This is a genomic window from Streptomyces sp. NPDC029296 (assembly GCF_055569255.1).
On sequence record NZ_JBVHXT010000036.1, the window covers coordinates 1 to 114351 of the forward strand.

The following is a 114351-nucleotide window of genomic DNA, read 5'->3' on the forward strand; positions in this document are numbered from 1 at the left end:
AAGGACCTCAGCAATCCTCATTCTCGCTGGTCAGAGGCACTTTCCGCTTTCCTGATCACCAGTCGGACAGCCCACCTCGTGAAAGCGCGAGGCTAGTGTTTCCGCTGCCAGCATGGCCGTGGCGCGACGCGGCGTACGCCCCAGATTGACCCACCGTTCGACGGACTTGGGATCGACCTCGACCTTGTCCGCGAGGGCGGCGTACGTCCATCCGCCGGCCGCCATGGCAGCACGTAGCCTCTCGTTCGGCATCCCAATCTCTCCTAATACGCAGGGACGGCACTAGGGACGTTCTACCCGACGCAGGACGTCCCAAAGTGGGGTGCGTCGGGGGTTCTGGCGTCCTGCTGAGTGGCGGGATGCTCTGCCGCATGGCGAGCAACCAGCAGACCAGACCAGGCATCGGTGAACTGGCGAAAGACACTGCCAGTGGACGGATCGGCGTCGTCATGGATGAGGTCGGCGCCAGGGTGCAAATAAGGCCCATCGGCGGCGGTGTCGAGTGGGACGACCTACCGAACAACCTGGTGGCGCCGACCGCGCGGGAGGAACTGAGCGCCCGCCTTGCCATCAAGAACGGCAACAGCCGGGGTGGCCTGTGATGCGCGCCATCGGCCGGTTCGCGAGGGGTCTTTTCGTCATCGTGGTCAGTGGGTCCTGCGGCCTGGTGATCGGTATGACCCTCGGTATCAGCCAGTAGACCGGCCGCCCCGAACGGGATGACACCTTCCTTGGCTCCCCCTCCCCCGTTCGGGGCCGGCCTTTCAAACCCCCGGTGACCCGTGGTCCACGCCTCGGCGACCGGTGCGGGCGCAAGTGCCAGAGCACAGCGACACTCAAGGAGTACTCGCATGACGGCAACAGCCAACGACCAGAAGACCGGTCGCGCGGTGGCTGGTGAGGAACTGCTCTACAGCCTCAGCCACTTCATGATGGTCCACAACGGACAGACGCGCGAGCGCGCCGAGCGGATCGCGGACCAGGCGGTGGCCTTCGCGGTGACCGCGGCGACCGCCACCGTCCCCATGGTCCCGTCGGACGACGTGGACCTCGGCCTCCACGCGCTCATCCTGCACACCAAGGAGTACGCCGAACTGTGCGATCGGTTCGCGGGCCGCTTCCTCCACCACAACCCCAAGCCGGGTGGAGGGGCGCGTGACCCGAAGAAGGTCGCCGCCTCCGCACACGCGATGAAGGCGGCCGGGTTCATGGTCTTCGACGACCTCTGGACCGTGGACGGCACGAACCTCGCGCAGTGCGACGCGGACTGCGGCCGTCCGTACGGTCAGGCGTAGGGACACGACACCAGCGACGCGGCCGGCCTCGGACACGGCGTCGGCCGCGTCGCTCGGAAGGAGAACAGACGTTGCCCGGGACACCCCCCGAACTGCCGATCGTCGTGCTCGACGCGCTCATGCCCACGGCTCAGCGCCTGGTCCTCAATCGCCGGGGCTCCATGGTCTGGGAGGTCGAGAGCCATCGTGGCCACTACGCCGTGAAGGTCGGATACCCCATCGAGGCAACGGCCGACTGGCCGGCCCAGCCCTGGACGGCGCTCGCACCCGCACGCGAGGGCGCCGTGCTGTACCGCCTCGGCTTCCACGACTTCGCGTACGGCGAGTGGGACGGCGGCACCTGGAACTTCCAGCCGTGGCGCAAGGGGCTGGACCTCTATCGACTGTGGGAGCCCTGCCGCGATCCGGAGTCGCGCATCGAACCGGACCCCAGCGTGGCTCTGGGCTGTGTGGAAGCCCTGGCCGAACTGCACGCGAAAGGCTGGGCCCACGGCGACGTACAGCCCGCGCACTTCATCATCGGTCCGGATCGAACTCACCTGATCGACCTGGCGCTCGCGCGCGGTGGTCGCGTGCCCGAGGGGTACGACTTCCCGTTCCGCGGCTGCCTCGTCCACTACGAAGCACCGGAGATCGCGCGCAGTGTGCTCGCGACCGGAGTAGCAGAGCCCACGCGCGAAGCCGACATCTACGCGCTTGGCGCCGCGCTGCTCATCTCCGCCACGGGCTGGCGGGCGATCGACTACCCGGACGACGCCCCGCGCCCCGTGCAGCGCAGGGCCGTGGCCGACGGCAAGCGCCGACCCGTGAAGGTGCAAGGCGAGCTGGGGAAACTGATCGAGGCCATGCTCAGCCATGCTCCCGAGGACAGGCCGACGATCTACGAGGTCGGCAAGGCCCTGAGCTGAATCCAGGGCGTCGGCGCTCCCCGACGGCGCGGCGGGCGCGCTTGTAGCCGTCCGTGGTCAACGCAAACGCAAGAGGCCCCGGATTTCTCCGGGGCCTCTCACCTGTGTGCACTCGGCAGGATTCGAACCTGCAACCTTCTGATCCGTAGCTCTACAGAGATCGGTCGCTGACGGTCATACAGGTCGCATGTCGGCCCCAGAGAGACGCTTCGGGGTGGGGCCGGTTGCTGTGGTTGCTGTATCCGGCTGCTGTACAGCAGGATCCCGGTGGGGGTGACGGCATGGAGCGGGAACTACTCGAACGGCTGCTGGTCGGCAACGACGAAGCGTCCGTGGCCGCCCTGGCTGCGCTCCGCTGCGGCGCTTCCCACGTGGTCTGGGAGGGGACCATGTCTGCTGGGGCGCTCGCCCGTGTCTATGAACGTCGACTGCGGTACACACGCCGCCGGGGCATCGAGACCACGAGCCTGGCCCCCGCCGTGGATCAGCTCGGTCGGCATCAGCGCCCAGTCCGCCTAGGTCAGATCAGGGCTGCTGATGGCGCCTGGACTTTCATGCTGTTCCTCACCGAGGACGGCAGCAGGCTGATCGCGTGCACCGGCGTTCAGCGGACCCGGGTCTGAACCGCAGCCGACGAAAATCAGCTACGCCGGCGGGTGTGCAGATCACTCAGGCGCGCGTATGTCTCGCTGCACCCCCACCGGGCTCAGCCATACTGCTGATGCCGTCGACCAGTGCAAGCCGCGACAGCTGGTGCGTGACCACGGCGCCGGTGCCCTCAGCTTGGGAAGCTGATGTGGTCCAGGGCTCGTTGCCGGGCTGGCCTGCTGCGGAAGGCTGTCGCCGACCGGCGGCACGTCCTTTGCATCCCCCGTGTTCCCCGTGGTTCCCCCCACGATCTGGCACGCCTATGGCATGACCGCTTCGCTGACGGCGGGCACCCCTGCATGCAGGCGCTTAGAAGGACCCCGAGCGCTTCGGCGGCGGTACGGCTCTGACCTGCGGGGGAGTGCTCGCCTTTGAGTCGCTGATCGGCAACGTCGACACGTATTCGACTGATGGGGAGCGGCGCAGCGAATGTGCACCGGCCGTGAAGGGCTTCCACGTCGGCTCACCTCCCAAGCCCATCTGTCAGTGGCGCCTCGTACCATCCAACTGACGGCGGCAACCTGGGAGGGGCAAAGTGGCGGAGTCGGCCGAGCACGCTTTTCTTTCCGATGCAGTTCTGCAAATTCTTGAGAATACATCGGAGTCTCGTCTTTACGCATACAAAGAGGCGGATCGTAAACGTTTTGATTTCGCTTGCGATCTCGCCACCAATTGGAAGAGGGCTGTTTCTGGGCAGACGCTCTGGAAGCATAACGAGGGTATCGACAAAGATATCAGAATGCTGCTTTCTGAAGCGGAATCAGATATTCTCGTCTATGTTGCCCGCACTACCATGAAGAATAAGGCGGTGCTGTACGAGGCTATCTCCGACTATAAAAAAGCCGGGCTGGCGGACAGGCTTGACCGGCTGCGCGTATTCTGGGTTCCAGAAGACTTTGACGCTGACTCGGAGAGTCATAGGAGTCTAGTTTACTCGGATCTTGAAAACTCGTTGTCCCGTGATCTCCTGCTTGCAGTCGTTCTTGGTGGCATCACTGAGAGTGATGTGGCTTCCTTTGCAACGTGGAGTGGAATGTGTGGCCTCAGTCTCTCCGTATTGGCGCAAGTCGAAGCATCTGGCTTTGATAACTACACGAAGCTCGGAAAGCGGATGGGCGTCGGGGTCGCTCCGGTAAAGGAGAGGATCATCCGTCTGAACCTTACGGGATTCATCGTCCGAAGCCCGGATCCTCGAAAATCGGGAACCATTTATGAAGTGTCACCCAAGGGGTATGCCCTCATGGATCTCTGCGGAAGACTCGCTGCCGAGCGAGGCAAAGGTGGCCACGTGGACTCTGGGTTGAGGCATGTGTGCTCATTGCTGGGCATCGATCCCAGGAAAGTTGACCTCTGGCCTTTCATGCCCGATTATGATGCGTCACGCGATGGGGGGCTAAATCCTCATCTTCGCCGCGATACCTCTTTGCGGCTGGCCAAGGAAATTAACGACGCACTCGCTAGATGGGGTGTGTCACTTCCTGACCCGCACTACGAAATTCCCGGCCTGGATATCTCGTAAGGTCACCGGAGTCCTATGACCGAGTGAAGGCACTTCTGCCGACCTATCCCCTTGATGCGAACTATGGGCATGGTGGTTGCCGAGGTCTCCTGGGCTGGTGCGGCGGATGGCTGGGGGCACCGATGGGTGGCGCGGGACGGTGAGGTTGCTGTACTTCGCTGCTGCTGCGAGGGTCAAGGGGCGTCGGCTGAGCAGCCACGCGGTAGATCTTGGGCAGCAGCTCTCTCAGTAGCCGGTCTACTGATCACTGGTCTCGCTCACCAGCGAGGCTGACGAAGCCCAGGGCTCCGACCAGCTCGGATGCCGTGGGCTTCTGTCGTTGTCGGTTGGCGTTGGGTGACCTCGGACGGCCCAGGGACGGCCCTGCACTGCGCGTCGGCCCGCCGTCAGCAGCCGCCCGCCCACCGCTATCCCGCGAAGTTGGTGGTGGCGAGAGACGGTCACGCTGATCAAACAAAGCGCGTGCGCGCGTGCATGGCTCCTGCGACCCTGGCATCTTGTTCGGGCCGCCCGTGTCGCCGCCAGTGGTCGGGGAACAAGGTGCTGCCGTCCGCCACCGTAGCCGTCAGTGCTGTCGGCACTGCCGTCGGCCACAGCTTCCGCTTAAGGCCGCCGTCATTCGCCGACATCTGGCATCGCCTGATGACAGGCCGGCCTCTCGTGCTGGATCACGGCCGCCGATAGGCGGCCTGGTCGGTTCCGGCAGCCGGATCGGGCATGGCTGCATACGTGCTAAGACGTGCTGTGGAGTTCGATCGCTGTGCCTGCTAATCGCTGTGCACTGCTAACGGCATGCAACAGGGCCCAGCGATCGCTTACAACTCCAGTGGCAGCTTCTCTGGTCAACTTTAAGAGCCGTGACCTGCCTTGGGCTTCAGGAAGTCCCTAAGGCTTTCAGGATTGAATTCATGACCTTCAATGAAGCCTTCGCCCGTGGCTAGAACTTCATGGTTCCTTAAAGCCCCCTCGCGGAAGTATTCCGCGAATGGCAGCAAATGATCGGTGAAATATTGAGCGGCGAAGTCCTTGTGGACCACGTCGACCGCAAGATGCCTTCCGGCTTCTCCTAAAAACTCACCAAGATCCTTCGGTTCATGCCGGAATAGCCTGCACCATGGTCTCGCTTCAAGTTTTACGCCGGATGAGTTGTTCGTCGCAACTATCATGGGTGCATCCACAACAGCTACTGCGCATACTAGGTAGGCATCGAACCAATGGGCGGTTGTCGGCGGTCGCGAAGCTTCGATGAAGTGGGTCGCGGCACTAATCAGTGGCATTACTATGCCGTTGTATGCGTCAATTCCCGATAGTTCGAGACGTGGACCCTTCCTTGCGCACTTGCTGACAATAGAGAAACCCTCAACTTTGTGGAATGGGTGCAGGGTGAGGTCAAGTGCCTCCGATACGGAGAAATGCCAAGAAGAAGGGTTATCGTCTGTCGTGACGACGACCTCTTTAATGCCTAGACCGCAGATGGTGGGCAGATCGAGTTTCCAGGGTGCTGGACTGGTCGAGAAGAAAACGTAGGGAAGGTTCGACTGCTTGCATTCGATCATCACCGTGAGTGTCGGTCGAATGCGAGACTCCTGGGGAGGAGTGTGTTCTAGTTCCCGTCTAGCCACTAGATCGATTGAACGCATTTCTCCTGATAGTCGGTCCCTGAACCCCCATTCTTGCTGCACCCTGAAATCTTGCTCAAGCAGTTGGAATATCGTGCTTTGGAGGGGGTAGCCGGACTTCTCTACAGCTTCCTGCAGTGCGTCAAGTGTAAGGCCATCTCTGAGCTGTCCCCAGGCTGGCGCGTCAGGCTCATCGGTTGGTTTCATTGAGCACCCCGTGTCTTCGTGGCTCGGCCACCAATGAGGATAAGGTCAAGGCCAGGTGCTAGTCCGGGGAATTCTTCAGCAAGTCGGCGCAAGCGGTCGGTGCAGCGGTTTTGGGCTGGAGCTGCTTTGGCGCGAGTGATCATGGCCCCGTAAGCTTCCGGCGCGTCGGGCAGTCTGTGGACCTGCCCGGTAAAGCACGACGCTGGGGCCATGATCTTCGAGGCTCGCGCCAAAGTGGCTGCCTAAAGCCGCGGAGCCGACCGCCCCAGCCACGACGTACCCCTTCTCTGGCGGCAAGCGGCTGATTGGTGTGCTCGCGGCGCGGGCACCGGCCGGGCTGGAGCGGGGCGGATACAGGAGCGCAGGCCCGGCCGGGGGCCGGGCCGCGCGCGGTGAGCGGAGCGAGCCGCCTTGAACCAGTAGAGAAAGTTGTAACTCACTCTTTAGGGCGGGGTGTGAAGTCGTGTGCGCATGCCGGTAGTTCGGTGCCCTGGCGGTGCGCGAGCGGCAGGAAAAGTACGGGGCGGATCGTCCAGGTGATGCGTGTGCCGACGTGGGTCAGTGACACCGTGCAGGGCTCGGCTCGCAGTAGGGCTCGTCGGGTGTCGATGCGGCCGTCATACATCCACTCCCACGCTGCACTGGAGGCGTCCGCGTCCAGTGCCGGGGAGATCGTTTCGAGGGCGACCGCTACCCAACGGTCCGCTTGCTGAGCGGAGTAAGCGTCGAACGACGCCACCAGTGCCGGCGGGCCCTGCTCGGTCAGGCTCTCCGTCCAGCACTCGCACCAGAATCCCCACCGGGGCAGCTTCATCAGCATCGTCGGCCTCCCAGCCGTGCGTCGGCGTACAGCTCGGCGGTGACCGTGTGGCCCTGGTCGGTGTTGTGGATGACGACCCGGTGGGCGATGGCGCTGACCATGCCCAGTCCTCGGCCGCGTTCGGCGTCGTGGTCCTGGTGCTCGACCTTGGGGGCTGTGGCCGCGCCGCCGTCGTCCGTGACCGAGACCGCGATCACCTGTGCCGAGACGGCGACGGCCAGGTGGAAGCTGCCGGGCTCCCAGCCGCTGGCCGTGTGGCGGATCGCGTTCGTGCTCAGCTCGCTCACGATCAGCTCGGCGTCGTCGGCCAGAGGGGAGTCGCGCAGGATGTCCCGGGTCCAGCGGCGGGCCCGGCTCACTTCTTCCGGGAATCCTGGGCAACTCAGCCCCCAGACCCGGGCTGTACTCGTATACTCGTGCATACAAGTTCCTTCGTGCTGGTAGGCCGCCATGTGCAGCGGGTTCGGGCTAGACGAGTTTCACGCCGTCGTGGGCGCGAACGGCCGGCGGGGTCGCCGCGTCGAGTGCGTCAAGGACGCGTATCGCGTACGCCTCGTCGGCCAGCTCGGTGACCTCTTCACGGGTGGCCCAGCGCAGTGCGCGGGTCTCGTCACCGGTGGTGGGCATACCGTCGGCGGCTTCGCAGCGGAAGACCAGCGAGACGATCAGGCCCTTCATGTTCTTGTAGACGCCGGTCAGGGTCGCCGGAAGGGCGATCTTGATGCCGGTCTCTTCGAGGACTTCCCGCTGGAGGGCTTCCGGGATGGTCTCCTCGCGTTCGAGGACACCGCCCGGCGGCTCCCAGTGACCGTTGTCGCGGCGCTGGATCAGGAGGGCCCGGCCCTGGTCGTCCACGACGACCCCGGCGACGCTCACGGAGTGCGGGCGTTCAGTGCTCACGTTCCTCGGCCCTCTCGGCTGGCTAGGCTCTCCACCGTAGCAACAGCACTCGCCCACTCGTCTAGATACCTAAAGGAGTACTCACGTGAGCCCTCTATCTTCGGGCCTCCTCGGTGATCTCGACCCCACGAGCGATCGTGCGGTCTTCAGGCAGATCGCCGACCAGCTGCGCGAGGCCATCGACCGTGGGCGATTCCGCGAAGGCGAGAAGCTGCCCTCCGAAGCCGACCTCGTGGACCACTTCGGTGTGTCCCGGATGACGGTCCGCAACGCCTTCTCCATCCTCCAGGGCGAGGGCCTGGTCCACGCCGAGCACGGCAGGGGCGTCTTCGTGCGGCCACGACCGCCCGTCAGGCGACTCGCCTCCGACCGCTTCGCCCGCCGTCACCGGGAACAGGGCAAGTCCGCGTTCATCGTGGAGGCCGACGCGGCCGGCGGCCACCCCCAGGTCGACAGCCTGGAGGTCAAGGAGGAGAAGGCCAGCCAGGACACCTCCACCCGGCTCGGCTCCGTGCGGCGAGTCCTGGCCCGACGGCGCCGGTACCTGCTCGACGGGCGGCCGGTCGAGTTCGCCACCTCATACCTCCCGCTCGACATCGCCCGCGGAACCCCCATCGCCGAACCCAACCCCGGCCCCGGCGGCATCTACGCCCGCCTGGAAGAGCTGGGCCACCGCCTCGACCACTTCGACGAGGAGATCCGCGCCCGGATGCCCTCGCCCGCCGAGGTCAAGACGCTGCGGCTGGCCGCCGGCGTTCCGGTCATCCATCTCATCCGCACCGCCTTCGACACCGAGGGACGGGCCGTGGAGGTCTGCGACACGGTGATGGCGGCGGACGCCTACGTCCTCTCGTACCAGCTTCCGGCGACCTGATCGTCACGATTTGCGGTGGTGCGCGGGGACGTTCTCCCGAACTCGTACACCCCAACACGCTTACTCGTATAGACGAGTGGGCGAGTTGTGTGGCAAGGTGATTCCGCGATCCCGATCAAGGGGTTCGCAGGACCCATCTTGTATAGACGAGTAGATAGGAGTGTGTCTTGCGTACCATCCGCGTGGAGACCTCCGGCGCCACGATCCTCCTCACCGAGGCCCCCGAACCGAAGGTCCGCGACCGGCAGACCGGCGAGATCGCCAAGGACGCCAACAGCGGTGAGGCGCTGATGACGATCGGCGTCGTCTACATCGAGGACGGCGAGTCCTCGCTCATCAAGGTCACCGTCCCGGAGGGCGGCATCTCAGAGGGGCTGACCCTCGGAGCGCCGGTCTCGCTGCCGGGCCTGGTCGCCCGGCCCTGGGAGTCCGTCTTCAACGGCCAGCAGCGCCACGGCATCGCCTACCGCGCCGCCGCCGTCACCCCCGCCGCCTTCCCGGCCGTCACCGGGGCCGCTGCCTGATGTCCGACCTGACGACGCTTCTGGAAGTGGGTGGTCCTGTCGCCGCGCTCGGCGGCGGGGCCGCCTACGCCCGGGCCAAACACCCGGCGGCGTACTGGTCCACGGTCGGCCTCCCGGTGTCCACGGTCCGGCTGCTCAGCACGTACGGCTCGGTGATGGAGGCGTGCGGCCTCACCGTGGCGCCGTCCCGGCTCCGGGTGCTCGCCGCCAAGGCCATGACCCGGCGTGAGGTGCGGCCCGTACCGCCTCGCCGGGGCCTGCTCCGACCCACCACGACCGGGCTGCGGATACGCCTCCGCCTGGCCCCTGGCCAGGAACCCGCCGACTTCGCCGCCTCGGCCGAACGGTTGCGGCACGCCTGGGGCGTCCACGCCGTCTACGTGACCCCGGTCAAGCCGGGTGTCATCGAGCTGCGGCTCGTCGGCTACGACGTCTTACGGCGGGTCCGCATGCCGCGCAAGATCACGGACGGCTTCCTCAAAGTGCCGGTCGCCCTGCGCGAAGACGCTACGCCGTTCGTACGCGACTACCGCACCATCCCCCACCAGCTCACCCTCGGCGCCACCCTGTCCGGCAAGTCCATGTACCTGCGCCATCTCATCGCCGGACTTGCTCCTCAGCCGGTCGCCCTGGTCGGCATCGACTGTAAGCGGGGCGTCGAACTGGCTCCCTTCGCACCTCGGCTCTCCGCACTGGCCACCGACCCGGAACAGGCGGCCGAACTGCTGCCCGTACTGGTCAAGGAAATGGAGGACCGATACGACCTGATCAAGGCCCGGCAGGGCATCGCCCCCGGCACCCCGGACGAGGAGATCACCTCCGACATCTGGGGCCTGCCCGAGCACGAGCGCCCCGTACCCGTCGTGCTGTTCGTGGACGAGGTGGCCGAACTCTTCCTCGTCGCCACGAAGAAGGACGAGGAACGGCGCGACGAGATGGTCACCCAGCTCATCCGGCTCGCCCAGCTCGGCCGCGCGGCCGGCATGTACCTGGAGGTGTGCGGGCAGCGCTTCGGCGCCGAACTCGGCAAGGGCGCCACCATGCTCCGTGCCCAGCTCACCGGCCGCGTCTGCCACCGCGTCAACGACGAAGCCTCCGCGAAGATGGCCCTCGGCGACATCGCCCCCGAAGCGGTCATGGCCGCCTGCTCCATCGCCCCCGAACGGCCCGGCCTGGCCGTGGCCGGGGACACCTCCGGCGGCTGGTCCCGCATCCGCACGCCGTACCTCTCCCTCACCGACGCGGCCGAGACCTGCCGCACGTCCGCCGGACTGGTGCCCGACCTGCCCGCGCTGGAGCCCTTCCGCCCCGACGTGCCCGAGCGTCCGGTCGAGCACGCGGCCCCCGTCGTCCTGCCCCACCCGGTCACCGACTGACCTACCCCCGCCCGACTCCGGAAGGAGCCGCATCATGCGCGCCCACCTGGCCCGCGTCGACGCGGTGCTCGTCCAGGCGCTCATCGCCGCCGCGCTGTCCTTCGCCCACCTCCACGATGTCGCCGTGGCGGCCGGACAGGACGGATGGAAAGCATGGGCCTATCCCGCATCCGTCGACCTGTTGCTCGTCGCCGCCTGGCGTCGACTGCGCTCCGGCAACGGCAAGGCCGCGGCCTGGTGCTGGTTCGTCATCGCCCTCGCCGCCTCCCTCGGCGCCAACGTCGCCACCGCCGGCCTCCTCGACCTCGGCAACGTTCCCGCCTGGCTGCGCATCCTCGTCGCGGGCTGGCCCGCCATCGCCTTCCTCGGCGGGACGCTCCTCGCCCACTCCGCACCCAAACCGAACACCGACACCGACACCGAAGTCACCGAGGAGCAGGTGGACGAGCCCGAAACCGCCCCCGAACCGGAAGCGCCTGTCCCACCCGCCATCGAGACACCGCCACGACCGACACCCGTACCCGTTCCGTCCGCCCTGGTCGACCACGCCCGCAAGGTCGCCGCCGAGCACCACGCCCGCACCGGCGCCCCCATCGACACCCCAACCCTCCGCGCCCGCCTCGGCGTCCCCGAACCGATGGCCGAAGCCATCGCCGCCCACCTCTGAGAGGAGACCGCGTGTCCGCCAACCGCAGCTTCCGCAACGTCACCCGCATCGGCCCCGTCCAGGTCGGCACCTCCTACGACAACCGGGGCCGCGAGAAGCACACCGCCGCCTGCACCGCCCCGCGCTGCGGCTTCTCCGCCGACTACGACAGCCGCGCCGCCGCCGAACTGGCCGCACGCACCCACCGCTGCCCTGTCCGCTGAAAGGACCCGGACCACCGTGACCGTCAGCCTGCCGCTCGTCCTCATCCTCGGGTTCTTCGCATGGGGAGCGATCAAGTTCCTCGGCGTCCGCCCCTGGATCGTCGTCCTCATCGCGCTGTTCGGTTTCTGGCTCTCGCACACCTTCCTCGCCCCCGCCATCGAGTCCGGCACCCGGTCCGGCGTCGGCGTCGTAAACGGCTCACATGACTAGACGAGTAGATAAGGAAGGCCAAGCCGTGTTCCTACCCAAGTACCCGGAGAACCCGACCCCGCCGTCCGCCCACACCCACGCGCCGGCCGACCCGGCGCCCGCCCGACGCGGCCTCGCGTCCCTTCCCGTGGATCAGAAGACGGTCGTGGCCCTGCTCGTCGGCGGAGTCGTCCTCACCGCGCTGCTGGCCGCCGTCGCCGTCACGGCCATCTCCGTGGCCGTCGCCACCGTCGTCCTGCGCTCCCTGCTCCGCGAGCAGCACCGGCGCTGACCCGTCCGACCGCACCCGGGACGGCCGCGACACGGCCAAGCATCCGGCCGCCCCGGGCCCATCACCCCTGACCGATCCAGTCAGAAGGAGACCGCCATCTTCACCCGCACCACCCCGCCCCCGCTCCCGGAACTCGCGAGGCTGGCCGAAAACGGCAACCTGCCGGGCATCCTGCGGCAGCTCTCCGGGCTCGGCGGCTGCACTCACCCGATCCGACTCGACGGCCACCGCACCGAGTACGACATCGACACCACCACCGGAGAGATCGGCCGCGTCCTCCACCACCTCGACTCGACCACCCTCCCGGCCGGCCAACTCCTCGTCCGCTGCAACAACCGCCGCACCACCCGCTGCCCGGCCTGCGCCGAGGTCTACCGCCGCGACACCTTCCACCTGATCACCGCCGGACTGCGCGGCGGCAAAGGCACCCCGGAACACGTCGCCGCACATCCCCGCGTCTTCGCCACCTTCACCGCCCCCGGCTTCGGCCCGGTCCACAACCGCCGCACCGACGGCCGCCCCTGCCGCTGCAGCACCCACCACAACCAGGACGACACCACACTCGGCACTCCACTCGACCCGGACACCTACGACTACGAAGCGGCCGTGCTCTGGAACGCCCACGCCGGACAGCTCTGGCGCCGCTTCTCCATCCACCTCCGCCGCGAGGTCGCCAAGCGCGCGGGTCTGTCACAGCGCCGGTTCCGCGACCACGCCCGCGTCTCCTTCGCCAAGGTCGCCGAGTACCAGAAGCGCGGCGCGGTCCACTTCCACGCGGTCATCCGCCTCGACGGCCCCGGCGGCGCGGACACCCCGCCCCCGCCCTGGGCAACGGCCGAACTTCTCACCGACGCCATCCAGGCAGCAGCCACCAAAGCCCGGGTCGACGGCCCGATCATCGACGGCCGCGCCCACACCTTCACCTTCGGCCGCCAGCTCGACGTACGCACCATCCGCTCCGCCGACTTCAACGACGGCCAGGAACTGACCGAGCGCGCCGTGGCGGCGTACATCGCCAAGTACGCCACCAAGGGCGCCGAGACCGCGACGGGCGCCCTCGACCGGCCGCTCAAGTTCGCCGCCGAACTCGCCCAGCTCGACATCAGCGACCACGCCCGCCGCCTCATCCGCACCGCCTGGACTCTCGGCGCCCGCAAGGACCTGGAACACCTCCGCCTGCGCGCCTGGGCCCACATGCTCGGATTCCGCGGCCACTTCTCCACCAAGTCCCGCCGCTACTCCACCACCCTCGGCGCCCTCCGCGACGCCCGCGCCGCATGGCGCCGCGCCCAGGCAGCAACCGACGAACGCCCGGCAGACACGACGTACGTCCTCGCCCACTGGGTCTTCGCCGGCACCGGCCTGTCCGACACCGAAGCCTGGCTCGCCGCATCCCTCGAACCCGCTCCCGGAACGGAAGGAGAGCCCACCGCATGACCACGGTGACCATCACCCGTAAGTGGCACACCACGGCCGAAGTCGCCGAGATGCTCGGCTTCGGTCTCTCCAAGACCAAGGCGCTCATCCTGAGCGGTGAGATCCGGTCCGTGAAGATCGGCCGCAACCGCCGGATCCTCCCGGCCTGGGTGGACGAGTACGTGGCCCGCTGCGCCTCCGAGACCGAGGAGTGGGCGGCATGAGCGGAAAGCGCGCGAACGGCGAAGGGTCCATCTACCCGTACAAGAACGGCTTCGCGGCCTACGTCTGGGTCACGACCCCGGAGGGTGACCGCAAGCGGAAGTACGTGTACGGCAAGACGCGCGAGGAGACCCACGAGAAGTGGATCAAACTCCACAGCGAAGCCAGCAAAGGCCCTGTGCAGACCCGGCACCGCACGGTACAGGCGTTCCTCACCTACTGGCTTGAGTCGATCGTGAAGCCCAACCTGGCCCCGCTGTCGTACGTCTCCTACGAGGGCTCGGTGCGGCTCTACATCAACCCGCACCTGGGCGGGAAGCGGCTCGACAAGCTGACTGTTCGGGACGTCCGGGAGTGGCTGACCAAGCTGGCCGGCATCTGCCAGTGCTGCGCCCAGGGCAAGGATGCCAAGCGGGCCAAGTCACGGCAGCGGTGTTGCGCCGTCGGGGAGTGCTGCGAAGCGTTCCCGTCCCGGCGCGTCATCCAGGCCGCACGTGACGCTCTCCGTGCTGCCCTGACCCACGCCGTGGCCGAAGAGGAGATCGGCAAGAACGTCGCCTCGCTGGTGAAGGTCCCCAAACCGCGCCGCCGCCGGATCAAGCCCTGGTCGGTCGCCGAGGCGGGCCGGTTCCTCGCCGACTGTGCCGCGCGGGAGGATCACCTCTTCGCGGCCTGGATGCTCGTGCTCTGCCTCGGCCTGCGCCGGGGCGAGGTCCTGGGGCTCACCTGGAAGTCGGTGGACTTCGACGCGGGTGAGATCTACGTGGATCACCAGATCCAGCGGGCCGGGCGGCAGATCCTCCACCGGGAAACCAAGACCGAGGAGTCGGACGACTTCCTTCCCCTCCCGGCGCTGTGCCTCAAGGCCCTCCGTATGCGGCGGGCTCAGCAGATCGGTGACCGGAAGGCGGCCGGTGAGCTGTGGCAGGACACGCGCGGGCTGGTCTTCACCACGAAGTACGGGACGCCGATCGAGCCGGGGAACCTCACCCGGATGTTCGCGCTGCGTGCTCGCCGCGCCGGCGTCCGCGTCATCCCGCTCCGGAACACCCGCCACACGTGCAGCTCGCTCCTCGTCGCCCTGAAGGTGCACCCGAAGGTCGCCCAGCGGATCCTGCGGCACTCCCAGATCGCCATGACGATGGAGGTCTACGCCGAAGCCAGCGAGGAAGAGGTACGGGACGCGCTCGGCAAGCTGTCCGATGCGATGGGCGGCGTCGGCTGACACGGTTGCTGTACTTCGCTGCTGTACGCCCCTGAAACGCAAGAGGCCCCGGAGTAATCCGGGGCCTCTCACCTGTGTGCACTCGGCAGGATTCGAACCTGCAACCTTCTGATCCGTAGTCAGATGCTCTATCCGTTAAGCTACGAGTGCTTGTTTTTTTGTTTTGCCCCCGGTCCCGGTCCTTTCGGCCCGCTCGCGGCGACAGGAAGAACATTACATGACTGCCGCCGTCATGTGAAATCCGATCCCCACACCCCTTGTGACCTGCGGAAACGCCCGGCGGGGCCGATCGGGCGGAGGTAACGGCGGAGGTAACGACGAAGCCCCGGTCCTGGGGACCGGGGCTTCGGTGGGAGCGGAGGCGGAGGGATTTGAACCCTCGATGGGCTTTAAGGCCCAAACCGCATTAGCAGTGCGGCGCCATAGACCGGACTAGGCGACGCCTCCAGCACAACCGCCCACGCGAGCGCGCGAGTGGTGCGTGCAGATGATGACACAGGCAGGTGCCCTGTCACCAATCGCCCCCCACGGTACTAGGCAGTCGGGCCGCAGGGCAAAGGGCTTCCCGGTGACGCGGCGCAACGTCTCGGCCGGTGGGGCGTTGGACAGGGCATGAGTTCCGTCCTGCCGGTCACCGGGCGCCGCCGCCTCCTCGCGGCCCTCGCCACCGCCGCCTGCCTCGTCCCGCTCCTCGCCGTCCCCGCCGCCGCGTCCGGCGCCATGCCGCCGCCCGTCCGGCCCGAGGACGGGGGTGATCACCTCACCGTCGTGGTCCGGCACGCCGGCCCCGGGCGGGACGGGACGTACCTGGTCCGCTGCCACCCGGAGTCCGGCCGGCACCCGGACGTCGCGGGCGCCTGCCGGGCGGTCGACGCGCAGACGCGGTGGGGCCGGGACCCCTTCGCCCCGGTGGCCCCCGGCACCCTGTGCACCCAGCTCCACGGCGGTCCGGCCACCGCCCGGATCACCGGCACCTGGGCCGGACGCCCGGTGAACGCCTCGTACGACCGCGGGGACGGGTGCCGGATCGCCCGCTGGGACCGCATGGTGCCCCTCCTGCCGAGGATCGGCGACCCGGCCCGGACCGGCCCGCGGGGCGGCGGACGGCACGGGTGACCTGCGGGTCCGCCGGACGCACCGGTTCCGTGAAGGACCCGGGGAGGTGTCGCGGAGCAGGGGCACCGGTCATGCGTTCGCCGTCACTTCCTGGTGGTACCTCCCCGTCGTCCGGCGCCGCGAGGACGACCCGTGCCCTTAGACTCCCTCGCGTGACACGTCGCGGGCCCCTTGGCAAGATGGCCCGAACGGTCGGCAAGGTGCGGTAACAGGGAGGAAGGCGTCTCGTGAGCAGCAGGCCATCCCGAGGCGCTGCTCGCCTCGCAGCCATACTCGACGCGCTGCCGGACGCGTTGGTCCTGGTCAACGCCAACGGAACCGTCGTCAACGCCAACACCATCGCGCTGGAGGCCTTCGAGACGCCCGGCACGGCTCTCGTGGGCCGCGGGCTGCTCGATCTGCTGCCGCAGTTCGACTCGCGGCTCATCCCCGGCTCGATGCGGCGCCCCAGCCACATGGACCCCCGGGGGCGGACCAAGCCCACCCGGATGGTCGCGCGGCGGACCGACGGGACCGAGTTTCCGGTCGAGGTCACCAGCGCGAACCTGGAGAACGGGCAGCAGGCGTACGACGGTTACGGCTACACCGGCGACGAGCTGCTGATGATCGTGGTCCGGGACCTGTCCGGGACCGTCGACACCGAGGCGGAGCTGGCCCGCTCGCAGCGGCAGACCGAGATGATCCTGCGGGCGGCCTCGGAAGGTGTCGTGGGCACCGACACCGACGGGCGGATCGTGCTGGTCAACCCGGCCGCCGCCCAGATTCTGGGGTACCGGGCCGGTGAGCTGGGCGGCAAGGAGCTGCACACCCTGGTGCTGCACTCGCGCGCCGACGGCTCCCCCTTCCCGTACGAGGAGTCGCCGCTCGCCGACACCCTGCGCTCCGGGCGCAAGCACCGGGTGCGCGGCCAGGTGCTGTGGTCCAAGGGCGACCAGCAGGTTTCGGTCGACCTGACCACCGCGCCGGTACGGGACGGGGACCAGCTCGTCGGCGCCGTGATGACCTTCACCGACCGGCGGCCGTACGACGCCGTCGTGGAAGAGAAGGCCGCGCTGGAGAAGGCGCACGCCGAGGAGCTGGAGCGGCTCTCCGAGGAACACGCCTCCGACCTGACCGCGCTGCGCCAGCAGCACGTCACCGAGGTCGAGGAGCTCCGCGAGAAGCACGTCACCGAGGTCGAGGGACTGCGCGAGAAGCACGCGGAGGAGCTGGCGGCCGACGAGGAGCGGTACGCGGCGCTCGCCGAGCGGGAGAAGGACCGGTACGAGGCTCTTTCCGGGCGGCACGAGCAGTTGCTGACCCTGCTGGGGCAGTCGCTGCGCGGTCCGCTGGACGAGTTGCGGCGCGAGCTGTCCGCGCTGGCGGCCGACGACGCCGGCCAGCTGTGGCCCGAGGCCAACCAGGTGCTGCACCACCTGTCCGCCGGGTACTCCCGGATCACCACCCTCATCGACAACGTCCTCGGCTACCAGCGGCTGGACGCGGGCGGCGAGGACATCACCCGTACGAAGGCGATGCTGGACGCCGTCGTCGCCGCCGGTGTGGACGGGGCCGTGGAGCTGATCGGGCCGGGGCGGGTGCAGTTCGCCGTGCACGCGCCGCCCATCGAGGCCGAGGTCGACCCGCGGCGGCTCGCCGTCGCGCTCGCGCATCTCGTGGCGGACGTCGCCGGGGTCGACGCCACCGGCAACACGCCCGTGTCGGCGGGCGGTTACCTGGACAACACCGTCGTGGTCGCCGCCGCCCAGCGCGGCGAGGTCGCGCGGATCGAGGTGCGCGGGCCGTACGCCGGGGGGGACCCGGTGCACGAGCCGATCGTGCGCGGGATCGTGCGCGCCCACGGCGGCGTGCTCCAGACGCACGAGGTGCCGGGCATGAGCGGCAGCGCGTACGTCCTGGAGGTGCCGCTCGGCGGCGGGGCGGGCGCGGTCACCGCGCAGGCCCCGGTCCCGGCCGTCGCCCCGGCCGGCGCACCGATGCCCGAGATCGTCGCGAGTGTCCCGCTCCCCGACACCGCTGCCGGGGCCCCGTTCCCGGAGATCGCCGCGGGCGCTCCGATGCCGGGCGCCGGGATCCCGCTGCCGGAGGCCGGCGAGGTCGCCGGGGACGAGGGCGGCGGGGCCGGCCGGCGGCGGGCCCGGCGGCCCTCCACGGACGCCTTCCTGGAGAGCGACCTGGCCGGTGCCGGGGACACCGGTGAGTTCGAGGCGCCGGCCCCGACCGGCCGGCGCCGGCGGCGGGCCGTCGCGCCCGCCGGGCAGAGCGCCGCGGTTCCGGCCGAGGACGCGGAGCACGCGTCCGGCGGGACCGGGCGGCGCCGTGCGCGGGCGGCCGACGGCACCGACGCCGGTACCGGCGAGAGCAAGGGCGTGGCCGAGGGGGCCGTCGTGACCTCGGCCGAGCAGAGCGCGGGCGCCGCCGCCTCGGGTACGGGACTGGGCGGCACCGTGCCGCCGCAGGGCGTGCCCGTGGGCACGGGCCTGCGGCCCGGCCACGAGCTGGACGCACCGCAGGCCGCGTTGCCGCCCGCCCTTCCCGTGGCGGGGGCCGACGGCGGTTCCGCGCCGGGCGCCCGGACCGTTCCGGCACAGGGCGGGCCGTCGGTCACGGACCAGGCCGGTCAGGCGGACGACGCCGAGGGAGCGCAGCCGACCGGGCGGCGCCGGCGGGCGCTGGCCGCCGCGGCGGAGCGTGCCGCGGCGCAGGAGGCGAGCGGCCCGCGCACGGTGTTCGCCCTGCCTCCGGCTGAGGCCGACCGGACTCCGGGGACCCCTGAGTCGCTTGGGGCGGGGGAGGCTCACGGGACCGACGAGGCCGCCGCGATTCCGGCCCCGGTGAGCGGCCCACCGGCAGGCGGCCCCGCTGCGGCGGTGCCGGGCGCGGGTACGGCCGTACCGGTGGCCCCGGGCGCCGGTGCGAGCGCCGGTACGCCCGTGGCTCCGAACACCGGTGTGCCCGTGGTCCCCGACGCCGCTGCCCCCGTGCCGCCGAGCCCCGCTGCCCCCGTGCCGCCGAACGCCGGTGCGCCCGTCCCGCCGAACGCCGGTGCGCCCGTCGCTCCGGGTGCTGGGCCCGCCGGGGCCGGCCGGCCGCGCGTGCCCGGTGCCGGGCCGCTGCCCGGCCAGGTGCAGGTGCCCGCGCAGATGCCGATGTCCGCCGCGGGACTGCCGGGTGCCGAGGGGCGGCACGACGCCGTACCGCTCGACCAGTCCGAGGACCACACCCCGCCCCAGCCGCACCCCACCAGCGCGCCGACCGGCCGTCGGCGCCGGGCCGTGGCCCGGCCCGCGGAGGCCGCCCAGGCGATGGCGCCGGGGGCCGCCGTGCCCGGCCAGGCGGCGTCGCGGGCCGTGCCGGTGCCGGGCGCTCCCGGCCGGGCGCCGCAGGGGACCGCCGCCGTACCGCCCGCTTCGGGTCACGGGGCCCAGGCGGCCCAGGCACCCGGCGTTCCGGCGCAGGGCACGGCCGCACACGGCCCGGCCGCACAGGGCACGATCGGACAGGGCATCCCCGTCCAGGGCGGCCCCGTCGCCCCCGGTGCCCCGGTGCCCGGTGCCCCCGTACCCGCCCAGGGGCCGGCCGGCCGGCCCACTCCTCCCGCCCCGGCGGCCCCGGCTTCGGCCGCTGCGGCCCAGGGCGCGCCTGCCCACGGCACGCCCGCGCAGGGCACGCCCGCCCCAGGCTCCGCGCCCGCCCGGGCCCCGCACTCCCCGGCCGCGCGGCCGGGCACCCCGCCCGCCGGTACTCCGGTGGCGGGCCCGGGTCCGCTGCCGTTGCCCGCCGAGGCGGCGCCCGGTCAGGTACCGGGGGCCCGGCCCGTGCCGGCGCCACCCGCCGGCGGCCCCGCGACCGGCGCCCCGCCGCAGTGGCCGGGTGCCGGTGACACCTCGGGCGCGGGAACCCCGCTGCCGGCTCCCGGCGCACCCGCCCCCGCCACGCCGGCCCGGGGCACCCCCCTCCCCACCGGGCCCTCAAAACCCGCCGAGACCGCCGTACCCGCCGCGCCCCCGCTCCCCGGTCAGCCGCCGCGTGCCGCGCAGCCGTTGCCCGCCGAAGCCATGGGCGGCGGGCCGGTCGACCCGGACTCCCCGCAGGGCCGGGCGATCTCCGTGCGGACGCTCGGGCAGGGCGTGCCGTTCGCCCGGCAGGCCGCGCAGGCGCAGCAGCCGACGGCGACCCCGCCCCCGCACGCGCCCGGTGGTTCCGGCCGCAGGCGCAAGCTCGGCACCCCTCCGGACCCGGCCGCCCGCCAGGAGACCGGGCCGGACCAGGGCGCCCGGCCGCACCCGGCGTCCGAGGCGCTGTCCGCGCACCCGGCCCCCGGTGGCCGGCCGCCCGCACCGCAGCCCGCGCCGGCCGGTCAGCCGCCCATGCCGGGACGGCCGGCCCCGGGCACCGAGGGGGCCGGGCGGTCGTACGCCATCGGCGCCCCGGAGCCCGACGCGGCCGAGGGACCGGAGCCGCTGGACGGTCCCGGCGGGGCCGTGGAGGTGGCGGACACCCCGCGCCCGCAGCCGCTGGACGACGAGCTGCCCCCGGAGCCGCTGGACAACCCGCGCCGGCTGCTGGTGTGGCCCGCGCCGGACGTGACGACCCAGCAGGCGCTCAGCGACCGCGGCTACCGGCCGGTGATCGTGCACTCGCGCGAGGAGGTCGACGCGCAGATCGCGGCCTTCCCCGCCGCGCTGTTCGTGGACCCGCTGACCGGGCCCATCACCCGTACGGCGCTGCAGTCGCTGCGCCAGGCCGCCGTGGCGGCCGAGGTTCCGGTGCTGGTCACGGCCGGACTCGGCCAGGCGTCGCGCGAGGCGGCGTACGGCGCCGATCCCGCCGTCCTGCTGAAGGCGCTGGCCCCCCGGGACAGCGAGCAGCATCCGCCGCGGGTGCTGCTCATCGAGGAGCACCCGGAGATCGCGCTGGCGCTGACCTCGACGCTGGAGCGGCGGGGCATGCAGGTGGCGCGGGCCGCGAGCGACAACGACGCGGTGACGCTGGCGGGGCAGTTCCGGCCGAACCTGGTGGTGATGGACCTGATGCAGGTGCACCGCCGGCGGGCCGGGATCGTGGACTGGCTGCGCGCGAACGGGCAGCTCAACCGCACGCCGCTGGTCGTCTACACCGCCGCCGTCGACCAGGCCGACCTGCCCCGGCTGGCGTCGGGCGAGACGGTGCTCTTCCTGGCCGAGCGGTCCACCAGCACCGAGGTGCAGAGCCGGATCGTGGACCTGCTGGCCCGGATCGGCACGAACTGACGGCTAGCGCGCCACCAGCCTGCGGGCCGCCTCCTTGATGGAGGTCCGCAGGCGGTCGCGGTCGCCGTCCCCGGTGCCCGCGAGGATGCGCCGCATCTGCGGGACCGCGGAGACCCAGTTCGTCAGCGAGATCAGCAGGATGAGCAGGTCGCCGGCCGGGATGGCGTCCGTGATCACGCCCCGGTCCTGGCCGTCCCGGATCGCGGCGACCTTGCGGGCGTAGTGGTCCTGGCGGGCCGCCTCGTCGGGCAGGTCCGCGCTGCCGTACTCGATGCCCTCCCAGAAGAGCAGGCGCAGCAGTTCGGGGTGGGTGGCGTGGTAGTCGAGGAGGCGGTCCACCCAGCCGTCGATGTCGTCGGGGTCGACGGGCACGGACGACGCCAGGTCGACCATGCACCGGCCGAGGACCTGGGTGAACAGCTCGGCCTTGTTGCCGAAGTAGGCGTAGATCAACTGCTTGTTGGCCTTCGCCGCGGCGGCGATGCGGTCGATACGGGCGCCCGCGATGCCGTGCCGGGAGAACTCGGCGACCGCCGCCTCGAAGATCCGGGCCTTGGTGGCCTCGGGGTCCCTCACTGTTGCCATGGGGACAGGGTAGGCGCCCGGGAAGCGGTAACCAACTATTTGGTTGACGGGAATGCGAAGGGCGGGGCACGCTGTTGGAGCCTTGCAACCAACCAGTTAGTTGTGTGAGTCGGCTCTAAGGAGAACCTCCGCTCATGCCGTCAGCCACCACCACCCAGCAGACACCGCCCGTCCGGGTCCCCGCCCGCGAGCGGCCGGCCTCCGGCACCCTCTTCCTCCTGCTCATCGCCGTCTGCACCGCCGTCACGGCCGCCAACATCTACCTCGCGGCCCCGCTGCTCCCGCTGATCGCCCGCGACTTCGGCACCACCGCCTCGGCCGTGGCCTGGATCGCCTCGGTGGCCCAGCTCGGCTACGCGGCCGGACTGCTCTTCTTCGCGCCGCTCGGCGACCGGGTCAACCGCCGTTCGCTCGTCGCCTGGCTCTCCGTCGCCACCGCCGTCGCGCTGGTCGGCGCGGCCGCGGCGCCGGGCACCGCGGCCCTCGCCGTCGCCGTCTTCGTCGCCGCCGCGGCGACCGTCGTGCCCCAGCTGCTGGTCCCGCTGGTGGCCGCCCGCGCCCCGGCCGACCGGCGCGCCCGGCATGTCGCCGCCGTCATAGCCGGGCTGTTCACCGGCATCGTCGCGGCCCGTGTGCTCGGCGGCCTCGCCGGGCAGGGCCTCGGCTGGCGCTGGGTGTTCGGCGGGTCCGCCGTCCTCACCCTCGCGCTGGGACTGGCCACCGCCCTGGCCCTGCCGGCCGAGCGGCGGGCGCGGCAGGGCGGGCTGTTCTCCGGCATAGCCGAGCTGCCGGGGCTGCTGGGCCGCTCGGCCGAGCTGCGGCGGGCCTGCATCCGGCAGGCGGGGATGTTCGGCGCCTGGAGCGCCCTGTGGACCTCGCTGGCCCTGCTGCTGACCGGGCCGGCGTACGGCCTGTCCACCGCGACCGCCGGGCTCTTCGGCCTGTTCGGGCTGACCGCCAGCGTGGTGGCGCCGCTGGCGGGCGGCCTGGTGGACCGGTTCGGCGCAGGACGGGTCGTCGGCTCCGCGTTCGTACTGGCCGCCGTCGCCGTACCGCTGTTCTGGCTCGGCGGGCACGCGCTGCCGGCGCTGTTCGCCGCCGCGATCGCGATCCACGCGGCCCTGGTCGCCTCCCATGTGGCCAACCAGACGCTGGCGCTGACCACGACGGCCACCCCGGCGACCGCCAACACGGCCTACGTCGTCTCGGGCTTCGCCGGCGGCGCCCTCGCCTCGGCCGCCGCGGGCCCCGCCTTCGGGCACTGGGGCTGGACCGGGGTGTGCGCGGTGGCGGGCGTGTGGCTGGCGCTGGGCTGGGCGGCGACGCTGCGGACCGGCCGCCGGTGACACCGACGGCCGGGGCCGGAGCCCGCCAGGGGCGCGGGTTCCGGCCCCGGTCGGCGTCACGGCCGGCCGGTGTGTACCGCCGTCACAGGCGGGTGATCTCCAGTTCCCCTTCCGCGTACTGCCGGCGCAGCACCTTCTTGTCGAACTTGCCCACGCTCGTCTTCGGCACCACCGGCACGGTGGTCCAGCGCTCGGGCAGCTGCCAGCGGGCGATCCGGCCCTCCTCCGCGAGGAAGGTGCGCAGGGACCGGAAGTCGGCGGTGGCGCCGGGCCGCAGGACGACGGTGGCCAGCGGGCGCTCGCCCCACTTCTCGTCGGGTACGGCGACCACGGCGGCCTCGGCGACGTCCGGGTGGGCCATCAGGGCGTTCTCCAGCTCCACCGAGGAGATCCACTCGCCGCCGGACTTGATGACGTCCTTGGCGCGGTCGGTGAGGGTGAGATAGCCGTCGGGGGAGATGGTGCCGACATCGCCCGTCTTCAGCCAGCCGTCCGCGCTGAACTTGTCACCGGGGCGCAGCGGGTCGGCGTCGGGGCCGTTGTAGTAGGCGCCCGCGATCCAGGGCCCGCGCACCTCCAGCTCGCCGGCCGACTCGCCGTCCCAGGGCAGGCGGGTCCCGCCGGGGCCGGTGAGGCGGGCCTCGACGCCGGCCGGGAAGCGGCCCTGGGTGACGCGGTAGCGGAACTCCTCGTCGGTGCCGGCCACATGGGCAGGCGGGCGGGCCACCGTGCCCAGCGGAGAGGTCTCCGTCATGCCCCAGGCGTGGCAGACCCGCATGCCCAGCTCGTCGAAGGCCGTCATCAGGGACGGCGGACAGGCGGCGCCGCCGATGGTGACCTGGCCGAGGGAGGAGACGTCCCGCGGGCGCGCGGTGAGCTCGCCGAGCAGGCCCTGCCAGATGGTCGGGACGGCCGCCGCGTGGGTGGGCCGCTCCGACTCGATCATCTCGGCGAGCGGGGCCGGCTGGAGGAAGCGGTCCGGCATCAGCATGTTGACGCCGGTCATGAAGGTGGCGTGCGGCAGCCCCCACGCGTTCACATGGAACTGCGGGACGACCACCAGGGAGGTGTCCTGATCGGTCAGGCCCATCGACTGGGCCATGTTGACCTGCATGGAGTGCAGGTAGACCGAACGGTGGCTGTAGACCACGCCCTTGGGGTCGCCGGTCGTGCCGGAGGTGTAACACATGGCGGCGGCCTGGCGTTCGTCCAGCTCGGGCCAGTCGTAGTGGCCGGGCCGGCCGGCGATCAGCTCCTCGTACTCGTGCACCCGGGCGGCGGCTCCCGCGAGCGGGGCACGGTCGCCGGGGCCGGAGACGACAATGTGCTCGACCGTCGGCAGTTGCGGCAGCAGCGGTGCGATCAGCGGGATCAGCGAGCCGTTGACGAGGACGACCTTGTCGGCCGCGTGGTTGACGATCCACACCAGCTGCTCGGCGGGCAGCCGCAGGTTGAGCGTGTGCAGCACCGCGCCCATGGACGGCGCGGCGAAGTACGCCTCGACGTGCTCGGCGTTGTTCCACATGAGCGTGGCCACCCGGTCGTCGCCCGTGACGCCCAGCTCGTCGCGCAGGGCGTGTGCCAGCCGGGCGGCGCGGGCCCCGATCTCGGCGAAGGTGCGCCGGTGCGGCTCGGACTCCCCGGTCCAGGTGGTCACCCGCGACGATCCGTGGACCGTGGACCCGTGGGTCAGGATCCTGGAGATCAGCAGCGGTACGTCCTGCATGGTGCTCAGCACGGAGTCCTCCCGGGCGACATTGCCTACGCGGTGGTAGAGGTTGCGCTGATTCTGCGCACATACCACGCGGTATGTCACTAGGGGGCGTGTCACGCTCCGGTCACCGCGGGCGGGGCGCCCTAGCGGGCCGGCGCCAGTTCGGGGTCCTCGCGCAGCTTGCCGAGCGCCCGGGAGACCGCCGACTTCACCGTGCCGACCGACACCCCGAGCACCTCGGCGGTCTGGGCCTCGCTCAGGTCCTCGTAGTACCGCAGCACGACCATCGCCCGCTGGCGGGCCGGCAGCCGCAGGACGGCCCGCCACATCGCGTCGCGCAGCGCCTGCCGCTCGGCCGGGTCGTCGCCGCACGGCAGGGACTCGGGCTCGGGCAGCTCGTCACAGGTGAACTCGTCCACCCGGCGCTTGCGCCACTGGGAGGTCCGGGTGTTCAGCAGCGCCCGGCGCACATAGCCGTCCAGCGCACGCTGGTCCTCGATCCGCTCCCAGGCCACGTAGGTCTTGGCCAGGGCCGTCTGCAGCAGGTCCTCGGCGTCGGTCGGGTTCGCCGTCAGCGAGCGGGCGGTGCGCAGCAGCACCGGCTGACGGGCCCGCACGTACGCCGCGAACGTCGGGTAGAGGGCAGTCTGCCGCCCGGGGGCGGCGGCCGAGGCGCTGGTGCAGACGGGTGCGGTCATGCCTCCACGCTAGGAGCGGCCTCCCCCGCCGGGTATCGGCCGCAGGTCCTGAAGGCGAGTCCCCCTCAGGTTGTAGGGGTGGGGCTGGCTCCACCTCCTGAAGGTGGAGCACGGGTGCGTCCCGTCTGCGGGTACGACCCTGAGGACTCGCCCGCCCGCCGTCGGGACCAGCCCCGATACCGGCACCCGGGCACCGGCCGTCACCAGGGTCCACGAGGCCCCGGGCACCCGATCCGACGGCGACGGCCCAGACGTCCGACGCTCCACCCTTCCCTTTTTCGAACATACGTACGACCATGGAGCCATGGCCACCCCCGACCGGCAGGCCGCGACCCTGGCCCTCGCGCACGCCCTGTCCGCCGCCGAGCGCGGCCTGGCCGTCATCCCCCTGTCCCGGACGAAGCTCCCGGCCCTGCGCTCCCCCCACCGCGACGAACCGGCACCGCAGGGACCGCCCTGCCACGGCGCCTGCGGCCGCTTCGGCCACGGCGTGTACGACGCCTCCACCGACCCCGGGCGCATCCGCGCCCTGTTCGCCGCCGCCCCCTGGGCCACCGGCTACGGCATCGCCTGCGGGCTCCCGCCGTACCACCTGATCGGCGTCGACCTGGACACCAAGTCGGGCACGGACTCCTCGGCCGCCCTGCGCGAACTGGCCCTGCGCCACCTGTTCACGATCCCGGAGACCGTCGTCGTGCTCACCCCGAGCGGGGGCCGCCACCTGTGGCTGACCGGACCGCCGGACACCGTCGTCCCCAACTCGGCCGGCCGGCTCGCCCCCGGCATCGACATCCGGGGCGCCGGCGGCTACCTGGTGGGCCCCGGCTCCCGCACCGACCACGGCGTCTACGCCCCCGCGCCCGGCACCGCCCACCTGCCCCCGGCCCCCTGCCCGCCGGCCCTGCTGCGGCTCCTCGTCCCCCCGCCCCGACCACGCCACCCGGCGCCGGCCACCCCGGGCGACCATGGCCGGGGCCTGGTCCACTTCGTCCTCTCCGCGCACGAGGGCCAGCGCAACACCCGCCTCTTCTGGGCGGCCTGCCGCGCCTACGAGAGCGGCATCGGAGCCGCCCTCGCGGACGCCCTGACCGAGGCGGCCCGGACGACCGGCCTGCCGGAACACGAGGCCCGCGCGACGATCGCGTCGGCGGCCCGGATGACCACGCACCGGGACCACTGAGCCGGTGCCGCGGACCGATCGGCGAGGGCCGCGGACCGCTGGGCAGGCGCGGTGGCGTGAAGCCTCTTACGATCCGAACGTGACGGACATACCGGATGAACTGATCAGTCTGGAACGCACCGCCGAAGAGGAACGCGCACGCCTGGCGGGCCTCACCGGCGAGGCGTACGCCGAGCAGCAGCGCCGCTTCCGCAGCGCCTCGGACGCCGTGCACGAGGCGATCACCACGCGCGCCGAGGCGACGGGCACCGACCCGCACGAGGTCGAACAGGCGGTACGCCGCGCGGTACGACAGGCCCAGGAGGACCCGGCCGTGGAGTAGCACCCACCCGGACGGACGCCGAGCCGACGGCTGCGGGAAGACCCGCGTGACGGCCGTCGCGGGGTTCTGGTCCGCCTCCGGACCACTGCCCTGGCCACAACGCGACAGGCCCCCACGCAGAAGGGGCGCCCCCTCAAGGAGCACCCCTTCCGGCCTGCGCGTCTAGGAACCGCGCGGAGGCGGTGGGATTTGAACCCACGGTGACATCGCTGCCACGACGGTTTTCAAGACCGTTCCCTTCGGCGGCTCGGGCGACCCACCGTTGCCCCGTCCACCTGGTGCGGAGCATCTATGCCCTACCGGTCACCGGCATCACTCGGGACTCGTGGTCCACACGGGGTCCACTCGCTCGGTTTTCCCGGAACCTGACCTACACACTCCACACGCGGCACGCGGCCTCGGTACCGTCAAGGGGGAGTAGCCCCGACGGACGGAGCACCATGCCTCACCGCCCGCTGCACCGCCGGCGCCTCACCCACAGGGGGGCGCACTGATGCTGGAAGAAGCCGAAGAGATCGGCCGCCGTGTACGCCGTGCCCGGCTCCGTCTCGGCATGCCGCAAGCCGACCTCGCCGCCGCCCTGGGCAAGACCCAGGGCTGGGTGTCCAAGATGGAACGCGGTCTCATCGAACTCGACCGCGTCGGCCTGCTCAACCTGATCGCCTCGGAGCTGCACGTACACCCCAACGACCTGATCGGGCGTCCGTACAACAGCACCCCGGCGGAGAACCAGTGGCAGGTCTCCGCCGCAGCGATCATGCGTGAGCTGCGTCGTTATGACCTCGCTCCGGTCTTCGACGGGACTCCCCGCCCAGCCGGTCGGCTGTGGCAGGAAACCACGCGTCTGCACCGGCTCCGTGACGCCGCCGCCAACATGGCGATCATGGAGGTGCTGCCCGACCTGTTCCGCGAGGCTCGCGCCCTGGCCGAGGTCGCCACGGGCCACGAGCGGGAAGAGGCGTACGCGATCTACGCGGTGTGCTGCAAGTTCGCCCACACGGCCGCACACGCCCTGGGCCACCCCGAGTTGGTCGCCATGGCCTGCGAACGGGCCGCGTGGTCCGCACGGCTGTCCGGCGACCCGCTGCTGCCTGCCGTCGCCGACTGGATGCGCGTCTGGGACATGTGGGCCACAGCCGACTGGGATGACGCCATCGCCCTGTCGGACAAGGCGATCCGCAGCGTGCAGGAAGAGTACGACCGCGGCGAACCGCTGGCCGTACGGGCATGGGGCTCACTGCAACTGCGCGCGGCGGTCTCGGCTGCACGCGGCGGCCGTGGTGCCGAAGCAAAGGACCGGATCAAGCACGCGCGGGCTGCGGCCAAGCGAATGACGGAGGCCGTCGGCCCTCCGGCCTACGACCGCCACAGCCTGACCTTCTCACCGGGCAACGTGCAGATTCACGCCATCAGCATCGCCCTGGAGATGCACGAGCAGGGCGAGGCGCTGTCGATAAGCCGGCGCACGAACAAGGAGCTGATCGAGTCGCTGCCCAACTCCCGTCAGGGCCATCACCACATGGACCTGGCGCGGGCTTGGCTGTGGGACGGCAACCGGGACAAGGCGCTGAAGGAGTTGGAGACGGCCGAGCGCATCGCGCCCCAGCTCGTCCGCAATCACCCCATCGCCCGGTCAACGCTGCGCGGCATCGTGTACGCCGAACGGGCGAGTACCCGGGAAAAGCTGCGCCGCATGTCAGACCGCTTCCACCTGGACGGATAAGGGTCGTATTCCTCTGGTCCATATTGGGCATTGCCGGTCTTCCTAGCTTCGAGGCATGGCCGAACAAACCTCGAAGCAGCTCTCCGTGCGGGGCGTCGGGTCAAGCGCCGGTGCCCCGTTCCACCCCCGCCTCGGTGATCTGGCCCTCGATCTCGCCAAGGGCAGGAAGATCGGCGTGGTCGTCGCCCTGCCGAGCGACACCTCGGCCTCGTACCACCTGCGCCCGCCTGGTGGAGGTGAGGACTGGCGGGCCAACAAGAACGGGGCGACTCTGCGTCCCGTGCCCGTCCCGGTCACGCATACCACCCCGACGCGGCGGGATGCCGTCTACGACCATCGTGCCCATCAGGCCGCGCTGCCGGTGACCGCCCACTACGAGGACGGCGGCACCTGCGAGACCGTGCTCGTGCTCACCCCGGCGCAGGTCGAGCTGTACCACATCCAGTTAGGTCAGCTCATCAAGGCGCGGGAATCGGTTCGGGAGCATGAGCGGTGACCCCGGTCGTGCCGGTGCTGGCTCCGCCGACCTCCGCACGTACCGCGACGCGGTCGCCCATCACCTTCCGCTGCGAGGCGACCGCCCACGACCTCAGTGGTACCCGCGAGATCCTGCTCGCCGCCTATCGCGGCCGGTCCCCTCGTCTCGCCACCCGTTGGCTGCGCGCCGAAGCACTGCACCTCGCCCGACTGCTGTCCCCAGAACCAGGGTCCGTGATTTTTCGGCACGCGCCCGTCACTACCGCAGCACCGACCGGGCCTCGCCCTGACGCCGCGCTGCGCGGGTGCCGGAGGCCGCGAGCGCTGCTCGCCACTCGATGACCTCCGCTTCCGCGCTCCCCTCTCCCTGACGCGCAGGCGGGTTCCCCCACTGAGCCTTACCGCCCAACCAAGGGAAGTGAGTCAATGGAACAGTTCGAGCGTGCACGCCTGGACTCGTACTTCGCGCGCATCACGGACACCTTCGCCCCGGCAGAGAAGCCCTCGGCCTTCCTGATCACCCACCTGCTGCCCGAGCGTCCCGCGTTCGTACGAGCCGTAGGCAACACCACCAGCCTGCGCGCCGTGCTGCCCAAGCCCAAGTCCGTAGACCTCACCGCCCGCCGGGAGATCGAGAAGGCGGCGCAGTGCGACGCCCTCTCCCGAGAGCTGTTCGAGAACCCCGACAGCGCGCTTGACTACATCGAGTCGCGGTCCGGTGGTGAGCCGGTCGTACTGCTCGATGTCGGCGGGTACTTCGCGCCGGCACTCGGCACCCTGTGCGAGCGCTTCTCGGGCCGCGTCCTGGGCGTGGTCGAGGACACGGAGAACGGCCACAAGCGGTATGCGAGCACCGAGAAACTGCCCTGCCCCGTAGTGTCCGTCGCCCGTTCCCCGCTGAAGGGCCCCGAGGACTTCCTCGTGGGTCAGTCGGTCGTGTTCTCGGCCGAGGCGCTGATGCGGGGCCGCGGCGACATCCTGCACGGCCGTCCGGCCCTGGTGATCGGCTTCGGCAAGCTCGGCTCCAGCATCGCCCGCCTGCTCCACGCCAAGGGCGTCCAGGTCACCGTCTACGACGTCGACCCCGTCCGCCGCACGCAGGCCCTCTCGCAGGGCTTCACCGTGGCCCGGGACCGGGACACCGCCCTGCACGGGGCCGGTCTGATCCTGTGCGCGACCGGTGCCGTGTCCTTACGAGGCGAAGACTTCTCCGCCCTGCGCAACGGAGCCTACGTCGCCACGGTTCACCAGCAGTGAAGACGAACTCGACCTGGCCGGTCTTCCCGACGTGTACCAGCGCACCCCCGACGGGGAGCACGTCACCCGGTACCAGACGACCGGGCACTACTTCTACCTGCTCAACGGCGGCAACGCCGTCAACTTCCTGCACGGCGCCAGCGTGGGCCCGTTCATCTACCTCGTGCAGGCCGAGATACTCGCGGGCGTCCGAAACCTCGCCCGTGGAGACCTCGGCCCCGGTATGCACGAGGTCGACGCCACGGACCGCGCGGCCATCGCCGGAACGTGGCTGAACTACTTCAACCGCTAGGAGCAGCCCATGCCGATCACGGCACAGCACGTGCGCGACACCGTCGACGCCTACCTCGCCGACCACCCGGAGGAGAAGGACGCGCTTTCGCTTCTCCGTGAGGTCGTCGAACAGGCCGGCGACTCGGTCGCTTCGCGCAAGGAGTTCCGCGGGCACGTCACCGCCGGCGCCGCCCTGGTCCGCCCCGACGGCCGTGTCCTCACCATCGAGCACCGGGCCCTGCGCAAGTGGCTGCTGCCCGGCGGGCACGTCGAGACCGAGGACACGAGCCTGCGGGACGCCGCCCTGCGCGAACTGGCCGAGGAAACCGGCATCAGCCCTGACCAGGTCCAGCCGGACGGAGACGGCCCCCTGCACATCGACGTGCATACCATCCCGGCCAACGACGCGAAGGGCGAACCGGAACACCCGCACTTCGACTTCCGGTTCCTGTTCCGCACCACCGCCGACGCGGTCGAACTGCAAGAGGAAGAGGTCACGAACTACTCCTGGCAGTTCGCCGACATGCTCACGACCGAGCCCCTGCGCTCCCGCGTGATGGCTGCCGCAGGCTTCTAAGCCAACGGCCAACGGCCGGTCCGCCCCCTCTGCCGGGAGCCGTGCGGTTGCAACTCCGTCTCCGGGCGCCGAGTTGCAGCAGCGGTTGTGCCCTGAGCCACCGAAAGTCAGCCACGGCGGCGGGTGCGTCGAACGAGCGCCCATCACGGGTGTCTCCAGCGACCCGTATCGGCCTCAGCCACTCTTCTTCCATGCGTCGCAGCCCGTACCTCGACCCGGCCGGAGCGTTGGCGACGCGACAGGGCAGCAGAACCGAACTGTCGTTCGTGGGCCCTGCGACTCCGATCTGGTCCACGCCTGGTCCACACACACTGATCAACGACGTGTCAGGGCCGGATCAACGTGAGACAGGCACCCATGCCAAAGGGGCGCCTCTCGTAAGAGACACCCCTTCTGACCTGCATACCTACAACCTCTGCGGAGGCGGTGGGATTTGAACCCACGGTGACATCGCTGCCACGACGGTTTTCAAGACCGTTCCCTTCGGCCGCTCGGGCACGCCTCCCCGCGCCGACGGAGATCGACGGCGCGGGTACAGATTACCGGCCCCCGGGCCGCGGCGGGCGGCCCCGTCAGCTGTCGCCCTGCCGGGTGCCCAGCGTCAGGTCCACCGTGTGCTCCTGGCCGCCCCGCTTGTAGGTGATCGTCACCTTGTCGCCCGGCTCGTGGGTCCAGATCTCGCCGATCAGGGTGGGGCCGCTGTCGATCACGTGGTCGTCGAGCTTGGTGATGACGTCCCCGGGCTTGAGGCCGGCCTTGTCCGCCGGACCGCCCGACTCGACCGCGGCGGCGCCGCTCGTGCCCTGGTCGGTGATCTTCGCGCCGTCGGAGGACTCCTCCAGGGAGACCGAGGCGCCGATCTTGGCGTACACCGGCTTGCCGGTCTTGATCAGCTGCTGGGCGACGTACTTCGCCTGGTTGATCGGGATCGCGAAGCCCAGGCCGATCGAGCCGGACTGCCCGGAGCCGAAGCCGCCGCTCCCGGTGGACTGGATCGCGGAGTTGATCCCGATGACCGCGCCGGAGGCGTCCAGCAGCGGGCCGCCGGAGTTGCCCGGGTTGATGGACGCGTCGGTCTGCAGGGCGCTCATGTAGGACGCCTTGCTGGTGGAGCTGCCGTCGCTGGAGGCCACCGGGCGGTTCTTGGCGCTGATGATGCCGGTCGTCACCGTGTTCGACAGGCCGAAGGGGGCGCCGATGGCGATGGTCTCATCGCCGACGGCCACCTTGTCGGAGTCGCCGAGGGCGAGCGGCTTGAGGTCGGAGGGGGCGTTCTTGAGCTTGATGACCGCCACGTCGTAGCCCTGCGCGTGGCCGACGATCTCGGCGTCGTACTTCTTCCCGCTCGGGAAGGTGGCCGTGAGCCGGCCGCCGTTCACCGCCTCCGCGACCACGTGGTTGTTGGTGACGATGTGGCCCTGGGTGTCGAAGACGAACCCGGTGCCCGTGCCGCCCTCGCCGTCGCTGCTCTCGGCCTGGATCGTCACCGTGCTGGGCAGCGCCCTGGAGGCCACGTTGGCGATCGTCCCCGGCGCGCGCTTGACCTGCGTGGCGCCGTCGGAGGCAGAGATGGTGGTGGAGCCGTGGTCGTCGCGGTCCTTGGCCAGGGTGTAGCCGAGGCCGCCGCCCAGGCCGCCCGCGACCAGCGCGGCCGCCAGGACCGCCGCCACCAGGCCGCCGCGACCGCGCGGCTTGGGCGCGGGCTGCTGCCAGGAGGCGCCCCAGCCGGCGCCCGGGCCGCCCGCGTCACCGCCGTAGGCGGGGCCGCCGCCGTGGGACGGGCCGCCGCCGTAGGCACCCGGGTCGCCGTAGGACGGGGTGGCCGGGGGCGGGGGCGGCCAGGAGCCGTCGGGTGCCGGGCCGGTGGGGGCCGTCCCGTGGGCCGCCGGGGCCTGGCCGGGCGCGGGGGCCGCGGGCGGGGCCGCCGGGTTCGCCGCCGGGTTCTCCGGGGGCACGGGCGGAAGCGGTGCCGTCGGGGCGCTCCCCCCGGGCGCGGGGCCCTGCGGGGAAGCGTCGGGAGAGGCCACCGGCACGGGAGGTGCGGACGGCGCCGGGGGTACCGCGTTGCCCTCGTTCTCGGTGCTCACAGCTCTTCTCCTCGGTCCACGCCTGTTGTCGTCGGTCGCACTGGTCTTGCGTCAGCTTTTCCCACGAGCCGTCAGAGCACCATAAGCGGTGACTGTGCGTCCGGCGGTCCTCTTTATATAGGATCTTTAGCGGCATTCTCCGCAAACGTTATATAAGCGATCAGGAGGACCCCGCCCGCGCGCCGGGAAGTCGCGCCCGCCCCGCCACGGCTACCCGGTGACGGTGGCACCATGACGCGGTGACCCACGCACCCCAGCGCTCCATCCAGGTCGTCGCCCACCGGGGCGCCTCCGAAGACGCCCCCGAGCACACCCTCGCCGCCTACCGCAAGGCGATCGAGGACGGCGCCGACGCCCTGGAGTGCGACGTACGGCTGACCGCGGACGGCCATCTGGTCTGCGTCCACGACCGGCGGGTGAACCGTACGTCCAACGGCCGCGGCGCGGTCTCCGCGCTGGAACTGGCCGATCTGGCCGCGCTCGACTTCGGCTCCTGGAAGACGCGCGAGGCCTGGCACGGACGGGACGAGGAGCCCGACTGGGAGCACCGCCCGGAGGACCGCGAAGAGACCTCCGTCCTCACCCTGGAGAGGCTGCTGGAACTCGTCGCGGACGCCGGGCGGCGGGTGGAGCTGGCCATCGAGACCAAGCACCCCACGCGCTGGGCGGGCCAGGTCGAGGAGCGGCTGCTGGCCCTGCTGAACCGCTTCGGCCTGGCCGCGCCGGCCTCCGCCGCCGAGTCGCCGGTCCGGATCATGAGCTTCTCGGCCCGTTCGCTGCACCGCGTGCGCACCGCGGCGCCGACCCTGCCGACGGTCTACCTGATGCAATTCGTCTCGCCCCGGCTGCGTGACGGCCGGCTCCCCACGGGCGTGCGCATCGCCGGGCCCTCGCTGCGCATCGTGCGCAACCACCCCGCCTATGTGGAGCGCCTGCGGCAGTCCGGACACGGGGTCCACGTGTGGACCGTGAACGAGCCCGAGGACGTCGACCTCTGTGTCGAGCTGGGCGTCGACGCCATCATCACCAACCGCCCGCGCGCGGTGCTGAGCCGTCTCGGCCGCTGAGCCGTCCCCCGGACACCCCTGCCGGTCACCGGCGGGGGTGACCCCGTCACGGGGAGTGCACCGGCGCGTTCGCCGCGTGTCCGCATGTGTCGAGTGCGTCACCGGAAGAGGACTGGCCGGTTTCCGGCGCAGACCAAAAGGGCATTCACACCGTGGCGTGGGGCGAAGGAGGTCTCGGGGGTGGCGTTGGTGGTGGCACAGGAAGTGCCCACGTCGTCGAGCATGGCCGTACCCCATGGCCCTGCGGGCGTGGGGAAGGCACGGCACCGGATGCGGACGCAGTTGCGCAGCGGGGGCGTGGCGGAGTCGGTCATCGACGACGCCGTGCTGATCCTTTCGGAACTGCTGAGCAATGCCTGCCGGCACGGGCGGCCCCTGGGGGACGCGCCGGCCGGGGACGGCGACGTACGCGCCGCGTGGCGGGTCGACGCGCGCGGGCGGCTGCTCGTGGAGGTCACGGACGGCGGCGGTCCGACCCGCCCGGCACCGGCGACACCGTCGGTGACCGCGCACGGCGGGCGCGGGCTGAACATCATCACGGCCCTCGCCGACGACTGGGGCGTCCGCGACGACGTCGAGGGCGAGGTGACGGTCTGGGTGCTGGTCCACGGGGACGTCCACGACCCCGATGCCGGCTGTCCCCACGCCCCGTTCGCTACGCGCGTCACCCGGCCCGTGGTCCGGGAGGCACCCCTCACCGGCCTGGCGCTGCCGGCCGTGGTGGCGGCCTCGGAGGCGGCACGGACGGGCGCGGTGGCCGGCGAGGTGCCGCTGCCTCGGTTGCCGGCGGCGGACGAGAGCCTGCCGGACCTGCCACTGGAAGGCATAACGGATACGACGCTCACGGGCATCACCGGCACGGACGTGCCCCTGTCCGGTCTGACCACCCCGGGCCTGGCGCTGCCGGACCTGTCCGGCCTGGACTTCACGGACGCCTTCGAGGACCAGGACTGACCCGGGACGGCCGGTGGTCGGCGCGCCGGTCCGGTACCCGCGGGCGGCGCCGGGCCCCGGCGGGCGGGGCCCCGCTCGCGCCCACCAGCCGTCGAGCGCCCGTGCGTTGTCCACAGGTTCCCGTCGGTCACGGCCCGAACGGCTAGGCTCCCGACGTACGAGAAGAGCCGTAACCGGGAGACACCCACCATGGCCAAGAAGCGCCCCCAGACGAAGGCCAAGCCGCAGCCGATCGACGGGGAGATCCCGGTTGTCGGCGCCCGCGAGCCCTGCCCCTGCGGCAGCGGCCGGCGCTACAAGGCCTGCCACGGCCGGGCCGCCGCGCACGCCGTGACCGAGCTGGTGCAGCGCCCGTTCGAGGGACTGCCCGGCGAGTGCGACTGGGTCGCGCTGCGCGAGCTGGTCCCGGCCGCGACCGCGGAACTGGCCCTGCGCGACGGCCTGCCCGAGGGCGTCCCGTCGGTCACGCTGGCCACGGTGCTGCCGATGGCCTGGCCCGCGCTGCGCCGGGACGACGGCTCGGTCCTGCTGGGCCTGCAGAACGACACGGCGTCCGGCGACATCAGCCGCGACCTCGCCGACACCCTGCTGCGTGCCCTGGAGGCCGAGCCGGGCACTCCGGTGCAGGGCCGCCGCGCCCCCGCCGAGGGCCCGCGGCTGCAGGAGCTGCTGGACCCGGAGGGCGCTTTCCAGCCGGTCGTGCACAGCGGCTTCGAGTTCTGGGTGCCGGACGCGGAGAACGCGAGCCCGGAGGTGGCCGCCTCCCTGGAGCGGGCCAACGCGGCCGCGATCCCGACCGTACGGCTGACCGGCGTGCCGGCCGCCTACTGGTGCGAGACCCCGGAGAAGAACCACCTGCGCTGGGTCATGCCGCACCCGGAGGAGCAGCTTCTGGACGCTCTCGCACGGCTGCACGCGGCGGGCCGCTCCAGCCTCGGCGAGGGCACCCGGCTCGTGGGTTCCTTCCGTGCTCACGGCCTCACCGTGCCGGTCTGGGACCTGCCGAGCGGCATCTCGGCCAAGGACGTGGAGCAGCCGGCCGCCGAGTTCGCCGAGCGTCTCGCCACCGCCCTCGCGGCCACGGAACCGCTCACTCCGGAGGAGCGCCGGGCCCGCGGCGGACTGACCAACCGGCAGGTCACGCTCAGCTGACGCGTCGTGAGCGCCTCGCCCGGCCGACCGGCCGGGCGAGGCGCGCCGACGGGCCGGACGAAGAGTGACTCGCGTCACAACTCGGCCCTTCTCCAGGAAAATCGGTGTCCGAATCGGCAAGACCGAATTTGCGAACCGCCGATCTCTTGTTACGGTTCCTGTAGCCCGGTTGCTGGTGCATCCCCCGTCGCCAGCAACCGGGCCTTTCCATGCCCTTTTCCAAGGCCGTCCCGCGCCCGTGACCGCGCCCGCACCGGTGTACGGAGCGCGGCGGCGCGTCAACGGGACGCGACGCCTCAGGGGTTGCTGCCCGAGCGGAGCAGCAGGGCCCCGTCCGTGCCGTGCGCGGCGAACTCGGTGACGGCCGTATAGGCGCCCGGGCCGCCCCGGACGGGCTCGCGCGGCGTCTCGCAGGTGGCGGGCTCGTCGTCGGTCCCGGTGACGCAGTGCGTCCGGACGGCCCGGTCGCCCGGTCCCATCAGGCTCAGCAGCGCGTCCAGCGCTCCGCCGGTGGCGTTGCGGTAGTAGGTGCGCGCCCAGGTGTCCCCGTCCCGGGTGAGCACGCAGGTCTGGGCCTCGATGCCGTCCGGCGAGGTGAGGGCCGGGCCGCAGCGGGCGGCGGTGGCGAGCCCGGCGCCGGGCGGGAAGGGGGAACGGCGGGCGCCGTGCGCGCCGGCCCCGGCGTCGGCCGGTACGGCCGTCCGGCCGGTCCTGGCGTCGGCCCGGGCAGCGGCCGGTACGGCGGTCCGGCCGGCCTCGCCCGCCTGTCCCGCGGAGGCCACGGTCAGCGGCAGCGCGGCCACGGCCGCCACGACGGCCCCGAGGGCGAGCAGACGCGGCCCGCGCGGGCCCGGCCCGCCGTGGCGCGGCCGTGCGGCCCGGCGGCCGCCGGAAAGACGCAGCATGTCCGGACGATAACGAGGGGGCGGGCCCCGGCCGCGCCCGACACCCCTACAACTCCGGAGCGCTCACACCCGTACGAGTGAGGGCGTCGACCACGGCGTCCACCACGGCCTCCACATCGGGCACCCAGGGCGCGGCCGAGCCGGGCAGCGGGGCACGCTCCCAGCGCACGGCGCCCTGGCCGGTCTCGGACGGGGGCAGGGCGATGTAGCCGCCCGTGCCGTGGAAACGCAGGGAGCCGGGGACGAAGTCCTTGGCGTAGAGCAGTTCGCCGAGCTGCTCCATGGAGTACGGCTTCACCAGCAGCGACCAGCGGGTGGGCGAGGCGACCACCGGGCCGAGCCGCATGCCGCGCCGGTCGAGCAGGGCGAGGGCGCGGGAGGCGGCGAGGGCCGGCAGGCTGACCGCGCACGGCGCCCGGTCCCCGGTGGCCAGGATGATCGGGGCCTCCGGCCGGTTGGCCCACCACCAGCGGACCATCCGCGCGTCGGTGGTGGCCGCGAGCAGCCCCGGGTCGAAGGGGTGCGCACCGGGCACCGTGCACTCCGGGTCGGGGCAGGCACAGCGGGCCCGCCCTTGCGGGTCCGGCGCCACACCGGGGAGTACCGGCCACTGCCACTCGGTCGCGAAGGTCAGGGCCGCGCCGATCAGCTCGGGCCGCCCGCCGTTCCGCCTGGACAGCAGCCTGCGTCGCCTTTTGAGGATCTCGCGCATGAGCGCTCGTTCCTTTCCGTTGCACCGCTGGCAACACCGTGGATTCATCACACCATGTGTCGATCACTTCACTGTGCGTACCTGTTGGCGCATCACACCCCCGCGCACGGCATGGGTACCCCAGGGGGTCGAGCGTGGGCCGCGTCCGCGTCCATAGTGCGTCTATCAAAAGCACGTCCGCGGCGTACGGGTGGCGAAGTCTGGCGTTTTGCCGTCGCGCGTGTTCTCTTCGCCTCCGCCACGGGAGGATGGGGCTCGGTCGTCGGTGGCTATGACGCCCGGGTCCGTCGCCAGGTTCCGGGTGGCCCCCAACCACCCCTGGCCTTCTCCGAGTACGTACCCATCACGACCGTTGTGACGCTCCGTCGAGCAAGGCCAGTCGACCGCAATGGACCGATACCTAAGGCAGTTTTCAGCCAACTTGCCGGTAACGCAAGGGGTTCGGACAAACCCCCTCGCGTCTCATGGACACCAGGAATCCCCGCAGGACAATGCTGGACATCCCCTCACGAGTGCGTGTACATGTGGAGACACTGCTAGCGGCGCAGAATGACATGGGGGTTTGCGATGCTTCCCAGCAATACGCACCGGTCTGGAAGCCGGACGCCATGAACGCCCCGCACCCGCCGAAAGTGGCCGGAATCGACCCCACAGTTCCCACGCCCGCCCACACTGCGACGCCCGTCCCTCCCGTCTCCGGCGCCCCCTGCGTCCCGGGCACCACCACCGTTCCCGCCCCCCATCCGCCCGCCCCCGGCACCCTGCTCCAGGACCGGCTGGCCGGCTGGGTCTCCGATCTGACGACCCTGCACGAACTCACCGAGCGACTCTCCCGCACCAGCGCGCTCGAGGTCGCCCTGCACGAACTGCTGCGCGCCGGAGCCGCCCTGGTCGGCGCCCGCCGCGGCCTGGTCGCCCTGGAGCCCGCCGACGGCCTCGGCCCCCGCACCAGCCTCGGCCTCGGCCTCGGCCGCGCCGACCTCGGCCACCTCGAGACCGTGCCGCGCGGCTCGCTGCCGTACGACACCGGCGGCTCCGCCGAGATCACCCACCCCGACCTGCTCGCCGAGGACGGCCTCGACCCGCGCCACCGCGAAGTGGCCGTCCGCCTCGGCTACGCCGCCAGCTACGCCCTGCCGCTCGCCACCGAGTCCGCCGGCCGCCTCGGCGCCGCCGTCTGGTTCTACGACGAACCGGCCGAGCCGCACGAGCGCCGCCGCCACCTCGCCGGGCTGTACGTCCGGCACGCCACCGAGCACCTGGCCCGGCTGCTGGAGGTGGAGCGCACGCGCGCGTGCGTGGCGACCCTCACCGGTGAACTGCTGCCCTCCCGGCTGCCCCGGGTGCCCGGCGTCCAGCTCGCCGCCCGGCACCGCACGAGCGCGCGCGGCGGCGGCGACTGGTACGACGCCCTGCCGCTGCCGGACGCCGCGCTCGGTCTGTCCGTCGGCTCGGTCACCGGCTCCGGGCCCGGCGCGGTGGCCGCCATGGGCCGGCTGCGCGCCTCCCTGCGCGCCTACGCCGTGATGGAGGGCGAGGACCCGGTCGCGGTCCTGTCCGACCTGGAGCTGCTGCTCCGGCTGACCGAGCCCGCCCGCTCGGCCACCGCCCTGTTCGCCTACTGCGAGCCCGCGCTGCGCCGGATCACCCTGGCCGGCGCCGGGCACGCCCCGCCGCTGCTGACCGGCGAGCGGCGCACCGAGTTCGCCGAGACCTCCGTCTCCGCGCCGCTCGGCATGCTCGCCTGCTGGGAGGCGCCGAGCGCCGAGGTGCGCACGGAGCCCGGGGAGACGGTCCTGCTCTACACCGACGGGCTGCTGCACCGCACCGGCGACCCGACGGACCGCGCCTTCGCCCGGCTGCACGCCGCCGCCGCGGGCGTCCCGCGCGCACTGCGGCACGATCCGGGCGCCGTCGCCGACCACGTCCTGCGCACGGTCCTGCCGGACGGCCTGGACGCGGCCGACAACGAGGAGGACGTGGTCCTGCTGGCGGCCCGCTTCGACTGACGGGCCCGGCGGCGGTCCGGCCGGCCGACCGGTATGACCGGGCATAACAGGTCATCCGACCCCGCCCGCTCCCGGTACGACCGTACGATGATGGAGGCCCCGCTCGGCCACAAGCAGGAGCGCACGGGCCCCGGGGGAGATCACTGGCGTATCGAGGAGGATCACGTGTCCGACGAGCTCAACCCGGCTGTGCCCGACACCGCTACCGCGGAGGGCCCGGAGACCGAGGCCGAGGAGCCGGTCAAGCAGCGGAAGAACGGCCTGTACCCGGGCGTCTCCGACGAGCTGGCCGAGAACATGAAGTCCGGCTGGGCCGACACGGAGCTGCGTGACCTGGAGCCCGTCGAGCAGGCCGCGCACACCGCGCGCCGCCGCGCCGCGCTCTCCGCCCGCTTCCCGGGCGAGCGCCTGGTCATCCCGGCGGGCAACCTCAAGACCCGCTCGAACGACACCGAGTACCCCTTCCGCGCCTCGGTCGAGTACGCGTACCTCACCGGCAACCAGACCGAGGACGGCGTCCTGGTGCTGGAGCCCAAGGGCGACGGCCACCGGGCCACCGTCTACCTGCTGCCGCGCTCCGACCGCGAGAACGGCGAGTTCTGGCTCTCCGGCCAGGGCGAGCTGTGGGTCGGCCGCCGCCACTCCCTCACCGAGTCCGAGGCGCTCTACGGCATCCCGGCCGCCGATGTGCGCGAGCTGGCCGACGCGCTCCGCGAGGCCACCGGCCCGGTCCGCGTGGTGCGCGGCCACGACGCCGGCATCGAGGCGGCCCTGACCGACAAGGTCACCGCCGAGCGCGACGAGGAGCTGCGCGTCTTCCTCTCCGAGATGCGCCTGGTGAAGGACGAGTTCGAGATCGGCGAGCTGCAGAAGGCCGTCGACTCCACCGTGCGCGGCTTCGAGGACGTCGTGAAGGTCCTCGACAAGGCCGAGGCGACCTCCGAGCGCTACATCGAGGGCACCTTCTTCCTCCGCGCACGCGTGGAGGGCAACGACGTCGGCTACGGCTCCATCTGCGCGGCCGGCCCGCACGCCTGCACCCTGCACTGGGTCCGCAACGACGGCCCGGTCCGCTCCGGTGACCTTCTCCTGCTGGACGCCGGCGTGGAGACGCACACCCTGTACACCGCCGACGTCACGCGCACGCTGCCCGTCAACGGCACGTACACCGAGCTCCAGAAGAAGATCTACGACGCCGTGTACGACGCCCAGGAGGCCGGCATCGCGGCCGTCAAGCCGGGCGCCAAGTACCGCGACTTCCACGACGCCGCCCAGCGCGTGCTGGCCGAGCGGCTCGTCGAGTGGGGCCTGGTCGAGGGCCCGGTCGAGCGCGTCCTGGAGCTGGGCCTGCAGCGCCGCTGGACCCTGCACGGCACCGGGCACATGCTCGGCATGGACGTCCACGACTGCGCCGCCGCACGGACCGAGACCTATGTGGACGGCACCCTGGAGCCGGGCATGGTGCTCACCGTCGAACCCGGTCTGTACTTCCAGGCCGACGACCTGACCGTGCCGCGGGAGTACCGGGGGATCGGCGTCCGGATCGAGGACGACATCCTCGTGACCGAGGACGGCAACCGGAACCTCTCCGCGGGGCTGCCGCGCCGCTCCGACGAGGTCGAGGCGTGGATGGCCGCGCTGAAGGGCTGATCCGCCGATTCCCGGACGAGGGGCCCCCGCAGCTCACGCCGTGAGCAGCGAGGGGTCCTTCGTCCACTTGAGGATCTTGTCGAAGCTGACCACCGTCCCGCCCCGTCCGGGTTTCGCCCCGACGTGGACGTGGTCGGCCAGCTCTTGGATCAGACACAGGCCGCGCCCGTGCTCGGCGTCCGGACGGGCGGGCCGGAAGTCCTGGGCGCGGGGCAGACCGGGCCCGGAGTCGGCCACCTCGATACGGCACCTCTCCCCGTCGAGGTACGCCGTCACCTGGTACGCCTCCGAGGCGCCGGGCGCGGTGTCACCGCCGTGCTCGACCGCGTTCGCACAGGCCTCGGACAGGGCCACCGACAGGTCGTAGGAGATGTCGGGGTCGACCCCCGCCGTCTCCATCGTTCCGATGAGCAGCCGTCGCGCGAGCGGAACGCTCGCGGCCTCGCGCCGCAGTTGGAGTGACCACCAGATGCTCATGCTCCAGCCTCCTGGCCGCGGCTCGACATACCGTTACGTATTGCCACCGGCGGGTGGCCGTAAGCACTCCATTGACGTGAACGAGCCCATTCGGCCGATGCGCCGCGGCCGGAATCGGTGTATGGGCAGGTCGAACCGGTGAACGGGGACGGCGCGGCCGACCTGCCGTGTACGGCGGGTGGGGCCGGTGGGATGATGAGCCCGCCATGACTGCCCCCCACCCGCGCACGGCGCGTCCCGGAGCCGCGCTCCGGATCCTGCGGGCCGCGGTGTTCGCCGCGGCCTGCGTCGCGCTGGCCGCGTGCGGGCACACCCTGGCCTCCTGCGCGGGCGTGCCGCTGTGGACGCTCGGCGCGGGCTTCCTCGGCTGTCTGCTGTTCGTGGTGCCGCTCGCCGGGCGGGCCCGCTCGTTGCCGGGCATCGCCGGGCTGCTCGCCCTCGGCCAGACCGTGCTGCACACGCTGTTCGGGCTGGGCCAGCACGGGGCCGCGACGGCCGCCGGCGGGATGCCGATGGCCGCCGGGTCCACGGGCGCGGCGCTGAGCGACCGGGCGCTGGTGGAGCAGGCCACCCGGCTCGTGTGCGGGTCGACCCCGTCGTCCCTCACCCCGGGGCACGCCTACCGGCTGCTGCTCGACGCCCGGCTGATCGACCGTTCGGGCCGGCCCACCGCGTCCCTGGGCGCCATGGAACACGCGCACGACGCCGCGGGCGCCACCGCCGGCATGCTGCCCTCGCTGCCGATGCTGCTCGGCCACGTGCTCGCCGCCGTGACCGCCGGCTGGCTGCTGCGCCGCGGGGACCTGGCCGTGCTGCGGCTGATGGAACTGTCGGCGCACGGCGTCGCGGAGACCGCGCTCATACGGTCCCTGCGCGCCGCGCTCACGCTGGCGCACGCCCTGTGCGCCGGGCTGCTTCCCGACACCCCGCCCGGCCCGCGCGGCCGGCGTTCCGGCCGGGACGAGGCCCCGGCGCCGCACACCGCCGTACTCCAGCACACGGTGATCCGGCGCGGTCCCCCCGCCGCCGCCTTCCTCCTCGCCGCCTGACACGACGCGACGACCACTCCAGCCGGGACGCAAGAGCGCCGGCCGGGAGGCGCCGCCGTCGTGCGGCACGCGCGCGTGCGCCCACCGATCGCCGCCGTCCCGAGTGGCACGGCCGCCCGCACGCGTACTCCCGATCACCACGCAATCCCACCCGGAGTGGAGTACTCCCTGCCATGAAGGTTTCTCGTATCACCGCCGCCGCCCTCGTCGCCGGCTCGGCCGTCCTCGGCCTGTCCGCCCCCGCGTTCGCGCACGTCACCGTGCAGCCGGAGGGCACCGCGGCCAAGGGCGGCTACGCGGTCGTGGACGTCAAGGTCCCGAACGAGCGCGACGACGCCTCGACCACCAGGGTCGAGATCAACCTGCCGGCCGACCACCCGATCGCCTCGGTGATGCCGCAGCCGGTGCCCGGCTGGAAGGTCACCGTCACCAAGTCCAAGCTGGACAAGCCGCTGACCATGCACGGCGAGAAGATCGACGAGGCCGTCACCAAGGTCACCTGGACCGCCGACGGCAAGGGCATCGAGCCCGGCTTCTTCCAGAAGTTCCCGGTGTCCCTGGGCGCCCTGCCCGAGAACACCGACCAGCTGGTGTTCAAGGCCCTCCAGACCTACTCCGACAAGGAAGTGGTGCGCTGGATCGAGGTCCCGCAGGAGGGCCGGGAGGAGCCGGACAACCCCGCCCCGGTGCTGGAGCTGGCCGCCGCCTCCGACGACGAGCACGGCTCGGCGAGCGCGGCGAACGCGGCCGGCAAGGACGCCGGGACCGGGAAGACGGCCGCCGCGGACTCCGGTGACGGCACCGACACCACCGCGCGCGTGCTCGGCGTGGCCGGCATCGTCGCCGGCGTCGCGGGCGTGGCCTACGGCATCTTCGCCGGCCGCCGCCGCACCGCCGCCTGACCCTCGTTCCACAGCGCGCGCCGGGTGTCGCGCGGGGCCGTCCCCGCACGGCCCCGGCGACCCCGGTGCGCGCCGGAGTTCACACATCTGGGACATTTTCCTATGCGCAAGAAGACGTTCGCCGCGGCGGCGCTGCTCGCCGCCGCCACCCTCACCCTCTCCGCCTGCGGCAACGGGAACGACGCCGACGACTCACCGGTCGCCGTGGTCTCGGGCGGCTCCGGCTCGAACAAGCCGGCCACCGTCCTCGACCAGCCGTTCGACAAGCCGGCGCTGGTGCTCACCGACACCCACGGCAAGAAGTACGACCTCCGCAAGGAGACCCAGGGCCACCCGACCCTCGTCTACTTCGGCTACACCCACTGCCCGGACATCTGCCCGGCGACGATGAGCAACATCGCCGTCGCCAAGAAGTCCCTGCCCAAGGCGGAACAGGACGATCTGAAGGTCGTCTTCGTCACCACCGACCCCGGCCGCGACACCCCGGCCGAGCTGGGCAAGTGGCTCAAGGGCATCGACCCCGAGTTCATCGGCCTGACCGGCGACTTCGCCAGGATCCAGGCCGGCGCGCGGACCCTCGGCATCGCCGTGGAGCCGACGAAGAAGGACGAGAACGGCAAGCTCGTCTCCATGCACGGCACCCAGGTCGTCGCCTTCTCCCCGAAGACCGACGCCGGGTACGTCCTCTACGGCGAGAGCGCCACGGCCGACGACTACACCAAGGACCTGCCCAAGCTCGTCAAGGGAGCCAACCCGTGAGGCGTCCGGCCGTCCTGACCGCGGGCGCGCTCACCGCCGCCCTGGCCCTCACCGGCTGCTCGGACTCCGCGAGCGCGGACGCCGGGAAGGCGGACCTGTCCGTCAGCTCCGCCTACATGCCCCAGCCCGTCTCCGCCGACATGGCCGCCGGCTTCCTGACGATCACCAACGAGGGCGGGGCCGGCGACGAGCTGACCTCGGTCAGCAGCGACGTCGCCGGCGAGGTCACCATGCACAGCACCACCGGCGGGGCCATGGCACAGGAGTCCTCCTTCGGCATACCGGCGCACGGCCGGCTCGTGTTCCGCAGCGGGGGCGACCACCTGATGTTCGAGAAGCTGAAGCGTGCGCCGAAGCAGGGCCAGACGGTCACGGTGAAGCTCACCTTCGCCCGGTCCGGACCGCTCACCGTCGAGATGCCGGTGAAGTCCGCGACGTACACCCCGTCGACCGGCCACTGAAGGAGGGACCACCGTGACCCCGACCACCGCCCCCCGACTGCGGACCCTGCTGCTGCTCCTGCTCGCCGTCACCGGCGCGCTGCTGGCGGGCGCCTCACCCGCCTCCGCCCACGCGGCGCTGACCGGCAGCGACCCCGCGCAGGGAGCGGTGGCCGGACAGGCACCCGCCCAGGTGTCGCTCACCTTCTCCGAGAAGGTGGCCATGAGCGACGACTCCGTGCGCGTCCTCGACCCCCGGGGCAAGCCGGTGCAGACGGGCGGCCCCGCCAACGTGAGCGGCACGACGTACGCCGTGAAACTGGAGGGCGGCCTGGCCAAGGGCACCTACACCGTCACCTACCAGGTCGTCTCGGCGGACAGCCACCCCGTCGCCGGTGCCTACACCTTCTCCGTCGGCGCGCCCTCGCCCACCGTCGTGACCGGCGCCGGACCGGCCGCGGGCGGCGGGGTCGTCGGCGGGCTGTACGCGTTCGGCCGGTACGCGTCGTACGCCGGTTTCCTCGTGCTCGCCGGCGGCGCGGCCTTCGTGCTCGCCTGCTGGCAGCGCGGCGCGGGGGTACGGGCCGTGCAGCGGCTGGTCGTCGGCGGCTGGATCACGCTGACCGCGGCCACCCTGTGGCTGCTGCTCCTGCGCGGCGCGTACACCACCTCCGGAAAGCCCGCCGACGTCTTCGACCTCGATCTGCTCGGCCAGGTGCTCCAGACCAAGACCGGGGCCGCGCTGGTCTCCCGGCTGCTGCTGCTCGCCGCCGCCGCGCTGTTCGTCGCCGTCCTCTTCGGCACCTACACCCGGCGTACGGACGTCACCGAGAAGCGGGACCTGACCTTCGGGCTCGCGGTCGGCGGGACGGTCGTCGCGGCCGGGCTCGCCACCACCTGGGCCATGGCCGAGCACGCCTCCACCGGGCTCCAGCCGGGTATCGCCATGCCGGTGGACGTCGTCCACCTGCTGGCCGTCGCCGCCTGGCTGGGCGGACTCACCGCCCTGCTGACCGCGCTGTACCGCGCGCCCGCCGGGCACCCGGTCGAGGCCGCCGCCGTCCGGCGCTTCTCCCGGCTGGCGTTCGGCTCCGTCCTCGCGCTCGTCGCCACCGGCGTCTACCAGTCCTGGCGTCAGCTCGGCTCCTGGTCGGCGTTCACCGAGACCCGCTACGGGCAGTTGCTGCTGGCCAAGATCGCGCTGGTGGCGGTGCTGGTCGGCATCGCGGGCCTGTCCCGGCGGTGGACGGGCCGGCTCACCGACCGCGGCGCGGACGCCGGGCGGGAACGGACGGAAGGGGCCCCCGCCGCCGACACCGCGACCGACACCGAGCGAAAAGGGGCTGAGCGGGAAGGGGCCGAGCGGGTCACCGCCGCCGACGCCGGACAGTCCGGCACGGCCCGGGAGGAGCAGGTTCTCGCCGCCGCGACGACCGGTGGCGGCGGCGCGGGCGGGAACTCCGGTGAAGCCGGTGACGCCCGGCGGGCCGCCCAGCTCGCCCGGCAACGCGCGGCCGTCGACGCCGCCCGGCGCAAGCGGCTGCGCGACGCCGACGAGAACCGCTTCGGACTGCGCCGCTCGGTGCTCGCCGAGGCCGGTGTGGCCCTCGTCCTGCTCGCCGTCACCACCGCGCTGACCCAGACCGAACCGGGCCGCACCGAGCAGGAGGCCGAGGCGGCCGTCTCCGCCCCGGCCGGCTCCGGCACCTCGGCGGCCTCCGGCGCGCTCACCCTGGACATGCCGTTCGACACCGGCGGCACCGACGGCAAGGGCGTCGTCCGCATCGGCCTCGACCCCGCGCGCACAGGCGGCAACGAGATGCACGTCTACGTCCAGCGGCCCGACGGCCGGGCCTTCGACGTCCCGGAGGTGAAGGTCTCCTTCACCCTGACGGCGAAGAAGATCGGCCCGCTTCCGGTGAACCCCGACCACATCACCACCGGCCACTGGTCGGCGAGCGGGGTGCAGCTGCCCATGGCCGGCGACTGGAAGGTCGCCGTCACGGTCCGCACCTCCGACATCGACCAGGCGACCGTCTCCAAGAACGCGCAGATCGGCTGAACCACACCATGCCCGACCAGTCCCTCTCCCAGCTCCGTACCCCCGAGGCGCCGGCGGCGGAGCCCGGAACCCGCGCGAGCGGCGTCTCCCGGCGCGCCCTGCTCGGCACCGCCGGGGCCACCGGGATCGTGCTCGGCGCGGCCGGCGGTGCCGTGGGGTACGCCGCCGCGCCCGCCGGTGCCACCCCGCTGACCGCGCTGGGCTCCGGCCGGGCGATGTTTCACGGGAAACATCAGCCCGGCATCACCGAGGGCCTCCAGGCGCGCGGCCACCTCGTCGCCTTCGACCTGGCGGCGGGCGCGGGCCGCAAGGAGGCGGCGGCCCTGCTGCGCCGCTGGTCGGCGACCGCCGAGCGGCTGATGGCGGGCGCACCCGCCCCGCACGACGACACCGACGTGGCCCGGGACGCGGGGCCGTCCTCGCTGACCGTCACGTTCGGCTTCGGGCACAGCTTCTTCGCCAGGACCGGGCTGGCCAAGCAGCGGCCGGCCGCGCTGGACCCGCTCCCGGACTTCTCCTCCGACCGGCTCGACAAGGCCCGCAGCGACGGCGACCTGTGGGTGCAGATCGGCGCGGACGACGCCCTGGTCGCCTTCCACGCCCTGCGCGCGATCCAGAAGGACGCGGGATCGGCCGCGCGGATCCGCTGGCAGATGAACGGCTTCAACCGCAGTCCGGGGGCCACCGTCCGCCCCATGACGGCCCGCAACCTCATGGGCCAGCTCGACGGCACCGGCAATCCGAAGCCGTCCGACGCGGACTTCGAGAAGCGGATCTTCGTGCCCTCCTCGGGCGAGCCGGCGTGGATGGCGAACGGCTCCTACGCCGTCGTCCGCCGCATCCGCATGCTCCTGGACGACTGGGAGAAGCTGTCGACCACCGCCCAGGAGCAGGTCATCGGACGCCGCAAGGACAACGGGGCACCGCTGTCCGGCGGTGACGAGACGACCCCGATGGACCTGGAGAAGGCCGACACCAAGGGCGACTACCTGGTCCCGCTCAACGCGCACGCCCGGATCACCCGGCCCGACCGGAACGGCGGCGCGGCCATGCTGCGGCGGCCCTTCTCCTACCACGACGGCATCGACGCGGACGGCACCCCGGACGCCGGTCTCCTCTTCATCTGCTGGCAGGCCGATCCGCTGCGCGGCTTCGTCCCGGTGCAGCGCAAGCTCGACCGGGGCGACGCGCTGTCGCCGTTCGTCCGGCACGAGGCGAGCGGCCTGTTCGCGGTGCCGGGCGGAGCGGCGGAGGGCGAGTACGTGGGGCAGCGGCTGCTGGAGGGATGAGCGCGGCTGCCTGAGGGACGACCCGGATTCAAACCACCCGGTCGAGTGGCATTCCTGAGACACCTGCCTCAAGCCCCTCCGCGGCCATTAGGGTGAGGACCATGCCAGCGAGCTATGCCTATCTCGGTCCGGAGGGCACCTTCACGGAGGTCGCCCTGCGCACGCTTCCGGAGGCGGCCACCCGGGAGCTGATCCCGTACATCTCGGTGCAGTCCGCGCTGGACGCGGTGCGGGCCGGCGAGGCCGAGGCCGCGTTCGTGCCGATCGAGAACTCCGTCGAGGGCGGCATCACCACCACCCTGGACGAGCTGGTCGCGGGCGAACCGCTGATGATCTACCGCGAAGTACTGCTGTCGATCACCTTCGCGCTGCTGGTCCGGCCCGGCACGAAGCTCGCGGACATCAAGACGGTCTCCGCCCACCCGGCCGCCCAGCCGCAGGTGCGCAACTGGCTGCGCGCCCACCTCCCGGACGCGGTCTGGGAGTCGGCCGCCTCGAACGCGGACGCCGCCCGCCTGGTCCAGGAGGGGCACTACGACGCCGCCTTCGCCGGCGAGTTCGCCGCCGCCCGGTACGGCCTGGAGGCGCTGGAGACCGGAATCCACGACGCGGAGAACGCCCAGACCCGGTTCGTGCTGGTCGGCCGCCCGGCCCGGCCGGCCGCGCCCACGGGTGCCGACAAGACCTCGGTGGTCCTGTGGCAGCGGGACGACCACCCCGGCGGGCTGCGCGATCTGCTCGGCGAGTTCGCCTCGCGCGGCATCAACCTGATGCTGCTCCAGTCCCGGCCGACCGGCGCGGGCATCGGCAACTATTGCTTCTGCATCGACGCCGAGGGGCACATCGCCGACCGGCGGATGGCGGAGGCGCTGATGGGGCTGCGGCGGATCTGCCTCCAGGTGCGTTTCCTCGGTTCCTATCCGCGGGCGGGCATCGCACCGGGCGAGGTCCGGCCGACCCCGCCGGGCACGTCGGACGAGGAGTTCATGGCGGCGGCGGACTGGGTGGCGCGCTGCCAGGACGGCCGGTTCTGACCGGTCATACGGCCTGACGAACGTTATCCACAGAAGTTATCCACAGGTGCCCTTCTCGACCTGGGGACAAGTCGACAGGGCGGGAGCACAGGGTCGACAAATCGCCCTGTGCCGCCCGATCGTGGCCACTACCCCCCGGCCCACCCTTCGTCCACCCGTTTCCTTTGGTTCATCTTTTGGGGCGACCGTTTTCCACCCGAAAGTGGGCGTCACCGACGTTTGGCCCGGGAATTCTTCACCCCGGGAAGACTTTCCCCGGTGATCAATTCGAGAGTCCACAGATCTTCCACACAGCCTGTGGATAACTCTTCGGAGGGCGGGGATCCCTGTGGACAACCGGCTCGTCAAATCCCGCTCTCCACAAGGGAATCGGGTCAACCGGACGCCCGGAGTCTGCTCCGTCCCGGGGAGTGAGACACTTTCGCCTTGACCTGCGGCGGCAGAGAGGGGACACCCTTGGCATTTACCGCATAACGGAACGTAGGCCGCGAATGGGAACTCACCGTAATAGGGATTCGTGAGCCGCGACCCGGCACCGGTAGCCTGGGCCCCGTGATTGACCTTCGCCTGCTTCGTGAGGACCCCGACCGTGCGCGCGCGTCCCAGCGCGCCCGTGGAGAGGACGTCGCGCTCGTCGACTCCCTCCTGTCTGCCGACGAGCGGCGCAGGTCCTCCGGCGTCCGCTTCGACGAGCTGCGCGCCGAGCAGAAGCAGCTCGGCAAGCTGATCCCCAAGGCTTCCGCCGAGGAGAAGGCCGAGCTGCTGAGGCGCGCAGAGCAGCTGAAGGCCGACGTCAAGGCGGCCGACGCCGAACGCGACGCGGCCGACGCCGAGACCCAGGAACTGCTGCTCCGGCTCGGCAACCTCGTCCACCCCGACGTGCCCGTCGGCGGCGAGGAGGACTTCGTCACGCTGGAGACGCACGGCGCGATCCGCGACTTCGCCGCCGAGGGCTTCGATCCCAGGGACCACCTGGAGCTGGGCCAGCTGCTGGGCGCGATCGACGTCGAGCGCGGCGCCAAGGTCTCCGGCTCCCGTTTCTACTTCCTCACCGGGGTCGGCGCCCTGCTGGAGCTGGCCCTGGTGAACGCGGCGATCGCGCAGGCCACCGCGGCCGGTTTCACCCCGATGCTGACCCCTGCGCTGGTCCGCCCGCAGTCCATGGCCGGCACCGGCTTCCTCGGCCAGGCCGCCCAGGACGTCTACCACCTCGACAAGGACGACCTGTACCTGGTCGGCACCTCCGAGGTCCCGCTGGCGGCCTACCACATGGACGAGATCATCGACGCGGACCGGCTGCCGCTGCGGTACGCGGGCTTCTCCCCGTGCTTCCGCCGCGAGGCCGGCTCGCACGGCAAGGACACCCGGGGCATCTTCCGCGTGCACCAGTTCGACAAGGTCGAGATGTTCTCGTACGTCGCCCCCGAGGACTCCCAGGCCGAGCACCAGCGCCTGCTGGAGTGGGAGAAGCAGTGGCTGACCTCGCTGGAGCTGCCGTTCCGCGTCATCGACGTCGCCTCCGGTGACCTCGGCTCCTCGGCCGCCCGCAAGTTCGACTGCGAGGCGTGGATCCCGACCCAGGGCAAGTACCGCGAGCTGACCTCGACCTCGGACTGCACCGAGTTCCAGTCGCGCCGGCTCTCCATCCGCGTCCGCGACGGCAAGCAGGTCAAGCCGCTGGCCACGCTCAACGGCACGCTGTGCGCCGTACCGCGCACCATCGTGGCGATCCTGGAGAACCACCAGCGGGCCGACGGCTCCGTCCACGTCCCCGAGGTGCTGCGCCCGTACCTGGGCGGCCGCGAGGTGCTGGAGCCGGTGTCCCGGTGAGCTTCCCCTACGGGCTCATCGCCACCGACCTCGACGGAACGCTGCTGCGCTCCGACGAGTCGATCTCGCAGCGCACCCGTGACGCGCTCGCCGCGGCCACCGCGGCGGGCGCGGCCCACATCGTCGTCACCGGCCGCGCCGTCCCGTGGACCCGGCACATCCTGGACGACCTCGGCTACGACGGTCTCGCCGTCTGCGGCCAGGGCGCCCAGGTGTACGACGCCGGCGCGCACCGCCTGCTGACCTCGGTCACCCTGGACCGGCAGCTGGCGGGCGTGGCCCTGGCCAAGATCGAGGCCGAGGTGGGCCCGCTGTACCTGGCGGCCAGCCGGGACGGCCTGGACGGCGAGGTGCTGGTGGGCCCGGGCTACGCGGTCACGGGACGGCTGCCCGGCACCCCGTTCACGGACGTCTCCGACCTGTGGGCGGCCCCGTTGAACAAGATCTACATACAGCATCCGGCGCTGGGCGACGACGAGCTGGCGGCGGCGGCCCGGCAGGCGGCCGGCGGCTTCGTCACGGTGGCCATGGCGGGCGCGGGCATCGTCGAACTGCTTCCGCTCGGCCTGTCCAAGGCCACGGGCCTGTCGCTGGCGGCCCGCCGGCTGGGCCTGAAGGCGGCCGACACGATCGCCTTCGGCGACATGCCCAACGACATCCCTATGTTCGCCTGGGCGTCCCGGGGCGTGGCCATGGCCAACGCCCACGCGGAGCTGAAGGCGGTGGCCGACGAGATCACGGCCTCCCACGAGGAGGACGGCATCGCGGTGGTCCTGGAACGCCTGCTGGCGTAGCCGCCCGGCAGGGACGCCCCGAAGGAGTGCGGGGCCTGGCTCCACTGATGGCCGAGCCCCAGTGGTCGAACGTCTCGCGGAGGATGCACGGATCGAACGTGCGCGGGCTTTCACCCGACCACGGCTTAGCAAGCCGGTGCCTTACCACTCGGCCAATCCTCCGGGTGGGCGGCCCACGCGGGCATGGAGCTCGCGTGCTCGAAGCGGCCGCCCCGGGCGGTTCCCCGGCTCTACGGAGAGGTGGCGACTACTCCGGAGCCGGCCTCGGTCCGCCCTGGCGGGAGCCGGGCGTACTGCCGTGCATGGACATCGCCCACCTCCACTCCCGGTTCATGTCGCCGGGACGATCCCGGCGGACGGGGCACGACCACTGTGCCCCGCCGCCGGAATGGGGCGCCACCGAATAACGGGCGCGTGGAGGCGGGCCGTCCGGGAGGATCCGGGCTTCCTCACTCCTCGCCGGCGAGCGTCAGCGACCGCAGCTTCTGGCCGGCGTACCAGGTGGCCAGGGCGGTGACCACGACCAGCAGCACGGTGGCCGTCGGCAGGCTCACGTCGGAGGTCACCAGCTGTCCGTCGGCGATCTTGTGGGCGACGGCCAGCGACCACTGCTGGACGCTCAGCGTGCGTGCGCCCGGCACCAGCGAGCCGAACAGCGCCTCCCAGACCAGGGCGTAGACGAGTCCGAAGACCACCGCGTGCCGGGAGACCGTGCCCAGCAGCAGGAACAGCGCCGAGTAGGCGATGGAGGAGACCAGCGCCGCGACCGTGTAGGCCACGGCGACCTGCTGGCCGTTGCCGTTCAGGATCAGGCCCGCGATCAGGGTGGGCACGGCCGAGAAGACCATGGTCACGGCGATGGCGACGAAGAGCTTGGTGAAGATGATCGTGGGCCGCTTCAGCGGCTTGGAGAGCAGGTAGACAACGGAGCCGTCGTCGATCTCCGGGCCGATGGCGCCCGTGCCCGCGATCACGCCGATGATCGGGACCATGGTGGCGAGCGCGAAGCCGCCGAGGACGTCGGAGGCGGTCTGGTCGTCGGCTCCGGTCAGCGCGCGCACGGCCACGGAGATCACGATCAGCAGCAGGGGCAGCGCGCCGAGGATGAGGGCCCGGCGACGGCCGAGCAGGGCCCGGTAGGTGAGTCGGGCGACGGTGGGGTCGTACATCTTCGGCCTCCTACGCCGCGACCAGATACGAGAAGACGGACTCCAGGGACTCGTCGGACGGCGAGACCGTGAGCAGCCGGATGCCGTGGTCCTTCGCGACCTTCGGCAGCAGGGCGGTGAAGCGGCCGAAGTCGACGGCCTGGACGCGCAGGGCGCCCTCGGCGTGATCGACCTCGATGCCGGCCGTGGAGGGGTCGGCGATCAGCGCGGCCGCGAGGGCGCGGTCGTCGCTGGAGCGCACCAGGTAGCGGTGCGGGCGGTCGGTCATCAGGCGGCGGATCCGGCGGAAGTCGCCGCTGGCCGCGTGCCGGCCGGCCACGACCACCTCGATGTGCCGGGCGAGCTGCTCGACCTCTTCGAGGATGTGCGAGGAGAACAGCACCGTGCGGCCCTCGTCCCCCATCTTGCGCAGCAGGTCCATCAGCTGCATGCGCTGGCGCGGGTCCATGCCGTTGAACGGCTCGTCCAGCAGGAGCAGCGACGGGTCGTGCACCAGGGCGCTCGCCATCTTCACGCGCTGCCGCATGCCCTTGGAGTACGTGGCGATCTTCCGGTCCTGGGCGTACTCCATCTCCACCGTGGCCAGGGCGCGCTGGGCGGCCTTGGCGCCGAGGCCGTGCAGTTCGGCGTTGGCGACGACGAACTCCCGGCCGGTGAGGAAGTCGTACATCGCCTCGCGTTCGGGGACGATGCCGATGTGCCGGTAGATGGCCTCGTTGCGCCACACCGGCTGTCCGTCGAGGGTGACCGTGCCGGTGGAGGGGGCGAGGAAGCCGCCCATCATGTTGATCAGCGTGGACTTCCCGGCGCCGTTGGGGCCGAGCAGTCCGGTGACACCGGGACCGATGGTCATGGTGATGTCGTTGACGGCGACCACGTTGCCGAACCAGCGGGAGACGTGGTCGATGTTCAGCGTGGTCACAGTCCCACCTTCCGGTAGCGGCGGATCAGGATGCCGTAGCAGGCGGCGATCAGGCCGAGGACGAGCAGGACGTGGACCACGCCCTGGGCGCCGGACGGGCCGGTGCCGCCGGGGTAGGCGGAGGTGCCGCCGAGGAACGCGGACTGCACGCCGTCGATCAGCGTGATCGGCGAGAACAGCCCGATCCACGGCACGGCGCCGCTGCTGCCCTGGGTGTCGGCGATGGCCTGGAGGGTGGAGACCGCGCCGTAGGAGATGGTCAGTACGGCGATCACGGCGGCGATGCCGAAGCCGCGGCGCGGGGTGAACGCGGCGATGACCAGGCCGATGCCGGCGAAGAGCAGCGAGAGGAGTGCCACGGAGACCAGTCCCTGGGCGAATTCCTTGGTCTGGTGGGCGAAGCCCATCTTGGACAGGAGTGCGCCCGCGTACATCACCAGCAGCGGGGCGCCGGTGAGCACGAACAGCGCGGAGGCGAGCGCCGCGAACTTGGCGCGGACGTAGTCGGCGGTCTCGATGGGCCGCGAGAAGTACAGCGGCACGGTCTTGAAACGCAGGTCGCGGGAGACCGCCTGGGGTGCCTGCGAGGCGACGTACAGGCTGATCACGGCCTGGGTGACGATCGCGTACCGGGTGTAGGCCACCGGCAGTTCGTGCGCCTTGGTGACGACGGCGACGGCCACCATGATGGCGGCCGGCACGCACATCACCGCGAACAGCAGCATCGGCAGCACCTTGGACTTCACCGAGCGGCCGAGGCCGTACGCGCCGCGCAGGGACTGCGAGTACAGCGAGCGGCGGGCGTAGGAGCGGCCGAGGCGGGGGCCGTCGTAGCCGCGGTAGCCGATGTCGTGGATGCGGCTCTGGTCGCCGGTGGGCGTTGCCAGGGGATGCTCAACCGCCATGGCCGACCGCCTCCTTCCGCTGTTCGTCGCTGTCGCTGCTGGTGAAGACCTCGGAGATGTGGTGCCGGCGCTGTTCCATGCGCACCAGGCCGAGATCGAGTCCGGCGACCACGTCCCGGACCAGGTCGTACGTCTCCTCGCCGGTGGCGGTCAGCAGCAGGATGTGTCCCGCGCCGGGCAGCCCGCCGGCCTCCGCGTGGGTCTCGACCCCGTGCGCGTGCAGCGCCTCGCGGACCGCGCGGGTGCCGTCGGGGTGGGCGTCGCTGTCGGTGACCTCGATCGCGAGGGTGGTCGTGGTCTGGGTGAAGTCGGTGGTGGAGCTGGAGCGCAGCAGCTTGCCGCCATCGATGACGACGACGTGGTCGCAGGTGCGCTCCAGCTCGCCGAGCAGGTGGGAGGTGACCAGGACCGAGATGCCGAAGTCGCTGTGGATGCGGCGGATCAGGCCGAGCATCTCGTCGCGGCCGACCGGGTCGAGGCCGTTGGTCGGCTCGTCCAGGAAGACCAGCTGCGGGTCGTGCACCAAGGCCTGGGCGAGCTTCACGCGCTGCTTCATGCCGGTCGAGTAGCCGCCGATGGGGCGGTAGCGCTCCTCGTACAGCCCCACGTGGCGCAGGGTGTCGGCGGTGCGTTCGCGCGCGGCGGCGGGCGGCAGGCCGGACATGCGGGCCATGTGGACGACGAACTCGGTGGCCGAGACGTCCGGCGGCAGGCAGTCGTGCTCCGGCATGTACCCCACGCGCTCGCGGATGGCGGCGCCCTTGGCGGCGACGTCGAGGCCGAGCACCTCGGCCCGGCCCTCCGTGGCGGGGGACAGCCCCAGCAGGATCTTGATCAGGGTGGACTTGCCGGCGCCATTGGCCCCGACGAGTCCGGTCACACCGGGCCCGATGTCCACGGACAGCCGGTCGAGCGCGGTCACCCGGGGGAACCGCTTGCTCAGGCTTTCGGTCGCGATCACAGTCACGCCTACGACGTTAGTGATCCGGACCACGTCCGTCGTCAGACCTCAGAGCCGTTTCGCCGTCCGCCCCAGGTATTACGGGGCCCTAAGGGTCCCCCACCCGAGGGCAGGGCCGGACGGGGCGAAGGGCCCTCGTCCACAGCCCTTGATCCCGCCTATTGACGCCACCTCTAACAAGTGCCAGATTCGCCTGTGCCAAGTTACGGACGCGTAGCGCTCTCGACGGGACGGGGCGGCATGACGACGGCAGTGAGCAGCGGGCCCTCCGCGGACCTGCGGGGATTCAAACGGGTGCAGCGCCTGGCCTACGAATGCGCGGAGGCGGTGGCGGCCCGGCTCGAACCGGGCGTGACCGAGCGTGAGGCGGCGCGGATGCAGCGCGAGTGGCTGCGCGAGCGCGGGGTGCGGGACTGGTTCCACCTGCCCTTCGCCTGGTTCGGGGACCGCACGGCCTTCGCGGGCTTCCGGGTCCCGCTCCAGTTCTTCCCCACCGGCCGCGCCCTGGAGCCGGGGATGCCGTTCATCCTGGACCTGGCGCCGGTGTACGAGGGCTACCCGGCGGACGTCGGCTACTCCGGCTCGCTGGGCGTGAACCCCGTGCAGGACCGGCTGATGGCCGACCTGGAGGCGCACCGGGAGCTGATCCTGCGCGAGGTGCGCGAGCGGCGCCCGCTGCGGGAGATCTACCAGGACGTGGACCGGCTCATGGTCCGTCAGGGTTACGCCAACCGGCACCGCGCCTACCCCTTCGGAGTGATCGCCCACAAGGTGGACCGGGTACGGCGGCGCCGCTGGTCGCCCCACCTGTTCGGATTCGGCACCCAGTCCCTGAAGGGCCTGGCCTCCGACGCGCTGCGCGGCCACCGCGAGGGCTGGTCGCCGCTGTGGTCGCCGTACCGCTTCTCGGACCACCCGCCGCGGCCGGGCCTGTGGGCGGTCGAACCGCATCTCGGCTTCCGGGGCACGGGCGCGAAGTTCGAGGAGATCCTGGTGGTCACCGACTCCCGGAACGCCGAGGAGAGCGCGTTCTGGCTGGACGACGATCTGCCGCACGTGCGGCGCTGGGCGGAGGAGAAGTGACCTTGAAGGGTGCACGCGAGTGCCGGGTGCGCACGGGCGGGGTCGAGCTGTGCGTGGCCGAGCTGGGCGACCCGGCACAGCCGACCGTCGTCCTGGTGCACGGTTACCCGGACAGCAAGGAGGTCTGGTCGGAGGTCGCCGGCCGGCTGGCCGACCGCTTCCACGTGGTGCTCTACGACGTCCGGGGCCACGGCCGTTCCACGGCGCCCCGGCCCCTGCGCGGCGGCTTCACGCTCGCCAAGCTCACCGACGACTTCCTGGCCGTCGCGGACGCGGTCAGCCCGGACCGGCCGGTGCACCTCGTCGGGCACGACTGGGGCTCGGTGCAGTCCTGGGAGTTCGTCACGGTCGGCCGCACGGAGGGCCGTATCGCCTCGTTCACCTCGATCTCCGGCCCGTCCCTGGACCACTTCGGCCACTGGATCGACACGCGCGTGAAGCGCCCGACGCCCCGGCGGGTGGGCCAGCTGCTCGGCCAGGGCGCCAAGTCCTGGTACGTCTACCTGCTGCACACCCCGGCCCTGCCGGAGCTGGCCTGGCGCGGCCCGCTCGGCAAGCGCTGGCCGGGCATCCTGGAGCGCGCGGAAGGGGTCCCGGCCGGCGACTACCCGACCGCCTCCCTCCCCTCGGACGCGGCCCACGGCGCCTGGCTGTACCGGGACAACGTCCGCGCCCGGCTGCGCAGGCCCCGCCCGGACGCGTACGCCCACGCGCCCGTGCAGCTCATCACCCCCCAGGGGGACGTGTTCCTGTCGGAACGGCTGTACGACGACCTGGACACGTGGGTGCCCCGGCTGACCCGGCGCACGCTGCCCGCCGGGCACTGGGTCCCGCGCACCCGGCCCGATCAGCTGTCGGCGTGGATCGAGGAGTTCGTCACCTCCGTGGAGGGCGGCCGGCCCGCCCCCCGGCCCACCGGCCGGCACGCCGAACGGTTCGCCGGTCGGCTGGTGCTGATCACCGGCGCGGGCAGCGGCATCGGGCGGGCGACGGCGTTCGCCTTCGCGGAGGCCGGCGCTCGGGTGATCGCCGTCGACCGCGACGCCGAGTCCGCGGCCCGCACCGCCGAGCTGTGCCGGCTGGTCGGCGCGCCCGAGGCGTGGGCCGAGCCGGCCGACGTCTCCGACGAGCAGGCCATGGAGAAGCTCGCGGAGAAGGTCCACCGCGAGCACGGCGTGCTGGACGTGCTGGTCAACAACGCGGGCATCGGCCTGTCGGGCTCCTTCTTCACCACGACGGCCGACGACTGGCGCACGGTGCTGGACGTGAACCTGTGGGGCGTCATCCACGGCTGCCGGCTCTTCGGTGCCCGCATGGCCGAGCGCGGCCAGGGCGGCCACATCGTCAACACGGCGTCGGCGGCGGCCTACCAGCCCTCGCGCCTGCTGCCGGCCTACAGCACCTCCAAGGCGGCGGTGCTGATGCTCTCCGAGTGCCTGCGCGCCGAGCTGGCGCCGAAGGGGATCGGCGTCACGGCGGTCTGCCCGGGCATCGTCAACACCAACATCACCGCCACCGCCCGCTTCACCGGCGTGGACGAGGCCGAACAGCGCCGCCGCCGGCAGCGCTCCGCCCGCCTGTACGGCCTGCGCAACTACCCGCCGGAGAAGGTGGCCGACGCGATCCTGGACGCGGTGGCCCGCGACAAGCCGGTGGCGCCGGTGACCCCGGAGGCCAAGGGCGCCCACCTGCTGTCCCGTCTCGCACCGGGTCTGCTGCGCAGGATCGCGCGGCTGGAACCGAGGCTGTGAGGGAGGGGATGTGGTGTTCCCGGGCACCACATCCTCTTCGGTTTTCCACAGTTTCGTCGATTCACCTGTGGATAACCCCACTTCGTTGTGGATCAAACCTCCGAACGGGAAAACCCGCGTGATCCCCGTCTCTCCCGTCCGCGACAGCCGGGCGCGTGCGCGGGCGACCGTTTCCTCCGCCGCCGGCGGGCCCGCTTACTCTCGGACACATGAGTCTGCGTCTGAGCACCGTGATCCTTCCGTACCGCCGCTGGCACGAAGGCGCCCGTTCGGCGTGGCAGCGCGCCGAACAGCTCGGCTTCCACACGGCGTACACCTACGACCACCTGTCCTGGCGCAGCTTCCGGGACGGCCCCTGGTTCGGCGCCGTCCCGACGCTGACGGCCGCCGCGGCGGTCACCGACCGGCTGCGCCTCGGCACGCTCGTCACCTCCCCGAACTTCCGCCACCCGGTGACCCTCGCCAAGGAACTGATCTCCCTGGACGACATCTCCGGCGGCCGGATCACCCTCGGCATCGGCGCCGGCGGCACCGGTTTCGACGCGACCGCCCTCGGCCAGGAGCCCTGGACCCCGCGTGAGCGCGCGGACCGGTTCGCCGAGTTCGTGCCCCTGCTCGACCGGCTGCTGACCGAGGACACGGTGAGCCACGAGGGGCGGTTCTACTCGGCCCACGAGGCCCGGAACATCCCGGGCTGCGTCCAGCGCCCCCGGCTGCCGTTCGCCGTGGCGGCCACCGGCCCGCGCGGTCTGAAGCTCGCCGCGCGCCACGGCCGGGCGTGGGTGACCACCGGCGACCCGAAGCTGTACGAGACCGGCACGCCGGAGCAGTCCGTCGAGGCCCTGCGCGGACAGATCGGCAGGCTCGCCGAGGCGTGCGAGGCCGCCGGGCGGGACCTGGCCGGGCTGGACAAGATCCTGCTCACCGGATTCACCCCCGACCGCGACCGGCCGCTGTCGTCCCTGGACGCCTTCGTGGACTTCGCCGGCCGCCACCGGGAGCTGGGCTTCACGGAGATCGTGATCCACTGGCCCGTCCCGGACTCCGTGTTCGCGGCGGACGAGAAGACCTTCGAGCGCATCGCCATGGAGGCGCTCCCCCAGCTGGACTGACCCTGGCCGTCCCGGCCGCCCTCATCCGCGTCGCCTGTGTCTCATCTGTGCACGGTCCCGCACGCCCGTGCGGGAGCCTGCGCGAGAATGGCCGGGTGACCTCAGCGACCAGACAGCCCGGAACCCCTGCCGCCGCCCTGCCGGCGCGGCTGATCGCCACCGACCTCGACGGCACTCTGCTGCGCGACGACAAGTCGGTCTCCGCGCGGACCGTCGCCGCGCTGGCCGCCGCCGAGGAGGCCGGGATCGAGGTCTTCTTCGTCACCGGCAGGCCGGCCCGCTGGATGGACGTGGTCAGCGAACACGTCCACGGTCACGGCCTGGCGATCTGCGGCAACGGCGCCGCCGTGGTCGACCTGCACGGCGGTCCCGGCGCCCACCGGTTCGTGAAGGTCCGCGAGCTGGCCCGGGAGAACGCCCTGGCCGCCGTGCGGCTGCTGCGCGAGGCGGCCCCCGGCACGGTGTTCGCGGTCGAGCAGACCTACGGCTTCCACCAGGAGCCGGACTATCCCAAGCTGCACATGGAGATACCGGAGACCCTCCTGCCCGCCGAGGAACTGCTCGCCCCCGACGGCCCGACCGCCGACCAGCCCGTGCTCAAGATCCTCGCCTACCACCCCTCCCTCGACCCCGACGGCTTCCTCACGCTGGCCCGTCTGACGGTCGACGGCCACGCCAACGTCACCCGTTCCAGCCCCAGCGCCCTGCTGGAACTGAGCGGGCCGGACGTCTCCAAGGCCAGCACCCTCGCCCTGTGCTGCGCCGAGCGCGGCATCTCGCACGAGGAGGTCGTGGCCTTCGGGGACATGCCCAACGACGTGGAGATGCTGACCTGGGCCGGCCAGTCGTACGCGATGGGCAACGCCCACCCGGACGCCGTCGCCGCCGCGTCGGGCCGTACGGTCGCCAACAACGAGGACGGCGTGGCGGTGGTGATCGAACGGCTCCTCGCGGACCGGGGGTAGCGGGGGCGGGAGCGGCTCTCGTGGCGCGGGACGGATGACGCGGGCCGACCGACGTGGCTGCGGGAGCGTCAGGTGGCGGGGCGGCGGTATACGGGCCTGCGGCGGCGGAGATTCCGTCGCGCCGGCGGCTCATGGCGGCGAGGCCTGCCGCGCCCCGGCCGGTCCGCTCCACCCCACCGGCCTCACCGCGTTCCCACCAGTTCCTCCGTCTCGGCCTCCCGGGCGGCCATCTCCCGCAACGGCCCCTCCTCGGTCAGCAGCCGCCGGTACGGTCCGCGCTGCACCACCCGGCCCGCGTCGAGGACGATCACCTCGTCCACCGCGTCGAGTCCCGCCAGCCGGTGGGTGATCAGCAGCGTGGTGCGGCCCTCCGTGGCGGCCAGCAGATCGGCGGTCAGCGCGTCCGCCGTCGCCAGGTCCAGGTGCTCGGCGGGCTCGTCCAGGACCAGCACCGGGAAGCCGGCCAGCAGCGCGCGGGCCAGTGCCAGCCGCTGCCGCTGCCCGCCGGACAACCGGGCCCCGTGCTCGCCGACGAGCGTGTCCAGGCCGTCGGGCAGCGACTCCACCCAGTCCAGCAGCCGGGCCTGCGCCAGCGCTCCGCGCAGCTCGGCCTCGGTCGCGTCCTTCCTGGCCAGCAGCAGGTTCTCGCGCACCGAACTGTCGAAGAGATGCGCGTCCTGCGCGCACAGCCCGACCAGCCGCCTCACGTCGTCCCCCGCCACCGCGCACGCGTCCACACCGGCGAGCGTGTACGAGCCCGCCCGCGGATCCAGGAACCGCAGCAGCACCTGCGCGAGCGTCGTCTTGCCGGAACCGGAGGCCCCCACCACGGCGATCCGGCGCCCCCGCCCCAGTGTCAGGTCCACTCCGGCGAGTGCCTCCCGCCGCTGCCCCTCATGGCGCGCGACCACGCCCTTGAGGACCACCGGGAACGGCGACACGGGTGCCGGCCGGGGCCGCTCCGGCTCGCGTACGGGATCGGCGGCGTCCAGGATCTCGTACACCCGCTCCGCGCTGCGCCCCACCCGCTGCCGGTACCGCACCGCGAGCGGCAGCCCCAGGACGGCCTCGAAGGCGGCCAGCGGGGTCAGTACGACGACGGCCATCGCCACGCCGCCCAGCCGGCCGGCCGCCGCCTGGGCGCCGAACAGCGCGGTGGCCGTGACGGTCAGCCCGCAGACCAGCGCGGTGAGACCGTCGCCGAGTCCGGTGACGGCGGCGGCGCGCCCGGCGATCCGGGTGAGGGTGCCGTCGGCCCGCCGGGCCGCGTCCGTACGGGCCGGCAGCGCGCCGGCGACGGTCAGCTCGGCGGTGCCGGTGAGCAGGTCCGTCACCCGGGTGGCGAGCACGCCCCGGGCGGGCGCCAGCCGCCGTTCGGTCCGCCGGGCCACGGCCGCGGTGAGCAGGGGCACGCCGGCGCCCGCCGCCAGCAGGCCCACCGCGAGAGCGGCACCAGCCTCGGGCAGCAGCCAGGCCGTGAAGCCGACGGAGGCGGCCGAGACGGCGACGGCGGCGCCGGCGGGCAGCAGCCAGCGCAGCCAGTAGTCCTGGAAGGCGTCCACGTCCGCGACCAGCCGGGTGAGCAGATCGCCGCGCCGGGCGCCGCGCAGGCCCGCGGGGGCGAGGCGTTCCAGACGCCGGTACACCGCCACCCGGGTGTCGGCCAGCATGCGCAGGACGGCGTCGTGCGAGACCAGCCGCTCGGCATAGCGGAAGACGGCCCGCCCGATCCCGAAGGCGCGGGTGGCGGTCACGGCCACCATCAGATAGAGCACCGGCGGCTGCTGCGAGGCCCGCGACATGAGCCAGCCGGAGGTCGCCATCAGCCCGACGGCACTCCCCAGGGCCAGACTGCCCAGCACCAGGGCCCCGGTCAGCCGTCCCCGGACCCCCGCGCCCAGCGCGCGAACCCGGGCCGGCACACTCCGCCCCCGGACCCCGGCCGACGCACCGCCCCCGCCGGGACCTTCCTCCTCCGGCCCGTCGTGCCGGGCGGCGCGAGGCCGGAGGTCCAGGGGGTCGGGCCCATGGGACGCCCGGCCGGCCCCCGGGTGCTCCGCGTCATCCGCGCCGTCCAGCCGTACGACCCTGTCGGCCACCCCCAGCAACGCCGGGCGGTGCACGACGAGGAGCACGGTCCGCCCGGCGGCCAGCCTCCGCACGGCCGCGACGACCTCCCCCTCCGTCGCCCCGTCCAGCGCGGCCGTCGGCTCGTCCAGCAACAGCACGGGCCGGTCCGCGAGGAACGCCCGGGCGAGCGCGAGCCGCTGCCGCTGGCCCGCCGACAGTCCCGCGCCGTCCTCCCCGAGCACGGTGCCGGCCCCGTCCGGCAGCGCCGCCACGAACTCCCACGCACCGGCGTCCCGCAGCGCCCGCCGTACGGCGTCGTCGTCGGCCCCGGGCCGGGCCAGCCGCACGTTCTCCGCGATGGTCCCGGCGTGCAGGTGAGGCCGCTGCGGCACCCACGCGATCCGCGACCGCCACTCCTCCAGGTCGAGCCCGGCGAGATCGGCGCCCCCGATCCGCACCCGCCCCCCGGTGGGCCGTACGAACCCCAGCAACACGCCCAGCAGCGTCGACTTGCCCGCCCCGCTCGGACCGACCAGCGCGACGGTCTCACCGGGCTCCACACGGAACGACACTCCGGTCACCGCGTCCGAAGAGCGCCCCGGATAGCGGACGGTGACGTCCTCGAAGGCCACGGCGCCCGCGGGCACCGCGCCGGTGCCCGGTGTGGGCACCGGCGTCTCCAGCACGGCGAAGATCTCCTCCGCGGCGGCCAGCCCCTCCGCCGCCGCGTGGTATTGCGCCCCCACCTGCCGCAGCGGCAGATACGCCTCGGGAGCCAGCACCAGGATCACCAGTCCGGTGTACAGGTCCATGTCCCCGTGCACGAGCCGCATCCCGATGGTCACGGCCACCAGCGCGACGGACAGCGTGGCCAGCAGCTCCAGCGCGAAGGAGGAGAGGAAGGCGATCCGCAGGGTGCGCAGGGTGGCCTGCCGGTACTCCCCGGTGATCCGCCGGATGGACGCGGCCTGCGCCTTGGCCCGGCCGAACACCTTCAGCGTCGGCAGCCCCGCGACCACGTCCAGGAAGTGGCCGGACAGCCGGGACAGCAACCGCCACTGCCGGTCCATCCGGGACTGGGTCGCCCAGCCGATCAGCATCATGAAGAGCGGAATCAGCGGCAGGGTGCCGACGATGATCGCCGCCGACATCCAGTCCTCGGTGACGATCCGCGCCAGCACCGCCACCGGCACGACCACGGCCAGTCCCAGCTGCGGGAGGTAGCGCGAGAAGTAGTCGTCCAGGGCATCGACCCCGCGCGTGGCCAGGGTGACCAGCGAGCCGGTCCGCTGCCCGGCCAGCCAGCCCGGGCCGAGCGCCACCGCCCGGTCCAGCAGCCGCCCGCGCAGCTCCGACTTCACCGCCGCGCCCGCCCGGTGGGCCGCGAGCTCGGTGAGCCACGCGACCAACGCCCGGCCCACGGCCACGGCGGCCAGCAGCAACAGGGACGTGCGCAGATCGGCGGCCGAGCGACCGTGCTGGAACGCGCCGACGACGATCTCGGCGACGAGCATCGCCTGCGCGATGAGCAGTCCGGCTCCCATGGCCCCCAGGCCGACGACGGCCACGAGGAAGAGGCGGGTGGCCCGGGCGTACCGCAGAAGGCGTGGATCGATTGGTTTCACGTGAAACATGCCCTTCGGTCCAGAGGGTGTGTTTCACGTGAAACACACCCTCGGCGGACTCAGTGAGCGGCGTCGGGAGCGATGTGCTGCGTACCGATCCGCTTGCGGAACACCCAGTAGGTCCAGCCCTGGTAGAGCACGACGAGCGGGGTGGCGATCGCCGCCAGCCACGTCATGATCCTGAGGGTGTAGGGACTCGACGAGGCGTTGGTGACCGTCAGACTCCAGTCCCCGTTCAAGGTGGACGGCATGACGTTCGGAAAGAGCGAGAGGAAGAGCATCGCCACGGTGGCCACGATGGTGACGCCGGACAGCGAGAAGGCCCACCCCTCCCGTCCCGCCTGGTTGGCCACCAGCGCGGCGACCAGGGCGGCGACGGCCACGACCAGGGCGATCAGGCTCTTGCCGTCCCCGCTGTCGGCCTGCGTCCACAGCAGGAAGGCGAGCGCCACGAGGGTCGCGGCCAGGCCGGTCCAGCGGGCCAGCCTCCGTGCTCGCACCCGGATGTCACCGACGGTCTTGAGCGCGGTGAAGACCGCGCCGTGGAAGGTGAACAGCGTGAGCGTCACCAGACCGCCGAGCAGGGCGTAGGGGTTGAGCAGATCCCCGACATTGCCGACGTACTCGAAGTGCCGGTCGATCTTCACGCCCCGCACGATGTTCCCGAAGGCCACGCCCCACAGGAACGCCGGGAGGAGCGAGCACCAGAAGATCGCCGTCTCCCAGTTGCGCTGCCAGTTCTCCTCGGGGCGCTTGGCCCGGTACTCGAAGGCGACGCCCCGGACGATCAGACAGACCAGGATGAGCAGCAGCGGCAGGTAGAAGCCGGAGAAGAGGGTGGCGTACCACTCGGGGAAGGCGGCGAAGGTCGCGCCGCCCGCGGTGAGCAGCCACACCTCGTTGCCGTCCCAGACCGGGCCGATGGTGTTGATCAGCACCCGGCGCTCGGCCCGGTCCCGGGCCAGCAGCCTGGTGAGGATGCCGACTCCGAAGTCGAAGCCCTCCAGGAAGAAGTAGCCGGTCCACAGGACGGCGATCAGGACGAACCAGACGTCGTGAAGTTGCATGACTGTTCCCCCGGCCTAGTACGAGAAGGCCATCGGCTTGTCGGCGTCACGGGTGTCGCCGCCGATCTTCGTGGGCGGGTTGAGGTCGGCCTCGGTGAGTTCGGGCGGGCCGGCCTTGACGTACTTCGCGAGCAGCCTGACCTCGATTACGGCGAGGATCGCGTACAGCGCGGTGAAGACGGCCATCGAGGTGATGACCTCGCCCTGGGAGACACCGGGGGAGACCGCGTCCCGGGTCTGCAACACGCCGTAGACGACCCACGGCTGGCGGCCCATCTCGGTGAAGATCCAGCCCCAGGAGTTGGCGATCAGCGGGAAGGCCATCGTCCAGGTCGCGATGCGCCAGTACCAGGGGGTCAGCGTCGGGCCGAGCGCCTTGCTCTTGAACAGCACCAGGTGCGGCACCTCGTCCTCGCCGGCCCTCAGGTGCTGCGGCAGCATGAACTTCTTGCGGGTCAGCCAGAGCCCGGCCAGCCCGATGGCGAAGGAGGCCATGCCGAAGCCGATCATCCAGCGGAAGCCCCAGAAGGCCACCGGGATGTTGGGCCGGTAGTCGCCGGGCCCGAACTTCTGCTGCTCGGCCTTGTTGACGTCGTTGATGCCGGGGACGTACGAGGTGAAGTTGTCGTCGGCGAGGAAGGACAGCAGGCCCGGGATCTCGATCGCCACGGAGTTGTGGCCCTTGTCCACGTCGCCGTAGGCGAAGATCGAGAACGGGGCCGGCTTCTGGCCGTCCCACAGCGCCTCGGCGGCGGCCATCTTCATCGGCTGCTGCTTGAACATCACCTTGCCGAGGGTGTCGCCGCTGATCGCGGTGAGCAGGCCGGCGATGACCACGGTGATCAGGCCGAGCCGCAGCGAGGTCTTCATCTCGCGGATGTGCTTCTTGCGGGTCAGGTGGTAGGCGGATATGCCCACCATGAAAGCGCCACCGGTGAGGAAGGCCGCCGACAGGGTGTGGAAGGCCTGGCTGAGGGCGGTGTTCTGGGTCAGGACGGCCCAGAAGTCGGTCAGCTCGGCCCTTCCCCTCGCCTTGTCGATCTTGTAGCCGACCGGGTGCTGCATCCAGGAGTTGGCCGCGAGGATGAAGTACGCCGAGAGGATCGTGCCGATCGAGACCATCCAGATGCAGGCCAGGTGGATCTTCTTCGGCAGCCTGTCCCAGCCGAAGATCCACAGGCCGATGAACGTGGACTCGAAGAAGAACGCGATCAGTGCCTCGAAGGCGAGCGGGGCGCCGAAGATGTCACCGACGAAGCGCGAGTAGTCCGACCAGTTCATGCCGAACTGGAACTCCTGCACGATGCCGGTGACCACGCCCATGGCGATGTTGATCAGGAAGAGCTTGCCCCAGAACTTGGTCGCCCTGAGGTACTTCTCCTTCTCCGTGCGCACCCAGGCCGTCTGCAGCCCGGCCGTGAGCGCGGCCAGGGAGATCGTCAACGGAACGAACAGGAAGTGGTAGACGGTGGTGATGCCGAACTGCCAGCGCGCCAGTGTTTCCGGCGCCAAAGCCAGGTCCACGTCGTCACTCTCCTTACTACGGCGTGGTCAGCGGCGGTTTGCCCCTGTTTGTAGCCCTCATACAGGAGCAAACGGGACGCGCTTGTGAACGCGTTCACATTCACAAGCCATTATGACGCACTGATTTTCGGCCGCGGCAGGGGGGTCCCTCCTCCACCGTCGCGTCAAGACCTTGGCAGCGACTTCAACATCTTGTTGAATTGCGCGGCATGCAGATACGCATTTCCTGGCCCGCGGGCAACATCACCGCGACCCTCGTCGGGGCCACCCCGACGGCACAGGCCCTCGCCAAGGCACTGCCGCTCGTCTCGACCGCGCACACCTGGGGTGAGGAGGTGTATTTCGATACAGGCGTCTCTGTTTCACGTGAAACGGACGCCCGCCAGGTCGTGGAACCGGGCACGGTGGCCTTCTGGACGGAGGGGGACGCCCTCGCCCTCCCCTACGGCCCCACGCCGATCTCGCACGGCGGGGAGTGCCGCCTCGCGAGCCCGTGCAACATCCTCGGCAGCCTGGACGGGGACGCCGGTCTCCTGGCGACCGTACGAGCCGGCGACCCCCTCCGTGTGGAACTGATCGAGGAGTAGCGCGACTACCGCGTCACAGCTCCTCGCCGTCCTCCGGCGTTCCTACCGCCGAGTCACTGTCCCTTGGGGAACGCCTCCGCCACCTTCAGGAAGATGTCGTTCGCCTCGGCCTCGCCGACCGTCACCCGCACACCCTCGCCCGGGAACGGTCGGACCACCACCCCGTGCTCCTCGCAGGCCTGCGCGAACGCGACGGTACGCTCCCCCAGCCGCAGCCACACGAAATTGGCCTGCGTCTCCGGCACCGTCCAGCCCTGGTCCCGCAGCGCGTCGACCACGCGCGTGCGCTCACACACCAGCGAGCCGACCCGGCCCAGCAGCTCGTCCTCGGCCCGCAGGGAGGCGATCGCCGCCTCCTGCGCGAGCTGGCTCACACCGAACGGCACCGCCGTCTTGCGCAGCGCCGCCGCCACCGGCTCATGGGCGATCGCGAAGCCGACCCGCAGCCCGGCCAGCCCGTACGCCTTGGAGAAGGTCCGCAGCACACAGACGTTGGGCCGCTCCCGGTACAGCTGGACACCGTCGGGCACCTCGGGGTCGCGGATGAACTCCCGGTAGGCCTCGTCCAGCACCACCAGCACATCGCCGGGCACCCGGTCGAGGAACCGTTCCAGCTCGGCCCGCCGCACCACCGTGCCGGTCGGATTGTTGGGGTTGCAGACGAAGATCAGGCGGGTGCGGTCCGTGATCGCGTCCGCCATCGCGTCCAAGTCGTGCACATCGCCCGGCGTCAGCGGCACCTGCACCGACCGGGCGCCACTGACCTGCGTGATGATCGGGTACGCCTCGAACGACCGCCAGGCGTAGATCACCTCGTCACCGGGGCCGCTGGTGGCCTGGATCAGCTGCTGGGCGACCCCCACCGAGCCGGTTCCGGTCGCCAGGTGGGACAGGGGCACCCCGAAACGGTCGGACAGCTCGTTCATCAGCCCGGTGCAGCCCATGTCCGGGTAGCGGTTGACCTCGCAGGCCGCCGCGGTCACGCTCTCCAGCACGCCCGGCAACGGCGGGTACGGGTTCTCGTTGGAGGACAGCTTGTAGGCGACCGTCCCGCCGGCCGCGGCCGGCTTGCCCGGCTTGTAGGTGGGGATACCCTCCAGCTCGGCGCGCAGCTTGGGGCTTGTCTCGCTCACCGCAGTCCTCCTCGCGACCACCGGCGGACCGTCGACACCGCCGGCATCCAATACTCCACACCTTAAGAGGATTCGGCCCCGCTGCGTACAGGTCCGGCACCCGGCGACCCGGCGGGCGCCGGTCCCGGGAAGGCGTGGATCTCCCGGCCTCCGGCGGCATCGGAGGCATCGCCGCATGAAGGCGTGCGTTGCAGGGGGCGCTCCATACATATATCTACGCGCCGGTGGCTTGCGCCCTGGCGCGCGTCGCCCGTGAAGGTGAGTTGAGACCTCTTCGAAACATCGGACCCTCGCCAGGTCCATCCGCCCCGGCAGGCCACGTCTTGTCCTTTAATGCCACAAGTTCCTTTGTTTCTAAGGCACTTGACGCCCAAAAGCCATGCAGAAACGTGCCTCCCAAGGAGTGCATATGCGTCCGCACTACCCCACCGCATGAGCCCTACTATCGGCTCGCCATGACAGCAGCAGGGAAGCACCAGGTGAGCCGAGCGGAAACCTCACGCCGAGGCAGCCGACCGGGCCGGGCGGGCATCAGAGACGTCGCCGCCGCCGCCGGGGTCTCCATCACGACCGTGTCCGACGCCCTCAACGGCAAGGGCCGGCTCCCGGATGCCACCCGGCGCCATGTCCGCGAGGTGGCCGACCGCCTCGGGTACCGGCCCTCGGCCGCCGCCCGCACCCTCCGTACCGGCAAGTCGGGCCTGATCGGCCTGACCGTGACGACCTACGGGGATGAACCTTTCACCTTCACGGAGTTCGCGTACTTCGCGGAGATGGCCCGGGCCGCGACCTCGGCCGCGCTCGCCCGCGGCTACGCCCTGGTCATCCTGCCCGCGACCTCCCGCCACGACGTCTGGTCCAACGTGGCCCTGGACGGCACGGTCGTCATCGACCCCTCCGACCAGGACCCGGTCGTCAGCGAGCTCGTCCGGCAGGGACTGCCGGTCGTCTCCGACGGCCGCCCGGCCGGCGCCCTCCCCGTCACCGCCTGGGTCGACAACGACCACGAGGCCGCCGTGCTCGGCATCCTCGACCATCTCGCCGACGCCGGCGCCCGCCGCATCGGCCTGCTGACGGGCACCTCGACGGACACCTACACCCACCTGTCGACCACCGCCTATCTGCACTGGTGCGAGCGGGTCGGCCAGGACCCGGTCTACGAGGCGTACCCGGCGCACGACCCGTGCGCGGGTGCCGTCGCCGCCGACCGGTTACTCGCCCGGCCCGACCGGCCCGACGCGGTGTACGGGCTGTTCGACCCCAACGGCACCGATCTGCTCGCCGCCGCACGCCGCTACGGCCTGCGCGTGCCCGACGACCTGCTGCTCGTGTGCTGCAGCGAGTCCACCATGTACGCCAGCACCGAGCCACCCGTCACCACGCTCTCGCTGAAGCCGCGCCGTATCGGCACCGCCGTCGTCCAGCTCCTCATCGACGCCATCGAGGGCGTCGAATCCGAGCAGCCGGTCGAGCAGGTGATACCGACGGAGCTGATCGTGCGCACCTCCTCGCAGCGGCGCTCCCCGCGCACGACGGTCAGTCCGCCACGGACACCGGACGACCGGTAGCGCCCCGCGCCCCCCGGGCGGCACAGGGCGACACGGAGCGGTGCGGGGCTCGGCACGGGGCCCGGCGGGCGCGTCACGGGGCGCGTCCGGTGCGGGCGCCCAGTGCGGCGCGAGAACCGGCCGGGCGAGGGATCAATCGGCCGAGAGCTGGTCGAACATCTGCCCAAACGGGGCGAAAGCCGCGGTGAACTGGAGTCTTGTTCCGATTCACCACCCCTGGGTCATCACACGGCGCGACGCGCATTCCTATGATGGGCCCCACGACACCGCGGACCGCTGCGACCAGGCAGTCCGAAGCGGTGCAGATGCGGCGCGATGGTGGAGGGGTCTGATGACTCAGGGGGCCGGTCAGGGACCCGAGGCGGAGCGGACGGCGACGCTGCGCGACTTCCGGGTACCCGCGTACGTGCACGAGACCGGTCCGTACGTCCACGACGTCCACCCCGGCAACGCCGTCCCGGCCGCCGACGAGGCGTACCCCGACGGCTACACCCCCACCCAGCGCGACCTGCCGGTCATCAACCGCGGCGACACCCTCCAGGTCCCCGTCGAGCCGGTCCCCGCCGCGCCGGCCCCGCAGCCCGCGACCGGTCCCGGACCGCTCTACGTCGTCGGCGACGTGCACGGCTATCTGGACGAGCTGGTGGCCGCCCTGCAGGAGCAGGGCCTGATCGACGCCGCGGGGCAGTGGTGCGCCGGCACCACCCGACTGTGGTTCCTCGGCGACTTCACCGACCGCGGCCCGGACGGAATCGGCGTCATCGACCTGGTCATGCGGCTGTCGGCCGAGGCCGCCGCGGCGGGCGGCTACTGCAAGGCCCTCATGGGCAACCACGAACTGCTGCTGCTCGGCGCCAAGCGGTTCGGCGACACCCCCGTCAACTCCGGCGCGGGCACCGCCACCTTCCAGGCGGCCTGGCTGCTCAACGGCGGCCAGAAGACCGACATGGACCGCCTCCAGGACCACCATCTGCAGTGGATGGCCCGCCTGGACGCCGTGGAGATGGTCGACGGTTATCTGCTCGTCCACTCCGACACCACCGCCTACCTCGACTACGGCGACTCCATCGAGGCGGTCAACGACACCGTCCGCGAAACCCTGACCCGTAACGACGCCGACGAGGTCTGGGACCTGTTCCGCAAGTTCACCAAGCGCTTCTCCTTCCGCGACGAGGGCGGCGCCGACGCCGTGCGTTCCCTCCTCGAAACGTACGGCGGCACCCGCGTCGTCCACGGGCACAGCCCCATCCCCTACCTCCTCGGCGAGGTCGGCTCCGAGGACGGCGAGGAGGGCTCCGGCCCGGCCGTGGCAGGACCGCACGTCTACGCCGACGGGCTCGCCATCGCCATGGACGGCGGGGTGACCATGGCCGGAAAGCTGCTGGTGCGGCAACTCCCCCTGGAGATCTGACCGTTCCCCGGGCGGGCATCTCCCCGGCCGCGTACGCACAGGCCGGACGGCAATTTCCGGCAATCCCCTGTCACCGCGCGCCGTAGCGGCTCTACCATCGGCTTGTCCGTAGCAGGCTCCCCTCCGTTTCTGCCCGACGGCATCGACGTGGGAGCCGCAAGCCCTACGGAGCATCGGGGGATGCACATGAACAGCGTTCCGCAGCACCTGAAGAGCGAGGACCTCCGGGACTTCGAGCGACTGCTCGACGAGGCGCTGCGCTCCGCCCCGCACCGACCGGAACCGGCCGCTGCCGCACAGCGGCTCACCACCGCGCAACTGCGCGCCCTGGCACTCGACGCCTCCGCCCTGATCGCGGCGGCCGCGGCGGCCGAATACCGGCACTACGCCGAACTCCGCGACGCCCTGCGCCAGCCGGCGCCGTCCGCCCCGGCGCCCACGGGCGACCTCGCGTCCGCAGGTCCTCGTCCGGCGGACGCGGACCCCGCCGCCGCACCCGGTGACACCGCCGAGGACACCGGCGCGGGCGCCGTCGCGGTCATCGCCGTGCTGGCCCCCGTCCTCTCCGCGGCCGCGGCGGTCGTCTTCCTGCTCACCGGCTACGTCCTGCGGGCGCTGAGCCCCGGGCAGACCCTCGCCCGGACCCTGCTCGCCACCGGCTGGGTCTTCGGCGCGCTGACCGCGGCGGCGACCCTCGTCGCCGCCGTCGGACTGCTGCTCGCCGCCTTGCGCCACCGCTCCCCGGCGGACACCGGGCGCGACACGGCGGGCGAGGAGGAACTGGAGAGGGCCAGGGATGCCTGGCGGCACGCCCTGCTGGAGCGCGGCATCCTGCCCTTCCTCCGGGAGGTGCCGGCCGCGCCCGGCCCGGCCGCCGTGCGGCACCCGGTCCCGCCCGCACCGGACGGCCGCATACCGCGTCTGGGCTACGACCGGCCGGGCTTCAGCAGCCCCGGCGACCACACGGCGTCCGGCCGCCCCGGCTTCACCAGCCCCGACTACACGGGCCCGGACTACGGCGGCCCGGAGCACCGCCCCGAGTAGCCCGGCCGCGCACCGGGCCACCCGGCCTCGAAAGGCTCGGCCTGCCGAGCCGGCTCAGTCGGCGAGGGGCAGGTACACCCGGTTGCCGGCCTCCGCGAACTCCTTCGACTTCTGGGCCATGCCCTCCTCGATCTCGGCCCGGCTGCCGCCGTGCTCCCGCCGGATGTCCTGCGAGATCTTCATGCTGCAGAACTTGGGGCCGCACATGGAGCAGAAGTGGGCCGTCTTGGCGGGTTCGGCCGGCAGTGTCTCGTCGTGGAACTCCCGTGCCGTGTCGGGGTCCAGGGCGAGGTTGAACTGGTCCTCCCAGCGGAACTCGAAGCGGGCGTCGGACAGCGCGTCGTCCCACTCCTGCGCACCGGGGTGCCCCTTGGCGAGGTCCGCCGCGTGCGCGGCGATCTTGTAGGTGATGACGCCGGTCTTGACGTCGTCCCTGTTGGGCAGGCCCAGGTGCTCCTTGGGCGTGACGTAGCAGAGCATCGCCGTGCCCCACCAGGCGATCATCGCGGCACCGATGCCGGAGGTGATGTGGTCGTACGCCGGCGCGACGTCCGTGGTCAGCGGGCCGAGCGTGTAGAACGGAGCCTCATCGCAGATCTCCTGCTGGAGGTCGATGTTCTCCTTGATCTTGTGCATCGGGACGTGCCCGGGGCCCTCGATCATCGTCTGTACGTCGAACCGCCTGGCGATCCGGTTGAGTTCCCCGAGCGTGCGCAACTCGGCGAACTGTGCCTCGTCGTTGGCGTCCGCGATCGAGCCCGGCCGCAGTCCATCGCCCAGCGAGTACGTGACGTCGTAGGCGGCGAGGATCTCGCACAGTTCCTCGAAGTTCTCGTACAGGAAGGACTCCTTGTGGTGCGCCAGGCACCACGCGGCCATGATGGAGCCGCCGCGCGAGACGATGCCGGTCTTGCGGTTGGCGGTGAGCGGAACGTACGGCAGCCGGACGCCCGCGTGGACCGTCATGTAGTCCACGCCCTGCTCGGCCTGCTCGATGACGGTGTCCTTGTAGATCTCCCAGGTCAGTTCCTCGGCCTTGCCGTCGACCTTCTCCAGCGCCTGGTAGAGCGGCACCGTGCCGATGGGGACGGGGGAGTTGCGCAGCACCCACTCGCGGGTGGTGTGGATGTTGCGGCCGGTGGACAGATCCATGACCGTGTCGGCGCCCCAGCGGGTCGCCCAGGTCATCTTCTCGACCTCCTCCTCGATGGAGGAGGTCACCGCCGAGTTGCCGATGTTGGCGTTCACCTTCACCAGGAACCGCTTGCCGATGATCATCGGCTCGATCTCCGGGTGATTGACGTTGGCCGGCAGCACCGCCCGGCCCGCCGCGATCTCCTCGCGGACCACCTCGGGCGAGACGTTCTCCCGGAGGGCCACGAACTCCATCTCGGGTGTGATCTCGCCCCGGCGGGCGTACGCGAGCTGGGTCACCGCCTGACCGTCGCGTCCCCGCCGCGGCTGGCGCGGACGTCCGGGGAAGACCGCGTCCAGGTTGCGCAGCCCGCCGCGCGGCGAGGTGTGCTTGATCCCGTCGTCCTCGGGGCGGACCGGCCGGCCCGCGTACTCCTCGGTGTCGCCGCGGGCGATGACCCAGTTCTCCCGCAGCGCCGGCAGGCCCCTGCGGACGTCCGTGTCGGCGAGTGGATCGGTGTACGGGCCCGATGTGTCGTACAGCGTGACCGACTGCCCGTTGGTGAGATGCACCTGACGGACCGGCACCCGGAGGTCGGGGCGCGAGCCCTCGACATACGCCTTGTGCCAGCCGATGGACTTCCTGGCCTCCACGGACTTCTCGTCCTGGGTGGAGGCAGGCGTGCGTGCGTCCTTGTTGGTCATGAGACCTACTCCCTACGCCGGCATTACCCGGTAACAGGTTCGGCGGTCGACGCAGCGGTTTCCGTCGGCCGACGTTTCCCGCGGAACACCGCTTGTTCCACGTGAAACATCGCCACCACGGAGGTCAGCGCCCTCTCAGCCCGGTGCTCCGAGCTCCCGCGTGTGCAAAGGTGCCTCCACGCTAGCGCCATGTGTGGCGCGGTGAACAGTGGGCCCCCTCGCGTTCTTGGGATGATCGGGCGGTGACCAGCATGGAGCAGTACCCTTCTCAGCCCCCCGAACCGCCCCGCCGAGACGGCTCGGAGCAGGGCACCGGGCACGGCCGCCAAGCCCCGGGGGGCGGCCGGGAAGCCGCTCCCGGGCACGGTCACTCGCACGGCCACAGTCACAGCCACGGCCCCGCCGCTCCCGTCTCCCTGCATCTACGCAAGGTCATCGCGGCGGTTCTGGTGCCCTTCACGGCGGCGGTCCTGGTCGGCCTCGTGGTGCTCTGGCCCGGACAGACCCCGTCCCACAAACGCACCGGCGTCGGCTTCGACCGGCAGACCCAGCAGGCCACGGTCACCCGGGTCGTCGAGCTGAGCTGCGCGTCGGCGAACGCCTCCGGGGTGCCCCCGACCGGTGACACCTCCACCGCCGAGGGCAGTTCGGCCCGGCAACAGGCCGACGGCCCCTGCAAGAAGGCCACGATCCGGGTCGACACCGGCAAGGACAAGGGCCGCACCTTCACCGAGATCGTGCAGCCGGACCAGTCACGCCAGCTCTCGCAGGGCGAGAAGGTCGTGGTCGCCTACGAACCCTCGGCCCCGAAGAACCTGCAGTACGCGGTGACCGATGTGAACCGCAAGTTCCCCATGACGCTGCTCGCCGGCATCTTCGCGGTGGCCGTGGTCGTGGTGGGCCGGCTGCGCGGAGTCATGGCGCTGGTCGCCCTGGCCGTCAGTTTCCTGGTGCTGACGCTGTTCATCCTGCCGGCGATCCTCCAGGGATCGAACCCGCTGCTGGTGGCCGTGGTCGGGTCGAGCGCCATCATGCTGGTCGCCTTGTACCTGTGCCACGGGCTGTCGGCCCGTACGTCGGTGGCGGTGCTCGGCACGCTGACATCGCTGGCGCTGATCGGTGTGCTCGGGTCGCTGTTCATCGGCTGGGCCGCGCTGACCGGCAACACGGACGACAACACCGGTCTGATCCACGGCCTGTATCCGTCGATCGACATGAGCGGTCTGCTGCTGGCCGGCGTCATCATCGGGTCGCTCGGCGTGCTGGACGACGTGACGGTCACCCAGACGTCGGCCGTCTGGGAACTGCACGAGGCCAACCCGACGATGGGCTGGCGGGGACTGTACCGGGCGGGCATCCGGATCGGCCGGGACCACATCGCGTCCGTGGTCAACACCCTGGTGCTCGCCTACGCCGGTGCCGCGCTGCCGTTGCTGCTGCTGTTCTCGGTCGCGCAGAGCAGCGTGGGGACCGTGGCCAACAGCGAGCTGGTGGCCGAGGAGATCGTGCGCACGCTGGTGGGATCGATCGGCCTGGTCGCCTCGGTCCCGGTCACCACGGCGCTGGCCGCGCTGGTGGTGTCGGCCGACCGGGGCGGACCGGAGACGGGGGTGGCCGGGGCGCCCGCCGGGGCCCGGTCCGCCCCGGCACGCGGCGGCCGAGGCCGGCGCCGGAAGCGGTGAACGGCGGCGGCACCGCCGCCGCTGCGCAGAAGCGTTCCTGCACGGCGCCGCACGCGTGGGTGGGGCCCCCTTGCCACAACGCCTCAGCCGGCGCTCTGCTCCTCGGCCAGGATGCGGTCCAGCGCCTCGTCCAAGTGCGCGTCGAAGTCGGCCAGCGCTGCCTCCTGACCGAGCGGTACCAGCTTGTCCGTGCGGTCGAGGAAGGCCACGAGCGGGGGCGCCGACGAGCGGAAGAGCGCGTGGTCGCCTCCGACCTGAAGCCGGATCAGCACCTCGCCCAGCACCTCGGAGTCGACGGGGGAGATGCGCACGTCCCCCTCCCCGCACGGACGGCCGACCCCGTCGATGAGCAGCTCGCGCCCGAACGCCCAGGTGACGGGTGCGTCGCCGGGGAGATGAAAGGTGAGCCGCACGGCATAGGGATCACTGGACTCGTAGCGCAGCTCCACCGGGATGCGGAAGGAGAGCTCCTCGGAGACGAGAAAGCTCATCATGACTTCTGCCTGTACGGACTCGCGCATTGCCTACCCCGTCATATGACGTCGACTGGCCGGGATTGACCCCTCTGACCGTGGTCAAATCTTGCTCAACGTACACAGTGGATCACAAGGAGTGAGTTTTCAGATACTGATAGAGAGTGTCAGCGATCCCAGATGGCGCCCGATCTCCGTCTGGAGCCGACGGGCCGCCGGCATCAGCCGGTCGGCCTGGTGGGCGGGCAGCGAGATGGCCATGGTGGCCGCGGTCGCGCCGACCGTGATGGGGATCGCCGCGCAGACCGTCCCTACGGCGTACTCCTGGCGCTCCACCGTCGGTTCCATCCGGCCGGTCCGGGCCAGCCGCCGTAGGAGCGCGTCATTGTCCCGCACGGTGTACGGGGTGACGGGCCGTACGGGGTAGCGGGCGAGATGGTCGCGGCGCGCGTCCTCGTCCAGCTGGGAGAGCAGGCACTGCCCGATCGCGTGCGCATGGCCGGTCTCACGGAAGTCCGCCCACTCCTCGACCGCCGGTGCCTGGCGGGAGGCGGAGACGCACATGACCTCGATCTCACCCTCCCGATACCTCGCGTAGTACAACGGCACGCCGATCGAATCGCGCCAATGCGCGAGCGTGTCCGCCACCATGCTGCGACGTTTCTGCTGTGCCCCGCCGTGGGCCAGCCGTTCCGCGGCGGCACCGAGGAAGAACAGCCCCTTGTCCCGGTGCAGATAGCCCTCGTGCACCAGCGTGCGCAGCAGGTGGTAGGCGGTGGGCAGCGCGAGGCCGGTCTCTCGGGCGAGCTGTTTGGCGGGGGCGCCGTAGGGGTGCGAGGCGACGGTCTCCAGCAGGCGCATGGCGCGCTGGACGGATCCGATGAGCGTGGCGGCGGGCGCGGCCGGGGGGCGCGGTGCCGGCCGGCCGGCGGAGGGCGGCGACTCGCGGGTGCCGGCGGCGGGCGGGGGGCCGGGGCTGCCCGCCGCGGGCGCGCCCGCCTGGCTGGGAACGAGCGGGGACGACGGTCGCTGGTAAGGGGGTGCGCAGGGACGCGGTGCGACGGCGGGTGCGGGGGGTGCTGCCGGTGCGGTGTCAACCATGGCCAAGGGGTCACTCCCGAAGCGCGAGGGGGGAGCCCGTGCGAGGGGTGGAGCACGGGGTCTGCGCCTCCCGCGGAGCCGGAGTCCGCGGGGGGTTCCGGACTTTAACGGGCCCGCCACCGCGCCCGGACCGCTCCGGACGGAAACTTCCCTCCCCCGAGGGAACCGCCCGCGTCACCGCTGACCGGCGACCTGACGCCTCACCACCCGCTGCGGGACGAGGAGTTCCCGGTGAACCGGCGCACGACGTAGATCAGTCCGCCGACCAGGGCGACGAAGACCAGTGCCTTGAACAGCAGGCCGATCACGAACCCGACCACGCTCGCTATCAGGCCGCCGAACACGGCCAGGGCGATGACCGGCACCGCGACCCACTTCACCCACCACGGCAGCCCCGCGAAGATCTCTCGCATCGCCTCGTCCTTTGCGTTCTCGTGCGTTGTCTGTGATACGCACTCGATGCTAGGGCCGCGAGGGCCTGAGCGGGGGTTTCGCATCCCTTGTCCTGCCCTGACCCGTCCCCTAGGGAACGCGGGGGCCGGACTCACGCCTCGGGTGGAGAGAACACGACGAGCACCCTGAGATCCTCGCTGATGTGGTGGAACCTGTGCGGCACCCCGGCGGGCACGTACACGACGCTGCCCCGTGCCACCTGGGTCGTCTCCGGGCCGACCGTGAGCGAGGCCCGGCCGCTGACCACGAGGTACACCTCGTCCTGGCCGTGCGGCTTCTGCGGGTCGTGTCCGCCCGCGTCGAGGGCGTACAAGCCGACCGACATGTTCCGCTCGCGCAGGAACTGCAGGTAGGCACCCTCGTTGGCGGCGCGCTCCGCCTCCAGGTCGTCCAGCCGGAATGCCTTCATCGCCGCCGCCGTCCTCGCCTCACTGCTCGCCGCTCCCCTGCTCCCGTGGCCCGCCCGCCGTCATCCGGCCGGGTTCCGTCCGGTCTGCCACGATCAGACACATGAGGAATTTCCTAGTCAAGACGATCGCCAACGCCGGTGCCCTGGCGGTCGCGGTATGGGCGCTCGACAAGATCACCTTGACCGGTGACAGCACCGCCAAGAAGGCCGGCACGCTGATCGTCGTCGCGTTGATCTTCGGTCTGGTCAACTGGCTGGTCAAGCCGATCGTGAAGGTGCTCACCTTCCCGCTGTTCATCCTGACCCTGGGGCTGATCACCCTGGTCGTCAACGCGCTGATGCTGCTGCTGACCTCCTGGGTGTGCGGAAAACTCGATCTGAGCTTCCATGTGGAGGGTTTCTGGACGGCCGTCCTCGGCGGTCTGATCGTCTCCGTCGTCTCCTGGGCACTGCACGTCGTCCTGCCCGACGAGGACTGATCGCACCATGACCTACCGCGTCTGTTTCGTGTGCACCGGCAACATCTGCCGCTCCCCGATGGCCGAATCCGTCTTCCGCGCACGCGTGGCGGAGGCCGGCCTGGATGACCTGGTGGCGGTCGACAGCGCCGGCACGGACGGCTGGCACGAGGGGGAGCCGGCCGACCCGCGCACCGTCTCGGTCCTGGAGGAGCACGGCTACGGCAGTGCGCACACGGCCCGCCGGTTCCTGCCGTCGTGGTTCGCCCGGCTCGACCTGGTGATAGCCCTGGACACCGGCCACCTCAGGGCCCTGCGCCGGCTGGCGCCCACCGAGGAGGACGCGCGCAAGATCCGCCTGCTGCGCTCCTACGACCCCGGCGCCGGCTCCGACCTCGACGTACCGGACCCGTACTACGGGGCCCGGGACGGCTTCGAGGAGTGCCTTGAGATGGTGGAGGCGGCGAGTACGGGGCTGCTCGCCGCCGTACAGGACGAACTGGAAGGACGGGCCGCATGAGCGAGGGCACGAGAAGCGAGGACGGCACGGGCGACGGCACGCGCGCGGTACGGGCGGGACTGCCCGAGCCGGTCAAGCACGAGCCGACCCTGCCCGGACCGGTGTTCGCGGCCCACTTCCACCTGCCCGGTGAGGTGTCGGGACCGTACGCGTACGGCCGTGACGACAATCCGACCTGGACCCTGCTGGAGCGCGCCATAGGCGAGCTGGAGGCCCCCGGTCGGGAGGACGTCGAGACGCTGGTCTTCGCCTCCGGCATGGCGGCGATCTCCTCCGTGCTGTTCTCCCAGCTGCGCGCCGGGGACGCGGTCGTGCTGCCCTCCGACGGCTACCAGGTGCTGCCGATGGTCGGCACCCAGCTGGAGGCCTACGGCATCGAGGTGCGCACCGCGCCGACCGGCGGCGACGCCCAGCTGGAGGCGCTGGACGGAGCGCGGCTGCTGTGGATCGAGTCCCCGTCGAACCCCGGGCTCGACGTGTGCGACATCCGGCGGCTGACGGAGGCGGCACACGCGCGGGGCGCGCTGGTCGCCGTGGACAACACCCTGGCCACCCCCCTCGGGCAGCGCCCGCTGGAACTGGGTGCCGACTTCTCCGTGGCCAGCGGTACCAAGCAGCTCACCGGGCACGGTGACGTCCTGCTGGGCTATGTCACCGGCCGCGGCGCCGAGGCGATGGCCGCCGTACGCCGCTGGCGCAAGATCGTCGGCGCGATCTCCGGGCCCATGGAGGCATGGCTCGCGCACCGGTCCATCGCCACGCTCCAACTGCGCGTCGACCGGCAGAACGCCACCGCCCTCGCGGTCGCCGAGGCGCTGCGGCAGCGGCCCGAGATCTCCGGACTGCGCTACCCGGGCCTGCCCGACGACCCCTCGCACCCGATCGCGGCGCGGCAGATGCGCCGCTACGGCTGTGTCGTCTCCTTCACCCTGCCCACGCGCGCACGTGCCGAGCGTTTCCTTGAGGCCCTGCGCCTGGTGGAGGACGCGACGAGCTTCGGCGGGGTGCGGTCCACGGCCGAGCGGCGCCGCCGCTGGGGCGGGGACGACGTGCCGGAGGGCTTCGTCCGGATGTCCGTCGGCGCGGAGGACCCTGAAGACCTGGTGGCCGACGTGCTGCGCGCCCTGGACGAGTCCGCCGGGTAACCCCTCGCACGGCTGGCCGCCGCGGCTGCCGGACGGTCCGAGCCTCCCCCCTCGTGGCTCGGACCGCCTGCGGTCCTCGGGTGGGAAGACCGCCCGAACCAGGCTAGTTGACTCTGCGTCAGTGTCCAATCACGGTAGCGACAGGGACCTATCGGCATATTTATAGTTGGCTCCTGCCCGGCGGCCGGCGAAAGGGCGAGGAGGCAGGGAAAGGGGAGGGCACGCCGTGGATCTGGCCTTGCTGCGGACCTTCGTCACCGTGCACCGGGCTGGTTCCTTCACCCGTGCCGCCGCTCTGCTCGGCCTCTCCCAGCCCGCCGTCACCTCGCAGATCCGTACGCTGGAGCGCCAGCTCGGCAGGCCGCTCTTCCTCCGTCAGGCGCGCGGGGTGACCCCGACGACCATCGGCGACGAACTCGCGCACCGGGCCGCACCGCACCTCGACGCCCTGGTGGAGATAGCCGAGGGCGGACTGGACGACGACCCGGCGTCGCGGACGCTGCATCTGGCGGGCCCGCCGGAGTTCACCGCCGAACGCGTGCTGCCCGCCCTCACCGGTCTGACCGACGACGACGGCCGGGCCCTCGCGCTGCGTGTCTCCTTCGGCGCCGCCGAGGAAACGCTGGAGGGGCTGGCCTGCGGCCGGCACGACCTGGCCGTCAGCACGGCCCGTCCGCGCGGGAACCTGCTCACCGCCACTCCGCTGTGCGACGAGGAGCATGTACTGGTCGCCGCCCCGCACTGGGCGGAACGCATCGGGCCGGACAGCGTGCGGCTGAAGGGCGCTCCGGTCCTGGAAGACCTGCCCGTCGTGGAGGTCCACGAGTCGCTTCCGCTCGTCTCGCGCTACTGGGCTTCCGTCTTCGACTGCCGGCCGGCCGCCACGGGCACGGTGATCGCCCCCGACCTGCGGGCCGTGCTCTCCTGTGTGATCGCCGGTGCCGGGCTCGCGGTGCTGCCCCGCTATCTGTGCGCGCCGGCCCTGGAGCGGGGCGCGATCGTCACCCTGCTCGACCCGCTGGTGCCGCCGTTGCGCACGTACTTCCTGGTGGTGCGGACCGGCACCCTCGCCCTGCCCCACGTGGCACGGGCCCACGAGTGGCTCCGGTGCGCGGCCGCGGCCTGGTACTGACGCCGCCCGGGTGGGGTGGCGCCCGCAGTGGTCGGCCCGTGGCGCTTTGCGATGTTTCACGTGGAACCAGCGGGGCCACATTTCTCCCATGACCGTCCGACCCGTGGTCAAGCGCACCGCCCGCGCCGTTCTCCTGGACGGTGACGACCTGATCCTGATCAAGCGCACCAAGCCCGGCGTCGATCCCTACTGGGTCACCCCCGGTGGCGGGGTCGAGCCCGGGGACTCGACCGTCGTGGACGCCCTGCACCGGGAGGTGTACGAGGAACTCGGCGCCAAGATCACCGACGTGGTGCCGTGTTTCGTGGACACGGTGGAGCACATCGGTGAGGACTGCGGCACGACCGGTGTGAAGGTGCAGCACTTCTTCGTCTGCCGGCTGGAGTCGATGGACCCCGCCCTGCGGCACGGCCCCGAAGTGGACGAACCGGCCGGGGAGTACGAGATCGTCCGTGTCCCGTTCACCCGTGTCGGCATCGCCTCCGTCCACCTAGTCCCGCTGTCCCTGCGCCACTACCTGGACGGGAACATCGAGGGCGTACGTGCCATGCACGCCCCCGACCTCGGCTGAGCGCCCTCAGTACGCGCCGGCGAGCAGGTCCTCCACCGAGTCGTGCCGTATGCGGCCCGGCGGGACGCCGATGCCCCGGAGCGTGTCGACACCGCTGCGGATCATCGCGGCCGGGCCCGAGAGGTAGGCGTCGTACCCGGGCCACGGCCCGTGCGCTCGTACGGCGTCGGGGAGCCGGGTCTGCTCGTCCGTGACGGTCCGGACCGACAGCCAGGGATGGATCCGCCGGAGCCTGAGCAGGGTGTCGAGGTCGTACAGACCGTGATCGGTGCGGGCGCCGTAGAAGACCTCGACCGGCCGGCGCTCGCCGTGCTCGGCCACGTCCTCCACCAGGGCCTTGATGGGGGCTATGCCGGTGCCGCCGCCCAGGCAGAGCAGTCCGCTGTCCGTGGTGTGGTCGACGGTCATCGAGCCGGCCGGCGGCCCGAGACGGATCTCGTCGCCGGGCCGGGCCCGGTGCACCAGGGCGTTGGACACCCAGCCCGCCGGGACGGCCTTCACATGGAACACGAGCAGTCCGTCCGAGCGGGGCGCGCAGGCGATGGAGTAGTGCCGCCACACCCGGGGCCACCACGGGGTCTCCACGCTGGTGTACTGGCCAGCGAGGAAGGGGTAGGGCTGGTCGGGCCGGACGGTGAGGACCGCGATGTCGGGGGCGCGCAGGTCGTGGCCGACGATCTCGGCCTGCCACCATGCCGGGCCACGCAGTTCGTCCTCCGCCGCCGCGTCGATCATGACCTGGGAGAACAGGGTGTAGGCCCGTACCCAGGCGGCTTCGGTCCCGGGGTCCCAGACGGCGGTGGCGTACCTGCTCAGTGCGCCGATGAGGCACTCGCCCAGGGCCGGATAGTGCTCGGCACGCGCCCCGTACTTGCGGTGTCCGCGCCCCAGGCCGCGCAGGTGGCCGAGGAGGGCCGGGGTGTCGTCCAGGTGCTCGGCCGCGGTGAGCAGCGCCTTCAGCAGGCGCTCCCGCTGGACGTCCATCGCGGCCGGGAACAGGGAGCGCAGTTCGGGGTGCCGGACAAACAGGAGTGCGTAGAAGTAGGAGGTGACCTGGTCGGCGACGGGAGTGATCTCGGTCAGCGTGCGCCGGATGAGGCGGGCGTCCGCACTCTCCTGAGCGTCCGGTGGCCGAGACGGGGGTGCCGTGCGCGGCGTGAACCAGCCCTCCCCGTCCGGCTTGCCGTTCTCCCCCGGCGTGCTGATCGCAGCGTCCATGGTGTGCCCTCGCCTCGAACGTCGTCTGGTCGGTACGGCGACTACCGTGTCAGTCCCACCAGTTCATAGGCTCCCCACAGGTCCCGTCCCGTGTAGGAGTGGGTGGCGAGACCCGCCAGGTGGGCATCGGCGTTGACCGCCACGGACACCGGCACGGCGGCGAACAGATCCCTGTCGGACGACGAGTCGCCGTACGCCACGCAGTCCGACCGGGTCACTCCGAACTCCGCGCAGAGCCGGTCCATGATGGTCACCTTGGCCGCCGCGTTGAGCACCCCCGTCGGGTCGACGGGCTCGGCGAACGGCACGGCCGGGAAACGGGAGCCATGGGCCGCGTGGGCACCCCAGCCCAGCAGGCGTTCGACGAAGAAGGAGGGCGAGAGGGACACCACCGCGCAGTACTCACCCGCACTCCTGATCTGCGCCCAGACCTCGCGGATCCGGGCCAGCCAGGGAGCCGCCTCGAACGCGGCCCCCACATGCGCCTCGGTCAGACCGGCCCACAGGTCGTACACCCGCGCGGCATACTCCGGCGGGCCGATCCGTCCGCCGGCGATCTCACGCTCCAGCGCCATCGTCTCGGTTTCCAGGCCCAACTGGCGCGATATCTCCAGGGGAGCGGTGGTCCCGTGCAGCAATGTGCCGTCCAGATCGAAGAGGTGAAGTCTCGTCATGGCGCCGAGGCTAGTGGGCCGGTCGGTGTTTCACGTGAAACACCGCACAGCTGTCCGACGGCTGTACGGATGCCCATGAGATGGCCAAAAGAACGTGCGTCCGCATCGAAACAGGTGGACGGCGGGGGCGCCGTTCGGACAGCCTGACCTGCGTGCCAACTCCTTCCCTCACCACTCTGCCCATCCGTCGCCTGACGCTCCGCGATCTCACCGCCTGCGCCGACCTGTCCGAAGACCGGGGGTGGCCACGCGAGGAACACAAGTGGGGTTTCCTCCTCACCGCCGGGAAGGGATACGGCATCGACGACCCCGAGGGCGGTCTCGTCGCCGCGTGCGTCGTCACGGAGTACGGCGGGTGGGGGCAGCCGGAACTCGGCGCCATCGGCATGGTCCTCGTGGCCGGACGCCATGCGCGCCAAGGGGTCGGCCGCCGCTTGATGCGGCACGTCGTCTCGGTCATGGGGAGCACCCCACTGACCCTGCACGCCCCCCCCCGACGGCCGGCCTCTCTACGAAGAGCTGGGCTTCAAGGTGACGGGCCGGGCCGAGATGCTGAGGGGCCGCTTCGCTCCCGGCGGCCCGGAGTCCGGGGTCGTCACGCGGGCTGCCACCGCGGAGGACCTCCCGGCGATCGTGCGCCTCGACGAGGAGGTGTTCGGCGCCGATCGCACTCCTCTCATCACCCGGCTGCCCGCCTTCGCCGATCAGCTGCGGGTCGCCGAGGAGGGAGGCCGGCTCATCGGCTACACCGCCGCGTGGCCCAACATGGACACCCATGTGGTCGGCCCGCTGATCGCGAGGGACACGGAGACCGCCAAGGCGCTGATCGCCTCGCTGGCGGCCCGTACCGAGCGCCCGCTGCGCACCGACATCGACGTGCGTCACGGAGAGCTGCTGGACTGGGCGAAGGAGCGGGGCCTGGCCTCCGTGGCCTTCAACTCGGTGATGACCTACGGCATCACCGAGCTGCCGGGGGACTGGACCCGGCGGTTCGCCCCGCTGACGGTCGCCGCCGGCTGAGCCGTTCGACGCGCGCCGGCCCCGCCGCTCGGAGCGGCGGGGCCGGCGTGACCGGGTCCGACCGGCAGGTCAGGCGAGCGCCTGTACGGCCGCGGCGGCGATCCCGTGGTCCTGCTCCGGCGCACCGCCGCCGACGCCGATCGCGCCGATCAGCCGGCCGTCCCGGTGGACGGGCAGGCCGCCCGCGATGAAGAGCAGGGGGCGGTCGAGGGCCGTGGGCAGGGTGTGGAACGCGCCGCCGGGCTGGACGGCGGCGACGAGGTCGGCGGTGGGCGCGTTCAGCTGGAGCGCCGTGTAGGCCTTGCGGGTACTGGTCTCGCCGGAGATCAGCACGGCCCGGTCGTCCCGGCGGAAGGCGAGCAGGTGGCCGCCGGCGTCCAGAACGGTGACGCTGACGGTGACTCCGGAGTCCTCGGCCGCCCGGCGGGCCGTGGTGACGAGCAGCTCGGCGTCCTCGGTGGTGAGTGGGATGACGGCGGTGGTGCTCATGGAGCTGTCTCCTTGGATGGTGCTGGGTGAGTGCTCGCCGTACCGGAGCGTGGGCCCCGGTACGGACGTCTGCGGGGGATACGGGGCGAGGCGCCCGCGGAGCGGACTGCTCAGTGGTGGGCGGGGGCCCGGTCCGCCTGCGTCCCGGAGGCGACCACGCTGCCGCGCGCGCCGTCGCGGCGCTCCAGGGCGGCGGAGAGGACGGCGAGCAGCAGGGCGGCGGCGGCGAGGACGGCACCGACCCAGTTGGGGGACGTGTAGCCGAAGCCGGCGGCGATCACCACGCCGCCGAGCCAGGCGGACAGGGCGTTGCCCAGGTTGAAGGCGCCGATGTTCACTGCGGACGCGAGCGTCGGGGCGCCGTGCGCCTGGTCGAGGACGCGCTTCTGCAGCGGCGGCACGGTGGCGAAGCCCAGGGCGCCGATCAGCGCGATGGTCACGGCGGCCGCGATCTTGTTGTGCGCGGTGAACGTGAACAGCGCCAGGACGACGGCCAGGGCGCCCAGGGAGACGTACAGCATCGGCATCAGGGCGCGGTCGGCGAACTTGCCGCCGACGAGGTTGCCGCCGACCATGCCGAGGCCGAACAGGACCAGCAGCCAGGTCACCGAGCCGTCGGAGAACCCGGCGATGTGGGTCATCATCGGAGCGATGTAGGTGATGGCCGCGAAGACTCCGCCGAACCCGAGGACGGTCATCGCCATGGCGAGCAGGACCTGGGCGTTCTTGAAGGCGGCCAGCTCGTGGCGCAGCCGCACACCCTCGGGGCTGGGCAGCTCGGGGACGAGCTTGGCGATACCGGCGAGCCCGATGACGCCGAGGCCGGCGACGATGCCGAAGGTGACGCGCCAGCCGATGCTCTGCCCGATGAGCGTGCCCAGCGGGACGCCGACGACATTGGCGACGGTCAGACCGGTGAACATCATGGCGATGGCGCCGGCCTTCTTGTGCGGTGCGACCAGTTCCGCCGCGACGACCGAGCCGATGCCGAAGAAGGCGCCGTGGGCGAGGGAGGCGATCACGCGCCCGAGCAACATGACCGCGAAGGCCGGGGCGACGGCGGAGAGCAGGTTTCCGGCGACGAAGAGGCCCATGAGCAGCATCAGCATGCGCTTGCGCGGGACCTTGGTGCCGAGCACGGTCATGATCGGGGCACCGATGACCACGCCGAGGGCGTAGCCGGTCACGAGCAGGCCCGCCGTGGGGATGGAGACCCCGAAGTCGTCCGCGACCTCGGGCAGCAGGCCCATGATCACGAACTCGGTCGTTCCGATTCCGAAGGCCCCGATCGCGAGGGCCAGGAGCGCGAGAGGCATGGGGGGTACCCTTCCAGCGATTGCAGGAGCGCTTTGCGTGCTTTCACAATAATTGCAGACGCTGGCTAAATGCAACTGCCGACTATTGCGCCGGTGCTCTACTCTTGTGGTGGAGCCGCTCCGGGACGGAGGAAACGCCACATGACAGCGACGGACCCCTCGCTCACCGCCCTCGCCCAGGGCTGGTGCGCCCTTTCCGCTCTGCACGGAAGGATCGAGGCGCACATCGAGCGCGCCCTGCAGGCCAAGCACGACCTCAGCGTGCGCGAGTACTCACTGCTGGACGTGCTCAGCAGGCAGCACACCGGTGAGGGCGGGCATCTGCAGATGAAGCAGGTCGCCGACGCGGTCGTCCTCAGCCAGAGCGCCACCACCCGCCTGGTGACCCGGCTGGAGAACCGCGGCCTGCTCGAGCGCTACCTCTGCCCCACCGACCGGCGCGGCATCTACACCAACGTCACCGAGGCCGGCCTGCGCCTGCTGGAGGAGGCGCGGCCCACCAATGACGCCGCCCTGCGCGAGGCGCTGGACGCCGCCGCCCAGAACCCCGAACTCGCCCCGCTGGTCCGGGTGGTGGAGTCGCTGAGCGTGCCCGCATAGGGTGCGCACATGGGAGATCTTGAAATACGCGCCGCTACCGCCGACGACCTCCCGGCGATCGTCGCGATGCTCGCCGACGATCCGCTCGGTGCCCAGCGCGAGTCGCCCGACGACCTGACGCCATACCGCGCCGCACTGGAACGGCTCGTCGCCGACCCGAACCAGCACCTCGTCGTCGCCGTGCGCGAAGGCCGCGTGATCGGAACCCTGCAACTCACGATCATCCCGGGGCTCTCGCACCGGGGCGCCACCCGCGCGCTCGTCGAGGCCGTGCGCATCCACGCCGACGAACGGGGCAGTGGGCTGGGCAGCCGGCTGATCGAGTGGGCGATCGACACCTCCCGGCGGCTCGACTGCCGGATGGTGCAGCTCACGTCCGACAAGACGCGCACCGACGCCCACCGTTTCTACGAACGACTGGGCTTCACTGCCTCGCACGAAGGCTTCAAACTGCGGCTCTGACCGTGCCGCAGGCCGCCAGAACGGCCCAGGGGGTGTGTTTCACGTGAAACACACCCCCTGCCCGGTCAAGGGCTAACCGATGCCCCGCCATCCCTCCGGGTCCACGCCACCGGGCACCGGGGCCTCGGGGTCGTACGGCTGCCGAGTGAACACGAACGAGCCGAGATCGAGATGGCTCAGGGAACCGTCCGGACGCCGCACGGGCCGCAGCAGCTCACCGGCGTAGTAGCCCTCCAGCCCGGTCCAGGTGCCGTCGCCGTTGGCGCGGAGGCGGGCCTTGCGGCCTCCCCCGGTCAGCGGTGCCAGGGAGAGCAGGCCGTCGGCGGTCGCACGCAGGCCGAACGCCTGGGTGCCCCAGTACCACTGCCCCACCAGCTCCAGCACCGCCGGATCGACCTCGCGCAGGGGGCGCCAGGGTTCGGGGATGCGGGGTTCCGCCTCGGCGACGATCCGGACCAGGTCCGCCGCCACGGCACTCGGCAGCGGCCCGCTGGTGCAGTTGGTGAGCACCACCGCGGCGACGTCGTCCTCCACGCTGATGCTCAGGTTCGCCAGGAAGCCCGGCAGCGAACCGGAGTGCCCGACGAGCAGCCGGCCGTTCCGGTGCCGGATCTGCATCCCGAGGCCGTACGTGACCCCGTCCACCACGTCCGCGCTCTCGGCCGGGGCCGCGGGGGTCCGCATCTCCGCCACCGACCGCGCGCCGAGGACCCGGTCGTCCCCCCGGGCCAGAAACGCGGCGAACCGCGCCAGGTCCCCGGTCGTCGACCAGAGCTGGCCGGCCGGTGCCATCCGGCCCAGGTCCTCCACCACCTCGGGCAGCAGCGCGTCGGCCCACGGATGCACGGCCCACCCGCCCGCGTGCGGTGCCTGGGGCCGCGTGCTCGTCCGGTGCAGGCCGAGCGGCTCCAGGATCTCGTCGCGCAGCACGTCCTCCCAAGCGGCGCCGCGCATCTCCGCCACCAGGGCGCCGAGCAGGGTGTAGCCCGTATTGGAGTAGTGGTGCCGTCGGCCGGCGGGGTGCAGCAGGGGCTGTTCGCCCAGCACATCGCTCAGCTCGGGCCGCAGCGAGCCGGGGGTCCGCTCCCACCAAGGGGCGGGGGTCTCGGCGGCCAGCCCCGCGGTGTGGGCGAGCAGTTCCGCGACGGTCGCCTCCCCCACGCCGGTGCCCGGCAGGTGCTTCTCCAGCGGATCGCCGAGATCGAGCAGACCCTCATCACGCAACCGCAGTACCAGCACGGCGGTGAAGGTCTTGGTGATGGACCCGATCCGGTACTGCACGGTCTCGTCCGGTGCGTGCCCGCCCACGCAGGTCCGCGCCCCGTGCCACACGGCCTGCCCGTCCCGCACCACGGCCGCCACCAGCGAGGGAGCCCGCCCTTCGGCCTGCGCGACGGCGATCCGATGCAGCAACGCGCGCCGGGTGGCCGGCAACAGGGCTTCCTGATGTGTCGTCATGCCCCCAGTCCACCCGGTGACGACAGCGGCCGTCGAATCCATTTCCCCTGCCCGGGCGACCGCGTATGCCGGAGCCCTCCGTGCCGGCCCCTCTACGCCGTCGCCCACCGGACTCGGTAGTTCCAGCGGGTGAGCGCCCGCACGACGGTTCCGGCACCGATGGGGTTGGCACTGTGAACGAAGACCGTCCCGATCCGGAACGGCCGCCCGTGGAAGGCGGCCTCCTCCATCAAGGACGGACCTACGCGTCGGCCGGTCAGGTCTGGGCCATGTCCACGAAGCGGGAGTAGTGGCCCTGGAAGGCGACCGTGATGGTGGCCGTGGGGCCGTTTCGGTGCTTGGCGACGATCAGGTCGGCCTCGCCCGCGCGCGGGGACTCCTTCTCGTACGCGTCCTCGCGGTGCAGCAGGATGACCATGTCGGCGTCCTGCTCGATGGAGCCGGACTCACGCAGGTCGGAGACCATCGGTTTCTTGTCGGTGCGCTGTTCGGGACCACGGTTGAGCTGGGAGAGCGCGATGACCGGGATCTCCAGCTCCTTGGCGAGCAGCTTGAGGTTACGGGACATGTCCGAGACCTCCTGCTGACGGCTCTCGGCGCGCTTGGACCCGCCGGACTGCATCAGCTGGAGGTAGTCGATGACGACCAGCTTCAGGTCGTTGCGCTGCTTCAGACGCCGGCACTTGGCACGGATCTCCATCATCGACAGGTTCGGGGAATCGTCGATGTAGAGGGGCGCGGCCGACACGTCCGGCATCCGGCGGGCGAGGCGTGTCCAGTCCTCGTCGGTCATCGTGCCGGACCGCATGTGGTGCAGGGCGACCCGGGCCTCGGCGGACAGCAGGCGCATCGCGATCTCGTTGCGCCCCATTTCGAGCGAGAAGATCACGCTCGGCAGGTTGTGCTTGATCGACGCCGCCCGCGCGAAGTCCAGCGCGAGGGTCGACTTACCCATGGCAGGACGGGCCGCGATGACGATCATCTGGCCGGGGTGGAGGCCGTTCGTGAGGGAGTCGAAGTCGGTGAACCCGGTGGGCACACCCGTCATCTCGCCGCTGCGCGAGCCGATCGCCTCGATCTCGTCGAGGGCGCCCTCCATGATGTCGCCGAGCGGGAGGTAGTCCTCGCTGGTGCGCTGCTCGGTGACGGCGTAGATCTCGGCCTGCGCGCGGTTGACGATCTCGTCCACGTCACCGTCGGCCGCATAACCCATTTGTGTGATGCGCGTACCGGCCTCAACGAGGCGGCGCAGGACGGCCCGCTCGTGGACGATCTCCGCGTAGTACTCGGCGTTGGCCGCCGTCGGGACGGTCTGGACGAGGCTGTGCAGATACGCGGCGCCGCCGACCTTGTTGATCTCGCCGCGCTTGGTCAGCTCGGCGGCGATGGTGATCGGGTCCGCTGGCTCGCCCTTGGCGTAGACGTCCAGGATGGCCTGGTAGATCGTCTCGTGCGCGGGCTTGTAGAAGTCGTGGCCCTTGAGAATCTCCACGACGTCGGCGATGGCGTCCTTGGACAGCAGCATGCCGCCCAGCACGGACTGCTCGGCGTCCAGATCCTGCGGCGGAACGCGCTCGAAGGCGGCGCCGCCGTCCCATGACCCGCTCTCGCGGCCCCGGTCGTGCTGCTCGTCCCGCCCACGGCCGCCGTCACCCCGCCGGCGGGAGGCCGGCAGACGATCGCTGGGTCCGCTGTCGGCCCACGGATCGTCCAAGGGCTCGGAAATGCTCACCGAGCCACCTCCTCCCGTCCGCACGGCGGACCTCGCCGTGGCCTCTTTTGTACGGCACGACACTGACAAATCGAGAAGCCCTGCTCCGGTTCTCGCGCGTCGGATTCGTGGCGGTTCCCGGGCCGGAAGAGGGTCACTCGCCGGGCCGTGGGAAGGAGTGGGCGCCGCACCACGGTAGGCCCGTCGGCACCGTCAGCCAATCTGGTTATCCACAGGCCATGTGGACGACCGGCCCGATGCTGTGGAGAACTCGCCGAAACCTGTGCACGACCCGGTGGACAGCCCTGTGAACAAGCCCTCGATCTTCTCGGCACCACAGCCCTGATCTGCCCTTTTACGATCCACCGGCTGTGCAGAAGAAAAACTTCCGCAGTCGGGCCAAGATCACTTCGAACGGTACCCGAAAGGACACGCCCCGAGAGGAGAGGTAAGGATCACCAAGCGGTTGCGTCACTTACCTGTGGACGATTAGATTGATGCGCATGACACAGGCCCCAGAGATCCCCCAGGCCGTCCGGCGGCGGCACGACCGAGAGATCGTCGCGCTGGCCGTCCCGGCCTTCGGTGCCCTGGTCGCCGAGCCGCTTTTCGTCATGGCCGACAGTGCGATCGTCGGCCACCTCGGGACCGCCCAGCTCGCCGGTCTCGGTGTCGCCTCGGCGCTTCTGACAACCGCCGTGAGCGTCTTCGTCTTCCTCGCCTACGCCACCACCGCCGCCGTGTCCCGTCGCGTCGGCGCCGGTGATCTCGCGGCGGCGATCCGGCAGGGCATGGACGGCATCTGGCTGGCGCTGCTGCTCGGCCTCGCCGTCATCGCCGTCGTCCTTCCGCTGGCCCCCGGCATCGTGGATCTCTTCGGCGCCTCGCCCACCGCGGCGCCCTACGCCACCAGCTATCTGCGCGTCTCCTCGCTGGGCATCCCCGCGATGCTCATCGTCCTGGCCGCGACCGGCGTGCTGCGCGGCCTGCAGGACACCCGGACCCCGCTCTACGTCGCCGTCGCCGGGTTCGTCGCCAACGCCGCCCTCAACGTCGGACTCGTCTACGGCGCCGGGCTCGGCATCACCGGTTCGGCCTGGGGGACGGTCATCGCGCAGTGCGGCATGGCCGCCGTCTATCTGACGGTGGTGGTCCGGGGAGCCCACCGGCACGGCGCCTCCCTCCGGCCCGACGCCGCCGGTATCCGGGCCTCGGCCCAGGCCGGGGTCCCCCTCCTGGTCCGTACGCTCTCCCTGCGGGTGATGATCATGATCGCCACGGCGGTCGCGGCACGACTCGGTGACGCCGACATCGCCGCGCACCAGATCATCCTCTCGCTGTGGAACCTGCTGTCCTTCGCGCTCGACGCGATAGCGATCGCGGGACAGGCCATCATCGGTCGCTACCTCGGCGCGGACGACGCCCAAGGGGCACGCCAGGCCTGTCGCCGCATGGTCCAGTGGGGCATCGCGACCGGTGTCGTGCTGGGCATGCTCGTCGTCGTCGCCCGGCCGCTCTTCCTGCCGCTGTTCACCGGTGACTCCGGAGTGAAGGACGCCGCGCTGCCGGCCCTGCTGCTCGTGGCCCTGGCACAACCGGTCTGCGGGATCGTCTTCGTCCTGGACGGGGTCCTGATGGGCGCGGGCGACGGGCCCTATCTGGCATGGGCGATGGTCGCCACCCTGGTGGTGTTCGCCCCGGTGGCCCTGCTGGTGCCCACGCTCGGCGGCGGGCTCACCGCGGTGTGGTCGGCGATGGCCCTCATGATGACGGTTCGCATGCTGACCCTGTGGCTGCGGACGCGATCGGGCCGCTGGATCGTGACGGGCGCGACCCGCTGACCACTCCGCCCGCCGGTCACATGACCATGTCGGTGGCACGCCGACCAGGCGGCCCGTCGACTGTTTCACGTGAAACATGCCGTGGTGAACGCCTCGGTCATGGAATGCCCGGGCATGCCAAAGGGGCCGCACCCTGCACGGATGCGGCCCCTCTCAACGGCTCACGCGAGCGTTGCGATCATGCGGCGGTCAGGCCGCGACGACCTCGATGTTGACCTTGGCGGCAACCTCGGGGTGCAGACGCACGGACGTCTCGTGGGCGCCCAGGGTCTTGATCGGAGCGCCCAGCTCGATGCGGCGCTTGTCGACCTCGGGGCCACCGGAAGCCTTGATCGCGGACGCGATGTCAGCCGGGGTGACGGAACCGAAGAGACGGCCGGCGTCGCCGGAGCGGACGGCCAGGCGGACCTTGACGCCCTCGAGCTGGGCCTTGACCTGGTTGGCCTGCTCGATGGTCTGGATCTCGTGGATCTTACGGGCGCGGCGGATCTGCTCGACGTCCTTCTCGCCACCCTTGGTCCAGCGGATAGCGAACTTCCGCGGGATCAGGTAGTTGCGAGCGTAACCGTCCTTGACGTCGACGACGTCGCCCGCGGCACCGAGGCCGGAGACCTCGTGGGTGAGGATGATCTTCATGAGTCGGTCACCCTTCCCTTATCGCGCGGTGGAGGTGTAGGGCAGCAGCGCCATCTCACGGCTGTTCTTGACGGCCGTGGCGACGTCACGCTGGTGCTGCGTGCAGTTGCCGGTCACGCGGCGGGCACGGATCTTGCCGCGGTCGGAAATGAACTTCCGCAGCATGTTCGTGTCCTTGTAGTCCACGTACGTGACCTTGTCCTTGCAGAAAGCGCAGACCTTCTTCTTCGGCTTGCGCACAGGCGGCTTCGCCATGGTGATTCTCCTGTGTGATCAAGAAGTGGGGGTACGACCCACCCTCGGCCCGGACCGGCCCGGAAGGCCTGGCCCGAAGGCTTAGAAGGGGGGCTCGTCCGAGTAGCCGCCACCGCCGCCGGAGCCGGAGCCGCCGCCCCAGCCGCCGCCTCCCTGGTTGCCGCCACCGGCGGGAGCGCCGGTGGCCCAGGGGTCGTCGGCCGGAGCTCCGCCGCCCTGACCGCCGCCGGGGCCACCGCCCCAGCCGCCGCCCTGGCCGCCACCGCCACCGCTGTAACCGCCCTGGCCACCGCGGCCACCGCCACCGGCGGTCTTGGTGACCTTGGCCGTGGCGTTGCGCAGGCTGGGGCCGACCTCGTCGACGTCCAGCTCGTAGACCGTGCGCTTGACGCCCTCGCGGTCCTCATAGGACCTCTGCTTCAGCCGGCCCTGCACGATGACGCGCATGCCTCGCTGGAGCGACTCGGCGACGTTCTCCGCCGCCTGACGCCAGACCGAGCAGGTCAGGAAGAGGCTTTCGCCGTCCTTCCACTCGTTCGTCTGACGGTCGAAGGTGCGGGGAGTGGACGCGACGCGGAACTTCGCGACCGCCGCACCGGACGGGGTGAAGCGCAGCTCGGGGTCGTCGACAAGATTGCCGATGACCGTGATGACGGTCTCGCCTGCCATGGGGGAACCTCTCGGCGGGTTTGCTGCTCTGGCTGCTTGGTTGCTGCTACTCGAATCCCGGGATCAGCTGAGCGCGGGGCTCAGTGGGTCTCGGGGCGGAGGACCTTGGTCCGCAGGACCGACTCGTTCAGGTTCATCTGGCGGTCGAGCTCCTTGACGACCGCAGGCTCGGCCTGCAGGTCGATGACCGAGTAGATGCCCTCGGGCTTCTTCTTGATCTCGTAGGCGAGACGACGACGGCCCCAGGTGTCGACCTTCTCGACCTTGCCGCCACCGTCACGGACGACGGACAGGAAGTTTTCGATCAGCGGGGAGACCGCACGCTCCTCGACATCGGGGTCGAGGATGACCATCACCTCGTAGTGACGCATGTGGAACCCACCTCCTTTGGACTCAGCGGCCACGGTCGTTCCGTGGCAGGAGGGTTGTGATGCGTACGCAACGGTATCGACCGCCACTGACAATCGAGTCTCCTCGGGGGAGCCGGTCAGTGTGACCCGTACAGGTCTGGGCAGACACCGGTGCAGACGGTACAGACTACCCGCACACCCGCTTCCGGTTGAAATCCGGCCGCCGGGACGGACAATCTGTACACAACGGGTGTGTGCGGCGCTACGATGCGCCGCCTTCCGCAGGAGGTGCCCATGACACAGGCATTGCAACCCAACACCGCCGGCTCCCTCTTCGCCTCGGACGGCAAGCCTCATCCGCTGCAGGACGCCCTGATGGCGGTGACGCTCGTCCTGGGTGTGCTGTCCTTCATCACGGCCTTCTTCCACAGCCTCCACCTGCTGACGTCGTGGGCGGGCCTGGCGGCGCTGTGCACCGGCGTGTACGGACAGTGGATCTCGGTGACGACACGGGAGCGGTTCGGCCTGATCCTGGGCCTCGGTGCCGCGGGGGTCGGCTTCCTCATCGGCATGGCGCACGGGGGTCTGTTCGGCGGTGTCGTCGGCTGACTCCCCGGGGCGAAGGCCCGTATGCCCAGTCGGGGCGCTCGCGAGGCGCAGTAGGCTTCGGCGCGAGAGCCGGAGCCCCTGAACCCATGGGGACACACCAGCCCGAGGAGCGCCCCGAATGACCCTGACCCTGAGGACCATCAGTCGCGAGCAGCATCTGGCCTTCATCCAGAGCCTGCCGGCGGCGAGCCACATGCAGGTCCCGGCCTGGGCCGATGTCAAGGCGGAGTGGCGCTCGGAGAACCTCGGCTGGTTCGACAAGAGCGGCCACATGGTCGGCGTGGGCCTGGTCCTCTACCGCCAGCTGCCCAAGATCAAGCGCTACCTCGCCTACCTCCCCGAGGGCCCGGTCATCAACTGGTACGCGCCGAACCTGGACGACTGGATCCAGCCCATGCTGGCGCACCTGAAGCAGCAGGGTGCCTTCTCCGTGAAGATGGGCCCGCCCGTGATCATCCGCCGCTGGAACGCGGACACGATCAAGCGGGGCATCCAGGACCCGGACGTCAAGCGGCTGCGCGATCTGCAGGCAGACTTCATCGAGCCGCGCGCCTTCGAGGTGGCCGACAAGCTGCGCCGCATGGGCTGGCAGCAGGGGGAGGACGGCGGCGCCGGCTTCGGCGACGTGCAGCCCCGCTACGTCTACCAGGTGCCGCTGGCCAACCGCTCCCTGGAAGAGGTCCACAAGAACTTCAACCAGCTGTGGCGCCGCAACATCAAGAAGGCCGAGAAGGCTGGTGTCGAGGTCGTCCAGGGCGGCTACCAGGACCTGCCCGAGTGGCAGCGGCTGTACGAGATCACGGCCGTCCGCGACCAGTTCCGGCCGCGCCCGCTGTCGTACTTCCAGCGCATGTGGACCGCCCTCAACACCGAGGACCCCAACCGCATGCGGCTGTACTTCGCGCGCCACAACGGCGTGAACCTCTCCGCGGCGACGATGCTGATCGTCGGCGGGCACGTCTGGTACTCCTACGGCGCCTCCGACAACATCGGACGCGAGGTGCGGCCGTCGAACGCGATGCAGTGGCGGATGCTGCGCGACGCCTACGCGATGGGTGCCACCGTCTACGACCTCCGAGGCATCTCCGACTCGCTGGACGAGACCGACCACCTCTTCGGCCTGATCCAGTTCAAGGTGGGTACCGGCGGCCAGGCCGCCGAGTACCTCGGCGAATGGGACTTCCCGCTGAACAAGCTGCTCCACAAGGCGCTCGACATCTACATGTCGCGCCGCTGAGCCGCGCGGGCGTTTGATTCCATAGCCTTCACAGTTCTCCCCTCTCAGATCCACCGCAGCCACGAGAAAGGTCCCGGGTCCGGCCATGGCGCTCACGCTCTACGTCGACACCGCGCGCTGGCGGGCGCACCACAAGCACGTGCAGGAGCAGTTCCCAGGACTCGTCCCGGTCTGCAAGGGCAACGGCTACGGCTTCGGACACGAACGGCTGTCGGAGGAGGCCACACGGCTCGGTGCCGACCTGCTGGCCGTCGGCACGACGTACGAGGCCGCGCGCATCAAGGACTTCTTCGGCGGCGACCTGCTGGTGCTGACGCCGTACCGGCGCGGCGAGGAGCCCGTGCCGCTGCCCGACCGGGTCGTCCGCTCGGTGTCCTCCGTCGACGGGGTCTACGGTCTCGTGGGCGCCCGTGTCGTCATCGAGGTGATGTCCTCGATGAAGCGGCACGGTGTCAGCGAGCACGACCTGCCGCAGCTGCACCAGGCCATAGAGAACGTCCGGCTGGAGGGCTTCGCCATCCATCTGCCGCTGGACCGCACCGACGGCTCGGACGCCGTCGAGGAGGTCATCGGCTGGATGGACCGGCTGCGCGCGGCGCGGCTGCCGCTGCACACGATGTTCGTCAGCCACCTCAAGGCGGAGGACCTGATCCGCCTCCAGCAGCAGTTCCCGCAGACCCGGTTCCGCGCCCGTATCGGCACGCGGCTGTGGCTCGGGGACCACGACGCCACCGAGTACCGCGGCGCGGTCCTGGACGTCACGCGCGTGGCGAAGGGTGACCGGTTCGGCTACCGCCAGCAGAAGGCGGCCTCCGACGGCTATCTGGTGGTCGTGGCGGGCGGTACCTCGCACGGCGTGGGCCTGGAGGCCCCGAAGGCCCTGCACGGCGTCATGCCGCGCGCCAAGGGCGTCGCCCGGGCCGGACTGGCCACGGTCAACCGGAACCTCTCCCCGTTCGTCTGGGGCGGCAAGCAGCGCTGGTTCGCCGAGCCGCCGCACATGCAGGTGTCGATCCTCTTCGTGCCCTCGGACGCTCCCGAGCCGCAGGTCGGCGACGAGCTGGTGGCCCACCTGCGGCACACCACGACCCAGTTCGACCGCATCGTGGACCGCTGAGGCGGGTCACCACAGCGGGAAGGCCGTATCCGGGGTGCCGGATACGGCCTTCTGTGCGCGTGCCCCACGCCGTCGGGGCGTGCGCCGGTCTCAGAGCGCGCGGTCGTCGGGGGACGGGGTTCCGGGGCGGCCCCAGTCCACCGGAGGTGCCCCGAGCCGGTCGGCATGCGCCGGCGGGCCGGCCGGCGCTCCGAGCGCGAACACGTCCGCCGCGCCGTCGAGCACCCCGCCCGAGGGATCGTCGTCCCCGGAGCGGCGCACCACGTCCCGCTCCGGCATGAGGATGTCCCGTACGACGACGGCACACAGGTACAGCGTGCCCAGCAGGTGCACCACGATCGCCCAGTGGTAGCCCTGGGTCGGCAGCCCCTTGTGGGCGTCTCCGCTGGTCGTGTAGGCGAGGTACATCCAGATGCCCAGGAAGTAGGCCACCTCGCACGCCTGCCAGATCAGGAAGTCCCGCCACTTGGGCCGGGCGAGGACCGCCAGCGGCACCAGCCACAGGACGTACTGCGGCGAGTAGACCTTGTTGGTGAGGACGAAGGCGGCCACCATCAGGAAGGCGAGCTGGGCGAAGCGTGGCCGGCGCGGTGCGGTGAACGCCAGAGCGGCGATGCCGAGGAAGCACACCACCACCAGCACGGTGGCCGCGTTGTTCACGAAGGCGGTGGTGGGCGGGTCGCTGGAGTTCTGCGCCCAGATCAGCCAGAAGGAACCGAAGTCGACGCCGCGCTCCTTGCTGAAGGTGTAGAACTTCGCCCACCCCTCGCGGATGTGGAAGCCCGTCGCGTCGTGCGTGAGCATCACGGGCAGGTTCACCACGAGCCAGGCGCCCACCGCGCCGGCCAGGGCCTGGAAGAACGCGCGCCATTTCCCGGCCCGCCAGCACAGCACCAGCAGCGGGCCGAGCAGCAGGAAGGGATACAGCTTGGCGGCCGTGGCAAGGCCCAGGAGGACGCCGAAGGCCAGGGCCCGGCCGCGCGCCCACATCAGCATCGCGGCGGCCGTCAGCGCCACCGCGAGCAGGTCCCAGTTGATGGTCGCGGTCAGGGCGAAGGCGGGTGCCAGGGCGACCAGCAGGGCGTCCCAGGGACGCCGGCGATGGGTGCGGGCCACGCACACGGCGATGACGGCGGCGCACACCATCAGCATCCCGGCGTTGACGAACCAGTACCACCGCTCCTGGTGCTGGATGGAGCCGCTGTGCGGGGTCAGCCAGGAGGCCACCTCCATGAACAGGCCGGTGAGCACCGGGTATTCGAGGTAGTCCATGTCGCCGGGCAGCTTGTCGAAGTACGGCACGAGATCGTCGGCGAAGCCGCGGCCCTGGTAGAGGTGCGGGATGTCCGAGTAGCAGGCGTGTGTGTACTGGCTGCTCGCGCCGAAGAACCAGGCGCTGTTGTAGCAGGGCGCCTTCTGGACCAGGCCGAGAGCGAACAGGCCGATCGCCACGAGTGCCACGACCCGCACCGGGGTCCACCAGGAGGTGCCCAGCAGGGCGCGCCGCCCCAGGGGTCCGCCGATCAGCTCACTGCCGGCGGCGGCGACCTCGTCCTCCCTGGTCGGCTGTACCGGTTCTGCCACGGCGGACCGCACGGACTCGGGCTCGTGCGGGCTCGCGGGCGTCGTCTCTGCACTGGGCATGGGGCACATCCTGCCGTACCCGCCCGGGAAGCCGTACCCGTCCGGGAATACGCCACGGGCCGCCGCACCGCGGGGGTGCGACGGCCCGTGTTTCACGTGAAACGATCCTGGCGGCCCATACCGCGCCAACCGGCCCGAACCGGACTAGCCCTCCTGGCCGGCGAAGAAGCCTCCGCCGTCGCCGCCGTTGCCGTTGCCATTGCCCCGGGTGTTCCCGGTCCCGGTGGTCTCCGTGCCCGAGGGCGTCGGAATGGTGCCTCCGTCGGTGCCGCCCGTGTCCGTGCCGCCGATGCCGCCTCCGTTGCCGCCACCACCGTTGCCGTTTCCGTTTCCGTTGTCGTCGCAGTTGTCGCCCCACCCGAAGTCGCAGGTCTCGCTCGCCGAGGGAGACGGCGTGGGCGTCGTCTTGCTCGGGGTCGGGGTCGGCGTCGGGGTCGGCGTCGGGGTCGGCGTGGGGGTGAAGCTCGGCGTCGGCGAGGGGGCGCCCGCCTGGTCCTGGACCGTGCCGATCTCGGTGGCCTTCGGGAAGCCCGGGTCGTTCTTGCCCTTGAGCGCGGCCTTCATGTACTCGGTCCACACCAGCGTCGGGATGTCACCGCCGTGGATGGAATCCGTGTTCGCCGTGCCGTTCATGGAGAGCAGCTTGTGGTCCTTGGGGTTCTCGCGGAACATCGCCACCGAGGTCGACAGCTGCTGGGTGTAGCCGACGAACCAGGCCGACTTGTTCTCGTCGGTGGTGCCGGTCTTGCCCGCCGCCGTCCGGCCGAGAGCCTTGGCGTTCTTGCCGGTGCCGTTCTGGATGACGTTCTCCAGGACGTCCGTGATGTTGTTGGCGATGTTGGAGTCCAGCGCCTGCGTGGGCTTCGGCTTCGGCTTGACAAAGCTGGGCGCGTCGGTGCCGTTCAGCTTGACGGCGGTCACGGAGTACGGCTCCGTCTGCTTGCCGGACGCGGCGAAGGTCGCGTAGGCATCGGCCATGCGGATCGCACTGGGCGTGGACGTGCCGATGGCGAAGGACGGGTTGAGGTCCTGCGACATGCTCTGGGGGAGGATGCCGGTCCGCTTGGCGACGTCCCGGACCTTGGTCATCCCCACGTCGACACCGAGCTGCACGAAGGGCGTGTTGATGGACTGCTCCATCGCCTTGCGCAGGGTGATGTAGCCCCAGGGACGCGGACCCTCGTTGTTCTGGTAGAAGTAGGAGTTGTCCTTGTTGAGGTAGTACGTCCCGTCCGGCTTGCGGACCTTGAGGTGGTCGTTGCCGTTGTACTTGCTCAGCGGGGAGACGCCCTGCCCGCCGGACTTGTACGTGCCGTACTCCATGGCGGCGGCGAGCACGAAGGGCTTCCAGGTCGAACCCACGGGGACACCGGAGGTGTCCGCGTTGTTGGTGAAGTGACCGTTCTCGTAGCCGTCGCCGCCGTACAGCGCGACAATCGCGCCGTCCTTGGGCTTCACCGAGGCCGCGCCGAACTGGACGTACTTGTCCAGCTCCCGGTGCTCGGGGTCGAGGCGGTCCTTCTGGACGCTCTTCACGGCCTTGGCCAGCGCGCTGACCTTGTCCTTCTCGAAGGTCGTGTAGATCTGGTAGCCGCCCCTGTCGAACTGCGCCTCCGTGATGTCGGAGTGGGCGATGACGTACTTCTTCGCCGTGTCGACCAGATAGCTGACCTGGCCGGTCATGCCCCTGGTCGCCTTGCGGCCGTCGGGCTTGGGGTACTGGGCGATGGCTTCCTTGTACTGGGCGTCGCCGAGGTGCTTGTCCTTGTGCATCTCGCCGAGGATCCAGGCCCAGCGTTCCCTGGAGCGCTTCTCGTTGGCCTGCGGGGTCGCCGTCTTGTCGAGGTCCTGGTTGCCCGCGGGGTCGTAGTACGTCGGGCCCTTGAGCAGCGCGGCGAGGACGGCGCACTCGCTCGGCTTGAGGTCGACCGCGTTCTTGCCGTAGTAGGTCTGCGCCGCGGCCTGGATGCCGTACGCGCCCCGTCCGAAGTACGAGGTGTTCAGGTAGCCCTGCAGGATCTGGTCCTTGTCGAGCTTCGTGCCCACCTTTATGGAGATGAACATCTCCTTGAACTTGCGGGTGACGGTCTGTTCCTGGCTCAGGTACGTGTTCTTCACGTACTGCTGGGTGATCGTCGAGCCACCCTGCGTCTGGCCGCCCCGGGCCATGTTGGCCATGGCGCGCGCGATGCCCATGGGGTCGACGCCGGAGTCGTCGTAGAACGACTTGTTCTCGGCGGAGATCACCGCGTACCGCATCGCCTCGGGAATCTGGTCGATGCTGACGTTCTGCCGGTTGACGCCGGTGCCCGTGGCCACCATCTGGGTGCCGTCGGCCCAGTAGTAGACGTTGTTCTGCGACTTGGCCGCGTCGTTCTCGTTCGGGATCGACACCATCGCGTAGCCGACGCCGACCATCACCACCAGGCCGCCGACGAAGCCGATGAACAGCCCGCTGACCAGCTTCCAGGACGGCACCCAGCGCCGCCAGCCATCCTTGCCGGCCCGGGGGTAGTCGATGAACCGCTTCTTGCCGGGCGCCGTCGTCGCCCGGCCCCTGCCGCGTCCGGGGCCGGTCGCCCCGCCCGGACCGCCGCGCCGGCCGCCGGGGCCCGTGTTCTCGGCGCCACGGCGCCGGCCGCCTCGCTGCGCCGCGCGGCGTGCCTCGGCACGGCCGCCGTAGGCGCGGTCCTCACCACCCGGCCCCATGGGTTCCGACTCATAGGAATGGGACCCATAGGAGTCGGCAGGAGACCCGGTGGCGCCTCGCGGTGCCGCCCGGCGGCCGGAGGACGAGCCGGACTGGCCGCGTCGGGCCGCGGCACGTCCGCCTCCCTGCGGCTGCGGCGGTTTGCGACGGTGCTCGCTCATCGAACGATTACTCCTCGGGCAGGCGCACCCGTGCGCGCCTGGAACGGCGGCTGGTTTCCGGTCCCCCCGGAGTACGGATGTGGTCGGTTCCGCATTCACCCGTACCGCACCGGGGACGTGGACGCTCCCCAGGCGTCACGCGGTTCCCGGTGGTGTCCATGCCGCACAGACTACGCACCGCCGAAACCCGCCGGGCCCCGAAGTTCACCCCAAAACAGGCAACTTGCCTCCTGCGAATCGGTGATGTGATCCCGTTCACCGCCGTCCCCCTTGTCGCATGTGACGGGTCGTTCTATCGTCATGATGTATCGAACCGATACATCAGCGCGAGATAAGACGCTGACAGGCACTGTGAGACCTGCGGGACCGACCCGCGGGCCGGGAGGAGGCGACGATGAGCCGGCGCTCCGGCATCCTCGAGTTCGCCGTGCTCGGCCTGCTGCGGGAGTCCCCGATGCACGGCTACGAGCTGCGCAAACGGCTGAACACGTCGCTGGGTGTGTTCCGAGCGTTCAGCTACGGGACGCTCTACCCCTGCCTCAAGGCGCTGGTCGCCAGCGGCTGGCTGGTCGAGGAGCCCGGGAACACCCATGAGGACGCCCTCGCCGCTCCCCTCGCCGGACGCCGCGCCAAGATCGTTTACCGGCTGACGGCGGAAGGCAAGGAGCACTTCGAGGAGCTGCTCTCGCAGACCGGCCCCGACGCCTACGAGGACGAGCACTTCGCCGCACGGTTCGCCTTCTTCGGGCAGACCTCGCGCGATGTGCGCATGCGCGTCCTGGAGGGCCGGCGCAGTCGCCTGGAGGAGCGCCTGGAGAAGATGCGCGCCTCGCTCGCGCGTACCCGGGAGCGCCTCGACGACTACACGCTTGAGCTCCAGCGCCACGGAATGGAGTCCGTGGAGCGCGAAGTGCGCTGGCTGAACGAGCTCATCGAGAGCGAGCGGGCCGGGCGGGACCTGAGGGGTTCCGCGTCCGGGGGGCCCGCTCAGCAGGACACCACCACTGGATCGACGGGCGGCCTGCCCCGTCGCGGGGAGGCTCCCCGCACGGATACGCCCGAAGACACCGCCACGTGAGACCCAGTCAGGGCCTCACTCGTACACACAGGGAGCAACCGGAATGGGTTCGGTTCGCGTAGCCATCGTCGGCGTGGGCAACTGCGCCGCGTCGCTGGTGCAGGGAGTCGAGTACTACAAGGACGCCGACCCGGCGTCCAAGGTCCCCGGCCTGATGCACGTGCAGTTCGGTGACTACCACGTGCGCGACGTCGAGTTCGTCGCGGCGTTCGACGTCGACGCCAAGAAGGTCGGTCTGGACCTGGCGGACGCCATCGGCGCCTCCGAGAACAACACCATCAAGATCTGCGACGTGCCCAGCACCGGTGTCACGGTCCAGCGCGGCCACACCCTCGACGGCCTCGGCAAGTACTACCGCGAGACCATCGAGGAGTCCGCCGAGGAGCCGGTCGACATCGTCCAGGTCCTGAAGGACAAGCAGGTCGACGTCCTGGTCTGCTACCTGCCCGTGGGCTCCGAGGACGCGGCGAAGTTCTACGCCCAGTGCGCCATCGACGCCAAGGTCGCCTTCGTCAACGCCCTCCCGGTCTTCATCGCCGGCACCAAGGAGTGGGCGGACAAGTTCACCGAGGCGGGCGTCCCGATCGTCGGTGACGACATCAAGTCCCAGGTCGGCGCCACCATCACGCACCGCGTCATGGCGAAGCTGTTCGAGGACCGCGGTGTCATCCTCGACCGCACGATGCAGCTGAACGTCGGCGGCAACATGGACTTCAAGAACATGCTCGAGCGCGAGCGCCTGGAGTCCAAGAAGATCTCCAAGACGCAGGCCGTCACCTCCCAGATCCCCGACCGGGACCTCGGCGAGAAGAACGTCCACATCGGCCCGTCCGACTACGTGGCCTGGCTGGACGACCGCAAGTGGGCCTACGTCCGCCTGGAGGGCCGTGCCTTCGGTGACGTCCCGCTGAACCTGGAGTACAAGCTCGAGGTCTGGGACTCCCCGAACTCCGCCGGTGTCATCATCGACGCCCTGCGCGCCGCGAAGATCGCCAAGGACCGCGGCATCGGTGGCCCGATCCTGTCGGCCTCCTCGTACTTCATGAAGTCCCCGCCGGTCCAGTACTTCGACGACGAGGCCCGCGAGAACGTCGAGAAGTTCATCCGCGGCGAGGTCGAGCGCTGAGGCGCTGAGAACCGCTCGCACGAAACGCTCCTGCCAGGGCTGTGAAGGTCCCCGGGTCCGCCGACCCGGGGATCTTCCGCATATGTGAGGCTGTCGGCCATGCCCGTCGTCCGTGACCTGCGTCTGCTGTGGAGCCTGCGGCACTTCCGGCGCCTGCTGTGCGTCCGCCTCCTCTCCCAGGGCGCCGACGGGGTCTACCAGGTCGCGCTCGCCGCTTACGTCGTCTTCTCCCCGGAGAAACAGGCCTCGGCCGCCGCCATCGCCTCCGCCATGGCCGTCCTGCTGCTCCCCTACTCCCTGGTCGGCCCCTTCGCCGGTGTCCTGCTGGACCGCTGGCGGCGCCGGCAGGTCTTCGTGTACGGCAATCTGCTGCGGGCCCTGCTGGCGGCGGTCACCGCCGTGCTGATCACCGGCCACGCACCCGACTGGCTGTTCTACGCCTCCGCGCTGTGCGTCACGGCCGTCAACCGCTTCGTGCTCGCCGGGCTCTCCGCCGCCCTGCCCCGGGTCGTCGACGCCGAGCGCCTGGTGATCGCCAACTCGCTCTCCCCGACGGCCGGCACTCTCGCCGCGACCGCGGGAGGGGCCCTGGCTTTGGGCGTGCGGGTGGTGGCGTCCGGTTCCGACGCGGCGGTGGTGCTGTGCGGCGCCCTGCTGTACCTGGGCGCGAGCCTCGCGTCCCTGCGCCTGGCCCCCGGTCTCCTCGGCCCCGACCGGCGCCCGGCCCGTCCCCGTCTCGGGGCGGCGCTGGCCGAGACGGCACGTGAGCTGGCGGCGGCCATCCGGCACCTGGCCGCACCCCGGCGCCGGGAGGCGGCCTGGGCCCTGGCCGCGATGACACTGATGCGCTTCTGCTACGGAGCACTCCTCGTCCTGCTGCTCATGCTCTGCCGCTACGCCCTGGCCGACGCCCCAGGGGAGGGGCTGCGGCTGCTGGGAGCGGCGCTGGCGCTGTCCGGCGCCGGGTTCTTCGCGGCGGCCGTGGTGACGCCCTGGGCGGCGGGACGGCTGGGCCCTCACCGCTGGATCGTGGTGTGCTCCGCCGCGGCCATGGTGCTGGAACCCGCACTGGGGCTTCCGTTCGCCACCGTTCCCCTCATGGTCGCCGCCTTCGTCCTGGGCCTGATCACCCAGGGGGCCAAGATCGCCACGGACACGATCGTCCAGGGGTGCGTGGAGGACGGCTTCCGGGGCCGGGTCTTCTCCGTGTACGACGTCCTCTTCAACGTCGCGTTCGTCGGCGCGGCGGGGGTGGCGGCTCTCATGCTTCCGCCGGACGGCCGCTCGGCGGCGCTGGTGGTGCTCGTCGCCGTCGTCTACGGAGCGGTCGCCGTGACCCTCTTCCGCATCCGGTATCGATGAGCCGACGGGCCGCGCCAGGACAGACCGAGGGCCGATGTTTCACGTGAAACATCGGCCCTCGGTGTCGCCGTCCCGCGATGTTTCACGTGAAACATCGCCGAGCCCGGCTCAGTCCTGTGCGGCCCACCACTCCTTGAGCGCGGCCACCGCGGCGTCGTGCTCCATCGGGCCGTTCTCCAGGCGCAGCTCCAGCATGTGCTTGTACGCCTGGCCGACGGCCGGGCCCGGGCCGACCCCCAGGATCTCCATGATCTGGTTGCCGTCGAGGTCGGGACGGATCGCGTCCAGCTCCTCCTGCTCCTTCAGCTGGTCGATCCGCTGCTCCAGGCCGTCGTAGGCCCGGGACAGCGCCACCGCCTTCCGCTTGTTGCGCGTGGTGCAGTCGGAGCGGGTCAGCTTGTGCAGACGGTCCAGCAGCGGGCCCGCGTCACGGACGTAGCGGCGGACCGCCGAGTCCGTCCACTCCCCGGTGCCGTAGCCGTGGAACCGCAGATGAAGTTCGACCAGCCGTGAGACGTCCTTCACCAGCTCGTTGGAGTACTTCAAGGCGGTCATGCGCTTCTTGGTCATCTTCGCGCCGACCACCTCGTGGTGGTGGAAGGAGACCCGGCCGTCGTTCTCGAAGCGGCGGGTGCGCGGCTTGCCGATGTCGTGCAGCAGCGCGGCCAGCCGGAGAGTGAGATCCGGGCCGTCCTCCTCCAGCGCCATCGCCTGCTCCAGCACGATCAGCGTGTGCTCGTAGACGTCCTTGTGCCGGTGGTGCTCGTCGCTCTCCAGGCGCAGGGCCGGCAGCTCCGGCAGGACGTACTCGGCGATACCGGTGTCGACGAGCAGCGTCAGCCCCTTGCGCGGGTACGCGGAGAGAAGAAGCTTGTTCAGCTCGTCCCGGACCCGCTCCGCCGAGACGATCTCGATCCGCCCGGCCATCTCCGTCATGGCGGTGACGACCTCGGGAGCCACCGTGAAGTCCAGCTGGGCGGCGAACCGCGCGGCCCGCATCATGCGCAGGGGATCGTCCGAGAACGACTCCTCGGGCGTGCCCGGCGTCCTCAGCACCCGCGCGGCGAGGTCCTCCAGACCGCCGTGCGGATCGATGAACGTTTTCTCCGGCAGCGCCACGGCCATCGCGTTGACCGTGAAGTCGCGGCGGACCAGGTCCCCCTCGATGGAGTCGCCGTACGACACCTCCGGCTTGCGCGAGGTGCGGTCGTAGGCCTCCGACCGGTAGGTGGTGATCTCGATCTGGTAGCCGCCCTTGTGCGCGCCGACCGTGCCGAAGGCGATTCCCACCTCCCAGACGGCGTCCGCCCAGGGACGGACGATCTTCAGCACGTCCCCGGGGCGGGCGTCGGTGGTGAAGTCCAGGTCGTTGCCGAGCCGGCCGAGCAGCGCGTCACGAACGGATCCGCCGACCAGGGCGAGCGAGAACCCGGCTTCCTGGAATCGGCGGGCGAGATCGTCGGCGACGGGGGCCACCCGCAGCAGCTCGGCGACCGCGCGCTGCTGCGCCTGGCTCAGGGCGGAGGGAGTGTCTTCGTTGGGGTTCGGCACAACAGAAGAGGGTACGTGCCCCGCGCGCCGGGGCGGTGTGACCGGCCATGGTCATCGGCCCGCAGGTGCCCCGGAGCGCCCCGCCGAGGCGTCGGGACAGCTCTCGGCATACCCGTCGCAAGCGCTCTTCTTGCGGCGTACGGCCGCTCTCCCCTCGATACTGGATATAGAGGACGGGTCACGACCGCTGGGCGATCTTGTGAAGGAGACCGCGGCACTTCCCTTCAGCGCGCATCGTTACCATGCGTGGACGCACATTCCGACGACCACTGACGACGAGGGACGGGCGAGCGCGTGGCCGAGGCGGCTGACTTCCAGGGGACCAGTGCCTCACCTGCCCGCCGGTGGCTGCGGCGCGCCGGAGCACTGCTCACCGGGGCGCCCCTGCTGGCCGGGTTGCTCCAGCTGCCCGCCGCCGCGCCCGCGCAGGCCGCCTCCTCCGGCACGGTGTCCGTCTCCCTGGACTCGCTCAGCCCCAGCGCCCCCACGGACGGCGACACGCTGACCGTGTCCGGCACGGTGACCAACAACGGCAGGCAGGCCGTCACCGACGCCCACGTGGGTCTCCAGGTGGGCCCCCGGCTGACCACCCGCTCCGGCATCGACTCCGTCGCCCGCCACTCCGACGATCCGCAGGGCGGCACCGGGTCCGAGGTCGGCGACAAGTACGAGGAAGAGTTCGACAAGCTGGCCCCGGGTGTCGCCGAGCACTTCAGCATCTCCGTCCCCGTCGACAAGCTCGGCCTCGAGGACGAAGGCGTCTACGAGTTCGGGGTCGCGCTCTCCGGCGAGACCTCCGCCCGGCCCTGGCCCCAGGTGCTCGGCATCCGGCGGACCTTCCTGCCGTGGCAGCCGTCGGACGCCGACACCAAGACCAAAACGACGTTCCTGTGGCCTCTGATCTCCACGGTCCACATGACGGCCAAGACCGGCGCGGGCGACCTGCAGACGCCGGAATTCCTCGACGACGACCTGGCCGAGGATCTCGCACCCGGCGGCCGGCTGGCCCAGATGGTGGACCTGGGCAAGGATCTCGACGTCACCTGGGTGGTCGATCCGGACCTGCTGGCCTCGGTCGACGCGATGGCCGTGGGCAATTACCGGCTCCAGGGCGCCGACGGCGCCAGCACGCCCGGCCCGCGGGAGCACCAGGCGGTCGCCAAGCAGTGGCTGGCCGCCCTCCAGAAGGCGGTGGCCGGCAAGGAGGTCGTCGCGCTGCCCTTCGCCGACCCCGACCTGGCCTCGCTCGCCCACAACGGCACCAGCGTCACCGGTTCGCTCAGTCACCTCAAAGACGCCACCGACGTCGCCGCCACCACCGTCAAGACCGTGCTGCACGTCACACCGAGCACCGACTTCGCCTGGCCGGTCGAGGGCGCGGTGGACCGCTCGATCATGAAGGTCGCGACCTCCGCCGGAGCCGATCGGGTGATCGCCCGCAGCGACAGCCTCCAGGAGACCGGCGGGCTGCCGTACACGCCGTCCGCCGCCCGCCCGGTCGGCTCGGGCACCACGGCCGTGGTCGCCGACACCCGGCTGTCCACGGCGTTTGAGGACGATCTGACGAAGGCCGGCGCGGCCACCCTGGCCGTGCAGCGGTTCCTGGCCCAGAGCCTGGAGCTGAACACGCAGACCGACAAGCAGCGCAGCATCCTCGTCGCCCCGCAGCGCATGCCCACGGCGAGCCAGGCCCAGGCGATGGCGGCGGCGGTGGAGGCGCTCCAGGGCGGCGCCTGGTCCCAGCCCCAGGACCTCACCGCGACCTCCAAGGACAAGCCCGACCCGGGCGCCACCACGCGCATCCCGCCGACGTCCGCCTACCCCTCCTCGCTGCGCCGGCAGGAGCTGCCGCGCACGGCCTTCGAGCAGATCGCCCGCACCCAGGGCACGCTGGACAACTTCCGTGTGGTCCTCAGCGACCAGTCCCGCGTCGTCACCCCGTTCGGACGGGCCATAAACCGGGACATGTCCACGTCCTGGCGGAGTCACCGAAGCGCGGCGGGAAGCTACCGCGACGGCGTGAAGACATGGCTCGACGACCTGGCCGACGAGGTCAAGCTGATCGACAAGTCCGAGACCAAGCTGTCGGGCCGCAGCGCCACCATCCCGGTGACCGTCCAGAACAACCTGGTCCAGCCCGTCGGCCACCTGGTGCTGCGCCTGGAGTCGACCATGCCGACCCGTCTGAAGATCGGCGGCAAGGCCTACGACGAACAGCCCGTGGAGATCTCCGGCGGGCACAGCCAGTCGGTGAAGTTCACCACCTCGGCCAACGCCAACGGCCGGGTCACGGTCATCGCCCAGCTGTACACCGAGGACGGCGAGGCCTACGGCGCCCCCGTCACCTTCGACGTGAAGGTCACCGAGGTCACGCCCACCGTGATGCTGGTCATCGGCGGCGGCGTCCTGCTCCTCGTCCTCGCCGGTTTCCGGATGTACACGCAGCGCAAGCGCGCCGCCTCCCGGCAGCCCGAGGACGACGGCCCCGACGCGGCACCGCAGGACCCCGAGGAGCCCGGGAACCCCGGGGCACCCGGAGGCCGTCTCCCCGAAGAGTCCGACCCCTCCGGGGCAGACGACCCGGAGCAGCCGAGTGACCCTGCGCCGGACACCGCACCGGAAAGCACCGACCCGTCCGGGACGGGTGAGAGAGTGGACCGTTGAGCGATGTCGTGGCCGGTGGGCCCGGGACGATGAGGTGGGGTAAGCATGAACGCGCCGTACGACGGTGACCGCGGCCAGGGCGCGGCCGGCTCGGGCTACCCCGATCCGCCGCCCGAGCCCGGCCAGGTGCCGCCGCAGCACGCGGCGGACATGTATCTCCAGGACGCCTACGAACAGGACCCCTACCGGGCGCACGACCTGGCCGCCCAGGACCCGGTCGCCGAGGCGCTCTACGACCGCGCCGCGCACCCGCCGCCGCCTCCGGGCTCGTACGACCCGCAGCAGCAGCCGTACGCACCGCCCGCCCAGTCGCCCTACGCCCCCGACCCGCGCGTGTGGGCGCAGCCGCCAGCGCCGGAGCCGGGAGCCGCCGCCACCCAGTACCTGCCGTACGGCGAGGACCCGCGCACGACCCAGTTCGTGGGGGTCGACGACCTGGTCACGCACTCCGGCGAGGAGTACCACGAGCCGGACGCCTTCGCGCACCTCTTCAAGGACCAGCAGCACAGCGGCGGACACGCGCCAATGGACCCGGCTGCCGGCCCGCAGCAGTACGGACAGAGCCCGCAGCCGGGGCACGCGTACCCCGGCGGCTACCCGGACGGGCCTTCCGCGCCCGGATTCCCGGCGCAGCCCCCGGGGTCCGCGCCGGCCGCCACCGCGGACCCCGGCTCCCTCCAGGCCGAGGTCCCCGCGACCGTCGACGCTCCCGCCGTCGTGGCCCCCGCGGCACCCACGAAGAAGGGCGGGAAGGCCGCCGGACTGCTGAAGTCCAGCGCCGTCATGGCGGCGGGCACGATGGTGTCCCGTCTGACCGGTTTCATCCGTTCCGCGCTGATCGCCGCCGCGCTCGGCCTCGGCTTCCTCGCGGACTCCTTCCAGGTGGCCTACCAGCTGCCGACGATGATCTACATCCTCACCGTCGGCGGCGGACTGAACTCCGTCTTCGTGCCGCAGCTCGTGCGCTCCATGAAGGAGGACGAGGACGGCGGCGAGGCCTTCGCCAACCGGCTGCTGACCCTGGTGATGGTCGCGCTCGCCGCGCTGACCGGTCTCGCGATGTTCGCCGCGCCGCTGCTGGTGCGGTTGCTGGCCAACCCCGTGGCCAGCGACCCGGCGGCCAACGAGGTCGCGGTCACCTTCACCCGTTACTTCCTGCCCTCGATCTTCTTCATGGGCATCCACGTGGTGATGGGTCAGATCCTGAACGCGCGCGGGAAGTTCGGCGCGATGATGTGGACCCCGGTCCTGAACAACATCGTCATCATCGTGACGCTCGGCATGTTCATCTGGGTCTACGGCACCGCCGCCAACTCGCACATGGACGTCACCAGCATCCCGCCGGAGGGCCAGCGGCTGCTCGGTGTCGGTGTGCTGCTGGGCCTGGTCGTCCAGGCCCTGGCGATGATCCCCTACCTGCGCGAGACCGGCTTCCGGATCCGGCTGCGCTTCGACTGGCGAGGCCACGGCCTGGGCAAGGCCGCGATGCTCGCCAAGTGGACGGTCCTGTTCGTCCTCGCCAACCAGGCGGGCGCCATGGTGGTGACCCAGCTGTCGACCGCCGCCGGTTCGGACTCCGACGTCAAGGGCACCGGCTTCGCCGCCTACGCCAACGCCCAGCTGATCTGGGGCCTGCCGCAGGCGATCATCACCGTGTCCCTGATGGCCGCGCTGCTGCCGCGTCTCGCGCGCTCGGCGTCCGAGGGCGACGCGGGCGCCGTCCGCGACGACATCTCCCAGGGCCTGCGCACCACGGCGGTGGCCATCGTGCCGATCGCGTTCGGGTTCCTCTCGCTCGGCGTCCCGATGTGCACGCTGATCTTCGGTTCCGCCGGCACCGGCGCGGCCACCAACATGGGCTACATGCTGATGGCCTTCGGCCTCGGCCTGATCCCGTACTCCGTGCAGTACGTCGTCCTGCGCGCCTTCTACGCGTACGAGGACACCCGCACCCCCTTCTACAACACGGTCATCGTGGCCGCGGTCAACGCCGGCGCCTCGGCGCTCTGCTACTTCCTGCTGCCGGCGCGCTGGGCGGTCGCCGGCATGGCCGCCGCCTACGGTCTCGCCTATGCCATCGGGGTGGGCATCGCCTGGCGCCGGCTGCGCAAGCGGCTGGGCGGGGACCTGGACGGGGCCCGGGTGCTGCGCACGTACGCGCGCCTGGGTATCGCCTCGGTGCCGGCCGCCCTGCTCAGCGGCGCGGCCTGCTACGGCGTCGGGCACACCCTGGGCCTGGGCGTCGTCGGCTCCTTCGCCGCGCTGATCGCGGGCGGTGCCGTACTGTTCGGCGTCTTCTTCGTCGCCGCCCGCCGGATGCGCATCGAGGAACTCAACTCGCTCGTCGGAATGGTGCGGGGACGTCTGGGGCGCTGAGGCAGGGGTAGGCGCACAACCATCGTCCGTCGCCGTGTGTCGTGCATAGCGGCCGACTGTGGGCACAATTGGTTTCGGCGTCGGACAGCGTGCAACGGATGGGGAGGCAGGGACGACGGTGGCGGAACGGAGTACAGCTGCCGTCGACGTGGCAGACAACAGCGGTGAGCAGCCGCTGACCGCCAAGGCGGACCAGTCCACGGCCGACGGGGTGGACACGAACCCGGAGCAGGACACGGACAGCGACGAGGCACAGGGAAGCGGCGGTACCGAGGGCCCCGGACGGAAGGCCTCCCCTCTGGAGTTGCACAGCGGTCACAAGCTCGCCAGGCGCTACCGGCTGGAGGAGTGCGTCACCCGTCTGGACGGATTCAGCAGTTGGCGTGCGGTCGACGAGAAACTCCGCCGCGCCGTCGGTGTCCACGTCCTGCCCGCCAGCCACGCCCGGGCCCGCTCCGTCCTCGCCGCCGCCCGTTCCTCCGCGCTCCTCGGTGACCCGCGTTTCGTCCAGGTCCTCGACGCCGTCGAGGAGAACGACCTCGTCTACGTCGTCCACGAGTGGCTGCCCGACGCCATCGAGCTGTCCACCCTCCTCGCCGGCGGTCCGCTGGAGCCGCACGACGCCTACCAGATGGTCAGTCAGGTCGCGGCGCGGGCGTGCGTGACCCCCCGGGCCCTGGCCGAGGCGGGCCACGCGGCCCACCGCGTCGCGGGCGACCGGGCGCACCTGGTGGGCGGCC

The 114351-nt window shown here is 71.2% G+C and carries 99 protein-coding genes, 4 tRNA genes and 4 pseudogenes; 65 read left to right on the plus strand and 42 right to left on the minus strand.

What is annotated here, in order from left to right:
- Positions 1–78: 78 nt before the first annotated feature.
- Positions 79–252: pseudogene (locus ACZ4W9_RS28195) on the minus strand (helix-turn-helix domain-containing protein); the annotation flags it as partial.
- A 119-nt stretch (positions 253–371) separates the two neighbouring features.
- Between ACZ4W9_RS28195 and ACZ4W9_RS28200 the strand changes: the two are divergent.
- The 5 genes from ACZ4W9_RS28200 (at position 372) to ACZ4W9_RS28220 (ending at position 4370) form a co-directional block, all read left to right on the plus strand.
- Entirely contained in the window at positions 372–602 is a 231-nt protein-coding gene (locus ACZ4W9_RS28200; RefSeq protein ID WP_467940468.1) for a hypothetical protein, read from the plus strand.
- Positions 603–851: 249 nt separating this feature from the next.
- Positions 852–1295, plus strand: coding sequence for a glycine-rich domain-containing protein (locus tag ACZ4W9_RS28205; RefSeq protein ID WP_467940470.1), 444 nt, complete (start codon positions 852–854; stop codon positions 1293–1295).
- Positions 1296–1366: 71 nt separating this feature from the next.
- A complete protein-coding gene (locus ACZ4W9_RS28210; protein ID WP_467940472.1) occupies positions 1367–2203 on the plus strand; it encodes a protein kinase family protein in 837 nt (278 codons plus the stop codon).
- Between the two features lie 224 nt (positions 2204–2427).
- Positions 2428–2826, plus strand: a complete 399-nt coding sequence (locus ACZ4W9_RS28215; protein WP_467940474.1) for a hypothetical protein — start codon at positions 2428–2430, stop codon at positions 2824–2826.
- A 560-nt stretch (positions 2827–3386) separates the two neighbouring features.
- A complete protein-coding gene (locus ACZ4W9_RS28220; protein WP_189994748.1) occupies positions 3387–4370 on the plus strand; it encodes a hypothetical protein in 984 nt (327 codons plus the stop codon).
- 848 nt (positions 4371–5218) lie between these two features.
- On the opposite strand, the gene ACZ4W9_RS28225 is transcribed toward ACZ4W9_RS28220, so the two are convergent.
- The 4 genes from ACZ4W9_RS28225 to ACZ4W9_RS28240 all read right to left on the minus strand — a co-directional run bounded on the left by ACZ4W9_RS28225 (position 5219) and on the right by ACZ4W9_RS28240 (position 7892).
- Positions 5219–5926, minus strand: a complete 708-nt coding sequence (locus ACZ4W9_RS28225) for a hypothetical protein (protein WP_189994749.1) — start codon at positions 5924–5926, stop codon at positions 5219–5221.
- A 706-nt stretch (positions 5927–6632) separates the two neighbouring features.
- A complete protein-coding gene (locus ACZ4W9_RS28230; protein ID WP_467940476.1) occupies positions 6633–7016 on the minus strand; it encodes a hypothetical protein in 384 nt (127 codons plus the stop codon).
- On the minus strand, positions 7010–7438 hold the full coding sequence (locus ACZ4W9_RS28235; RefSeq protein ID WP_467940478.1) for an ATP-binding protein: 429 nt from the start codon (positions 7436–7438) through the stop codon (positions 7010–7012). Before ACZ4W9_RS28235 ends, ACZ4W9_RS28230 begins: the two co-directional genes overlap by 7 nt.
- A 46-nt stretch (positions 7439–7484) precedes the next feature.
- Positions 7485–7892 carry an NUDIX hydrolase gene (locus tag ACZ4W9_RS28240; RefSeq protein ID WP_467940632.1) on the minus strand — a complete coding sequence of 136 codons (408 nt, stop codon included), beginning with the start codon at positions 7890–7892 and terminating at the stop codon, positions 7485–7487.
- 109 nt (positions 7893–8001) lie between these two features.
- On the opposite strand from ACZ4W9_RS28240, the gene ACZ4W9_RS28245 reads away from it, so the two are divergent.
- The 10 genes from ACZ4W9_RS28245 (at position 8002) to ACZ4W9_RS28290 (ending at position 14905) form a co-directional block, all read left to right on the plus strand.
- Complete coding sequence (locus tag ACZ4W9_RS28245; RefSeq protein ID WP_467940480.1) at positions 8002–8790, plus strand: GntR family transcriptional regulator; 789 nt, start codon at positions 8002–8004, stop codon at positions 8788–8790.
- Between the two features lie 167 nt (positions 8791–8957).
- Complete coding sequence (locus ACZ4W9_RS28250; RefSeq protein ID WP_030642755.1) at positions 8958–9314, plus strand: SCO3933 family regulatory protein; 357 nt, start codon at positions 8958–8960, stop codon at positions 9312–9314.
- Positions 9314–10690 (plus strand): FtsK/SpoIIIE domain-containing protein, encoded by a 1377-nt coding sequence (locus ACZ4W9_RS28255; RefSeq protein ID WP_467940483.1) that lies wholly within the window; start codon positions 9314–9316, stop codon positions 10688–10690. The genes ACZ4W9_RS28250 and ACZ4W9_RS28255 overlap by 1 nt, the downstream gene beginning before the upstream one ends.
- Before the next feature lie 34 nt (positions 10691–10724).
- Positions 10725–11357 (plus strand): DUF2637 domain-containing protein, encoded by a 633-nt coding sequence (locus ACZ4W9_RS28260; protein ID WP_467940484.1) that lies wholly within the window; start codon positions 10725–10727, stop codon positions 11355–11357.
- 11 nt (positions 11358–11368) lie between these two features.
- Positions 11369–11560: a mobile element transfer protein gene (locus tag ACZ4W9_RS28265; RefSeq protein WP_014673670.1), complete on the plus strand. Its 192-nt coding sequence runs from the start codon at positions 11369–11371 to the stop codon at positions 11558–11560.
- 16 nt (positions 11561–11576) lie between these two features.
- Positions 11577–11771, plus strand: a complete 195-nt coding sequence (locus ACZ4W9_RS28270; RefSeq protein ID WP_167513003.1) for a hypothetical protein — start codon at positions 11577–11579, stop codon at positions 11769–11771.
- Between the two features lie 25 nt (positions 11772–11796).
- The gene (locus tag ACZ4W9_RS28275) at positions 11797–12042 is read left to right on the plus strand and encodes a SpdD protein (RefSeq protein ID WP_467940487.1); all 246 of its coding nucleotides are present in this window, start codon (positions 11797–11799) and stop codon (positions 12040–12042) included.
- Positions 12043–12201: 159 nt separating this feature from the next.
- Positions 12202–13479, plus strand: coding sequence for a replication initiator (locus tag ACZ4W9_RS28280; RefSeq protein WP_467940634.1), 1278 nt, complete (start codon positions 12202–12204; stop codon positions 13477–13479).
- A complete protein-coding gene (locus ACZ4W9_RS28285; RefSeq protein ID WP_086700592.1) occupies positions 13476–13682 on the plus strand; it encodes a helix-turn-helix domain-containing protein in 207 nt (68 codons plus the stop codon). Before ACZ4W9_RS28280 ends, ACZ4W9_RS28285 begins: the two co-directional genes overlap by 4 nt.
- Positions 13679–14905, plus strand: coding sequence for a site-specific integrase (locus ACZ4W9_RS28290; protein WP_467940489.1), 1227 nt, complete (start codon positions 13679–13681; stop codon positions 14903–14905). The genes ACZ4W9_RS28285 and ACZ4W9_RS28290 overlap by 4 nt, the downstream gene beginning before the upstream one ends.
- Before the next feature lie 77 nt (positions 14906–14982).
- Here ACZ4W9_RS28290 and ACZ4W9_RS28295 read toward each other — a convergent pair.
- Together ACZ4W9_RS28295 and ACZ4W9_RS28300 are read right to left on the minus strand one after the other, a co-directional pair.
- Positions 14983–15055, minus strand: a tRNA-Arg gene (locus tag ACZ4W9_RS28295).
- A 206-nt stretch (positions 15056–15261) separates the two neighbouring features.
- Positions 15262–15352 (minus strand) — tRNA-Ser (locus tag ACZ4W9_RS28300).
- 165 nt (positions 15353–15517) lie between these two features.
- Here ACZ4W9_RS28300 and ACZ4W9_RS28305 point away from each other — a divergent pair.
- Both ACZ4W9_RS28305 and ACZ4W9_RS28310 read left to right on the plus strand, forming a co-directional pair.
- On the plus strand, positions 15518–16021 hold the full coding sequence (locus ACZ4W9_RS28305) for an SSI family serine proteinase inhibitor (protein ID WP_467940491.1): 504 nt from the start codon (positions 15518–15520) through the stop codon (positions 16019–16021).
- A 227-nt stretch (positions 16022–16248) separates the two neighbouring features.
- Positions 16249–21273, plus strand: a complete 5025-nt coding sequence (locus ACZ4W9_RS28310; RefSeq protein ID WP_467940493.1) for a PAS domain-containing protein — start codon at positions 16249–16251, stop codon at positions 21271–21273.
- Between the two features lie 3 nt (positions 21274–21276).
- Here the strand turns inward: ACZ4W9_RS28310 and ACZ4W9_RS28315 are convergent, their stop codons facing one another.
- Complete coding sequence (locus tag ACZ4W9_RS28315; protein ID WP_467940495.1) at positions 21277–21858, minus strand: TetR family transcriptional regulator; 582 nt, start codon at positions 21856–21858, stop codon at positions 21277–21279.
- Positions 21859–21992: 134 nt separating this feature from the next.
- Here ACZ4W9_RS28315 and ACZ4W9_RS28320 point away from each other — a divergent pair, with 134 nt between their 5' ends.
- On the plus strand, positions 21993–23204 hold the full coding sequence (locus ACZ4W9_RS28320; protein WP_467940497.1) for an MFS transporter: 1212 nt from the start codon (positions 21993–21995) through the stop codon (positions 23202–23204).
- 82 nt (positions 23205–23286) lie between these two features.
- Here the strand turns inward: ACZ4W9_RS28320 and ACZ4W9_RS28325 are convergent, their stop codons facing one another.
- Together ACZ4W9_RS28325 and ACZ4W9_RS28330 are read right to left on the minus strand one after the other, a co-directional pair.
- Positions 23287–24942 carry a long-chain fatty acid--CoA ligase gene (locus ACZ4W9_RS28325; RefSeq protein ID WP_467940499.1) on the minus strand — a complete coding sequence of 552 codons (1656 nt, stop codon included), beginning with the start codon at positions 24940–24942 and terminating at the stop codon, positions 23287–23289.
- 119 nt (positions 24943–25061) lie between these two features.
- Positions 25062–25616 (minus strand): SigE family RNA polymerase sigma factor, encoded by a 555-nt coding sequence (locus ACZ4W9_RS28330; RefSeq protein ID WP_467940501.1) that lies wholly within the window; start codon positions 25614–25616, stop codon positions 25062–25064.
- A gap of 304 nt (positions 25617–25920) precedes the next feature.
- On the opposite strand from ACZ4W9_RS28330, the gene ACZ4W9_RS28335 reads away from it, so the two are divergent.
- The 6 genes and pseudogenes from ACZ4W9_RS28335 (at position 25921) to ACZ4W9_RS28360 (ending at position 31425) form a co-directional block, all read left to right on the plus strand.
- Complete coding sequence (locus ACZ4W9_RS28335) at positions 25921–26796, plus strand: bifunctional DNA primase/polymerase (RefSeq protein ID WP_467940503.1); 876 nt, start codon at positions 25921–25923, stop codon at positions 26794–26796.
- Between the two features lie 79 nt (positions 26797–26875).
- Positions 26876–27118 (plus strand): hypothetical protein, encoded by a 243-nt coding sequence (locus ACZ4W9_RS28340; RefSeq protein WP_467940505.1) that lies wholly within the window; start codon positions 26876–26878, stop codon positions 27116–27118.
- Positions 27119–27611: 493 nt separating this feature from the next.
- A complete protein-coding gene (locus tag ACZ4W9_RS28345) occupies positions 27612–28841 on the plus strand; it encodes a helix-turn-helix domain-containing protein (RefSeq protein WP_467940507.1) in 1230 nt (409 codons plus the stop codon).
- A 55-nt stretch (positions 28842–28896) separates the two neighbouring features.
- On the plus strand, positions 28897–29337 hold the full coding sequence (locus ACZ4W9_RS28350; RefSeq protein WP_467940508.1) for a hypothetical protein: 441 nt from the start codon (positions 28897–28899) through the stop codon (positions 29335–29337).
- Positions 29338–29744: 407 nt separating this feature from the next.
- Positions 29745–30867, plus strand: a pseudogene (locus ACZ4W9_RS28355) (adenosylhomocysteinase).
- A 9-nt stretch (positions 30868–30876) separates the two neighbouring features.
- Positions 30877–31425 carry an NUDIX hydrolase gene (locus ACZ4W9_RS28360; protein ID WP_467940510.1) on the plus strand — a complete coding sequence of 183 codons (549 nt, stop codon included), beginning with the start codon at positions 30877–30879 and terminating at the stop codon, positions 31423–31425.
- 418 nt (positions 31426–31843) lie between these two features.
- Here ACZ4W9_RS28360 and ACZ4W9_RS28365 read toward each other — a convergent pair.
- Positions 31844–31930 (minus strand) — tRNA-Ser (locus tag ACZ4W9_RS28365).
- A gap of 67 nt (positions 31931–31997) precedes the next feature.
- Positions 31998–33512, minus strand: coding sequence for a S1C family serine protease (locus ACZ4W9_RS28370; protein WP_467940512.1), 1515 nt, complete (start codon positions 33510–33512; stop codon positions 31998–32000).
- A 239-nt stretch (positions 33513–33751) separates the two neighbouring features.
- Between ACZ4W9_RS28370 and ACZ4W9_RS28375 the strand changes: the two genes are divergently transcribed.
- The 3 genes and pseudogenes from ACZ4W9_RS28375 (at position 33752) to ACZ4W9_RS28385 (ending at position 36685) form a co-directional block, all read left to right on the plus strand.
- Positions 33752–34579 carry a glycerophosphodiester phosphodiesterase gene (locus tag ACZ4W9_RS28375; RefSeq protein ID WP_467940514.1) on the plus strand — a complete coding sequence of 276 codons (828 nt, stop codon included), beginning with the start codon at positions 33752–33754 and terminating at the stop codon, positions 34577–34579.
- Positions 34580–34672: 93 nt separating this feature from the next.
- Positions 34673–35272: pseudogene (locus ACZ4W9_RS28380) on the plus strand (ATP-binding protein); the annotation flags it as partial.
- 450 nt (positions 35273–35722) lie between these two features.
- Positions 35723–36685: a DUF5926 family protein gene (locus ACZ4W9_RS28385; RefSeq protein WP_467940516.1), complete on the plus strand. Its 963-nt coding sequence runs from the start codon at positions 35723–35725 to the stop codon at positions 36683–36685.
- Positions 36686–36981: 296 nt separating this feature from the next.
- Here ACZ4W9_RS28385 and ACZ4W9_RS28390 read toward each other — a convergent pair whose 3' ends face one another.
- Both ACZ4W9_RS28390 and ACZ4W9_RS28395 read right to left on the minus strand, forming a co-directional pair.
- Positions 36982–37590, minus strand: a complete 609-nt coding sequence (locus tag ACZ4W9_RS28390; RefSeq protein ID WP_467940518.1) for a hypothetical protein — start codon at positions 37588–37590, stop codon at positions 36982–36984.
- A gap of 46 nt (positions 37591–37636) precedes the next feature.
- Positions 37637–38302, minus strand: coding sequence for a bifunctional DNA primase/polymerase (locus tag ACZ4W9_RS28395; protein WP_467940520.1), 666 nt, complete (start codon positions 38300–38302; stop codon positions 37637–37639).
- Between the two features lie 491 nt (positions 38303–38793).
- Here ACZ4W9_RS28395 and ACZ4W9_RS28400 point away from each other — a divergent pair, with 491 nt between their 5' ends.
- Positions 38794–40311 carry a PP2C family protein-serine/threonine phosphatase gene (locus ACZ4W9_RS28400; RefSeq protein WP_467940636.1) on the plus strand — a complete coding sequence of 506 codons (1518 nt, stop codon included), beginning with the start codon at positions 38794–38796 and terminating at the stop codon, positions 40309–40311.
- 165 nt (positions 40312–40476) lie between these two features.
- Positions 40477–41961, plus strand: a complete 1485-nt coding sequence (locus tag ACZ4W9_RS28405) for an aminopeptidase P family protein (RefSeq protein WP_467940522.1) — start codon at positions 40477–40479, stop codon at positions 41959–41961.
- Positions 41962–41994: 33 nt separating this feature from the next.
- Here the strand turns inward: ACZ4W9_RS28405 and ACZ4W9_RS28410 are convergent, their stop codons facing one another.
- Positions 41995–42438, minus strand: coding sequence for an ATP-binding protein (locus ACZ4W9_RS28410; RefSeq protein ID WP_467940524.1), 444 nt, complete (start codon positions 42436–42438; stop codon positions 41995–41997).
- Positions 42439–42644: 206 nt separating this feature from the next.
- Between ACZ4W9_RS28410 and ACZ4W9_RS28415 the strand changes: the two genes are divergently transcribed.
- From ACZ4W9_RS28415 to ACZ4W9_RS28455, 9 genes are all read left to right on the plus strand, one after another.
- Positions 42645–43487: a hypothetical protein gene (locus ACZ4W9_RS28415; RefSeq protein ID WP_467940526.1), complete on the plus strand. Its 843-nt coding sequence runs from the start codon at positions 42645–42647 to the stop codon at positions 43485–43487.
- 173 nt (positions 43488–43660) lie between these two features.
- Positions 43661–44389 carry a YcnI family copper-binding membrane protein gene (locus tag ACZ4W9_RS28420; protein ID WP_467940528.1) on the plus strand — a complete coding sequence of 243 codons (729 nt, stop codon included), beginning with the start codon at positions 43661–43663 and terminating at the stop codon, positions 44387–44389.
- Between the two features lie 102 nt (positions 44390–44491).
- Entirely contained in the window at positions 44492–45148 is a 657-nt protein-coding gene (locus ACZ4W9_RS28425) for an SCO family protein (RefSeq protein ID WP_467940530.1), read from the plus strand.
- Positions 45145–45609: a copper chaperone PCu(A)C gene (locus ACZ4W9_RS28430; RefSeq protein WP_467940532.1), complete on the plus strand. Its 465-nt coding sequence runs from the start codon at positions 45145–45147 to the stop codon at positions 45607–45609. The genes ACZ4W9_RS28425 and ACZ4W9_RS28430 overlap by 4 nt, the downstream gene beginning before the upstream one ends.
- Positions 45610–45622: 13 nt before the next feature.
- The gene (locus ACZ4W9_RS28435) at positions 45623–47650 is read left to right on the plus strand and encodes a copper resistance CopC/CopD family protein (RefSeq protein ID WP_467940534.1); all 2028 of its coding nucleotides are present in this window, start codon (positions 45623–45625) and stop codon (positions 47648–47650) included.
- Between the two features lie 8 nt (positions 47651–47658).
- Positions 47659–48939 (plus strand): iron uptake transporter deferrochelatase/peroxidase subunit, encoded by a 1281-nt coding sequence (efeB, locus tag ACZ4W9_RS28440; RefSeq protein WP_467940536.1) that lies wholly within the window; start codon positions 47659–47661, stop codon positions 48937–48939.
- A gap of 101 nt (positions 48940–49040) precedes the next feature.
- A complete protein-coding gene (gene pheA, locus ACZ4W9_RS28445; protein ID WP_467940538.1) occupies positions 49041–49973 on the plus strand; it encodes a prephenate dehydratase in 933 nt (310 codons plus the stop codon).
- Between the two features lie 552 nt (positions 49974–50525).
- Positions 50526–51803 (plus strand): serine--tRNA ligase, encoded by a 1278-nt coding sequence (gene serS, locus ACZ4W9_RS28450; protein ID WP_467940540.1) that lies wholly within the window; start codon positions 50526–50528, stop codon positions 51801–51803.
- Entirely contained in the window at positions 51800–52597 is a 798-nt protein-coding gene (locus tag ACZ4W9_RS28455; RefSeq protein ID WP_467940542.1) for an HAD family hydrolase, read from the plus strand. The genes serS and ACZ4W9_RS28455 overlap by 4 nt, the downstream gene beginning before the upstream one ends.
- Positions 52598–52674: 77 nt before the next feature.
- Here ACZ4W9_RS28455 and ACZ4W9_RS28460 read toward each other — a convergent pair.
- The 5 genes from ACZ4W9_RS28460 to ACZ4W9_RS28480 form a co-directional block, all read right to left on the minus strand.
- Positions 52675–52759: transfer RNA gene (locus ACZ4W9_RS28460), tRNA-Ser, on the minus strand.
- A gap of 287 nt (positions 52760–53046) precedes the next feature.
- Positions 53047–53766 (minus strand): ABC transporter permease subunit, encoded by a 720-nt coding sequence (locus ACZ4W9_RS28465; RefSeq protein ID WP_467940544.1) that lies wholly within the window; start codon positions 53764–53766, stop codon positions 53047–53049.
- A gap of 10 nt (positions 53767–53776) precedes the next feature.
- A complete protein-coding gene (locus tag ACZ4W9_RS28470; RefSeq protein WP_467940546.1) occupies positions 53777–54688 on the minus strand; it encodes an ABC transporter ATP-binding protein in 912 nt (303 codons plus the stop codon).
- Positions 54685–55593: an ABC transporter permease gene (locus ACZ4W9_RS28475; RefSeq protein ID WP_467940548.1), complete on the minus strand. Its 909-nt coding sequence runs from the start codon at positions 55591–55593 to the stop codon at positions 54685–54687. The genes ACZ4W9_RS28470 and ACZ4W9_RS28475 overlap by 4 nt, the downstream gene beginning before the upstream one ends.
- Entirely contained in the window at positions 55583–56554 is a 972-nt protein-coding gene (locus ACZ4W9_RS28480) for an ABC transporter ATP-binding protein (RefSeq protein ID WP_467940638.1), read from the minus strand. Before ACZ4W9_RS28480 ends, ACZ4W9_RS28475 begins: the two co-directional genes overlap by 11 nt.
- 240 nt (positions 56555–56794) lie before the next feature.
- Between ACZ4W9_RS28480 and ACZ4W9_RS28485 the strand changes: the two genes are divergently transcribed.
- The 4 genes from ACZ4W9_RS28485 to ACZ4W9_RS28500 all read left to right on the plus strand — a co-directional run bounded on the left by ACZ4W9_RS28485 (position 56795) and on the right by ACZ4W9_RS28500 (position 61465).
- Complete coding sequence (locus tag ACZ4W9_RS28485) at positions 56795–57637, plus strand: M24 family metallopeptidase (protein ID WP_467940550.1); 843 nt, start codon at positions 56795–56797, stop codon at positions 57635–57637.
- On the plus strand, positions 57634–59388 hold the full coding sequence (locus tag ACZ4W9_RS28490; RefSeq protein ID WP_467940552.1) for an SDR family oxidoreductase: 1755 nt from the start codon (positions 57634–57636) through the stop codon (positions 59386–59388). The genes ACZ4W9_RS28485 and ACZ4W9_RS28490 overlap by 4 nt, the downstream gene beginning before the upstream one ends.
- Positions 59389–59597: 209 nt before the next feature.
- On the plus strand, positions 59598–60500 hold the full coding sequence (locus ACZ4W9_RS28495) for an LLM class flavin-dependent oxidoreductase (RefSeq protein ID WP_467940554.1): 903 nt from the start codon (positions 59598–59600) through the stop codon (positions 60498–60500).
- 95 nt (positions 60501–60595) lie between these two features.
- Positions 60596–61465, plus strand: a complete 870-nt coding sequence (locus ACZ4W9_RS28500) for an HAD-IIB family hydrolase (RefSeq protein ID WP_467940556.1) — start codon at positions 60596–60598, stop codon at positions 61463–61465.
- A gap of 182 nt (positions 61466–61647) precedes the next feature.
- Here ACZ4W9_RS28500 and cydD read toward each other — a convergent pair whose 3' ends face one another.
- From cydD to ACZ4W9_RS28515, 3 genes are read right to left on the minus strand one after another with little or no spacing between them, the layout of a single operon-like run.
- Positions 61648–65160 carry a thiol reductant ABC exporter subunit CydD gene (gene cydD, locus ACZ4W9_RS28505; RefSeq protein WP_467940558.1) on the minus strand — a complete coding sequence of 1171 codons (3513 nt, stop codon included), beginning with the start codon at positions 65158–65160 and terminating at the stop codon, positions 61648–61650.
- Positions 65161–65219: 59 nt separating this feature from the next.
- A complete protein-coding gene (gene cydB, locus ACZ4W9_RS28510) occupies positions 65220–66227 on the minus strand; it encodes a cytochrome d ubiquinol oxidase subunit II (protein ID WP_467940562.1) in 1008 nt (335 codons plus the stop codon).
- Between the two features lie 15 nt (positions 66228–66242).
- Complete coding sequence (locus ACZ4W9_RS28515) at positions 66243–67751, minus strand: cytochrome ubiquinol oxidase subunit I (RefSeq protein WP_467940564.1); 1509 nt, start codon at positions 67749–67751, stop codon at positions 66243–66245.
- A gap of 209 nt (positions 67752–67960) precedes the next feature.
- Here ACZ4W9_RS28515 and ACZ4W9_RS28520 point away from each other — a divergent pair, with 209 nt between their 5' ends.
- The gene (locus ACZ4W9_RS28520; RefSeq protein WP_467940566.1) at positions 67961–68338 is read left to right on the plus strand and encodes a cyclophilin-like fold protein; all 378 of its coding nucleotides are present in this window, start codon (positions 67961–67963) and stop codon (positions 68336–68338) included.
- 53 nt (positions 68339–68391) lie between these two features.
- On the opposite strand, the gene hisC is transcribed toward ACZ4W9_RS28520, so the two are convergent.
- Positions 68392–69471: a histidinol-phosphate transaminase gene (gene hisC, locus ACZ4W9_RS28525; RefSeq protein ID WP_467940568.1), complete on the minus strand. Its 1080-nt coding sequence runs from the start codon at positions 69469–69471 to the stop codon at positions 68392–68394.
- Positions 69472–69926: 455 nt separating this feature from the next.
- Between hisC and ACZ4W9_RS28530 the strand changes: the two genes are divergently transcribed.
- From ACZ4W9_RS28530 to ACZ4W9_RS28540, 3 genes are all read left to right on the plus strand, one after another.
- On the plus strand, positions 69927–71039 hold the full coding sequence (locus ACZ4W9_RS28530; RefSeq protein ID WP_467940570.1) for a LacI family DNA-binding transcriptional regulator: 1113 nt from the start codon (positions 69927–69929) through the stop codon (positions 71037–71039).
- Between the two features lie 331 nt (positions 71040–71370).
- The gene (locus tag ACZ4W9_RS28535; RefSeq protein ID WP_467940572.1) at positions 71371–72450 is read left to right on the plus strand and encodes a metallophosphoesterase; all 1080 of its coding nucleotides are present in this window, start codon (positions 71371–71373) and stop codon (positions 72448–72450) included.
- A gap of 180 nt (positions 72451–72630) precedes the next feature.
- On the plus strand, positions 72631–73494 hold the full coding sequence (locus ACZ4W9_RS28540) for a hypothetical protein (protein ID WP_467940574.1): 864 nt from the start codon (positions 72631–72633) through the stop codon (positions 73492–73494).
- A gap of 54 nt (positions 73495–73548) precedes the next feature.
- On the opposite strand, the gene thiC is transcribed toward ACZ4W9_RS28540, so the two are convergent.
- Positions 73549–75333, minus strand: coding sequence for a phosphomethylpyrimidine synthase ThiC (thiC, locus tag ACZ4W9_RS28545; RefSeq protein WP_467940576.1), 1785 nt, complete (start codon positions 75331–75333; stop codon positions 73549–73551).
- A gap of 251 nt (positions 75334–75584) precedes the next feature.
- On the opposite strand from thiC, the gene ACZ4W9_RS28550 reads away from it, so the two are divergent.
- Positions 75585–77015 carry a YibE/F family protein gene (locus ACZ4W9_RS28550; RefSeq protein ID WP_467940640.1) on the plus strand — a complete coding sequence of 477 codons (1431 nt, stop codon included), beginning with the start codon at positions 75585–75587 and terminating at the stop codon, positions 77013–77015.
- 83 nt (positions 77016–77098) lie between these two features.
- Here the strand turns inward: ACZ4W9_RS28550 and ACZ4W9_RS28555 are convergent, their stop codons facing one another.
- The 4 genes from ACZ4W9_RS28555 to ACZ4W9_RS28570 all read right to left on the minus strand — a co-directional run bounded on the left by ACZ4W9_RS28555 (position 77099) and on the right by ACZ4W9_RS28570 (position 79451).
- Positions 77099–77536 (minus strand): SsgA family sporulation/cell division regulator, encoded by a 438-nt coding sequence (locus tag ACZ4W9_RS28555; RefSeq protein WP_467940578.1) that lies wholly within the window; start codon positions 77534–77536, stop codon positions 77099–77101.
- A 99-nt stretch (positions 77537–77635) separates the two neighbouring features.
- Entirely contained in the window at positions 77636–78370 is a 735-nt protein-coding gene (locus tag ACZ4W9_RS28560) for an IclR family transcriptional regulator (RefSeq protein ID WP_467940642.1), read from the minus strand.
- A gap of 419 nt (positions 78371–78789) precedes the next feature.
- The gene (locus ACZ4W9_RS28565) at positions 78790–79002 is read right to left on the minus strand and encodes a DUF5326 family protein (RefSeq protein ID WP_467940580.1); all 213 of its coding nucleotides are present in this window, start codon (positions 79000–79002) and stop codon (positions 78790–78792) included.
- Positions 79003–79133: 131 nt separating this feature from the next.
- Positions 79134–79451, minus strand: a complete 318-nt coding sequence (locus ACZ4W9_RS28570; protein WP_467940582.1) for a cupin domain-containing protein — start codon at positions 79449–79451, stop codon at positions 79134–79136.
- A 101-nt stretch (positions 79452–79552) separates the two neighbouring features.
- Between ACZ4W9_RS28570 and ACZ4W9_RS28575 the strand changes: the two genes are divergently transcribed.
- The 5 genes from ACZ4W9_RS28575 to ACZ4W9_RS28595 all read left to right on the plus strand — a co-directional run bounded on the left by ACZ4W9_RS28575 (position 79553) and on the right by ACZ4W9_RS28595 (position 83277).
- Positions 79553–79930 carry a phage holin family protein gene (locus ACZ4W9_RS28575; protein WP_387826719.1) on the plus strand — a complete coding sequence of 126 codons (378 nt, stop codon included), beginning with the start codon at positions 79553–79555 and terminating at the stop codon, positions 79928–79930.
- Positions 79931–79937: 7 nt separating this feature from the next.
- Entirely contained in the window at positions 79938–80429 is a 492-nt protein-coding gene (locus ACZ4W9_RS28580) for a low molecular weight protein-tyrosine-phosphatase (RefSeq protein ID WP_467940584.1), read from the plus strand.
- Positions 80426–81574: a cystathionine gamma-lyase gene (locus tag ACZ4W9_RS28585; protein WP_467940586.1), complete on the plus strand. Its 1149-nt coding sequence runs from the start codon at positions 80426–80428 to the stop codon at positions 81572–81574. Before ACZ4W9_RS28580 ends, ACZ4W9_RS28585 begins: the two co-directional genes overlap by 4 nt.
- Before the next feature lie 226 nt (positions 81575–81800).
- On the plus strand, positions 81801–82706 hold the full coding sequence (locus ACZ4W9_RS28590) for a LysR family transcriptional regulator (RefSeq protein ID WP_467940588.1): 906 nt from the start codon (positions 81801–81803) through the stop codon (positions 82704–82706).
- 88 nt (positions 82707–82794) lie between these two features.
- Entirely contained in the window at positions 82795–83277 is a 483-nt protein-coding gene (locus ACZ4W9_RS28595) for an NUDIX hydrolase (RefSeq protein ID WP_467940590.1), read from the plus strand.
- A 6-nt stretch (positions 83278–83283) separates the two neighbouring features.
- Here the strand turns inward: ACZ4W9_RS28595 and ACZ4W9_RS28600 are convergent, their stop codons facing one another.
- Both ACZ4W9_RS28600 and ACZ4W9_RS28605 read right to left on the minus strand, forming a co-directional pair.
- Positions 83284–84495, minus strand: coding sequence for a globin domain-containing protein (locus ACZ4W9_RS28600; RefSeq protein WP_467940592.1), 1212 nt, complete (start codon positions 84493–84495; stop codon positions 83284–83286).
- Positions 84496–84536: 41 nt separating this feature from the next.
- On the minus strand, positions 84537–85169 hold the full coding sequence (locus ACZ4W9_RS28605; RefSeq protein WP_467940594.1) for an HAD family hydrolase: 633 nt from the start codon (positions 85167–85169) through the stop codon (positions 84537–84539).
- Between the two features lie 152 nt (positions 85170–85321).
- Between ACZ4W9_RS28605 and ACZ4W9_RS28610 the strand changes: the two are divergent.
- Positions 85322–86189: pseudogene (locus ACZ4W9_RS28610) on the plus strand (GNAT family N-acetyltransferase).
- Between the two features lie 69 nt (positions 86190–86258).
- On the opposite strand, the gene ACZ4W9_RS28615 reads toward ACZ4W9_RS28610, so the two are convergent.
- A complete protein-coding gene (locus tag ACZ4W9_RS28615) occupies positions 86259–86678 on the minus strand; it encodes a GlcG/HbpS family heme-binding protein (protein WP_467940596.1) in 420 nt (139 codons plus the stop codon).
- Between the two features lie 110 nt (positions 86679–86788).
- On the minus strand, positions 86789–87994 hold the full coding sequence (locus ACZ4W9_RS28620; RefSeq protein ID WP_467940598.1) for an MFS transporter: 1206 nt from the start codon (positions 87992–87994) through the stop codon (positions 86789–86791).
- Positions 87995–88135: 141 nt separating this feature from the next.
- Here ACZ4W9_RS28620 and ACZ4W9_RS28625 point away from each other — a divergent pair, with 141 nt between their 5' ends.
- Positions 88136–88594, plus strand: a complete 459-nt coding sequence (locus tag ACZ4W9_RS28625) for a MarR family winged helix-turn-helix transcriptional regulator (protein WP_467940600.1) — start codon at positions 88136–88138, stop codon at positions 88592–88594.
- 9 nt (positions 88595–88603) lie between these two features.
- The gene (locus ACZ4W9_RS28630; protein WP_467940602.1) at positions 88604–89056 is read left to right on the plus strand and encodes a GNAT family N-acetyltransferase; all 453 of its coding nucleotides are present in this window, start codon (positions 88604–88606) and stop codon (positions 89054–89056) included.
- Between the two features lie 72 nt (positions 89057–89128).
- On the opposite strand, the gene ACZ4W9_RS28635 is transcribed toward ACZ4W9_RS28630, so the two are convergent.
- Together ACZ4W9_RS28635 and dnaB are read right to left on the minus strand one after the other, a co-directional pair.
- Positions 89129–90514, minus strand: a complete 1386-nt coding sequence (locus tag ACZ4W9_RS28635; protein ID WP_467940604.1) for a serine hydrolase domain-containing protein — start codon at positions 90512–90514, stop codon at positions 89129–89131.
- Positions 90515–90770: 256 nt separating this feature from the next.
- Positions 90771–92246 carry a replicative DNA helicase gene (gene dnaB / locus ACZ4W9_RS28640; protein ID WP_467940606.1) on the minus strand — a complete coding sequence of 492 codons (1476 nt, stop codon included), beginning with the start codon at positions 92244–92246 and terminating at the stop codon, positions 90771–90773.
- 482 nt (positions 92247–92728) lie between these two features.
- Between dnaB and ACZ4W9_RS28645 the strand changes: the two genes are divergently transcribed.
- Positions 92729–94066, plus strand: coding sequence for an MATE family efflux transporter (locus tag ACZ4W9_RS28645; protein WP_467940608.1), 1338 nt, complete (start codon positions 92729–92731; stop codon positions 94064–94066).
- 189 nt (positions 94067–94255) lie between these two features.
- Here the strand turns inward: ACZ4W9_RS28645 and rplI are convergent, their stop codons facing one another.
- From rplI to rpsF, 4 genes are all read right to left on the minus strand, one after another.
- Entirely contained in the window at positions 94256–94702 is a 447-nt protein-coding gene (gene rplI, locus ACZ4W9_RS28650) for a 50S ribosomal protein L9 (RefSeq protein ID WP_030938854.1), read from the minus strand.
- Between the two features lie 18 nt (positions 94703–94720).
- Positions 94721–94957, minus strand: a complete 237-nt coding sequence (rpsR, locus tag ACZ4W9_RS28655) for a 30S ribosomal protein S18 (RefSeq protein ID WP_003949403.1) — start codon at positions 94955–94957, stop codon at positions 94721–94723.
- Between the two features lie 81 nt (positions 94958–95038).
- On the minus strand, positions 95039–95626 hold the full coding sequence (locus tag ACZ4W9_RS28660) for a single-stranded DNA-binding protein (protein WP_467940610.1): 588 nt from the start codon (positions 95624–95626) through the stop codon (positions 95039–95041).
- Between the two features lie 80 nt (positions 95627–95706).
- Positions 95707–95997 carry a 30S ribosomal protein S6 gene (rpsF, locus tag ACZ4W9_RS28665; RefSeq protein ID WP_003991486.1) on the minus strand — a complete coding sequence of 97 codons (291 nt, stop codon included), beginning with the start codon at positions 95995–95997 and terminating at the stop codon, positions 95707–95709.
- Between the two features lie 273 nt (positions 95998–96270).
- Between rpsF and ACZ4W9_RS28670 the strand changes: the two genes are divergently transcribed.
- The 3 genes from ACZ4W9_RS28670 (at position 96271) to ACZ4W9_RS28680 (ending at position 98939) form a co-directional block, all read left to right on the plus strand.
- A complete protein-coding gene (locus tag ACZ4W9_RS28670) occupies positions 96271–96585 on the plus strand; it encodes a hypothetical protein (protein ID WP_467940612.1) in 315 nt (104 codons plus the stop codon).
- A 118-nt stretch (positions 96586–96703) separates the two neighbouring features.
- Positions 96704–97822 carry a lipid II:glycine glycyltransferase FemX gene (locus tag ACZ4W9_RS28675; protein WP_467940614.1) on the plus strand — a complete coding sequence of 373 codons (1119 nt, stop codon included), beginning with the start codon at positions 96704–96706 and terminating at the stop codon, positions 97820–97822.
- Positions 97823–97907: 85 nt separating this feature from the next.
- Entirely contained in the window at positions 97908–98939 is a 1032-nt protein-coding gene (locus ACZ4W9_RS28680) for an alanine racemase (RefSeq protein WP_318202481.1), read from the plus strand.
- A 90-nt stretch (positions 98940–99029) separates the two neighbouring features.
- Here the strand turns inward: ACZ4W9_RS28680 and ACZ4W9_RS28685 are convergent, their stop codons facing one another.
- Positions 99030–100583, minus strand: coding sequence for a glycosyltransferase family 87 protein (locus ACZ4W9_RS28685; RefSeq protein ID WP_467940616.1), 1554 nt, complete (start codon positions 100581–100583; stop codon positions 99030–99032).
- A 144-nt stretch (positions 100584–100727) separates the two neighbouring features.
- Positions 100728–103454, minus strand: a complete 2727-nt coding sequence (locus tag ACZ4W9_RS28690; RefSeq protein ID WP_467940618.1) for a transglycosylase domain-containing protein — start codon at positions 103452–103454, stop codon at positions 100728–100730.
- A 394-nt stretch (positions 103455–103848) separates the two neighbouring features.
- Here ACZ4W9_RS28690 and ACZ4W9_RS28695 point away from each other — a divergent pair, with 394 nt between their 5' ends.
- From ACZ4W9_RS28695 to ACZ4W9_RS28705, 3 genes are all read left to right on the plus strand, one after another.
- Positions 103849–104532 (plus strand): PadR family transcriptional regulator, encoded by a 684-nt coding sequence (locus tag ACZ4W9_RS28695; RefSeq protein WP_467940620.1) that lies wholly within the window; start codon positions 103849–103851, stop codon positions 104530–104532.
- A 43-nt stretch (positions 104533–104575) separates the two neighbouring features.
- The gene (locus ACZ4W9_RS28700; protein WP_397953839.1) at positions 104576–105658 is read left to right on the plus strand and encodes an inositol-3-phosphate synthase; all 1083 of its coding nucleotides are present in this window, start codon (positions 104576–104578) and stop codon (positions 105656–105658) included.
- A 99-nt stretch (positions 105659–105757) separates the two neighbouring features.
- A complete protein-coding gene (locus ACZ4W9_RS28705) occupies positions 105758–107020 on the plus strand; it encodes an MFS transporter (RefSeq protein ID WP_467940622.1) in 1263 nt (420 codons plus the stop codon).
- Between the two features lie 108 nt (positions 107021–107128).
- Here ACZ4W9_RS28705 and ACZ4W9_RS28710 read toward each other — a convergent pair whose 3' ends face one another.
- A complete protein-coding gene (locus tag ACZ4W9_RS28710; protein WP_467940624.1) occupies positions 107129–108571 on the minus strand; it encodes a CCA tRNA nucleotidyltransferase in 1443 nt (480 codons plus the stop codon).
- 294 nt (positions 108572–108865) lie between these two features.
- Between ACZ4W9_RS28710 and ACZ4W9_RS28715 the strand changes: the two genes are divergently transcribed.
- The 3 genes from ACZ4W9_RS28715 to ACZ4W9_RS28725 form a co-directional block, all read left to right on the plus strand.
- Positions 108866–111235, plus strand: a complete 2370-nt coding sequence (locus ACZ4W9_RS28715; RefSeq protein WP_467940626.1) for a DUF6049 family protein — start codon at positions 108866–108868, stop codon at positions 111233–111235.
- A gap of 45 nt (positions 111236–111280) precedes the next feature.
- The gene (gene murJ, locus ACZ4W9_RS28720) at positions 111281–113611 is read left to right on the plus strand and encodes a murein biosynthesis integral membrane protein MurJ (RefSeq protein WP_467940628.1); all 2331 of its coding nucleotides are present in this window, start codon (positions 111281–111283) and stop codon (positions 113609–113611) included.
- Between the two features lie 118 nt (positions 113612–113729).
- Positions 113730–114351, plus strand: a 622-nt coding sequence (locus ACZ4W9_RS28725; protein WP_467940630.1) for a protein kinase family protein, incomplete at its 3' end; no start/stop codon positions are given.

What these genes read in the sequence shown, in the direction of transcription:
- ACZ4W9_RS28200 (WP_467940468.1), top strand. Translation starts at nt 372, where the DNA reads ATGGCGAGCAACCAGCAGACCAGACCAGGCATCGGTGAACTGGCGAAA.
- ACZ4W9_RS28205 (WP_467940470.1), top strand. Translation starts at nt 852, where the DNA reads ATGACGGCAACAGCCAACGACCAGAAGACCGGTCGCGCGGTGGCTGGT.
- ACZ4W9_RS28225 (WP_189994749.1), bottom strand. Translation starts at nt 5,926, where the DNA reads ATGATCGAATGCAAGCAGTCGAACCTTCCCTACGTTTTCTTCTCGACC.
- ACZ4W9_RS28230 (WP_467940476.1), bottom strand. Translation starts at nt 7,016, where the DNA reads ATGCTGATGAAGCTGCCCCGGTGGGGATTCTGGTGCGAGTGCTGGACG.
- ACZ4W9_RS28235 (WP_467940478.1), bottom strand. Translation starts at nt 7,438, where the DNA reads ATGCACGAGTATACGAGTACAGCCCGGGTCTGGGGGCTGAGTTGCCCA.
- ACZ4W9_RS28255 (WP_467940483.1), top strand. Translation starts at nt 9,314, where the DNA reads ATGTCCGACCTGACGACGCTTCTGGAAGTGGGTGGTCCTGTCGCCGCG.
- ACZ4W9_RS28260 (WP_467940484.1), top strand. Translation starts at nt 10,725, where the DNA reads ATGCGCGCCCACCTGGCCCGCGTCGACGCGGTGCTCGTCCAGGCGCTC.
- ACZ4W9_RS28285 (WP_086700592.1), top strand. Translation starts at nt 13,476, where the DNA reads ATGACCACGGTGACCATCACCCGTAAGTGGCACACCACGGCCGAAGTC.
- ACZ4W9_RS28290 (WP_467940489.1), top strand. Translation starts at nt 13,679, where the DNA reads ATGAGCGGAAAGCGCGCGAACGGCGAAGGGTCCATCTACCCGTACAAG.
- ACZ4W9_RS28305 (WP_467940491.1), top strand. Translation starts at nt 15,518, where the DNA reads ATGAGTTCCGTCCTGCCGGTCACCGGGCGCCGCCGCCTCCTCGCGGCC.
- ACZ4W9_RS28315 (WP_467940495.1), bottom strand. Translation starts at nt 21,858, where the DNA reads ATGGCAACAGTGAGGGACCCCGAGGCCACCAAGGCCCGGATCTTCGAG.
- ACZ4W9_RS28320 (WP_467940497.1), top strand. Translation starts at nt 21,993, where the DNA reads ATGCCGTCAGCCACCACCACCCAGCAGACACCGCCCGTCCGGGTCCCC.
- ACZ4W9_RS28330 (WP_467940501.1), bottom strand. Translation starts at nt 25,616, where the DNA reads ATGACCGCACCCGTCTGCACCAGCGCCTCGGCCGCCGCCCCCGGGCGG.
- ACZ4W9_RS28335 (WP_467940503.1), top strand. Translation starts at nt 25,921, where the DNA reads ATGGCCACCCCCGACCGGCAGGCCGCGACCCTGGCCCTCGCGCACGCC.
- ACZ4W9_RS28345 (WP_467940507.1), top strand. Translation starts at nt 27,612, where the DNA reads ATGCTGGAAGAAGCCGAAGAGATCGGCCGCCGTGTACGCCGTGCCCGG.
- ACZ4W9_RS28350 (WP_467940508.1), top strand. Translation starts at nt 28,897, where the DNA reads ATGGCCGAACAAACCTCGAAGCAGCTCTCCGTGCGGGGCGTCGGGTCA.
- ACZ4W9_RS28360 (WP_467940510.1), top strand. Translation starts at nt 30,877, where the DNA reads ATGCCGATCACGGCACAGCACGTGCGCGACACCGTCGACGCCTACCTC.
- ACZ4W9_RS28385 (WP_467940516.1), top strand. Translation starts at nt 35,723, where the DNA reads ATGGCCAAGAAGCGCCCCCAGACGAAGGCCAAGCCGCAGCCGATCGAC.
- ACZ4W9_RS28390 (WP_467940518.1), bottom strand. Translation starts at nt 37,590, where the DNA reads ATGCTGCGTCTTTCCGGCGGCCGCCGGGCCGCACGGCCGCGCCACGGC.
- ACZ4W9_RS28395 (WP_467940520.1), bottom strand. Translation starts at nt 38,302, where the DNA reads ATGCGCGAGATCCTCAAAAGGCGACGCAGGCTGCTGTCCAGGCGGAAC.
- ACZ4W9_RS28400 (WP_467940636.1), top strand. Translation starts at nt 38,794, where the DNA reads ATGCTGGACATCCCCTCACGAGTGCGTGTACATGTGGAGACACTGCTA.
- ACZ4W9_RS28410 (WP_467940524.1), bottom strand. Translation starts at nt 42,438, where the DNA reads ATGAGCATCTGGTGGTCACTCCAACTGCGGCGCGAGGCCGCGAGCGTT.
- ACZ4W9_RS28415 (WP_467940526.1), top strand. Translation starts at nt 42,645, where the DNA reads ATGACTGCCCCCCACCCGCGCACGGCGCGTCCCGGAGCCGCGCTCCGG.
- ACZ4W9_RS28420 (WP_467940528.1), top strand. Translation starts at nt 43,661, where the DNA reads ATGAAGGTTTCTCGTATCACCGCCGCCGCCCTCGTCGCCGGCTCGGCC.
- ACZ4W9_RS28425 (WP_467940530.1), top strand. Translation starts at nt 44,492, where the DNA reads ATGCGCAAGAAGACGTTCGCCGCGGCGGCGCTGCTCGCCGCCGCCACC.
- efeB (WP_467940536.1), top strand. Translation starts at nt 47,659, where the DNA reads ATGCCCGACCAGTCCCTCTCCCAGCTCCGTACCCCCGAGGCGCCGGCG.
- pheA (WP_467940538.1), top strand. Translation starts at nt 49,041, where the DNA reads ATGCCAGCGAGCTATGCCTATCTCGGTCCGGAGGGCACCTTCACGGAG.
- ACZ4W9_RS28465 (WP_467940544.1), bottom strand. Translation starts at nt 53,766, where the DNA reads ATGTACGACCCCACCGTCGCCCGACTCACCTACCGGGCCCTGCTCGGC.
- ACZ4W9_RS28475 (WP_467940548.1), bottom strand. Translation starts at nt 55,593, where the DNA reads ATGGCGGTTGAGCATCCCCTGGCAACGCCCACCGGCGACCAGAGCCGC.
- ACZ4W9_RS28485 (WP_467940550.1), top strand. Translation starts at nt 56,795, where the DNA reads ATGACGACGGCAGTGAGCAGCGGGCCCTCCGCGGACCTGCGGGGATTC.
- ACZ4W9_RS28495 (WP_467940554.1), top strand. Translation starts at nt 59,598, where the DNA reads ATGAGTCTGCGTCTGAGCACCGTGATCCTTCCGTACCGCCGCTGGCAC.
- cydB (WP_467940562.1), bottom strand. Translation starts at nt 66,227, where the DNA reads ATGCAACTTCACGACGTCTGGTTCGTCCTGATCGCCGTCCTGTGGACC.
- ACZ4W9_RS28520 (WP_467940566.1), top strand. Translation starts at nt 67,961, where the DNA reads ATGCAGATACGCATTTCCTGGCCCGCGGGCAACATCACCGCGACCCTC.
- ACZ4W9_RS28530 (WP_467940570.1), top strand. Translation starts at nt 69,927, where the DNA reads ATGACAGCAGCAGGGAAGCACCAGGTGAGCCGAGCGGAAACCTCACGC.
- ACZ4W9_RS28535 (WP_467940572.1), top strand. Translation starts at nt 71,371, where the DNA reads ATGACTCAGGGGGCCGGTCAGGGACCCGAGGCGGAGCGGACGGCGACG.
- ACZ4W9_RS28540 (WP_467940574.1), top strand. Translation starts at nt 72,631, where the DNA reads ATGCACATGAACAGCGTTCCGCAGCACCTGAAGAGCGAGGACCTCCGG.
- thiC (WP_467940576.1), bottom strand. Translation starts at nt 75,333, where the DNA reads ATGACCAACAAGGACGCACGCACGCCTGCCTCCACCCAGGACGAGAAG.
- ACZ4W9_RS28550 (WP_467940640.1), top strand. Translation starts at nt 75,585, where the DNA reads ATGGAGCAGTACCCTTCTCAGCCCCCCGAACCGCCCCGCCGAGACGGC.
- ACZ4W9_RS28555 (WP_467940578.1), bottom strand. Translation starts at nt 77,536, where the DNA reads ATGCGCGAGTCCGTACAGGCAGAAGTCATGATGAGCTTTCTCGTCTCC.
- ACZ4W9_RS28565 (WP_467940580.1), bottom strand. Translation starts at nt 79,002, where the DNA reads ATGCGAGAGATCTTCGCGGGGCTGCCGTGGTGGGTGAAGTGGGTCGCG.
- ACZ4W9_RS28570 (WP_467940582.1), bottom strand. Translation starts at nt 79,451, where the DNA reads ATGAAGGCATTCCGGCTGGACGACCTGGAGGCGGAGCGCGCCGCCAAC.
- ACZ4W9_RS28575 (WP_387826719.1), top strand. Translation starts at nt 79,553, where the DNA reads ATGAGGAATTTCCTAGTCAAGACGATCGCCAACGCCGGTGCCCTGGCG.
- ACZ4W9_RS28580 (WP_467940584.1), top strand. Translation starts at nt 79,938, where the DNA reads ATGACCTACCGCGTCTGTTTCGTGTGCACCGGCAACATCTGCCGCTCC.
- ACZ4W9_RS28585 (WP_467940586.1), top strand. Translation starts at nt 80,426, where the DNA reads ATGAGCGAGGGCACGAGAAGCGAGGACGGCACGGGCGACGGCACGCGC.
- ACZ4W9_RS28595 (WP_467940590.1), top strand. Translation starts at nt 82,795, where the DNA reads ATGACCGTCCGACCCGTGGTCAAGCGCACCGCCCGCGCCGTTCTCCTG.
- ACZ4W9_RS28600 (WP_467940592.1), bottom strand. Translation starts at nt 84,495, where the DNA reads ATGGACGCTGCGATCAGCACGCCGGGGGAGAACGGCAAGCCGGACGGG.
- ACZ4W9_RS28605 (WP_467940594.1), bottom strand. Translation starts at nt 85,169, where the DNA reads ATGACGAGACTTCACCTCTTCGATCTGGACGGCACATTGCTGCACGGG.
- ACZ4W9_RS28615 (WP_467940596.1), bottom strand. Translation starts at nt 86,678, where the DNA reads ATGAGCACCACCGCCGTCATCCCACTCACCACCGAGGACGCCGAGCTG.
- ACZ4W9_RS28620 (WP_467940598.1), bottom strand. Translation starts at nt 87,994, where the DNA reads ATGCCTCTCGCGCTCCTGGCCCTCGCGATCGGGGCCTTCGGAATCGGA.
- ACZ4W9_RS28625 (WP_467940600.1), top strand. Translation starts at nt 88,136, where the DNA reads ATGACAGCGACGGACCCCTCGCTCACCGCCCTCGCCCAGGGCTGGTGC.
- ACZ4W9_RS28630 (WP_467940602.1), top strand. Translation starts at nt 88,604, where the DNA reads ATGGGAGATCTTGAAATACGCGCCGCTACCGCCGACGACCTCCCGGCG.
- ACZ4W9_RS28635 (WP_467940604.1), bottom strand. Translation starts at nt 90,514, where the DNA reads ATGACGACACATCAGGAAGCCCTGTTGCCGGCCACCCGGCGCGCGTTG.
- ACZ4W9_RS28645 (WP_467940608.1), top strand. Translation starts at nt 92,729, where the DNA reads ATGACACAGGCCCCAGAGATCCCCCAGGCCGTCCGGCGGCGGCACGAC.
- rplI (WP_030938854.1), bottom strand. Translation starts at nt 94,702, where the DNA reads ATGAAGATCATCCTCACCCACGAGGTCTCCGGCCTCGGTGCCGCGGGC.
- rpsR (WP_003949403.1), bottom strand. Translation starts at nt 94,957, where the DNA reads ATGGCGAAGCCGCCTGTGCGCAAGCCGAAGAAGAAGGTCTGCGCTTTC.
- ACZ4W9_RS28660 (WP_467940610.1), bottom strand. Translation starts at nt 95,626, where the DNA reads ATGGCAGGCGAGACCGTCATCACGGTCATCGGCAATCTTGTCGACGAC.
- rpsF (WP_003991486.1), bottom strand. Translation starts at nt 95,997, where the DNA reads ATGCGTCACTACGAGGTGATGGTCATCCTCGACCCCGATGTCGAGGAG.
- ACZ4W9_RS28670 (WP_467940612.1), top strand. Translation starts at nt 96,271, where the DNA reads ATGACACAGGCATTGCAACCCAACACCGCCGGCTCCCTCTTCGCCTCG.
- ACZ4W9_RS28675 (WP_467940614.1), top strand. Translation starts at nt 96,704, where the DNA reads ATGACCCTGACCCTGAGGACCATCAGTCGCGAGCAGCATCTGGCCTTC.
- ACZ4W9_RS28680 (WP_318202481.1), top strand. Translation starts at nt 97,908, where the DNA reads ATGGCGCTCACGCTCTACGTCGACACCGCGCGCTGGCGGGCGCACCAC.
- ACZ4W9_RS28685 (WP_467940616.1), bottom strand. Translation starts at nt 100,583, where the DNA reads ATGCCCAGTGCAGAGACGACGCCCGCGAGCCCGCACGAGCCCGAGTCC.
- ACZ4W9_RS28690 (WP_467940618.1), bottom strand. Translation starts at nt 103,454, where the DNA reads ATGAGCGAGCACCGTCGCAAACCGCCGCAGCCGCAGGGAGGCGGACGT.
- ACZ4W9_RS28695 (WP_467940620.1), top strand. Translation starts at nt 103,849, where the DNA reads ATGAGCCGGCGCTCCGGCATCCTCGAGTTCGCCGTGCTCGGCCTGCTG.
- ACZ4W9_RS28700 (WP_397953839.1), top strand. Translation starts at nt 104,576, where the DNA reads ATGGGTTCGGTTCGCGTAGCCATCGTCGGCGTGGGCAACTGCGCCGCG.
- ACZ4W9_RS28705 (WP_467940622.1), top strand. Translation starts at nt 105,758, where the DNA reads ATGCCCGTCGTCCGTGACCTGCGTCTGCTGTGGAGCCTGCGGCACTTC.
- murJ (WP_467940628.1), top strand. Translation starts at nt 111,281, where the DNA reads ATGAACGCGCCGTACGACGGTGACCGCGGCCAGGGCGCGGCCGGCTCG.